The organism is Jejuia spongiicola (assembly GCF_023502325.1).
Classification (GTDB): Bacteria; Bacteroidota; Bacteroidia; order Flavobacteriales; family Flavobacteriaceae; genus Wocania_A; species Wocania_A spongiicola.
Genome location: NZ_JAMFLZ010000007.1, coordinates 1 through 115343, shown reverse-complemented (window position 1 = coordinate 115343; position 115343 = coordinate 1). Strand labels below are relative to the sequence as shown.

The following is a 115343-nucleotide window of genomic DNA, read 5'->3' as shown; positions in this document are numbered from 1 at the left end:
ATTGTAGGTGAAATTGAAGAATACGAATACGGAAAATTTGGCTGGATTTTAGATAACGATGGTAATAAAATAGAACTTTGGGAGCCAATAGATAGTGCATTTTTGTAAATTCGTTATTTCGCTTTTCAAATAAATTTTTTTTGGACTACTTAGAAGTTTTACAATCTTATAATTTATCTACATTACAATGGACTGCAATTAGTTTTGCAGTTTTTTTATTAGGAGTTGCCAAAGCAGGAGTTAAAGGCTTAGGGATTATTATTGTTATAATTTTGGCATTTGTTTTTGGCGAAAAAGCATCAACAGGCGTTTTACTACCTATGCTTATAGCTGCCGATATTTTAGCAGTGGTTTACTACAATAGGCATACACAATGGGAATATATAAAAAAGCTAATGCCTTGGATGATTATTGGGGTTTTAATTGGTGTTTGGGTAGGCAATGATATTTCAGAAGTACTTTTTAAAAGAATAATGGCTATTATTATTATCGTATCGGTACTTATTATGTTTTATACCGAAAAACGACAATCATCAACTATTCCAAAAAACAAAGTGTTTTCTAGCAGTGTAGGGTTTTTAGCAGGCTTTACCACTATGGTAGGAAACTTAGCCGGCCCAATATCAAATATATATTTTTTGGCAACACGATTACCAAAAAATGAATTTATAGGTACTGCAGCATGGTTGTTTTTTATTATTAATGTTTTTAAACTTCCTTTTCATTTTTTAATATGGAATACAGTGACTAAAGACACTTTAATTTTAAATTCAGCATTGGTTCCAGTAGTTTTAATTGGTTTTTTCTTAGGCGCCTATATTGTTAAGTTAATTACAAATGTTAATTATAGACGATTTATTTTAATAGTTACTGCTCTTGGGGGATTAGTTATGTTATTTAGGTAATAATTAGTTTTATTGTAACAAATATTTCATTTTACATACCTATAGTTTAAGAGGTTATTAATAATAATTTATTAACTTTATAGTCTAACCATAATATTAAAAACAATAAAATGTCTGACGAAAAAAATTTAAGCGACGACCTAAACGATATGTTAGGTGATGCTAAGGAAGGCGCAAAAAAAGCAGCCGATAAAGCAGGAGAATTTGCAGAAGAAGCTAAAGAAAAAGCGAAAGAATTTGCAGAAGATGCTAAAGAAACGGCATCTGAATTTGCAGAAAGTGCTAAAGAAACCTTTGCTTCAGGAGAAAATAAAAAGATACTAGCAGGAATATTGGGAATTCTTTTTGGAGGTTTAGGTATTCACAAGTTTATTTTAGGTTATAATAAAGAAGGAGGAATTCTTTTGGGAGCAACATTAATAGGAATTCTTTTATCTTGTGTAGGAGTTGGGCTTTTAATTGTATGGGTGCCAGGTGTTGTAGGTTTTATTGAAGGTATAATTTACCTAACAAAATCTGATACTGATTTTTATAATACTTATCAAGCAGGTAAAAAGCCTTGGTTCTAATTAAAACTTATCAAGGTTAAAAATAAATAAACACAAAAACCAAAATAAATTCGTTTTGGTTTTTTTAATTCAAATTAACATCGTAATATTGCAATATTAAAATGAAATGATATGGGAATTACTAAATCACAAATATTTACAGAACAGCAAAACGATCTTGCACAGTTTTTTAAAGTGTTGGGACACCCTGCTCGTGTAGCTATATTGCAGTATATAAGTAATCAAAATGCTTGTATTTGTAATGATTTGGTTGAAGAAATAGGGTTAGCACAAGCCACAATTTCTCAGCATTTAAAAGAACTAAAAAGCATTGGTTTGCTAAACGGAGAGGTAGAAGGAAAAAGCATGTGTTATTGCATTAATGTAGAGCGCTGGACATATTTACAAAATAGATTAAATGCTTTTTTTAATACCACTAAATCAAATTGCTGCTAGACCATTATGGTCATTTATTAGCACATTCTAATGAAAATAAATAAGTTTAAAAATTATGAAAACACAAGAATTATTTAGCGTTTTAGAACAAAATAAAGATTTGTCTTTATTATTTGAATATGCACCAAATTTATTAGTAGGTGCTAATTATCATATTACCGAAGTAAAACATGTTTCAATAGATTCGGTAGATTGTGGTTCACAAACAGACGCATGGAAAGAAACGATTATTCAACTTTGGGAAAGCCCAAGTGAGATTGGTAAAACTGAATATATGTCGGTTTACAAAGCCATGGCTATTCTTAAAAAAGTAGGTAAAATGAAACCTTATGCATTAAATGCTGAAGTAAAGTTTGAATATAGCAATGCTACTTTTAATACGGCACAACTATTTGTTAATGATTTTGAAATACATGGTAACGACTTAATTATTAAATTAGCCATCGAAAAAACAGATTGTAAAGCAAAAAGCACATGTGGTGTATCCGAAGAAAAAGAGTTAGTTTCGGCTAGTGAAGAACCTTGTTGTTCACCAGATGGAAATTGTTGTTAGACCATTAATAAAGCACGATTGGGGCTCTGTTTCAGAAATATATAAGGAAGGTATTGCTACTGGAATTGCTACTTTTGAAACAGAATGTCCCAATTGGAAACAATGGAATGTTAAGTATTTACAATGTTGTAGATTTGTTGCAACTATTGAAGATGAAGTAGTAGGTTTTGCAGTTTTATCTCCAGCTTCAAAACGAAAAGTTTATAAAGGCGTAGCTGAAGTAAGTGTATATGTTTCTGAAGCTTTTAGAGGAAAACATATAGGAAGAAAATTACTTAAAGTTTTAATTAATGAAAGTGAAAAAGAAGGCTTGTGGACCTTACAAGCAGGTATTTTTTCAGAAAACAATACAAGTATTAATTTACACTTAAAGTGTGGATTCAGAACTATTGGCGTTAGAGAAAAAATAGGAAAATTAAATGGAAAATGGCACGATAATCATTTTCTTGAAAGACGAAGTAAAATTGTAAAATAATGTCAGAACGAGCACTGTCGAGACCTAAATTAAAAGATTAATTAAAAAAGATCCCTGCTTTTGTAGGAATAAAAAATAAATATGAAGAACATTTTAGTATTATGCACAGGAAATTCATGCCGAAGCCAAATGGCCCATGGCTATTTAAATCATTTTTTAGATAACAGAGCGGTAAAAGTATATAGTGCAGGTATTGAAACTCACGGATTAAACCCTGGAGCTTTAGCTATTATGAAGGAAGATGGGTTAAACATTGATCATCACACTTCAAATCATGTAGATGAGTATGCTGAGGTAGATTTTGATTACATTATCACGGTTTGTGATCATGCCAATGAAAATTGCCCTTACATACCAAGTAAAAATGCAAAGCGATTACATCACAATTTCTATGACCCTTCAAAGTTAGAAGGAACTGATGAAGAAAAGCATGCAGCATTTTTAAAAGCACGTAATGAAATTAAAGACTATTTTAAGAATTTTGTAGAGGAGTACCGATTAATTTGATCGTTTAAAAAGCCTTTAATTTATTATTGCTTTTACTAATCTTGTAACCCATAATCAAGCGGAAGTAAGTCTCCTACCCGTTGATTTCCTAAATAGCCAGAAAACATCACTTTGGTAACATCAGAATAGTTCCCATACTCATCAATGAGTATTGCGGGTTCTAAAAACTCAATTTTGGTTTGATAGTTTTTATCGTAGAGAATATTTACGGGCTTATCTAATAATACTCTTTTTGATGAAGTATTTGATATTTGTTGAATCTTAAAATAGTCCCATGGGTTTACTTTAAACCTCTTAGAAAAAATTTGATACCCTTTAGCTTCTAATGCTTCATTATAAAGCGCTCTCATAAATTCAAGCACAGAACCCTTGTAGGCTTTTTCTCTATTTCTTTTCGCTTTATTCTCTTTAAAATTGTCAAAATTTTTGTAAAAGCTTTTACCTGAAAAATTAACAGATTTAATTTCGAATACATTATTTATCTCTTCTACATAATTGAAGTTTATTTCAAATTGCTTAATGTCAAAAAAAACAACATACTGCAGACTTTTATTTTCAATAATAATTGGGGAAAAGGCGCTGGCTGTTAATTGCCTTTTTTTTCGATTGTATCTTAAAATTAAATCTTTTTCATTTAAAATTTTGCAAGATTTTGCAAAACTAGAGAACCCTAAAAACTGCTTTCTAAATAGCCTAAGCTTTTGTCTTCTGGTAAGTCCATCATCTGCATACACAATAACTTCATCTAAAACATTATTTGTTTGTTTTAAGTATACTGTTATATTATTTTTTTGCCTGTAATCTAAAATCGTTTCTGTTTGATAGCCTAAATAAGAAATAACTAAACCTGATTGATTGGCATCAGTATACAAAATAGAAAATTTACCTTCTGAATCTGTGGTGGTTCCAATGGTAGTATTGTCAAAATAAATTGCCGCAGATTCTATAGGAATTTTAGTTTTTGCATCTAGTACAATTCCAGAAAAGGTTTGAGAAATTCCAGAAAAGGATAAAAGCAAAAATAGTAAGTATATAAAAGTTTTAAATTTCATTATTCTCCATAAACTTGCGCTCTAATTCTGCTTGAAACTCTTCCATTACAGGGCGAACGGTGCTTTCTGGTAGGTCGGCAATTTTAATGTACATTAAGCCGTCAACAGCATTGTTAAACAGCGGATCTACATTAAAGGCGACTAATCGAGCATTTTGTTTTATATACTTTTTAAGTAGTACAGGCAGGCGTAAAGCACCAGGCTCAACTTCATCAATAATCTTGTCAAACTTATTTAAATCAGCTTCTGTAGCATCAAAAACAAAATCTTTATCAGCATCTTTTAGCTTTACTTTAAACTCTTTTTTGGGGTGTACGTATTGCGCAATATATGGATCGTAATAATGAGATTTCATAAACTCAATCATTAATGATTTCGAGAAATTTGAAAACTGATTACTAATACTTACGCCACCTATTAAAAATTGATGTTCAGGGAAGCGTAATGTAGTATGAACAATACCTTTCCAAAGTAAAAATAAGGGCATTGGTTTTTGCTGATACTCTTTTATAATGAAAGCACGACCTAATTCAATAGATTGACTCATCATTTTATATAATTCAGGTTCAAACCTAAAGAGGTCTTGTAAATAAAAACCATCTATACCATAACGCTCAAAAATTTTTGAACCTAAGCCCATTCTGTAAGCGCCAGCAATTATCTTGTTTTCATTGTCCCATAAAAACATATGGTGATAATAACTATCGAAATCATCTAAGTCAATAGATTCGTTTGTGCCTTCTCCAACTTCACGAAAGGTAATTTCTCGTAAACGACCTATTTCTCTTAATATATTAGGAATGTTTTCAGCAGGAGCTAAATAAACCTCGTAGTTCTTACTAGTAAGTAGTTTACAATCCTCTTTTTTAAGTGTTTCTACTTCTTTAATCATTAAAGATGCATCAACAGGAGTAACAATACGTTTAGGTGTTTTAGGTGTTTTAAGTGTTGATGAAATATTATCTAAGATTTTTGATTTCTCTTCAAATGCATTCGATAACATATATGTTTTCTGCCTTAAAAAACCTGAAAACTCATCTAATGAAGTATATTCTTTTTGGTCATTTACTGAAATAGCTTTACCAATACGAACCTTAATAACGCGTCGTTTTTGGGTTAGCAACTCAGAAGGTAGTTTAGCAGTTCTAAACGTATCACTAATTTTGGAAAGCTTATAAAATAACTTACTGTTTTTTGCATGAAAATAAATGGGTACAATAGGAACTTCGGCTTTTTGAGCGAGCTTCATAGCTGCTTCTTCCCAAGGTTTATCAACAACTAATTTACCATCGCGATAGGTAGAAACTTCACCTGCAGGGAAAATCCCTAATGGATGTCCGTTTCTTAAATGCAGTATAGAGTTTTTAAAACCTGCAATACTAGATTTTACATCTTTCCTGTCTTCAAAAGGATTTACAGGCATAATGTAGGGCTTTAAAGGCTCAATTCGATGTAATAAAAAATTGGCTATGATTTTAAAATCGCTGCGTTGTTCTAACATCAATTTTAAAAGCAAAATACCATCAATACCACCTAGAGGATGGTTAGATACCGTTATATAAGCACCATTTTTAGGAAGTCGTTTTAAGTCTTCTTCGGGGATTTCAAATTTAATTTCAAAATCGTCTAAAACACCATTTAAAAATTCTAAATCGCTTAAATGTTTATTTCTATTATATATTTTATTAAGTGTGGATATTTTAAGAACTTTCATTAAAATCCAACCAACAAAAGTACCAATAAAGCTATATTTATCTAATTGTATGGCTTTAGCTACTTCTTTTGCTGTTACCAATCCCGTATTTTGTTGTTTGGTCATAAGTGTAAATGTACTAAATAGTTTATTTAGTTACTATTTGAACTGTTTCTTGGGTTAATTGTTTTAGTAACACGACTTTACCTGTTTCAATTTGCTTTATAGCATGTTCATTATAATGCCTAATAGTATAAAGAGAAACATTTTTGGTACATGTTACTTTAAATTTTGATTTTAATTGATGCAATAGTTTCTCAAGATTATTATAGAGATTATCTACACAAACCGAAAAACTTATAGCTGAATTTTGAATAACATCAACCTTCATTTTATATTGATGTAATAACTTAAATATACTACTAATATTGTCTTCAACGATGTATGAAAAGTCTAAAGATGATAAAGAAATGAGTACTTGATTTTTCTTTACAATAAAGCAAGGAATTAGGGGCTCCAAAGTTGTGTTTTTACCAACCATAGTTCCTGCTTGCTCTGGGTTTAAAAATGATTTTACGTATAATTGAATTTCTTTACGTTGTAAAGGCTGCAGTGTTTTTGGATGAATTACAGAGGCTCCGTAAAAAGCTAATTCTATGGCTTCTCTATACGATATTTTATTAAGTAGCTGTGCGTTTTCAAAATACCGAGGGTCGGCATTTAAAACACCAGGCACATCTTTCCATATAGTTACACTTTCGGCATTTAAACAATAGGCATAAATTGCGGCTGTATAATCACTTCCTTCTCTACCTAATGTTGTTGTAAAGTTATTGGTATCGCTTCCTAAAAAGCCTTGTGTAATATTTAAAATAGATTTGTTGAATTGTGATGATATGAGGCTTTGCGTTTCCTCCCAATTTACATTAGCATGCCTATAATAATTATCAGTTTTTATTTGATTTCTAACATCTATCCAATTATTTTTTATTCCAATGTAGTTTAAATATTCGCTTATAATTGTAGTAGAAATTAACTCACCATACCCAATAGTTTGATCGTAAACAAAGTTGTAATCTGGAGATTTATTAGTTTTTAAAAAAGTATCAAACTCTTCGAAAAAAGTCGATATTTTTTTAAAAATTGGATGATTTTCATTTTCAAATAAATCCAATAGAATTTCATTATGAAATTTTTTAACCTCTTGGAGAGCACTTTGTAACTCAGCTTTGTTGTTAAAATAATTTTTTAAAACAAGTTCGATAGCATTGGTGGTTTTTCCCATTGCCGAAACAACAACTAAGGTGTTTTTGTAACCTACTTTTTGTAAAACAGCTACTAAGTTTTTTACGCCATTGGCATCTTTAACTGACGCACCACCAAATTTAAATACTTGCATATTATAATTTTGCTATGTAATTTTTAATGCCTTCTTCACTTAACTGAACCACATCCCAATCACGTAAAACTTTGGCTCCTTTTTTCTCGTAAAAGGCAATTGCAGGTTCATTCCAATCAATTACCTCCCAGTTTATACGTTTTACACCAAGATTGTGCCCGTATTTAACAACTTCATTTAAAAGTGCGGTTCCTAAACCAGAGCCCCTCATTTTTTCACTGACAATTAAATCTTCCAGATGAATTATTTTTCCTTTCCATGTAGAATAGCGGTTGTATACTAGTGCTAAACCTTCAATTTTATTATTGGCTTCAGCTACAAAACAATGAAATGCTGGATTATCACCAAACCCATCTCTTTGTAAATCTTTAACTGTAACTTCAACAGCGTTTTCTTCTTTTTCAAAAAGAGCTAATTCTTTTATTAAACTGAGCACATCTACCATGTCGTTTTTGGTAGCGTTTCTTATTTTATAATTCATATTTTTTTAAATAATTTCAAATATAGCTTAAAGTTAAATATTTAACCCCATTAATCTTTTGCGAAAACGTTGTAGTTAGTTAAAAATTAACAGATATTTGCACAAACAAAAAGTCGCTTTCATGTCTAGAAAAAATCAAACTTTAGGAGAGTTTATTATTGAAAATCAAACCTCATTTAAATACAGCTCAGGAGAGTTGTCACGCCTTATTAATTCTATACGATTGGCAGCAAAGGTTGTAAACCATGAGGTTAATAAAGCTGGGTTAGTTGATATTATTGGTGCCGCTGGCGATACTAATATACAAGGAGAAGATCAACAGAAGCTAGACGTATATGCAAACGATAAGTTTATACAAACACTTACAAAAAGAAATATAGTTTGTGGTATTGCAAGTGAAGAGGAAGACGACTTTATTTCTATTAATAGTCAAGATGAAAATAACCAAAACAAATATGTGGTTTTAATTGACCCATTAGATGGATCTTCAAATATTGATGTTAATGTTTCTGTAGGAACTATTTTCTCAATTTACAGACGTGTAACACCAGTAGGGACACCAGTTACTTTAGATGATTTTTTGCAAAAAGGTAGTCAGCAAGTCGCTGCAGGCTATGTGGTTTATGGCACGTCTACAATGTTAGTTTATACAACAGGAGATGGTGTAAATGGATTTACACTAAACCCAGCTATTGGCTCATTTTATTTATCGCACCCAGATATGAAATTCCCTGAAGATGGCAATATCTATTCTGTAAATGAAGGTAATTATACCCATTTTCCACAGGGGATAAAAAACTATATTAAGTATTGCCAAAAAGAAGAAGGAGACAGACCATATACTTCCAGATATATAGGGTCTTTGGTTTCAGATTTCCATAGAAACATGATAAAAGGTGGCATTTATTTATATCCTCAAAGCTCTAAAAATCCTAATGGAAAACTACGTTTGTTATACGAATGCAACCCTATGGCTTTTTTAGCTGAGCAAGCTAACGGAAAATCTAGCGATGGTTTTACGCGCACTATGGATGTTGAGCCAACAGAGTTACATCAACGAGTGGCTTTTATTTGTGGGAGTAAAAATATGGTTGAAAAATGTGAGTCGTTTATGCGAGAAGCGCAATAAAAATGTGCTAAGTTATCCTAACACATTTATTAATGGGTTCAATATTTTGTATCGTTATGCAAAGAAATGCTGGATAAGGATTTAAATATATGTACATTGTAAAATATCAGTATTGAGTGTGTTATTGTTTATATTCACTAAATAATTTTCTTTATAAAACCATTAAATAAAAATGAAAAACAAATTATTCGGTATCGTCATTTTAGCTGTACTTGTTATTTACAGTTGTAAAGAACAACAAAATGAAACAAACAAAAGTGTAGGAACAACTGAAGTTAATGCAGATGAAATACAGTCGCCCACAAAAGAGGAAGTTGAGATAGCAGTACTTAGTTTTAATGATGCCATTGTGAACCCGACTGTAGCGTCTATGGAAGCTCTTTGTGCTGACAACCTCACTTATGGGCACTCAAGTGGAAAGATTCAGGACAAGGCTGAATTTATTGACGACATAGTTAACGGACCTTTTAATTTTTCATCTGTGGAAGCACCAGAACAGAGTATTTACATTTCAGGAAATACAGCTGTTGTACGAAATATTTTTTTAGCGAAGGCCACTAAAGATGGCAAATCGATAGATATTCGCCTCGGTTGTGTGCAAGTATTTCAAAAACAGAAAGATGATGGTCTTAAGCTATTGACAAGACAGGCTTATAAATTGCCTAACTAAAACAATTTATTCCATTTGGAATAGTAGTGTTAACACTTGTAGTTATTTCTACAAGCCTACCAAATCTCCTGCTACATTTTTAGTTGGTAAATCTGATTTTCCCATTAAGTAAATGTCTACTTGTCGCGCAGCTTCTCTGCCTTCAGAAATAGCACAACATAGTTTTTCTCTAAAAACTCTAGTGTATTCTATTGAGATATTCTTAATACTCTTCACAAATATATTTTCTTATCATATAGACTGTAATAGGATCTAATGTTTTCCCCGTTTCTGGATGAAGACCTAGAGCAGTGAAATATTCTAATTCCTTCTTATTTTTCCCATACCAAATTTTGACTTCATTATTCGGTCCAAAAAATTCTGTATTGCAATCTGGATCTATTTTTTTAAAATGTTTTATACGTTCTTCACTGTATAATTTTAATTGACTCAAATTAAATTTTTCTGTATCAAATTTTACTTCTATATAATTATTATGATCCCAGACCATCCAACGCTGTCTATTTAAAGAATAATAAACTACAAAACCAATTAATAATAAAAGACTAACAATAACAGTTAGCTTATATTTTTTTAATAAAAGATTTATAGATTTTTTCTCTTTTAAAACTTCATCTTGATTCTTATAAGTTTCTACATTTTCTTGGAGGTTTTTCGAAGTGTTTTTTGACACAAAATCTTCATAATCTTTGTAATCTAAATATTCAGATATTTTATTCAATAAATCTGAACTTGGATTGCTCGTATTGTTGTTATCACCTTCAATATACTTTTCATAATATCTGACAAAAGTAATTTTGCTGATCGAAAACTTTAAATTATCGGTAAAAACCTTTTCAAGATGATTTGATAGTCCGTGTTTAGTGTTATTACCACATTGGTTTTCGGCTTTCCTAAATGCTTCATTGAATAATTTTTTCTTCATTATTTATAATTGGTTGGTTTTTAAATGTATAAAAATCATAATCACATTCAAAACATAAAGCGAACATTAATGTACTAACATTTTTGATAGTAAATTGATTGTGTTTTGTTTCCTGCTAATCTTTCACTTCTATATTCCTTTGTTTCAGAATTAATAAATGTCTTACTCGTAATAAGGCTTACGAATTTTAATTCTCAAACTAGTGTAGCAAGGTAGAGTTGGGTAGTCTCTGGGAAGTAATTACGTCACTTTACTCTTGCTCTCTATACTTCCCAATTAGAGAGACGTCTCTTCATTTTTAGCGTGTTGCTAATAACACAAAAGCATCTGAGAAAACCTCAGACAGCAACACTATTGTCAAATTTTTAATAACAAACAAAATGAAAAAAATAATTTTAATAATGCTTACGGTTTTCCTTAATATAGGATTATATTCTTGTACTCCAACTAATAATATTGATGATGATGATATTGTGCCACAAGCATGTTGTGGTGATGATGATGAAATCTTACCGCCACCTCCACCACCGCCTACAGAGGGAAATGGAGGATAGAAGGTTCCTAAAAAATTAGTTAGTATTTTTGAGGAATGAAAACAACAAATGTTTCATTCCTCTTTTTTTTTATCTATATAGCTTGTTTTTTTATAAATAGTAATGTTTATGGACAACAAGCATTAGATAGTTCTTATTATTATAGAGAAATTTTAAAAAACCCTAAAGGGAGTAATGATTTAATTTCTGCTTATATTTTTTTTGATAAACACAAAAAAGAGAGTTTAAAAAATAGCGATACATTAAAAGTAATATATGATTTAAGATACATTGCTAGTATTGAAAACGCCTTAGGGCTTCCTTATGAAAGTGAAAACTCGATTGTTAAAGCTCTACAGTTACTAGATACATTTAAGGATAGCTCTGAAGTAACCACAGAATCAAGAATAGGTATATATAATCATCTGGGGATTATTTATAGAAGTCTGAATGATTATGAAAAAGCTCTTGAATTTTATGATAAAGTATTAGAAATTGCTAAAGACCCAAGACAAATTAATAAAGTTTATAATAATAAAGGGAATATCTATAAAGATTTACATCAGTATAAATTAGCAGTTATTGCTTATGCTAAAGTTTATGAGGAAAGAAAAAAGAATGGAAACATTAAATTAATAGCTAAGGCTTTGGATAATTTGGGTTTTGTACAATCTAAATTAAATCAATCAGACGGATTTGCTAATTTGACAAAGGCGTTAACTATGAGAGAACAAATTCAAGATATATCTGGTCTTTATTTAAGCTATAGAAATTTATCAGAATATTATAATGATCGTAATGACAAAAGCAAATCATTGCATTACGCTAATAAAGGGTATCTGATAGCAAAACAAATTAATAGCGCATCGTATATTGATGATGCATTATCTCATATTTTTGATATAAATGAAAATAAAAAAATCATTGAGTTTATAGTAATAAGAGATAGTTTATCGGCAATTAAACAAAAAAGCAAAAATAAATATGCTGCTAGTAAATATGAGTACAGTCAATACTTAAAAAAGGCACAAGAAAGTGAGCTTCAAAAGGAAAAAGAAAAAAGGCTAAAAATTATATATAAATTTATAGGGATGTTTATTGTTTTGCTTGCTATTTCCTTATATATCATATTGAGAATTAGGCATAAAAAAGAAAAAATTCAACAAGTCTACAATACAGAAACTCGTATTTCTGAAAAAGTGCATGACGAAGTTGCTAATGGTTTATACCACGTTATGACAAAACTCCAATCTAAAAACAAAACCAATGATGAAGTTTTAGATGATTTGGAAGGCATATATAATAAAACCAGAGATATTTCAAAAGAAAATAGTTCAGTTGATATTAAAGCAAATTATAATGAACTACTACATGATTTATTATTGAGTTATAAGACTAATGATATAAACGTCGTTACCAGAAACATCTCAAAAGTAAACTGGGATACCATTTCAGATATAAGAAAGACAACACTTTACAGAGTGCTTCAAGAACTTATGACTAACATGCGCAAGCATAGTAAAGCATCTATAGTAGCACTAACCTTTAATCAAACTAAAAATAAAATTGCAATAGATTATAAAGACAATGGTGTTGGCTGCAAACTCAAGAAAAACACAGGTCTACTAAATACGGAAAACCGTATGGCATCTATTAATGGAACTATTACTTTTGAGTCTCAACCAGATAATGGGTTTAAAGCAAAAATTATAGTATAAAGTATGTTTACAAAGGTTTTAGTTTCTGAAGATATGGACGATATTAACAAAGGGGTTTATGCATCACTTTGTGAATTGGGTATTGTAGAAATTCATCAAGTACAGTATTGTGATGATGCCTATTTAAAAATTAAAAAAGCCAATTTAGACGAAGATCCGTACCAATTATTAATTACAGATTTGTCTTTTGCTTCAGACCATCGAGAACAACGCTTCCCTTCTGGTGAAGATTTAGTTAAAACACTTAAAGAACAACATTCCAATTTAAAAGTTATTGTGTATTCTGTTGAAGATCGTCTTCAAAAAGTTAGATTATTGATGAATACTTATGGCGTTGATGCTTACGTTTGTAAAAGCAGGAGAGGCTTAACAGAATTATCAGAAGCTATTAATGCTGTTTTTAAAAACGAAAACTACTTATCTCCCCAAGTAAAACAAGCTTTAAGTAACAAAGCAGATTTAGAAATAAATGATTATGATATTGAGTTAATCAAACAACTCTCAAACGGTTTGTCTCAAGAGGACATTAGTAATTATCTTAATAATAATAATATAACTCCTAGTAGTTTAAGCTCTGTTGAAAAACGTTTGAACAAGCTCCGTATCCAATTCAAAGCAAGTAATGCCATACACTTAGTGGCTATTGTTAAAGATTTAGGACTTATATAATTCAACGTTTATTCCTGTGCAAACAGAAATCCATTTTTTAGTATATACGGAATACCGTAAAACATACAACCTCATACTTTATACTATTGCATAGCTATTAGTAATTATCATATAGATAATTGGAAATCGCACGTCTTATTTAAGGCGTGCTTTTTTTGTTATGTGGTTTTCCGTAAGGAATAGTCTTTTAATGGTTTTAGGTTTGGGGAATATTAATCTTAAAATTTGAAATGATGGCTGTAAAACATTTAGAAACTGAAGAAACCCATAAAGGCTTTAAAGGAGGAGAAACAGGTTGTGGTTTTGATACTACAGAGCATCCAAGTCATTGGGAAAATACAAGTAGTAAAATTACTTGTGATAAAAATGGTTGCAAGAACTAACGATTTCATCCGAAACAAATTTATGCCTTACGGGATCCCGTAAGGTTTTATTTTTTAATGGGTTTAAGTTTGAAGAGTTAAACTTTAAAAATTAGAATTATGGCAAGTTATTATGTAAACAAAAATGCTCAATCAAATGGAGATCATGAAGTGCATAAAGCTGGTTGTTCTTGGTTACCAAAAGTAGAAAACAGGATTTATTTAGGTGATTTTAGTAATTGCAAAGGGGCTGTAAGAAAAGCTAAAGAATACTACTCAAAAGTTAATGGCTGCTATTATTGTTCAAAAGAATGTCACACTTCTTAAAAGTAAATTATGAAAAAATATACTATAATATTCACTTTACTAATTGGCTTATCTAGCTTCATTTCATGTGATTCTAGCGAAAGCGATAACGAGGAAGAAACAAGAACAGAATGGAGATGTGGAACACATAATGGCAAACTATTATGGACAGGGCCTCAAGGTGGTTGCTATTACAAAAACAGTAATGGCAATAAAACTTATGTAGATAGGTCTGAATGCAACTGTTAATTCAAAACTAAATGAAATCTATAATTACTTTCAGTCTCAAACCTGTATCAATAATTTGTGCCTTATTACTATTTATTGCGGTTTTAAAATTACCCATAGAATATTATACATTTCTAAGAATTGCCATTTTTATTGGAGCATTACTAGTAATTATATCATTGTCTAAAAAAATTATTTGGGTAATTGTCTTTGGTATAATAACCATATTATTTAATCCAATAATACCCATTTATTTATACTTCAAATCCATTTGGATTCCTATAGATATTGTTACAGGAATACTGTTTCTTTTATTATTCTTTTTTAATAAACCAAAAGAAGAACCCAAGAAAATAGAACCTAAAAAACAAAGAGAATTTAAAAGGGATAAAATTTATTAAACCATTTAAACTAACCAATCAACTATGGACGAAATAATAATTTCAGCCGAATTAAAGAGTCACTTTTTAAGGCTTTATCAAATTGCATTATCCGATGATAATTTTAGTCATTTAGAAATGCAATTATTATACAAATTTGCCGAAGAAAGAGCTATTTCTAAAATAGAACTAGACGCTATTTTAACAGCACATTCAGGTGATGTAATTATTCCCGAAACTTTAGAAAATAAAATTGAATATCTATATGATTTTGCTTTAATGATTTGGGCTGATGAAATTGTAAGTAAGGATGAAGAGATAGCCTTAAAAAAATACATCAAAAACTTTGGCTTTTTAGATGAAAACGTTGATGATCTATCTGAATACTTACTAGATAGTGCAAAGCAAGACAAATCCAAAACAGAGATATTAAAAGAACTTAAAGACTAAATGTTATGGGACTATTAAAAAAATTGACCGAATTGACCTCTCAAAAAGGTAAAATGGATGTTGTAAAGTCAGAAACAAAGCAACAGGAAAAATTGACCTATAACGAAAAGGGTAAAAAGAACTCTGAAGATTGTTCTGGAAATCCACATAATTTGCAATCTTCTTTAGCTGCTCTTTATCAATCTTTCGAGAACAAGTGCAAACAAGATATTTATGCACAGCAACAACTTAAGCAACCTTATTTAGCAGAACAGAAAGGGAAAAAGACATCACTTTTAAATAAGGTTGAAGAGTTATTAAGATTTGAAAAGAAAGTAGAAGAAATTAATACAGAAATCGATAATTTAAATCAAGACTGTAGAAAAGTAAAAACAAACCCAGAAGACTATTTGTTAGATGTAGATAAGAAGGCAAGCGCAAAGTTTTGGATAGGGATTAGTTTTTTATTGCCACTCGCTGCTTATATTTTTGTTTTTTATATATCAACATCATTCTCTGCATTTTTTAGAGAATTTGATCCTGGAATAAGTTTATTTCAAGGCATGTTTGACCCACAAGCACTTTCAAAAGCTTATACTGCTGGCTGGTTAGAATTAGTTTTTATTCTTTTCATCCCGTTTATCTTTTTTGCTTTAGGCTATTTAATTCATATGTTCCAAGAAAAACGAGGTCTCATTAACAAATTAAAAATAGCTGCATTATTTATAATCACATTCTTATTCGATGCAATCTTAGCTTATTTAATAGATCAGAAATTATATAACCTTAATAAGACTTTTGATAGTGAGGTTTTTAATATTTCTACAGCATTCCAAAGTGTAAGTTTTTGGCTTATCATATTCGCTGGTTTTGTCTCTTATATTGTTTGGGGATTAGTTTTCGATTTTGTTATGAAAGAGCATGCAGATAGAGATAAAATTAAAGCCTTTATTAGAAGTAAAAAAGAAGAAATCTTAGGAAAGGAAAAGAAACTTATAAAATTGAAAGAAGAAATTTCAGGTGTGGAAGATGAAATTTCTAAAATAAAAATAAGAACAACTGAACTCCAAAATATAATTGATGGCTTTATCCTTCCCGTTATGAATTATAAGGCGTTATCTACAGAATACCTTCAAGGTTGGCAACATTATATTTCTTCAGGATTAAGGATGGGAAAAGATGAAAAGGACGCGTTACTCTTAGAATCCAGAGGAGTATATGACAAGCATATTAAGAACTTAGAAATAGATACAGACACTTATCAAAACAAAGTATATACTAAAACATTATAATTATGAAACAAATAAAGTTCTTAGTCATCGTTTTAATAAGCTCGTCGTTATTTTGTTGTAAAGATGACAGTAAAAAAGATGCTGAAATAGGAGAGCATATTATTAAAACTGAAACATCCAGTAATTGTCCCGATTATATTTTAAAACAAAAGGGAAACAACCTTAATATAAGCGTGCTTTTAGATTTATCTGATAGAATTGAAGAAACCAAAATAAAACAGAAGGACTCTGCTTATTTATCAAGTTTGGCAAAATCGTTTGTTGAGCACGTAAAACACAAAAAACTAGTTTTACTTGAAGATAGAATGCAACTGTTTTTTAATCCAGAACCCTCCGATGAAAAGATTAATGATATTGCTAAAAAGCTAAAAGTTGTTTTCACGAAGAATACTGCAAAAGCTCAAATAGAAGAAACGGTTTCACTTTACAAAACTAATCCTTCAAAATTATATGATTTAGCAAAATTAGATGCACAAAATGCAGGCGGTTACCCAGGGTCAGATATTTGGCGTTTTTTTAAAGACCATGTTAAAGATTATTGTATTGATGATTGCCATAGGAATATACTTGTTATTCTAACAGATGGTTACATGTTTTATAACAAAACAGTTATGAAAGAAAAAAATAGAACCTCATATTTAACGCCCAAAAGTCTAGATCAATTAAAATTAAATACAAGTGATTGGAAAGATGAAATTGAAAAAAGAAATTTAGGATTTATACCAGCAAATTCGGCATTAGATGATTTGGAAGTTTTGGTAATAGGAATTACAAGTCATAATGATGACAATGCTTATGCACAAGATGTTATTAAGTCTTATTGGGAAAAATGGTTTGATGAAATGGGAATAAAAAACTATAAAATTAAAAATTCAGGGATTCCTTCAAATATAGAAAAAGTGATTTCAGATTTCATATTAAAAACTTAAACTAAAATGGGTTTTAGATTTAACAAAAGAATAAAGTTAGGAAAAGGATTAGGACTTAATGTAAGCAAATCTGGAGTAAGACCTAGTTACAGAAATAAATCAGGTTCTGTAAGCTCAAAAGGGTTTTCTGTTAAAACAGGAATCCCAGGAGTTACTTATAGAAAGGCTTTTAGTAAATCTAAGAGTAGTGGTTGTTTATTAATATTTATTTTGTTTCTATTGCTTGGTTCAGCATTAACTATTGTTTCATGTAAAAATGAGGTCTCAAAACCAGTAAATCAATGGTATCAAGGAGGAACATTACATAAATCAAAAATTATTGAATGGAAGAAAGCATCTGATAAAAATAAGTTAGCTACTTGTGGAGACTTTTGCGCAAATATCTACAAAGATAATTCTATTGATGAAATTAAAATAATAGCAAGAAATTTAATGATTTGTATTGATGAAGCTGTAAAAGATATTCAAACTGCTGATAAATCAGAGGTTTCAGAAATTGCTTCAATGTGTTTAATATTAATAGAAAACTAAAACAATGGAAATCCAAAACCAACTAAAAGCTTTAGCTGATAAGATTAACAAGTTAAAAAATAAAATAGAAACAGAAGAATCTACAAAGCATGCTTTTGTTTTACCATTTATAAACATTTTGGGCTATGATTCCTTTAACCCTACTGAAGTCGTACCAGAATTCACAGCAGATTTAGGCATGAAGAAAGGAGAAAAAGTTGATTATGCTATTTTTCAAAATAACACGCCTATATTAATTATAGAATGCAAAAATTGGAAAGAAAGTTTAGACAATCATAATTCACAACTGTTTAGATATTTTCATACCACAAAAACACGTTTTGCTTTACTTACTAACGGCATACAATATCGTTTTTATACAGATTTAGAACAGACTAATAAAATGGATGAAAAACCATTTTTAGAGTTCGATATCACCAAAATTAAAGATAACGAAGTTCATGAAATATTAAAGTTTCATAAATCAAATTTTGATGTCAATAAAATAGTAAATAATGCAAGTGCGCTAAAATATACTAAAGAAATTAAGAAATGCATTGCTGAAGAATTAGTTAATCCTCGCTATGATTTTACAAAGCTTTTTGCCAACAAAGTTTATTCGGGCAGATTAACTGAAAAAGTAATGGATGAATTTACTGTTTTAGTTCATAAAGCTTTTAATCAAACCATAAGTGAAAAAGTAAATGACCGTTTAAACTCAGCATTAAATAAAGAAGCGGAAAAGCAAGAGTTAGACTCTATAGAAGTAGTAGAGGAAGAAAGCAAAGTTGTTACTACAGAAGAGGAATTAGAAGGATTTAGAATAGTTATAGCAATTCTAAGACGTAAACTTGATATAAGTAGAATTGTTCATCGGGATACACAATCCTATTTCGGAATTCTATTAGACGATAACAACCGAAAACCATTATGCCGATTGCATTTAAACGCAAGCACAAAATATTTAGGAATAATTGGTGAGGATAAAAATGAAACAAGAGAAATCATTCAGTCTGTTGATGATATTTATCAATTTGAGGAACAGCTTCTAAAAACTCTTGGCTTATATATAGATTAAAAATTAATTAATATAAAAAAATATGAGTAATTCAGACAATGGAGGAGCATTAATTGGATTAATGTGGATAGTAACAATAGGGATTTCAATTGGGTCAGGGATAATGGCTTGGAACTGGATTGAACCTAATAGTTTTTTTGGAGCTATAGGGTTTTTAATTGTATGAGGACTTTTAAGTAAAATAGGCCATTTTATAGCAATGGGTATTGTTGCACTATTTGGAGGAATGAATTAAAAACATATATTCAAAACCTTAATTATTATCTGTCTTTATATTTTTTTAGAGAAAAGCAAGAACCAAAATACGTAACTTTGAATAAAACAAGAATGAATATTAATGAAACCAAAATTCGGATTCCTATAGAATAATAAATGCTCAAACCTTTTCTGTTTTATTTCTACTTCATCATATTATCAACACCATTCCTTTGTAATATTTCTATTCAAGAAAAAACCATCTTAGGTAAAGTTGTTGCAATAACAGATGGAGACACTTTTAAACTTTTAACAAAAGATTCCACACTAATAAAAGTGAGAGTGGCTAATATAGATTGTCCTGAGAGAAAACAACCCTTTTCAGCAAAGGCAAAACAATTTACATCAGATGTGATTTTTAGTAAAAACGTAAAACTAGAACATTTAAAGAAAGATCGTTACGGTCGTTTTATATGCAATGTGATCTACAATGATTCTTTAAACTTAAGTCATGAACTTATAAAACAAGGTTTAGCTTGGCATTATGTTAAATATTCTAAAGATAAACATTTGCAAGATTTAGAAAACGAGGCTAAATCAAATAAAATAGGCTTATGGCAAGATAAAAATGTAGTTCCTCCTTGGGAATGGAGAGAAAATAAAAAAAAAAAAGTTAAGGAGTGAAGTTATTAAAAATAGTTTTTTTATTTATTTCGATTGCATTTGTTTCTAATATTTATGCGCAAACTGTTTATACTACAAAAACAGGCGGAAAATATCATAAAGATTCATGTAGATATCTTAAGTATTCAAAAAAGGAAACAACTATAGATAAGGCTAAGGCCTTAGGTTTTGAAGCTTGTTCAGTTTGCAAACCTACAAAAGCAAATACTCCTAAGAGTAATTTAACCTCTTCTCGAACTTCTCAATCTAAAAATAATGTTAATAATGTTAGTAAGAAATCTGTTGCTACCCAATGTACTGGAAAAACTAAGTCAGGCTCAAGATGTAAGCGTAAAACTAAAAGTGCAAATGGCAAATGCCATCAACATTAGTGGTTCTATACATTATTAATTACAAACCTACCAAATCTCCTGCTGCATTTTTAGTTGGTAAATCTGATTTTCCCATTAAGTAAATGTCTACTTGTCGCGCAGCTTCTCTGCCTTCAGAAATAGCCCAAACAATTAACGATTGTCCACGGCGCATATCGCCAGCGGTAAATATGTTTGGAACATTGGTTTGATACTTTCCGTATTCTGCTTTATAATTAGAACGTACATCTTTTATAATACCTAACTTATCAGCTAATGTGCTTTCTGGTCCAGTAAAACCTAAAGCTAAAAGTGCCAAATCACAAGGCCATGTTTTTTCAGTACCTTTAATTTCTATCAATTTAGGACGTTCTCCAGGAATCATTTCCCATTCTACATTTACAGTTTTTAGAGCAGTGAGTTTTCCGTTTTTATCGGTTACAAATTCTTTGGTGTTTATTAGCCAATTACGTTCTACACCCTCTTTGTGAGAGGATGATGTTTTTAATTGCAGTGGCCAGTAGGGCCAAGGCGTAGTAGGTGAACGGTGTCCAGGCGGCTTTGGCATAATTTCAAAATTTACTACCGATTTGGCGCCTTGGCGGTTTGATGTACCCACACAATCTGAACCTGTATCACCACCACCGATAACAATCACATTTTTATCGGTTGCTAATACTTGATTTTCTACTTTTTTTCCAAATAAAACTTTGGTTTGCTGTGTTAAAAAATCCATAGCTTGCACCACATCGTCTGCATCAATACCCGGAGTTGGTAAGCTACGTCTTTCTGTTGCGCCACCGCATAGCACTACTGCATCAAAAGCTTTTAGCTCATCTGCGTCATAATTTACACCAACATTCACATTGGTTTTAAAAGTGATGCCTTCGGCTTCTAAAATAGCAACACGACGATCTATAATTCCTTTTTCCATTTTAAAATTAGGAATCCCGTAACGTAGTAATCCTCCAATTTCGTCATCACGCTCAAAAACAGTTACTGTGTGTCCAGCTCTATTTAATTGTTGAGCAGCAGCTAAACCAGCAGGTCCAGAACCGACAATAGCAATGGTTTTTCCTGTTCTAATTTTTGGAGGTTGAGGTTTAATCCAACCTTCTTTAAAAGCGCGTTCAACAATATTTTTTTCTATATTTTCAATAGAAATAGGGTCTTCAATAATACCTAAAACACAAGCCTGTTCGCATGGTGCAGGACATAAACGTCCTGTAAATTCAGGGAAGTTATTTGTTGAATGTAATATCCATGACGCTTTTTGCCATTCTTGTTGATGTACCATGTGATTAAAATCGGGAATTAAATTCCCTAACGGACAACCGCTATGACAAAACGGAATACCACAATCCATACACCGAGAGCCTTGTTTTGTTAATTCAGTTTCACTAAGTGGTACTGTAAATTCTTTATAATGTTTTACACGGTCCTTTACAGGTGTGTATATTTCATCTTGTCTTTCGAATTCCTTAAAACCTGTTACTTTTCCCATCGTATTATACTGTTAATTCTTCAACCATTTGTTCCTCAGTCTCCAAGCGCTTCAATGCACGTTTGTATTCTGTAGGCATCACCCTAACAAAATGGTTTAAAGTAGATTCCCAATTTGTTAATATTTCTTTACCTCTATTACTACCTGTATAGCTTACATGTTTTTCAATCAAACCTTTTAAATCATTAGCATCTTCTGCTAAAATATCTTCAAATTCAATTGTTTCTGTATTACATAGTCCGTTAGTAAATTTATTTTCAGGGTCGTAAACATATGCAATTCCACCACTCATTCCAGCGGCAAAGTTTCGTCCTGTTTTACCTAAAACAATTACTTTTCCACCAGTCATATACTCACAGCAATGATCTCCAACACCTTCAACTACAGCTGTTGCCCCAGAGTTACGTACAGCAAAACGTTCGCCTGCTATTCCGTTAATATAGGCTTCGCCTTCTACGGCTCCAAACAAACAAACATTACCAATAATGATGTTATTTTCTGCAATAAAATCAGCTTTTGCAGGTTTTTTTACAATTAATTTGGCTCCAGATAAACCTTTTCCTAAATAATCATTTGTATTACCTTCTAATTTGAAAGTTAATCCGTGTGCCCCAAAAGCTCCAAAGCTTTGTCCTGCTGAGCCAGTAAAGCTGATGTTTAAAGTGTCTTCTGGTAAACCAAGATGCCCATACTTTTTTGAAATCTCGTTACTAACTATTGCTCCAACCGTTCTATTTGTATTATTAATTGGATAAGCTAAAGTCATTTTTTCTTTTCTATATAGCGCTCTGTGTGAATCTTTCAAAATTTGAAAATCCATAACACTATCTAAAGCATGATCTTGCTTTTCTGAGTTTTTAACTTCCATTTCTTTATAAACAGCAGGTCTGTGTAAGATTGAAGATAAATCTAAGCCTTTTGCTTTATAATGCTTTATAGCTTTATTAGCATTTATTTTATGGGTTTGCCCAATCATTTCCTCCATGGTTCTAAACCCTAGCTGCGCCATAATACCACGTAGCTCTTCGGCTATATAATAGAAGAAATTAATAACATGTTCTGGAGTGCCTTTAAAGTTTTTTCGTAACTCTTTATCTTGAGTAGCAATTCCAACAGGACAAGTATTTAAGTGACATTTACGCATCATAATACAACCCGAAGCAACCAAAGGAGCAGTAGCAAAACCAAATTCTTCTGCGCCAAGTAAAGTAGCTATAGCAACATCTCGACCAGTTTTTAATTGCCCATCACATTCCACAACTATTCTACTTCTTAATTTATTTAAAACTAAAGTTTGTTGTGCTTCAGCTAAGCCTAACTCCCAAGGGAGCCCTGCATGTTTTAATGAGGTTAGAGGAGAGGCTCCTGTACCGCCATCATATCCAGCAATTAAAACAACATCTGCTTTTGCTTTTGCAACTCCAGCTGCTATAGTGCCAACTCCAACTTCTGATACTAATTTTACGTTTATTCTGGCTTCGCGATTTGCATTTTTTAAATCGTAAATTAATTGTGCTAAATCTTCAATAGAATATATGTCGTGGTGTGGAGGCGGAGAAATCAACCCAACAAAAGGGGTTGAATTACGAGCGGCTGCAATCCATGGTAATACTTTTTCGCCTGGTAATTGACCACCTTCTCCTGGTTTTGCCCCTTGAGCCATTTTTATTTGAATCTCTTTGGCATTAGTTAGATAATGAGATGTTACCCCAAAACGACCAGAAGCAACTTGTTTTATTGCTGAATTTCTACTGTCTCCATTTACATCTGGTTGAAAACGTTTTCTGTCTTCACCACCTTCACCAGAATTAGATTTGCCTCCAATACGATTCATAGCAATGGCTAAGTTTTCGTGTGCTTCACGAGAAATTGACCCGTATGACATCGCACCTGTTTTAAATCGTTTTACAATTTCTGTCCAAGGCTCTACTTCATCTAAAGGAATAGGATCAAAATTATCAAATTCAAATAAACCGCGAATAGTCATTAAGTTTTCTGACTGCTCATTAATAGCTTTAGCATAAACATTATAGCTGGCTTGATCGCTTAACCTAACAGCTTGCTGCAGCTTTGCAACAGTTGTTGGATTAAACATATGTCTTTCACCATTACGTCTCCAACGGTAATCGCCTCCAATATTTAAACCTAAACGTTTATCTATTAAATTATCAGGATATGCATATTTATAGCGTTCATTAATTTCCTTTTCAATTTCATATAAACCAATGCCTTCAATTCTTGAAGCGGTATAAGGAAAGTATTTTTCAACGAATTGAGAATTAAAACCTACGATTTCAAAAATTTGAGAACCTCGATACGAATGCAGTGTAGAGATTCCTATTTTGTTCATTATTTTAAGGATGCCTTTTCCTATAGCTTTATTAAAATTATCAACTGCTTTTTGTTCGTCCATATCAGTAATGAAGCCATCCTTTACTTGCATTCGGATAATTTCGTTTACCATATATGGATTAATAGCACTTGCACCATAACCAAATAAGGTTGCAAAATGATGCGGTTCACGAGGTTCTGCAGATTCAATAATAATATCAAAATAAGAGCGCTTACGTAAACGATTCATTTGATGATTTACATACGAACATGCTAATAAGGCTGGAATTGGAGCCAACTCTTTATTAACACCTCTATCTGATAAAATAATAATATTAGTTTTTCTATCTAGGGCCTTTTCAATTTGAACAATAATATCATCTAAAGCATCTTCAAGCCCATTAAGCCCTTTTGCTTTAGGGTATAACATTTCTATAGTTTCCGCTTTAAAACTTTCAACTGAAATACATCGTATTTTTTCTAAATCGGCATTAGAAATTACAGGGTTTTGAATTCTAAGTTTTCTACATTGTCTTTCGGTAATACTAAAAATATTACGGTCTTTACCAAGGTTTAAGCTTATATCTGTTACAATTTCTTCGCGAATACCATCTAAAGGCGGATTGGTAACTTGAGCGAATAATTGTTTAAAGTAGTTTGAAATGAGTTGAGGTTTGTCTGACAAAACTGCTAAAGGCGTATCTATACCCATCGAACCTAAAGCTTCTTTACCATTAATGGCCATAGGTGTAATAACTTCTTGAATATCTTCAAACGTATAGTTAAATAAGCGTTGCCTTGTTTTAATATCTATGGTTTCTATAGGGCATGTTTCGTTATTATATGGTATATCTTTTAAATGTAACCTTGTTTTGTTTAGCCATTTTTTATATGGTCTTTCCAGAACAATTTTACTTTTAATTTCTTCATCATTTATAATGCGTCCTTCATTCATGTCTACCAAGAACATTTTTCCTGGTTCTAAACGGCCATGAGTTTCAACATCTTCTGCAGCGATATCTACAACACCTATTTCTGATGACATAATAAGTTTACCACTTTTTGTGACTGTATATCTTGATGGCCTTAACCCATTACGATCTAATAAAGCGCCTATGTAGTTTCCGTCTGTAAAAGGCACTGATGCTGGCCCGTCCCAAGGCTCCATAATACAAGCATTATATTCGTAAAATGCTTTGCGTTCTGGTGACATGGTTTTATGTTTTTCCCAGGCTTCTGGAATCATCATCATCATAACTTCTGGCAAAGATCTGCCTGTATGTGTTAATAATTCAACCACCATATCCATTGAAGCTGAATCTGATTTTCCAGGTAAAATAATTGGAAATAACTTATCTATTTGAGGCCCAAAAACCTCACTTTTCATAATCTCTTCACGAACACGCATTCTACTAACATTGCCTCGAAGCGTGTTTATTTCACCATTTTGACACATAAACCTAAATGGTTGTGCTAACTCCCACGTTGGCATCGTGTTAGTGGAAAAACGTTGGTGTACTAATGCAAGTCGTGTTACTAAATCTGTTTCTTGTAAATCTTTATAATAAGGACCAATGTCTTCAGGCATAATAATGCCTTTATAAATTAGTGTTGTTGTTGATAAGCTCGAAACATAAAAATATGAGCTTTCAGACATTTTGGAATTGGCTATTGTGTGTTCTGTTATTTTACGAGCAGCATATAATTTTGCTTTAAATACATCTTCAGAAATGTCATTCGTTTTTCCTATAAATAGTTGTTCTATATTAGGTTCAGATGCTAATGCAATTTCTCCTAAATGAGAAGCATCTACAGGAACTTCTCTCCAGCCTAAAACGGAAAGCCCTTGCGCTATTATTTCTTTTTCAAAAGTGCTTTTGCAAAATTTGTATTGGTTACTGTTTTTTGGTAAAAACACCATACCAACAGCATACTTTCCTTGAACAGGAATTTTAAAATCGCAAACCCTTTTAAAATATGTATGAGGAATATCTATTAATAAGCCAGCACCATCACCAGTTTTTCCATCGGCACTTACACCACCTCGATGTTCTAGTTTTACTAAAATTTCTAAAGCGTCGTGTATAATTTGGTTGGTTTTTTCTCCTTTAAGGTTACAAATAAAACCAGCACCACAATTTTCATGTTCAAATTCGGGTAAATAAAGACCTTGTTTCTTCAGCATAATCAACAATTTTAAGTTAAAAAACATGAGTTGAAAAGCTAAGATATGCACTAGGGTTTGAATAACAACAAGGGGTAAATTATTATTTCGATTTTGAAAATTTAGTTAACGTAAAACTAATTATATATCAATTAAACAAAAATATTTTGATAAATACTCAATCAATAATTTCTATCAATAAATATATAAGGATGAATTAATGTCAACAAAACACCATTATGACAAAAATAAAATCATCTAAAAACCAAAAATGCTAATAAAAATTCAAAAAACAGATTGTCAAAATATTAAAAAATCAATAAAAAATACAAATACCCATAAAAAAATAGGGTAAAAATATAAATATGAATAAAAATTAATCAATGACCCCTATTTTTTATGGGGTATAAATATTTTTTAAATAGTTTTGATCCACTCAAAAAAAATATAAAGGATTAATAATTAAAAAAACTAACATTATGAAAAAGATTACTACACTTTTAATGCTTTTTGTAGCAACTACATTATTTGCTCAAGAAGAAGAAACCAAAAAGAAGTTTGATTTTAGCGGTAGCGTAGATGCGTTTTACAGTGCGAATTTAAACGCTCCAAATGATGATAATTATTTATCACCAGGAACATCGTTTGCAGATTCTCCAGGATTTTCTTTAGGTATGGCAAACCTTATTGCTTCTTACGAAGGAAAGAAAGTTGGATTTGTTGCAGATTTGGTTTTTGGTCCAAGGGGGGAGGCCGCAAGTGCTACAGTGCTAAATCAAATTTATGCTTATTTAAACTTAAGTGAATCTGTAAAACTAACTATGGGTAAGTTTAATACCTTTTTGGGTTATGAAGTTATTGCCCCAGCTGTAAACTTTAACTACAGTACATCTTACTTATTTTCTAACGGACCTTTTTCGCATACAGGTGTTAAACTAGACTTTACATTTAGTGAGGATATTAGTTTAATGCTGGGTTTAATGAATCAAACGGATGTTACCGAGTTTAACCCAGATGGAAGTTACGCTATTGGTGCTCAATTGGGAGTTAATGGTCAATTCCTTAATTTATTATATGATAAAGCAGGATTAGGCTTTGAGATAGATTATACAGGAGGAGTAGACCTTTCTGATTCATTTTTCTTAGGGCTTAATGGAGCTTATGCAAGCAATGACGGTAATGGATTTTATGGTGTTGCATTGTATCCCCAATTCACAACTTCAGATGATTTCTCAATTGGTTTAAGAGGCGAATATTTTAATTGGTTAAATGAAGGCGTATCAGTAGATGAACCAAGTGTATTAGCTATAACACTTACTGGAAGTTATACGGTTGAAGATTTAATTATTAAGCCAGAATTAAGATTAGACAGTCATTCTGATGATGTGTATTGGAATACAGATTTAGAACCTACAAGTAGCTTAGCATCATTTACGCTAGCTGCTATATATACATTTTAATATAAAACGATTAATACATACAAAAATGAAAAAAGTAGAAGCGATTATTAGAAAATCCAAGTATAGTGCGGTTAGAGATGCCTTGCATGAAGTTGGAGTGAATTTTTTCTCTTACTGGGATGTAACGGGGTTAGGAAATGAAAAAGAAGGACATGTTTACAGAGGTGTGTCTTATAGCACTAGCGATATTCAGCGTAGATATTTATCCATTGTAGTTAACGATGATTTTGAAGAAATAACTATTGAAGCTATTCTTAAATCTGCCGCTACTGGTGATGTAGGCGATGGAAAAATATTTGTTTCCGAAATCAAGGAATGTTACAGAATACGAACAGGAGATAAAGGTGGAGACACTTTAAGATAATAATCATCAAACAATAAATATATTATGGAATTACTTACAACAAATAATGTATGGATGATGATCTGTACAGCACTAGTTTTCTTTATGCACTTAGGTTTTGCATTTTTAGAAATAGGATTAACAAGACAAAAAAACACAATTAATATACTTTTTAAAAACATTTTTATAATTACTGTCGGGCTACTTTTATATTGCTTAGTTGGTTTTAATTTAATGTATCCAGGCTTTGAAGAAGGGTCTTCAGGAATCTTAGGCTTTGCCGGATTTGGGTTAGATTCGCCTTTAACTGCAGAGGGAGTTTTAGACTTAACTTATAATGAAGGTTATACCTATTGGACCGACTTTTTATTTCAAGGAATGTTTGCAGCAACAGCTGCAACTATAGTTTCTGGAGCCGTAGCTGAACGTATGAAGATTGTACCATTTATGATTTTTACCATTGTATACGTTGGGTTTATATATCCAATTGCGGGCTCATGGAAGTGGGGTGGTGGTTTTTTACAAACACTTGATACACCTTTTTATGATTTTGCTGGTTCAACTTTAGTACACTCTGTTGGAGGATGGGCAGCCCTAGTAGCCGTTTGGTTATTAGGATCTAGAATTGGAAAATTCAAAAATGGTAAACCACAAGCCATACCAGGGCACAATATTCCTTTAGCAACAGCTGGTGTAATAATACTTTGGTTAGGTTGGTTTGGGTTTAATGGAGGATCTGTCCTTTCAGCTGACCCAGGATTAACATCTCTAACATTAGTAACAACTTGTTTAGCTGCTGCTGCGGGTGGTGTAGTTGCTATGTTAGTGTCTACAATTTGCTATAAAAACTTAGATTTAACTATGTTTTTAAATGGTATTCTTGGTGGATTAGTTGGTATTACTGCTGGTGCAGACCAAATGAGTCCGACCAATGCTATTTTAATAGGAGCAGTTGCAGGAGCTATTATTGTATTTGCAGTGAGCTGTATAGATAGACTAAAATTAGATGATCCTGTTGGGGCAATTGCAGTACATTTAGTGTGCGGTATTTGGGGAACTTTAGCTGTTGGTATTTTTGGAGCATTAGCAGGTTGGAGTCAATTTGTTAGCCAATTAATAGGAGTCGTTTCGTATGCTGCTATTTGTATTGTTTCTTCTTTTATAATTTTTATAATATTGAAAAAGACTATAGGAATAAGAGTTTCTGAAAGAGAGGAATTAGAAGGTTTAGATGCTCATGAACATGGTATGGATGCCTATCCAGACTTTAGATTGAACGAGCACTAAATTAGTATTAGTTTAGTTCGTGTTAAAAGGATGTTTTACTTTTTGTAAAGCATCCTTTTTTATTAAAATATGTTGGCTTATGTATAGCTTATAGCTACTTAATGAAAGTGTAATTTCATGCCTTCATGTGAAAGTTTGAATCCTAAATCTTCATAAAACTTAATGGCTTGTGGTCTTTTTTTATCTGAAGTTAATTGTAGTAAATGTGCTTTTCGCTCTTTAGCTCTGTTAATTGCCCATTTGAACATTATTTTCCCTAGACCAATTCCCCTTTTGTCTTTTCTAATTCTAACAGCTTCAATTTGTGCTCTAATACCACCACGGTAAGTTAAATACTGAATAAAAGTTAATTGTAAGGTTCCAATGATTTCTGAGCTTTCATTTTCGACAACTATAAGCTCTTGATTTTTATCAGCATTTATTTTGTCAAAAGCATCTAAATATTCACATGGAAGAGGTGTTTTAAAGTTTTCTCTCGTTTTACCAAGGTCGTCATCAGCAATCATTTCTACAATTTTTGACACATCTTCTTTGGTTGCTTTTCTAAACTTCATTGACTAATTGATGCTTATTTTGTAATAAAAAAATAAAATTAATTTAAGCCGAATTTCTGCTTGCATTAATATTACCAAATAAAGAGCGTGTCACTATCTTTTCAAAAATTCTAAGCTTTTCTTCATCTTTAATATCTTCTTTGCTCAACTCTTGAATCTTTTTGAGTGCATATTGTTGAATAGTTAATAGAGGCAAAACAATAGATTCTCTAACTTCAATTGAAGCTTTTCCTGAAGGCTCATTTTCCATTAATGCTTCATAACCAGTAAGTTTTAAAAGCAGTCTTTTAGTGGAAACATATTCTTCATATATAATATTCCAAAAATCGCCAAACTCTTCATCTTTAGACATGTATTTTGTTAAATCGAAAAATGATTTTGTTAACGACATCATACTATTCTCTAAAAGTGTTTTAAAGAATTTTGAGTTTTTGTATAGTTGTTCTACTTTATCAAATTCTCCAGCATCTTCATATTTTTTAAGAGCAGTTCCAACGCCAAAAAATCCAGGTACATTTTGTTTTAATTGACTCCAAGAGCCTACAAATGGAATGGCTCTTAAATCAGAAAATACTAAGCCATCAGAATTATTAGAACGTTTTGAAGGCCTGCTTCCAATGTTAGTTTTTGCATAGTACTTTAAAGTACTCATGCGCTCTAAATATGGTATAAACATTGGGTGGCTTTTGAAATCTTTATAGGTTTGATAACTTGTTTCGGCCAAATCATTCATAACATGTTTATCGTCTTTTGACATGGCATGTTGGTCTTTACCTATGCGGTTGGAAACTCCAGAACTAATTAATTGTTCTAAATTATACTGTGAAGAATCTAATGTTCCAAAATTTGAACTTATTGTTTGCCCTTGAATAGTAAGCTGCACTTCTTTGTCTTCAATAGTTGGGCCTAATGATGAGTAAAATTGATGTGTTTTTCCACCACCTCTTGCTGGTGGTCCACCACGCCCGTCAAAAAATATGGCCGTAATATCATACTTTCTAGACATTTCGGTAAGTAATTCTTTGGCTTTAAATATACCCCAGTTTGCCATTAAATAACCACCATCTTTTGTGCCATCAGAAAAACCAAGCATAATGGTTTGCTTATTACCTCTGCTTTCTAGGTGTGCTTTATAAGCAGGGTTGGTATAAAGCTGTTCCATAACAGACGGAGCATTTTCTAAATCGGTAATGGTTTCAAACAGCGGTGCGACATCAACCGTTAATTTGTCATTAAAGGCAACAATTTTAAGCATCGCAAAGAGTTGCATTACGTTTAAAGCGGTTTGATTATTACTTATAATATATCTATTGGCTCCTTGTTCACCATTTGTGGCTTGTATGTCTTTTATGGCTTCAATGGTTTTTAAAGTGTTATATACCATTTCATCTTTAAAGGCATCAATATCTATAGATTCTCCTTTTACCTCGGATAATATTTTAATTTGTTCTTTTTCAGATAATTCATTATAATTTTTTGGAAACGAAGCGCTATCATTTTCAATTAAATAATCTATTACTGTTGTAAATACTGAATGATGAATTCTACTATCTTGTCTAATATCTAAGGTTGCAAAATAATACCCAAACAGGTGAATTCTGTTTATTAAGTTATTAATTTCGCTAACATATAACGACTGGTGTTCTTTAACAATAAGATTCCTAATACTTAGCAATTCTTTAATAAGTTCTTTTAAAGAAATAGCTTTTTTAGTATTTAAATCGATACTGTAATGATATAAAATAGTCTCTAATTTAATAACTCTTTGCTCAACACCTCTAAAGGTAAGTTTACGCCTTAAATCTTTAAGGTCTTGATAGTATTTTTTTAGGATTGCTTTCTTTAATTTATTAGCAACTTTTATGGTTGTTTTTGGCTTAACAAACGGGTTTCCATCTCGATCACCACCTGGCCAAAAACCAATATTTATAATTTCGTTGTGTTTTTTGCCATCATCGTAAATGTTTTGCTGGATGTAATTATAAATTTCTCCAAACGATGTGTAAAATACATTTTCTAAATACCAAATAAGGCTTTTTGCTTCGTTATACGGTGTTGGTTTTTCGCGTTTAAAAAATGGGGTTTTCCCTAATTGAGCAAATAAGTTACTAATTTCTGATAGGTTGTTATCTTTTATAGCTTCTGTTAAATCTGTAATAATCCCTAAAACCGACCCTGGATAAAATTGAGTAGGATGTGCAGTTAAAACAATACGTACTTTAAACTCTTCAAGATAGGCTTGTAAATCCTCCAATTTATTTTCTGCAATAGCTGTTTCTTTAAGATTTCTTAAAGTACCAATCCCTTCCATATTATTCACTATTGGGAATGCTGCATCTTCAATAGCATCAAATAAAACCACTTGCCTTTCAATATATTGAATAAAACGAAATAGTAAATTTATTTGACTTTGGTTGTTTCTTCTAGCTTGATATTTTTTAAAAAACGTTTCAACAATAACTGTAGGGTCATCACCTTTTTCAAACCCTTTTTTACATGTTTCGTGAAATAAAGGAAGAAGTACTCCAGTTTTTGTAATGGTATCGAAAGGTAATGTCATAAATATACTGTTGTAAATTTGATATTTAGACAGGACGTTTTGCTTAAAGCGGACTAATTTTGGTTCTACAGACATGATATCAATCTAATGAAAATTAACCATAAAAGTACTAAAGGATAATTTAAAGATAGGTGGGCAATTAAAATTTTTGCTGATTTTTAAGTTTACCGAATTCTTATTATGAATAATTTAAAAAAAAGGCTTCTATGTAGACATCTTAATAATAGCGTTAAGATAGTTTAGTAAGATTTCTTATAAAACAAAGCCGTATAATAGTATCTACCATTCTCGGATTTTAAAACCCCAAAGCCAATATGACTATAATTTCCTTGAAGTGTTTTTTTGTGAGCATCATTTTTTATCCAAGCATTTACAACAGATTCAGGAGTAGAATATGCATATGCTATATTTTCACTTACGTGAGATGCTCCAATATTTATTAACCCTCTTTTGCGGGCAAAAAAGTAGTGATGATTAATAGTTTGAGTCTCTATCATATATTTACTATGCTCTACAGCATAAGCGGTAGCATAAAGAGAGTCTTTAACAAGTATTGTTTTACCTTGACTCTTTCTGTATTGATTTATATGATAAAATATAGCGTTAGATATTACCCAATTATTTTGATCAGCTAGAGATAAGTCAATAGGGGTTTCTATATCATTTTCATTGGCTATGCAGGCCATTAAAGTTGTTAAAAGGCAAGCGCCTGCAATCATTTTTAAAATTAGGGTTTTTGTTCTCATAATCAGTTATTTAATGTCAAAAGTCATGACATTGAATGAGAAGAAAAACCGAAAAGTAATAAGTGGGTTACACAGTGTTTATATGGGATATATAATGAATTTTCGGAATTAAAGATTTTTTTGAAACAACTATTTTCGAGTCAGGATTTAAAAGCGTTCTGTACGATTAATAGCTTATTTGATTTTATAAAGAATTAATTTCAAATAAAAAGAGCCAAAATGTTTTAACACTCTGACTCTTTTTAAATACTCTGATTTTTATATGCCTATTTACCCAACATTAAGAGTTCGCTACAAACCACTTCAGTTATATAGCGTTTGTTCCCCTCTTTATCATCATAACTACGTGAAGTTAGCTTACCTTCAATAGCAACCTCTTTCCCTTTGGTTACATACTTTTCAATAATTTGAGCCGTTTTGCCCCAGGCTACAACATTGTGCCATTGGGTATCAGTAATTTTTTCACCTTTATTATTCGTATAACTTTCATTAGTAGCTATATTAAATTTAGCTAATGTTTTTCCTGATTCTAGATTGATGATTTCTGGATCATTTCCTAAGTTACCAATCAACTGTACTTTGTTTCTAAGTGTGTTCATAATTTTTGTTTTTCGTGTTAAACAGTTAATACTATCGAGTTCTTATGTTTCGACATTGCAAATATGCGAGAGCTTCCAAAAAATATTCGGTTATTACTTGTTTAAAATCGTTTGTAAATGTTTGTAGTCGTTTGTAAACGAATAATATTCCCTTAAATTTATATACATAAATATTTACTATGAGCTTATTTCCGAAAAAAGCAAGAAGCAAAAAGACTATTACGACAACTTCTCGAATAGATACAAGAACAACTTTATAGGTGGCTTGGTCTGGGCTTTGTTGTTTGCTGTGGTGTATGGGGTTTATAAGCTATACCTGTATTTATTTTCTTAAACCTCAAACATTTATTTTGTATATTTAAGTCTCCCTTTAGTTTAGTTAATAGCGACTTAGATAAATATTAACTAAATATATACTCATGAAAAAAATTAAAGTATTAAGTATTTTAATAAGCATAGTTATAATATTAATTGCCTTTTATATGTTCCGTGTTTATAAAACTGAGTCTTCAGAAATAAATATATATGGTATAGAAGCGCCTTTTAAAGAAGAGGTGATAAATAATACTTCTTTGATTGAGCAATCATTAAATAAAATTGAGAAATTAAGCAGTGTAGGATCTGGAGAGTCTTCAGAAATAGAAAGATCCCGTCAATTGGATGAAATGAAGCATGAAATAACAACACTTAGCTCAATCCTTGCAGAGAGAATTAAGTTGGAAGATGCTTTAAAAGAAAAAAAAGTAAAGCCAAAAGAAAGTGGGTATGACTATAAACTCATCTTTTCAGCGATTTTTTTAATTGCTGCTTTGTTTGTTATTCTTTCTAAAAAATATGACGAAGATACAAGGAAGTGGGCTTTTAGTGTACTTACTCTAATTGCAGGTGTGTGGATTGGAACAATCTAATTTCATTTTTCTTAATTTTACTTTTATTAATTAATATCTAGGTGTCTTGTTGTAAATTGTATATAGATGCCCTTAAATTTATATACATAAATATTTACTATGAGCTTTTTTCGGAAATAAGCTTGTAGAATGGTTATTTATCTAACTTTTATAATTTTAAACTACTAATAGGGTATATGTTAGACCATTTTTATTCTTTTTTATCACTTGTTTTAAAAGTATTACTTGCAGTAGCATTGTTTGCTTTTTGTTGCTTTTTATCTATTAGGATTCTAGTTATTTTAGATATAGAATACTTGACTAAAGATGACATTATATTTAAAAGCGCAATGATATTGACAACAGTATTATTTATTGCTATACTTTATTTAGCAACTTATTTTTTCAAAAAACTAAGACAGCGGAAATAAATTTATCACTAAATTTATAATTAATTAAAGGTGTCTTATGGTAAATTGTATATAGATGCCTATTGCACTCCTTATGGAATATAACATTAACAAGGCTTTAGAAATTTTAGAACGAACGCCAAAAACACTTAGTGCGTTTCTTTTAAATGTATCTGATGAATGGATCCTATGCAACGAAGGAGATAATACTTGGAGTGTTTTTGATGTTGTTGGCCATTTAATTCATGGCGAAAAAACCGATTGGATGCAACGTTTAGAAATTATTTTAAACGATTCTAATAACAAAGCTTTTGAGTCTTTTGATCGTTTTGCTCAATTTGAAAATTCAAAAGGAAAAACACTTTCTCAACTGTTAGAAGAATTTTCAGAATTGCGAACAAAAAACCTAAAGTATTTTAAAGCACTAAACCTTAGCAAAACTGAATTGGACCAAAAAGGGATACATCTGGAATTAGGCGAAGTAACTTTAAAACAATTACTGGCCACATGGGTAACTCACGATTTAGGGCATATTGCACAAATTGCCAGAATTATGGCTAAACAATATAAAGAAGAGGTTGGCCCATGGAAAGCATATATTCCTATTTTAAACAAATAGCATAATGACATTTTATATAGAAACAGAAAGGCTCATTTTAAGAGGGTTAAGAACAACTGATTTAGACGGAATGTTTGAGTTAGATTCAAACCCTGAAGTTCATAGATATTTAGGAAACAAACCCGTTAAAACTAAAGCAGAATCTCAAAAAATGCTGAATAGTATTATTAACCAATATAAAGAACGCGGTATTGGCAGATTTGCAGCTATCGAAAAAGCTACAGGAAATTTTATTGGCTGGTCTGGAATACGCCTAAATACTGAATATAATATGAATGGTTATACAAAGTATTACGATATTGGTTACAGGTTAATTCCTAAATATTGGGGAAAAGGGTATGCCACCGAATCTGGAAAAGCTGCAGTGAATTACGCTTTTAATGTTTTAAAATTAACTAAATTATACGGTATAACAGAAATGGAGAATCAAGCTTCTCACAATGCGCTTTTAAAAATAGGGCTACATTATGTTGAAGATTTTTATTTTGAAGAAGAGCAGCTAGATTTAAGATGGTACGAATTAAAAAAAGAAAACTATGGATAAGCAATGTTTAGAGTGTGGAGATAAAATCGTTGGCAGAATTGATAAAAAATTCTGTAGTGATGCTTGCAGAAATGCTTATAACAATAATATTAATAAAGACCACAAAAACTTAATACGTAATACAAACAATAGACTCAGAAAAAACTACAGAATTTTAGAAGCTCTAAACCCTAAAGATAAAACCAAAACCTCTAGAGCAAAGCTGATTGAAAAAGGTTTCGATTTTAATTATTTTACAAGTATTTATACTACAAAAGCAGGCACTATTTATTATTTTGTTTACAACCAAGGCTATTTGCCTTTAGAGGGTGATTACTATGCATTAGTAAAACGAAACGAGTAGATTTTGTAACAATTTAAAGAGTTAAACTACTAATTTGATATACATCTTTATGGCTACAGACCCATCAAATTATATGATTCCTTTTTTAATAATTATAGCAATTGTAATTATTGGCTTTTTAGTTTATTATTTTAATAGAAAACAAATAATTATTAGAAAGCTAAAAAAGTTTAAGCCAAAACGAATTACTCAATTTAGAACAAATGAATTAACCAAAATATCTGGTAAAGTATTAGAAGTTGAAGCACCCTTTATTGCACCTTTTAGCAAGCGAAAGTGTGTAGCCTATTCTATTAAAATTAAACAGAAAGTACAATCTGGAAAAAGCTCACATTGGAAAACACTTGTGAAAAAAGAAAATATTCAAGATTTTTTTATTGAAAAAAACGGAGAACTAGTCATGGTAAAGCCATCATATGAAACCAGCAATTTTTATAGTTATATGGTTGAAGACAGTAGTGTTTCATCAGGAACATTTAATGATCCAACTCCTGAATTTCAAAAAGTATTAGACAGTTTTGGTATTGAAAGTGAAACCTGGTTAGGTTTTAATAAAACATTAAGATACTCTGAAAGAATAATAGAATTAGGCGAAATTATAACCGTTGGTGGTATTGCTAAATGGAAATCTTTAAACGAGCCAATAAATGGTTATAGCTATTCTAAAATAGCAGCTTTAGAAAGCAATAATGAGCAAAAAATTATAATAACAGATTTGCCTAAGGCTAGATTAATTGAAAACAGAAGAAGGTAATTATTTCCAGTTTTGACCTTTTAATTTCATAGCAGCTTTAAGCACATCTTTTTGGCTTATTTGACCAACTAATTTACCATTTTCTACAATTGGAAAACGACGTCTTTTTGCATTTAAAAATTTATTGGCAGCATCAAAAATATTCATATTACCATCAATAGTTTCAACATTTACAGCCATATGTTTTTCAATAGTTTTATCCTGCATGGGCATATTGTAATAACGGCTTTCACTAATTTGTTTAATACAATCGCCTTCAGAAATAACCCCTATTAATTCATTTTTATCATTTACTACAGGACCACCAGATATTCGATGCTTAATAATAGCTTCCATAACACTTTCAATAGTCTGGTTAGGAGTAAAAGTAATCAAATTCGTGGTCATGTAATCACTAACCTTTAAGGGTGTTGTGTCTGTAACATTGGTTTGCTGTCTTCTAGCACCTTGAAAGCTTTTTATTCCCATAATAATTAAAAATTTAGTAAACTTAAATATACTTATTTTTTTTGAGCTTTCCTAAAAGTTTGATTTTCTTATAAATACACTTAAGTTTGCCAAAATTTAAATATTAAAATAATTAGCATTCTTTTAAGACATTAAATGTTAATTTTTTATAGTTTTAGCAAAATTTAAAAAAATAAAGATGAAACGATTTTTAATGGTGACTTTATTAGCTGTATGTTTTCAGCTAAATGCGCAAAGTAATCCAGATTTAGTAAAGCATTATGAAGCTTATTATAAGCAAATGAGAGCTCAAGGTGATATGCAAGGAATAGTTAGTGCCATGACACATTTAAATGTGTTGTCTCCATCAGTAGCTAGAAAGGATACTTTAGCATATATTTATATGAGTGAAGGCAAGTATATTCAGGCTTTAAACACTATTGGTATTGAAAAAAATGTTGGAGATTCAGACATTGCGGTTGAAGTAAAAGCAGTATCATTAAAATCGGTTAAAAGACCTGCACTGGCTATTGGTCATTTTGAAGAGTTATTTAAAAGGAATCCAAATGCGCTTGTTGCCTATGAGTTGGCAGAGTTAAATTTACAAACTCAAAAAACTGCAGAGGCATCAAAACATATTACATATGGTCTTGCAAATGCAAAAGATGACATGACAAAAGCTTTTTATGAAACACAACAACCTTATCAAGTGTCTCTAAAAGCGGCTTTTATGTATTTGAATGCTTTAATTATTTATAACCAAGACACAAAAGCAAATATTGATAAAGCTGTAGATATTTTGGATGAAACCTTAAAAGCAGCTCCTAATTTTAATTTGGTTCAGTTAACAAAAACAGAGTTATTAAGACAAAAACAAGCACAAACACAAGCTGCTGCTCAGCCCAAAAATTAATTAAAAAGTAATATAAAAAAAGAGCAGATTTCTAAATTTAGAAATCTGCTCTTTTTTTATTCAAAAGAATTTGCTGTTACCAGATTTTTACTCTGTCCTCTGGTTTAATGTACATATCATCACCTTCTTTAATATCAAAGGCTTTATAAAAAGCATCAACATTTTTAAGTGGCATAACTGCACGATACATTCCTGGCGAATGTGTATTCGTTTTTATTTGATTACGTAACGCATCATCAGTGTATTTTGTTCTCCAAATAGTACCCCATGATAAAAATAAACGTTGCTCAGGAGTGTAACCATCAATGTTTTCTGGTCTACCATTTTCGGCCATATATAATTGAAGTCCATCGTAAGCAGCATTAATGCCACCTAAATCTCCAATATTTTCACCTAGAGTGAATTCTCCATTTAAAAAAGTTTCAGGTAAAGCTTCAACAGCACCGTATTGATCAGATAGTTTCTTACCAAGGGCTGTAAATTGCTCTAAATCTTTGTCGGTCCACCAATTGTTTAAATTTCCATTGGCGTCGTAACGCGAACCAGAATCATCAAAACAGTGCGATATTTCGTGTCCAATTACAGCACCTATACCGCCATAATTAACAGCTTCATCTGCTTGATAATTATAAAAAGGAGGCTGTAATATGGCAGCAGGAAAAACAATTTCATTGTATGGAGGCATAAAGTATGCATTTACAACTTGTGGCGCCATTAACCATTCACTTTTATCTACAGGTTTACCTAGTTTATTTAGGTCGTCCTTGTAATTCCAAGCTCTTACATTTTGAATGTTGCTAAAGTAAGATCCTCCGTTTTCAATACTTTCTACTTTAAGCTCAGAGTAGTCTTTCCATTGATCTGGATAAGCAATTTTAACATTCATTTTCTTTAATTTCTCCTTCGCTTTTTCTTTAGTTTCTGGAGTCATCCATTCTAAATTATTAATTCTTTTTTCAAAAGCTAGCATGATGTTTTTAATCATTTTCTCTGCTTTTGCTTTAGCTTCAGGTGGAAATTTTTTATCAACATATAATTTTCCTAAAGCTTCACCAATAGTTCCGTTTAATGTATTTAAAGCTCGTTCTTCTCGATCTCTTTGTTTTTTTGAACCTCTTAATACTTTACTGTAAAACTCCCAGTTGGCTTTGTCAATTTCAGTTGAAAGTACTCCAGCACTACGGTCAATTAATGTCCAGCGCATGTAATTTTTCCAATCGTCAACATTGTTCTCTTTTAAAAGACCTTCTAACGCTTTAAAATAACCAGGATCTGTTACAATAACAGTATCAATTTCTTTAACTCCAATACCTTTAAAATAGGCATTCCAGTTAATTGAAGGTGTCATTTTTGCTAAGTCGTCCATTGACTTTGGATTGTATCTTTTTCTAGCATCTCTTCTGTCTTCTTTAGTCATTCTTGGTTTAGCCATTCTAGTTTCAAAATCCAGAACTTTGTCTGCATTTGCCTTAGCATCTTCTTCAGAATCACCAATAAATTGTAGCATTCGTGCTATATGCGCACGATATTTTTCTCTTTTTTCCTTTGTGTCATCATCTTCATCAACATAATAATCTCTACTTAACCCTAATGCACCGTTGCCTAAATAACCGGCATTTATGTTACTGTTTTTTGGATGAGAGCCCACACCAAATCCAAAGAAACCTATACCTCCTTTTGGTTCAGCTTCAATTATAAGGTTTTGTAAATCATTGATGTTTTTAATGTTATCAATTTTAGCTAATGCAGATTCTAAAGGTTTAATGCCTTGAGCATCTCTGGTAACAGTATCCATTACAGATTGAAAAAGAAAAACAGCCTTTTCTTGATCTGAACCAGGCAAGACCTCAATTTTATCCAAATCTTTGTTTGTGGTCATTGCCGATTTTAAAATTGCCAAAGCATCTTCATCAGTCTTTTTTCTAAGTTCATCAAAGCTTCCCCATCGTGTTCTATCTGATGGAATCTCGTTATTATCTAGCCATGTACCATTAACATGTCTAAAAAAGTCATCACTTGGTTTTACTTTAGTATCCATGTATTCTATATTAATACCTGGAACCTTTTCTATTTGTGCAGTTTCTTTTTTTGCATCTTCTTTACAGGCTACAAGCCCTAAAAAAGAAAACCCACTTAGTAGGAATAAAAAATTTAGTTTGTTTTTCATTTTTTGATTTTAGTTAAAAAAAATTGTTTTACAAGTTACTACTATTTAGTACCTGTGAAGTAAGTTTTATAATAACCTTAACAAAAAATTAAGAAAAAAGGATGCTTGTATTATTGTGGTTTTTGGATATTATTACTGTCTTTTTCTAGCTTTTTATTCATTTGAAAGTTAAGGTTTGAAAAGGATATCAAAAACTCTTTGATACTACTTTTAAGAGCCTCTTTGTTTGTAGTAGATAGGTTTGATAAACTTTCTAATTTGTAGATTTTTGTTTCTAAAACTTGCAATCTAGCTAGAGTCGCAGAAGTGTTTACTAGTTCAGGAATATTCTTTTTCAAATCAGTTAAAAGCGTTTTAATCGTTTCTTTTTCTTTAAAAAAGTTTAAATCTCCTTCTTTTACATTGGTTACTATATCTTGAATTTGGTAATATTCTCCCCAGTTTTCAATAACCTGTTCTGTTTTTTCATCTAAAGCAAAATCAAGATAATCAAGCTTCGAAATATCCTTTTCAGATAATTCTTGACTCGTAATTTCTGTAGTATTAATAGGACTATTTTCTTCTTCTTCCGTTTTTTTACATGAAGAAATAAGGATAAAAATACTTATAATGCTTAAAATTTTAATATTCATACTATTACATATTGTAGATGCCTTACAAAGATATAGTAATAGTTTATTCTTTGTTATTTTTTAATAAAATATTGAGACAAATATTGCTTCAAAAATATCCTCTTATTAAATTTATTAGAATATGATATTATCAATATAATCTTATTATTTTTGATAAATTCTTATATAAAGCATTTTAAATGGATCCCAAAATATTGATTATTGGTGCTTGTGGACAAATAGGTTCTGAATTAACATTTAAACTTAGAGCCGTTTATGGTGATGAAAATGTTATTGCAAGCGATATAAGTTATAGCAATTTAGATATTGTTAATACTGGACTTTTTGAAATTGTTGATGCTCAGGATTACGTAAGTGTTAAAGTGTGTGTTGAAAAATACAATATAAATACTATTTATTTAATGGCAGCTATGTTAAGCGCCACTGGAGAAAAATACCCAATGAAAGCATGGGATTTAAATATGAATTCTTTGTTTCATGTATTAAATTTAGCAAAGGCAAAGTTTATTAAAAAAATATTTTGGCCTTCTAGTATAGCAGTTTTTGGACCTACAACACCAACAGAGAATACCCCGCAATACACCACAATGGAACCTTCTACAGTTTATGGTATTACCAAACAAGTAGGCGAGCGTTGGTGCGAATATTACAACCAAAAGTATGGTGTAGACGTTAGGAGTTTGCGATACCCAGGAATAATTAGTTGGAAAACACAACCAGGTGGTGGCACAACCGATTATGCTGTAGATATTTACCATAAAGCCATTACAGATAAAAAGTATGATTGCTTTCTAACAGAAAACACCAAATTACCTATGATGTTTATGGACGATGCTATAAAGGCAACGGTTGATATTATGAGTGCAGCTGCAGATGTTGTTAAAATACGGTCGTCGTATAATTTATCGGCTATAAGCTTTACACCTAAGGAAGTGGCTCAATCTATAAAAAGGCAAATTCCAGAATTTGAAATAAGTTATACTCCAGATTATAGACAAGCCATTGCTGATAGTTGGCCTAAAAGCATAAATGATGACTCGGCAAGACAAGATTGGAACTGGAAGCATACTTTTAATTTGGAAGATATTACCAAAGAAATGCTTTTCCAATTAGGTAAAAAGTATGGCATTTAACAAAAAATAAGAGTATGAAATTTCTTTATTCGTATATTTGAACAACCCTAAATTTTAATTAATATGCTTGATAATTTTTTATTCAACGTAAAATATGGCATTAACCACGTCTTAGATATTAATGCTTACGACCACGTTTTATTTTTAATAGTACTAACCATTCCATATGTTTTTAAAGACTGGAAACGTGTTTTATTGCTCGTTTCTGTATTTACATTAGGTCATACCCTATCTCTTGTTTTAGCTGCTTATAACGTGGTTAGTGTAAATGGCGAAGTTGTAGAATTTTTAATACCCGTAACTATTTTAATAGTAGCTCTATTTAATGTGTTTACAGCTGGTAAAGGGGCTCAAAAAGAAAAAGTAGGTGTGCTTTTTTTAACCACTTTGTTTTTTGGCTTAGTGCACGGTTTAGGCTTTGCTCGAGAATTCCAAATGCTTGTTGATGATACCGATAATAAATTAGTTTTACTGCTAGAGTTTGCTCTAGGCATAGAACTGGCGCAGGTTATAATTGTATTTATTGTGCTGTTTTTAAGCTATGTGGTGCAAACTATATTTAGATTTACTAGGCGCGATTGGATTATGGTAATATCTGCAATTGTAGTTGGGTTGGTAATACCTATGCTATTAGGAAGTGATTTTTTATCGTAAATGATTAAATCTTTAAAAATACTCGCATGTTTTCTGCTCTTATTTAATTGCGCAAAGAGAAATCAAATACATGAATTTGAAAAAATTTTAGGCAAAGAAAATGCGAAAACATTGACTTCCCTTATTAACGATTTTGAAGATGATTTTCTCCAAAAAGAATATCCTGATTTAAGTGTTGAAGATGCATACATTGAGTTTTTGATTCAAGTAGATGATGATATGTCTGGTGACTGGATGAAGCCTTCTCAGGATAAAAGAAAAGTACTTGATAAAAACAATTTTAAGTTTGAATTATATCAAATAGCAGATTCAGTTTGGATTGAAAAAAATCCTGATGCTTTATTTAAATTAGAAAAATCTATAGTTAAAACCCGATGGAAATATTTAAATGAAAAAGGAATATTTGAATTTAATTTTTCGGAATCTACAATAGCCTTTTTTGAACCGAAAAATGAAGATTCATTAATAAAACTTAGAAAAAAATACATTGATATTAATTACACAGGAAAATACCGTAAGGCTTTGAGAGCTATTTCCAAAGAAAATCAGTTTATTCAAGAGTATCTTAATATGACAGATGCGGCTGGAAATTTAGACCCTAGATTGATTGCTGGAAAGATGCTTTTTAAAAAAGTTGATGTTTCAGATTATTTTATTAAAAGATTAATTATTACAGAAATAATTTATTAAGGACATTTAAAAAACACAACTTTTAACTAGAAAATATTCGTCTTTTGAATTGTCAATAAAATTAAATTTTCGGAAAAGTTTAACGAACTTGCGTTGTAATTAAAATACTAACAGAGTATATTCGTTATTACAATTGCTTCGCGTTAAGGATTGTAATGAAAATCCTTTTACTTTTTTGTAAAAGATTGTAATGAAAAGCCTGACCCGAATAACTAGAAATATTAAAGAGTATTTCTAAAATTTTAAAATGAGGGTAACGCCATAATAAGAACATAAATTAATGCCAGAACATAAACAACTTAAGTACGATAAGGCTTATTTAAGAATTGCTGAAGAATGGGGGAAGTTATCGTATTGCAAACGCCGACAAGTTGGCGCGCTTATTGTAAAGGATAGAATGATAATTTCTGATGGTTATAATGGAACTCCATCTGGATTTGAAAATTTTTGTGAAGATGATGATGGTTACACAAAGTGGTACGTGTTGCATGCCGAGGCTAATGCTATTTTAAAAGTTGCATCGTCAACACAATCGGCAAAAGGAGCAACGTTATATATAACCATGTCGCCTTGTAAAGAGTGTAGCAAATTAATACATCAAGCAGGTATAGTTAAGGTGGTGTATCATCAAGCTTATAAAGACGATTCTGGGTTACGCTTTTTAGAAAAAGCAGGTATTGAACTTAAATTAATTGAAGTTATAGACGAATAATGTCGTACAAAAAAAAATATTTACCATTGGTTTTAGGTGTTGCTATTGCAGCAGGCATTTTTATTGGCGGGAAGTTAAATTTTTCTGACTCGCCAGATCGTTTGTTTTCAACCAATAGTAAAAAAGACAAGCTTAACAGGCTTATTGATTACATTGATTATGATTATGTAGATGACATAAATACAGATAGCATTGTAGATGTTACAGTTAACGGTATTCTAGATAATTTAGACCCGCATTCGGTATACATCCCAAAAGAAGATATGGAACGTGTTGCCGAAAACATGAAAGGTGATTTTGTAGGTATTGGTGTTAGTTTTTATACTTATAAAGATACTATTACTGTTATTAGACCCATAGAGAATGGCCCAAGCGCAAAAGCAGGAATTAAAGGTGGCGACCGTATTATTATGGCCAATGGCGATTCGCTTTACGGCGAACGTTTAAACGATGGCGAATTAGTTAAAAAACTTAAAGGTCCAATTAATAGTAAAGTAAAATTAAAAGTATATAGAAAAGGCGAACCAAAGCTTTTAAATTTTACTGTAAAACGCAGCACCATTCCTATAAAAAGTGTTGATGCTTCCTATATGCTTACCGAAAAATTGGGTTATATAAAAATTAACCGCTTTGCAGAATCTACTTATAAGGAATTTAAAGCAGGATTAGAGAAGCTAATCCATCTTGGTGCTACCGAATTGGCAATAGATTTGCGTGATAATCCAGGTGGGTTTTTAGGAATTGCAGAACAAATTGTTGATGAGTTTTTAGAGGATGATAAACTTATTTTATTTACAAAAAATAAACGTGGAGATATCGAAAAAAGCTTTGCCACAAGTAAAGGCGAATTTGAAGAAGGCAACGTTTATGTATTGATTGACGAAAACTCTGCTTCGGCAAGTGAGATTGTAGCAGGTGCGTTACAAGATAACGATAAAGGGACTATTGTTGGACGACGCTCTTACGGAAAAGGACTCGTACAACGCGAAATGGATTTAGGAGATGGAAGTGCGGTGCGCCTAACAGTGTCAAGGTATTATACTCCAACAGGGCGTTCTATACAAAGGCCTTATAAAAAAGGACATAAAGATTATTACGATGAGTATTTTGATAGATTAGAAAGTGGTGAACTTTTAGATCCTGAAAAAATTAAAGTTGCTGATTCGCTAAAATTTACAACCCCAGAAGGAAAAGTTGTTTATGGTGGTGGCGGCATTATACCAGATGTGTTTGTGCCTATAGATAATAGTATGCATAATGAAACACTTACCTTTTTGCAACGCCGTGGTTTTATTGGTTATTTTGTATTTGAAGAATTAGAAAAAGACCGTCATGTTTATGATGGAATTTCAAGGCGCGACTTTATTGATAGCTATGAGGTGGGTGAAGATTTAGTTTTTGCTTTTCAAGATTATTTAAATGTACGAACAGATTCTAAAATAACTTTTGTGGCGTATCATAACGAGGTTAAACAATACATAAAAGCCACTCTTGCTGATCAACTTTATGGTAATGGCGCTTTTGAAGAAGTTTTCAATCAACGCGATATTATGATAGATGAAGTAATTAAGTTGAGTGATGGAAAATGATTAAAGCTCTCAAACCACTTTATCATGCACTTTAGTATGCTTCCCTCCATTCCAAAGCGTTAAAATATCGGTAGCTACATGCGCACCACTTCCAGAAGCTATGGAAAATTGACTGCGCCAACCTGCTAATGTACCAGCAACATATAGGTTTTTTTCAATCAAATGATCTGTGTTTTTTAACCAAATACGGTCTTTTTCAATCACTGTTCTTGGGTGCGGTTCTATATATTGCTCTAGGCCTTTAATAGTCATTAAATTAGTATATCCAACAGCAATAACTACTAATTTAGATTGGTAAGTGTTTTTGTTGGTTTCAACTTTAAATCCGTTTGCAGATTTAGAGATAACACAAACTTTTTCGTTTTTAATTTGCTCGACATGTGGGTATAAGTCATACAATTGCTTTTTGCCACTTTCTAAAATAGAAGCCCCAGTAGTTTCTGGAGTTAACCCCAATACATTATTAAATAACGCAGTTTGTAAATGCGATGTTTTTTGGTGCGTTATAATAGCAATTTGCTTGTTCTCAGCAAAGGGTTTGTTTTTTGCAGACCCCAAAACCAAAGCACAAGATAAACCAGCTGCACCACCACCAATTATTAAAGCATCAAACATTATTTAGATCCTTTTGTTTTTTGCTCAATGCGTTTTGAAACCCTTAGAATACTCATCATTATAATAACACAAAATGATGCTACAATGGTTATTAATGCAATCATACTATCGCCTTCAAAAGGTGCATTAAAATCTATTTTAGTAAAGTTAAAAACGATAAGCGCAAGAGCAACAATACTAAGTAATACGGTTAATATTTTCATGTGTTTTTAATTATTTTTCAATAACGCTTGTTTGCCAAATGCTCATTATGGGCTAAGCAATATCAAATAAGGCTTTTATATTATGAGCAAATAATTTTACTGCTATAGCTAGCAATATAACCCCAAATACTTTACGAATAATGTTAATGCCATTTTGCCCTATAACACGTTCAATTTTTGAAGATGTTTTAAGCACAATATAAATGATAATAACATTCATTAAAACAGCAATAATGATGTTTTCTGTTCTAAATTCCGCCCTTAAAGATAGTAAAGTTGTTAAACTTCCTGGTCCAGCAATTAATGGGAATGCTAAAGGAAAAACAGCCGTAGTCATTGATGCATTTTCTTCTTGCTTGTAAAGCGTAATGCCTAAAATCATTTCTAAAGCAATAAAAAATAAAATAAACGCACCAGCTACTGCAAACGAATTTACATCAATACCAATAAGGTTTAATATACTTTTTCCTAAAAACAAGAATAAAATTAAAATAACTCCAGCTATTATTGATGCTTTTTCACTTTGTATATGTCCTGCTTTTTTGCGTAAATCAATAACAATAGGAATATTTCCTATAATATCAATCACTGCAAATAACACCATAAATGCAGTGAAAATTTCTTTAAAATTGAGTTGCATGCGTTTTAGTTTTACTTTTTCCGCAAAAGTAGATGATTATAACTGATTTATAACATTAAATTAAGGTAAACTATATTAAATCATGGTAATGAGTGAATATAAGCATAAGAATCAAAAACTTTTGAAGCAATTATCAAAGTATTTAAATCTCGATTATCGAGTAAAGTTTCTCTATTTTTGCTCAAAACTTTTAGTTTATAAACATGTTTCAATTAGGAAAAACCATAGTTTCAGAAGATATTATAGATAAAGATTTTGTATGCAATCTATCGGCATGTAAAGGGGCTTGTTGTATTGATGGAGATGCTGGTGCACCACTTGATAAAGAAGAAGTTCAAATTCTAAAAGATATTTACCCTAAAGTAAAACCATTTTTAAGAAAACAAGGAGTTGAAGCTATTGAGCAGCAAGGAACACATATTGTTACTGATTTTGGAGACCTTGAAACTCCTTTGATTAATAATGCTGATTGTGCTTATGTTATTTTTGATGAAAAAAACACAGCACTTTGCGGTATTGAAGAAGCTTATAATCAGGGAGAAATTTCTTGGAAAAAACCAGTATCTTGTCATTTATATCCAATTCGTGTAAAGGAATATTCTGAATTTTCAGCTGTGAATTATAATAAATGGGAAATTTGTGATGATGCTTGTACACTTGGGAAAGAACTTCAAGTTCCAGTTTACAAATTTGTAAAAGAAGCACTTATAAGAAAGTTTGGAGAAGATTGGTATATGGAATTAGAAAAGGTTGTAGAGAACCATAAATAACAATATATAAATTGAAGAAAGTTTGTTTTTTGTCGATTTTGTGCATTTTCTTTTTAAAAGAATCTGTACAGGCAAAAACAACGTTAAATGCCTTATTAGAAACTAATATTAAATTAAAAAACAGCGATAGTATAATTGCTGTTTTGGATAGTTATTATAGAGGTAAAAAATACAATGCTCTTATCGAAAATGCCCAGAAATGGGAAAACGAATTACTAAAAAAACCTAAAATAGATAGCTTATTAATTTCTAAAATTAGGCACAAAAAGGGCTATGCAAATTACACTTTAGGAAATTATCAGTTAGCGATTGCAGATTTTAATAATGCAATAAATAGTTTGCCAAAATCTGGAAAAGATTCTAATTTACACGCAACCATACTATTTGACCGTTCATATGCCGAATATTATTTTAATCGACGTACAGATTATTATAAATCCTTAAAAGAATCTGCGGTTATTTTAGGAAAACTTGATAATCCTGACTATGACTATCTATTGGAGGTGTATGCAGAGCTTAGCTATGAAACGAAGTATTTAGGATATTTTGAAGAAGCTGAAAATTATCTGCAAAAAGGATACGACATTATTAAGGCAAAGAAAAACAAGACATCAAAAGATGTGCTTTTTAAACACTACTCTATAAGTCTCTATTGTTCGTGGAAAAAAGAAGAAGAAGCGTTGAATCATTTAAATGATTTAGAGGCTGTGAAAAAAAGAAAAACATTTAATCCAGCAGAGACATTAATGTATGCTGTTTCCTTGAATTTAATGGCTGATTTTTATCTTGTTAATATTGATAAGTTTGACAAAAACATAGCTTTAATGAGGGCTGAAAGTTATTTAGATAAAGCATTTAAAAATTTAAATAAAGAGAATAATAAGGACAGTTATTTACAATTTAAGTTTAATTATAATAAGCTTTTATTAGAAAAAGAAGCATTTGAGGATGTGTTAAAAGGTGCTAACGAATTATTGACTATATCAAAAGAAACTGATACAAGGCGTTCATTTTTTATAGCTATGAAAGCTAAAGCGTTTTTTAAAATGAAAGCCAAGGAAAAGGCTGAAGAAGCGTTATTCCAAATGGTATCATCAATTCATAATGACTCTACTTATCTAAAGCAAGATTATTCAAACTTTAAGCCAAGTTTTGTTCTTCATCACACGGGCTTACTTGTTGAATTAGCCGATGAGTTTCTAGAAGCTTTTTCTAATGATGATACGGTAGTTGAACAAGCGAATAAGATTTATCTAATAGCATTAAAACAATTTAAAAATTGTTATTGGCAAAGTAAATTCAATAAAAACACCAAAGAAATTTATAATAAATCAATATCAGGAATTTTAAATACTCAGAAGTTAAATGAGGATAAAAATTTTAATATTAGCATTATTAATGATATTGAAAATATTGAAAACCGTTTAGCTTGGAAAGCATTTATAAATAATAGGACTACAGCCAATATTGCAATTCCAGATAGTGTAAGATATAAAGAGCTAGAATTGAGGCAAATAATGCTTTTGGCAAAACAAAAGAATGACAACCAAAAGTATATAAATACAAAAGAAGCACTTGAAGCATTTAATAAGCAATTAAAGAAAGATTATCCCAAAATAGCCTCTTTTGTATATCAAGACTTTAGTATTGAAAATTTGCAAAAGCAATTAGTAAAAGGACAAATTATTCTACGGTACAAAAAGCATAAAAAGCATTTTTTTGTTTTTGTAATTACTGCAAACAATATTGAAATTATTCCTGTTGAAAAAAGTGTTTTAACAGAAGAAAAAATTGAAGCTTATATTAATAATTTATCATCAATAAAAGAGCATAGAATTTTGGGAAAAGAGTTAACAAAGGCTTTAATTCCTATTAATATTAGTAATTATAATTCTATAATAGTAATCCCTGATGGCATATTGCACCATTTACCGTTTGAAACTTTAACCACAAAGTCGGGTAACTTTTTAGTTGAAGATTATAGTGTGAGTTATGCACCGCATTTGGTTTTTATAAACAACACTGGAATGAGTGAGTCCAAGGCCGAAAATAATTTATATATTTTCTCTCCAACGTATAATTTAAATGGCGAAACTAATCTGCAAGGGGCTTTAAGTGAATCTAAAAGTATTCACAACATATTTAATGGAGAATTGTTTATTGGTGATGATGCTTTGAAAAGTAATTTCATTAATAATGCTTTTAAGGCTGACGTGTTGCATTTGGCTATGCATGCTAAACTGAATGATGCAAACCCAGAACTAAGTTATTTTTCTTTTACAGAAAAAGAAGAAAATAATAAAATGTATCTCGAAGAATTATACGGCTTAAATCTTAAAGCAGAATTAGCCGTATTAAGCGCTTGTAATACAGGAAAAAGTGATTTGAAAAATCCTGAAGGCGCTATATCACTACAACGGGCATTTACATTTTCGGGGGTTCCATGTACAGTGTCCAGTTTATGGCAAGTCCCTGATGTAGAAACATCAAAGATTATGGTGCATTTCTATAAGTATTTAAAGTTAGGAAAAACAAAAGATGCTGCGCTAAGGCTAGCTAAAATAGATTATTTAAAAGAAACAAAAGATGCAGAATTAAGACACCCTTTTTATTGGGCTGGTTTTGTGATATCGGGAGATATGTCTCCTATAGCATCATCGGCAACAAACTATTGGTTTGCCCTAGTATTGGGGGTGTTAATTGTAATTATTATACTTTATAAAAGAAAACAGTTAATCCAGTTTTTTAAATAACAATTTTGCTTCCTCTTTTTTGAATTCATGATTAGAAAGTAATTTACTTAGAGTTTGTTTTGAAGCCTCAATATTATTGTTTTTTAAGTAAGCTAAAGATAAATACCACAAGTTTTTATCTTGGAAAGCATCTTGAGTTTTTAAATTGTCTTGAAAAATTAAAATAGCATCATTTGTTTTATTAACCTGTAACAAAGCATTGGCTTTATAAAATAAAATAGTATTGCTAGGTTCTGATGCTAAAACCTCATTAAAATAACTTATAGCCTCATTGTATTTTTTCGATTCGTAAGCAACAAAAGCTTTTGTTTTTAAATCATTATCAGTTTCTCCTCTAACAATAGGCTGAACAACGTTTCTATAAGGTGTAAAATTATCAGTAAAAAGTTTATCAGGATTAGTCTTTTCGGTATTTAAATACCAAAAACAAGATAAACCAATTAATACAATAATAGAAGCTGCTACTATTTTTTTATAATTAAAAGATGAACTTTTTTCTTGCTCAAAATCCTGTAATATTTTTTTTGTAGCTTCTTGTTCTTCTTTTTGTATAGATTTTTTTAAATTCTTATGAAATAGAACATTGTCTGCAAATTCAGAATCTGTATCCATTAAATGGTCAAATACTTTTTTATCAGCCTTTGAAAGTGTTTTAGAAAAATAGGATGCTATTAATTCGTTTTTATCCATTGTTATGTTTTAAAATCATTGTTTTTAGGGTCTTTATACAACGCGATTTCTGACTTTTCACAACATCTTTATTTGTATAATTTAATTCAACCATAATCTCTTCAAGATTAAAACCTCTATAATAAAATAGGGTGAGTACATCTTTGCATTTCTGTCCCAAATTTTTAAAAGCCCTCTGCAATTGTACTTGTTCTTGAGACAATTCATTATTAATTTCATTAAATGCTTTTAATTCATTAGAAGTTTCAAATTCTAAAAGATCATCAATCAAATGCATCTTTTTGTTTTGCTTTAATTTTTTGTAAATCATGTATTTACCAATACTAAATAGATACGTTTTTAATGTACTCTTCAAATCATCAATCTTACCATTAATTGCATTTTCTCTAAGAGCAACTATACTGTCTTGGTATATGTCAACAATCTCCTCTTTAGATATTGGATACTTTTTAGCAAAATTTAAAAAAGCTGCTTTGTTAGAGATGTAAATATGTTTTAAAACATGTTTGTCTCCTTTTTTAAGCCCTTCAATCAAGTTGCTTTCTAGCATTTAGTGTTCAATTTTTCTTTAAGTAAACAGATGTAAATATAAAATAATTACAATTCAATGTTTACTTTTTTTAAGGGGCAACACTAAAAGATATAATTAATTAAATCCTGTTAACATTATGAAAATGAAATTACTACCAGTTTTTCTTTTGGGTTTTATTTTTTCAAGTCAGTTATCTCATGGTCAGTTTTTAAAAAAACTAAAACAGAGAGCTGAAGAAGCTGCAAAAGAAGCCATTATTAGAAAAGCCGAAGATAAAGCTGCAAGAATGGCTGAAAAAAGTGCTGAAAAAGTATTGAATTTTGACTTTTCCAGAAAAAGCGAAGACCCGTCTATTTTGCCATTAAGTTATGAGTTTGAATGGAAGTATGTTTTGCAAATGCAAGCCAATGGCAACAACGTTAATATGGTATATTACTTAAAGCCAGAAGCTAAATATTTTGGAGCAAAGCCTGATATGGGGAAGAATAAACAAATAGGGAGTATGCTTATGGTTATGGATGAGAGTTTGAAAGTGATGACTTTATTTTCTGACATGAATGGACAGAAGATGGGACATATTTTACCAACAAATGAGAATCTTGAAAACGATGAAGAAGATGAAAACGAAGACCTGGAAGATTTTACTTTTAAAGAGATTGACACTAAAACTATTTTAGGATATGAATGTCAAGGTTTTGAGTTTGAAAGTAGTGAGTATAAAATGAAAATGTATGTAGCTTTTGATGCGCCAGTAAGCTTTAATCAGGTTTTAGGCACGCACACTAAACATACACCAAAAGGATTTAACCCTAAATGGTTAGAAGCTGCAGATAGTAGTTTGGTGCTAGAAATGAATTTTATACACAAAAAGAAGAAAAAATATAATTCTAAAATGGTATGTGTTGCTTTAGAGAACGAGCCCTCTACTGTCACCATAAATGAATACCAATTTATGAATACAGGAGACACAGCAATGCTAACTGAAGATTAATCAAAAGCAAGATATAATTATGAAATTTTTTACAAAACAGGCACAATTATTAGCGACGTTCGTTTTTTTAGGATTATTTACAACGCAAGCGAATAATTTTGATGATGTATTTTCAGTATATAACAACGACTTACAAGCAATAAATGCAAGTGTATTGCACCCAACTAGTGGTAAGGCTCATTTTTTTGTAGGACAGTTTTTCCACCAATATAATCCTGTGTCAGATAAACTGGATAAAATGGGAGTAATAGGTAAAGACGGGTGGTACGGCGTAACAAAAAATGTAGATGCCGTTTTAATGCATCCCCAAAACAAAAAAGCATACTTTTTTACAGGGAACACATACCAACGCTACGATTTTATTAAAAAAAGAGTAGATAAAACTGGAGTTACTGGTCAAGATGGATGGAATGGATTGGCTGGACCTTTTGATGCTGTTATTATGCACCCTACAAATAACAAAGCTTACTTTTTTAAAGGAAAAAGATATTATCGTTTTAGTTTTGAAAAAAATAAAATGGATAAAGTTGGAACTATTGGTGTAGATGGCTGGAAAGGCTTACCTGCTAATATTGATAGCGCCATAATGCACCCTAATGGCAAAGCTTATTTTTTTGCAGGAGATAAATATTATAGATACGTATTTGGAAGAAGTGTTGATAAAAATGGAATAATTGGTAGAGATGGTTGGAAAGGATTATTTCACAAAATTGATGGTGTTGTTGAGAATAAAGATGATTTTCATTTTTTTAGAGGCGCTCATGGAATGAATATAAAATCATACAATGAGAATTATACAGTAAGACAAATTTTAGACAAGCTTCCTTCTAGCAGAAATATTCTTGGAGATAATATTAAAGGCATTGCATTAACCTTATATCCTAATTCAGATAGAGTTTATAAAATGAGACTGGGTTATGATTGGTATAAAGGCATACCTAAAGATATTGATGCTTCTTTGCAACACCCTATTACAAAGAAATACTACTTTTTTAAAGGCTCGAAATACTATAGATATGATCCAAGTTCAAGAAGCGTTGATGAGACAGATTATATAGGGAGAGGCGCATGGAGAGGGCTTTCAAAAAATGTAGATGCAGCGATAGCAATTAAAGATCATGTTTATCTTTTTAAAGACACCAAATATTATAAATATAATGCCTCTTCTTTAAATAGGGTTATAGAAACAGGTAATATAAGTGATAAGTTTAAAAACGTGCCAAACTATATAGATGCAGCTCATATCTATGAAAATAAAAAATACAAATGGATTAAAATTATGTTTTTCAAAAAGGATATTATTTATACATATTCTTTGTCAGATAGAAGAGTAGTCAATTGGGAAATGGCTCATCAAAATTTATTTAAATAATCAGTTACATTTAAAGAACACTTCTAAACTCTCATCCATGAAAACACCTGTTTTAATACTCATTTTAATGGCATCACTATTTTTAAAATGCAAAGGTCAAGAAGATAAAACTGTAGAGCAAGTCATAGATTGCGAATTATTAATAACACAGCAATTAGATTCGCTTTGGACACAGTTAGCGCATTTTCAGAGTACTTATTTCTCAGATGAAAACAATCAAAATTACAAATGGAACTACGATTTTGAAAAAAGCAAAGTTTCTGTTTTCAAAAACGGAATCCCTTATTTAAACATTGATTTTATCCATGTTGGTAAAATAGATGTTACTGAAAAAACATGGACTTGGTCTTGGGTAAGTGCTTCAGAGGAAAAAGAATCAAAATTAGAAAAAGTTAAAGCTTTTGGCTTAAAAAATGATTGTCAAAAACTTAAAACTGCAACTTGGTCAGGTAGTGAAAAAGAGGCTTGGGAAATGGTAGGAATTACCAACTACATTGTTAAAGGTGAAGGTGGAGCAAGGCATTACACAAAAACAGAATATAACTATGTGGTTTTTACTAAAATTCAAAAAATAAATTAATCATAACAACAAAAACAATATTAAAATGAAAACAATTAAACTTTTAATAATCTTATTAGTATTTAATACAAATTCAATTATCGCTCAAAACTTTGTGGTAAATGCTCAAACTATAAAAACATTAAACAAAACGGGGTTAGATTTTGAGCGTATAGGCGAAAGCTTTATCTATATTAATTCTGAAAGTAAAGAAGTAAAAAAGTTGATATGCATTGTTAAACTTGAACTATTAAAAAGTAAGATGGGTGAGTTTATTGATGATGAACTACCTGAAGGTGGTTACGATTTTAAATTTATTGAAGAAAATACAAGTGCAATTTGGGAGTGTAAATCTGAAGGCGCTCTTGTAAATCAAAAAGGCTTATACTGTTTTATTGCAAATAGCATCTGCGAAAATATAGAAAGAGAATTAATACCTGGAGGCGATATGTTTATTCCTGGCGGTGACATGTTTGTACCAGGTGGTGACACATTTGTTCCAGGAGGAGATACATTTTCAAAAGAAGACGAAAGCTATTATTTTTTAAAAATGAGTTTTGAAGGCGAACAAGAAATAGAGCCTGCAATATTGACTTTAAAAATTAAATAAAAGTTAAGTATATGAAAGGAAAAATACTACTACTGATTTTTTGTATACTGGTTTTTAAAATAAACGCACAAACTTGGGCAGAAGCAACAAAAATAGTGTCTTCAGATAGATCTACTAATGATGAATTCGGGTTTTCAGTATCAATAAGCGGCAATTATGCTATAGTTGGAGAGCCTTTTGGAGATGAAGACGTATCTGGAAATAATGGTATGGGATCTGCCGGTTGCGCCTATATTTTTGAAAGAGATACAAACGGAGGTTGGATGCAAGTACAAAAAATTGTAGCATCAGATAGATCTTCTAATGATCACTTTGGAACATCCGTATCTATTAGTGGAGATTATGCTATTGTTGGAGCACCAGAACATGTTGCTGGAGCTGTTTATGTTTTTAAAAGAGATGGTACAGGTAATTGGGCTGAAACTCAAAAAGTTGAAGCCAATGATGCAACTAATAATGATTTGTTTGGTTTTTCAGTATCAATAAGCGGAGATAATTTTATCGTTGGTGCCTACAACGAAGAGGAAAGTGAGTTTGGCGGGGCTAATTTGTATGAAGCTGGATCTGCATATATCTTTAGTAATAGTGGAGGTGTATGGACACAAACTAAAAAATTGGTGGCATCTGATAGAGCAGAAGACGATTGGTTTGGGTTTTCAGTGGCTATTGATGGAGACTATGCCATTGTAGGTGTGCACAGAGAAGAAGAGGATGTTGCAGGGAGTAATAATTTACAATGGGCGGGTTCTGCATATATTTTTGAAAAAGCTAGTGGTGCTTGGGCGCAAACACAAAAAATTGTAGCATTAGATAGAGCAGAAGACGATGAATTTGGATACGCTGTTTCTATAAGTGGCAATTATGCGTTAATAGGAGCTAGATCTGAAGAAGAGGATGAAAACAATATGAATAACATAAGTAGTTCTGGGTCTGCATATATTTTTGAAAGAGCTACAAGTGGAAATTGGAGCCAAGTTCAAAAAGTAGTGCCATCAGATAGAGCATTAGGAGACGTTTTTGGACATTCCGTTTCAATAAGTAATAATAAAGCTATTGTTGGCGCTTATAAAGAAGACGAAGATGCTTCTGGAAATAATACTTTAACAAATCCAGGATCTGCTTATGTTTTTGAAAAAGATATTAATGATAATTGGGTAGAAACTCAAAAACTCGTGGCTTCAGATAGAGAAGGGCAGGATAGTTTTGCAACAACTGTGGCAATAAGTGATAGTTTTGTTATTGTTGGAGCGCATCAGGAAGATGATGACGTGCAAGGTAATAATGGTCTTAACGGTGCCGGTTCTGCATACATTTTTGAATCTTCTGGGAGTTTAAGTAATCCAGATTATATGCTGCTAAGTGATAAAATAAAAATTCACCCTAATCCAGCAAGTTCAAAATTGTTTATAGAACAACTCAAAAATAAAAGCGAGTATAAAATTTTTGATGCAACCGGAAAACAAATCAGTTTTGGAAATCTTTCAAAAGCAAATAAAGCTATTGACATTTCAAATTTAAAAACAGGATTTTATATATTAAACTTAAAGCAAAATAAAAAAATCTTCAATTTTAAGTTTTTGAAAAAGATTTAATTTTTTTTAAAATAAAATCTTCTCAAAAAACGCCTCAAACCAAGCGGTTTTATAGGGGTTCTATTCAAAAAATCAAGATTTTTGTTTTTAACAAATTAATTTGTAATTAATTGATAATCAATTAGTTGAAAGTATAACAAAAAACACATATGTTTTTTGTGGTATTTTCTCATTGTTAAAAACTTGTTGAAAAGGTTTCGTTAAATTTCTTAAAACATGTCAATCATTTTGCAATCTTTGTTATCCCGAAATTGCATCAAATTTTTCGTCCAATCTTTTATAAAAAACAAAAATAATGTCTCAAGCTATTGAACCCATTTTACAAGAAAACAAAGATCGTTTTGTTATTTTTCCAATTCAACATCATGATATATGGGAATGGTATAAAAAGCAAGAGGCTAGTATTTGGACAGCTGAAGAGATTGATTTACATCAAGATCTTAACGATTGGAATAACAAATTAAATGATGACGAACGCTATTTTATCAAACATGTTTTAGCCTTTTTTGCAGCCAGTGATGGTATTGTAAACGAAAATTTAGCTGAAAACTTTGTGTCTGAAGTACAATACTCAGAAGCTAAATTCTTTTATGGTTTTCAAATCATGATGGAGAATATTCATTCTGAAGTGTATTCGTTATTAATTGATACTTATGTAAAAGACGATAAAGAAAAAGATGCATTATTTAATGCCATTGAAGTTTTTCCAGCCATAAAAGAAAAGGCAGATTGGGCTCTTAAATGGATAGACTCTCCAAGTTTTGCAGAACGCTTAATTGCTTTTGCAGCAGTTGAAGGGATCTTCTTTTCAGGGAGTTTTTGCTCTATTTTCTGGCTTAAAAAACGTGGTTTGTTACCTGGATTAACATTTTCTAACGAGCTTATTTCTAGAGATGAAGGTTTGCATTGCGATTTTGCTGTGCATTTACATCAGCACCATATTGTAAATAAAGTTCCAAAGGATAGAATCACAGATATTCTTACTAATGCCCTAGATATTGAGCGCATGTTTATTACCGAGTCACTTCCTGTTAGCTTAATAGGTATGAATGCGAAGTTAATGACACAATATTTAGAATTTGTAACAGATAGATTATTAGTAGAATTTGGTTGTGATAAAGTTTATAACTCAACAAATCCATTCGACTTTATGGATATGATTTCGTTACAAGGAAAAACTAATTTCTTTGAAAAACGAGTGTCTGAATATCAAAAAGCAGGTGTTCTTAATAAAGAGGACGATGAAAATAAATTTAGTTTTGATGAAGATTTCTAAATGAAGAAATCAATTTAAAATAACAAAAAGAGTGTTTCGTGATCTTTGAATCCTCAAAGAGAATCGATTTTCAATAAATAAGTAAATATTTTTTAATTAACTGACTTTGATACTAAGTAACCAATAGTTTCAAATTTAGAATATCCAACTAACCATTTTTCTGAAGGTGTATCAGAAAAAATTAAAACGTGTAAAAATTATGTATGTAGTAAAAAGAGACGGCAGAAAAGAACAGATCATGTTCGACAAGATTACAGCTAGAGTGAGAAAGTTATGTTATGGACTTAATGAACTGGTAGATCCATTAAAAGTAGCCATGCGTGTAATTGAAGGTTTGTACGACGGTGTTACTACTAGCGAATTGGATAATCTTGCTGCTGAAATTGCTGCAACTATGACAACAGCACATCCAGATTATGCGCGTTTAGCAGCTAGAATTTCGGTTTCTAACTTACACAAAAACACTAAGAAAACATTTAGTGAGGTAATGCACGACCTTTATACATATGTAAATCCTAGAACAGGAAAAGATGCACCACTTTTATCCGATGAGGTTTATAATGTTATTATGGAAAATAAGGATCGTTTAGATTCTACAATTATTTATAATCGCGATTTTGGATACGATTATTTTGGGTTTAAAACATTAGAGCGTTCTTATTTATTAAAACTTAATGGAGAAATAGCTGAACGGCCACAGCATATGCTTATGCGTGTTTCAATAGGAATTCATTTAAATGATTTAGATGCAGCCATCGAGACTTATGAGTTAATGTCTAAAAAATATTTTACACACGCTACACCAACATTATTTAATTCAGGCACACCAAAGCCACAAATGTCGTCTTGTTTTCTTTTAACAATGAAAGAAGATAGTATAGATGGGATTTATGATACACTAAAACAAACTGCAAAAATATCACAATCAGCAGGAGGAATTGGATTAGCAATACACAATGTTCGTGCAACAGGAAGTTATATTGCAGGAACAAACGGAACATCAAACGGTATTGTTCCTATGCTACAAGTATTTAACGATACGGCACGTTATGTAGATCAAGGTGGCGGAAAACGTAAAGGAAGTTTTGCTATTTATATTGAAACATGGCATGCTGATATTTTTGATTTTCTTGACTTGAAGAAAAACCATGGTAAAGAAGAAATGCGTGCACGTGATTTGTTTTATGCAATGTGGACGTCTGATTTATTTATGAAACGTGTACAAGAAGATGGCGAATGGACGTTAATGTGTCCTAATGAATGCCCAGGGTTAGATGAAGTGCACAGCGAAGCTTTTGAAACTTTATATACTAAATATGAAGCTGAAGGGAAAGGGCGTAAAACAATTAAAGCACGTGAACTTTGGGAGAAAATATTAGAATCTCAAATTGAAACAGGAACACCATATATGTTGTATAAAGATGCGGCAAACCGTAAATCTAATCAACAAAATTTAGGAACTATTCGTTCGTCAAACCTTTGTACAGAAATTTTAGAATATACATCTCCAGATGAGGTTGCCGTTTGTAATTTAGCTTCAATAGCATTACCAATGTTTGTTAAAAACGGAGCTTTTGACCATAAAGAGTTATTCCGCATTACAAAACGTGTTACTAAAAACTTAAATAGAGTTATCGATAGAAATTACTATCCAGTAAAAGAAGCAGAAAACTCAAATATGCGTCATCGTCCTATTGGTTTAGGCGTTCAAGGTTTAGCAGATACTTTTATTCAATTACGTATGCCTTTTACAAGTGATGAAGCAAAAAAATTAAACCAAGATATTTTTGAAACACTTTACTATGCAGCTGTTACCGCAAGTATGGAAGAGGCTAAAGCAGATGGCCCTTATCAAACTTACGAAGGGTCTCCTATTAGTAAAGGCGACTTTCAACATAACCTTTGGAACATTAAAGATGATGAATTAAGCGGTAATTGGGATTGGGCAAAACTACGTAAGCAAGTACTTAAAAATGGTGTTCGTAATTCATTATTAGTAGCGCCAATGCCAACAGCATCAACATCTCAAATTCTTGGAAATAATGAATGTTTTGAGCCATATACATCAAACATTTATACACGTCGCGTGTTATCTGGTGAGTTTATTGTTGTTAATAAACATTTACTAGAAGACTTAGTAGAATTAGGGCTTTGGGATGATAACTTAAAGCAAGCTATTATGAGAGCAAATGGTTCAGTGCAACACATTGATATTATTCCTCAAGATATTAAAGATTTATATAAAACAGTTTGGGAACTGAGCATGAAAGATATTATAGATATGTCTCGTCAAAGAGGATATTTTATAGATCAATCTCAATCACTTAACTTATTTTTAGAGGGCGCTACCATGGCAAAATTAACATCGATGCATTTTTATGCATGGAAAAGTGGCTTAAAAACAGGAATGTACTATTTACGTACTAAAAGTGCGGTTGATGCTATTAAATTCACTTTAGATACAACAAAGAAAGAAGAACCAGTTGCAGAAACTGTTGAAGTTGATAATGTTGTAGCTCAGCAAGAAGAAGCAAAGAAAAAGAAATTAGCAGCTCAAAATGCCGCTAAATTTGCACAACAAAATAAACCAGAAGTTGAGCCTATGTCTGCTGATGAGATGAAAGCGCTTATTGCACAAGCAAAAGCAGCAGAAGGAGACGATTGCTTAATGTGCGGATCTTAAAAGTATATAAACATTGGGTTTGTTCCCTCGAAAGGGGGAACCCCAAATTTTTAAAAAAGCACTTCGAAAGAGGTGCTTTTTTTATTACCACATTTTGATTGAAAAAAGCTATTTTTAGGCTATAATTAAACCGACCATATATGAATAATCCTGATTTTCGTATTACAGAAGACTTATTAGCCTCAAAGAATAGCCGATTTGTAAACCATCTTATTGACTTAGCTCCACAATATGCTATCTCCTATGGGTTGGCTTATTTATTTTTTTATATAGGTGAGTTCACAGGTTATTATGGATTAAATGATTTTTTGAATGGATTGTCAACTTTTGAAGATTTACTTTATACTTATTCGCTAATGATAGCTTATTTCTTTTTAATGGAATCACTTACTTCAAAAACTCTAGGGAAATATGTTACAAAGACTATGGTGGTGCTTCCTAATGGACAAAAACCATCTCATCTTGATATTCTTAAAAGAAGCTTTTGTAGAATGATTCCTTTTGATGGCTTATCCTTTTTAGGAACCAATGGTAAAGGGTGGCATGATTCTATCTCTGGAACTTTTGTTGTAGATACTGCAAAATTTGAAGCAAGGAAAACATCTTATAGCGAACTCGACCAAATAGGTGTTTTACAAGAATAAAAATGGATAAATTTTTAGTAGCTGCAATAGAAGAAGCAAAAAAAGGGTTGAACGAAGGAGGTATTCCTATTGGGTCTGTTATAGTTTATAAAGGAAAAATAATAGGCAGAGGACACAATAAAAGAATACAAAACGGGAGCGTAGTTTTACATGGAGAAATGGATGCTTTCGAAAACGCAGGACGACAAGCAGCAAGTGTTTATAAAGCATGTACTTTGTACACAACATTATCACCATGCTCAATGTGTTCTGGAGCTATTTTATTGTATGGTATTCCAAAAGTTGTTATAGGAGAGAACAAAACATTTCTTGGAGATGAATCTCTATTGAAATCTCGGGGAGTTGCCGTTGAAGTTGTAAACAATAAAACTTGTATTGAACTTATGGAGTCTTTCATCTCAATGAATCCTGAATTATGGAACGAAGATATTGGAGAGTAAAAAACATATTCATTTTAATGAAATCAAAATATTTTTATAAGAATGCAAACTCAGAAAAACAAGCTTAAAGAGGTCGCTCAAGTTTTTTTTAAACTAGGTTTTTTTGCATTTGGTGGACCAGCTGCCCATATTGCGATGATGGAAGAAGAAATTGTTGCAAAGCGAAAGTGGATGACGCGCAATTACTTTCTGGATATGATTGGTGCAACAAACCTAATCCCTGGACCCAATTCAACTGAAATGACTATGCACTGTGGTTATGAACGAGCAGGAAGAAAAGGGCTTTTTGTAGCTGGAATTTGCTTTATTTTCCCTGCAATTATAATTACAGGGCTTTTAGCGTATTTGTATGTTAAATATGGCGAATTACCAGAGGTAAAACCTTTTATTATTGGTATAAAACCTGCAGTTTTGGCAATTATAGCATCAGCAATAATTAAGTTGAGTAAAAAAGCAATTAAAAGTACTGAATTAGCTGTTTTGGGTGTTTTAGTACTTGTAGTTAGTTTACTTGGAGTAAATGAAGTATTAGCCTTATTATTAGCAGGTATTTTTGGTATGGGATATTTTTATTTAAAAGAACGTATTCAAAATAAAACATTAAGTATTTCACCTATTCTATTGAGCCTTGTGGTTAGTGAAACAGTAGTGAAATTATCTTCTCTAAAAGTATTTTTAATGTTTTTAAAAGTTGGCGCTATTTTATACGGTAGTGGTTATGTGTTATTCGCATATTTAGATGCAGAATTAGTTTCTAGAGGTTGGCTTACAAGGCCAGAACTTATTGATGCTATTGCAGTTGGACAGTTTACTCCTGGACCAGTATTGTCAACTTCTACATTTATTGGGTATCAGCTTTCAGGCTTTCCTGGAGCAATTGCGGCCACAACCGGAATTTTTTTACCATCGTTTTTATTTGTTCTTATTTTGAATCCTTTTATTTCCAGAATGCGACAATCAAAAATATTAAGACATTTTCTTGATGCAGTTAATGTTGCTGCTGTTGCGGTAATGTTATCGGTACTAGTTGTTATGACTATAGATACAATAGTAGATTGGAGAACAATACTAATTGCTATACTTTGTAGCTATCTTACGTTTGGAACAAAAATATCGACGATGTGGATTATTGCTATTGGTTCAGTTTTAGGATACTTACTTCTACTTTTTTAATATATCTGTACCAAGGTAGTCATCAGCTTTGTTATAGTACCACGCTCTATTTTTTGGCATTTTTATACCTCTAATAATTTCTTCCCCAGTAAGTAAAATATATTCCCCGCTATCTTTTTTAACTGAGCCTTTGTCATCAGTTTTATAAAATTGATAGACTTCCATAGCATAGTTTTCGGGATTGAAATAGAAATACCAAACGTCTTTTCCAACATTAGAATCGTAGTTTACCTTTAAAACTAAATAATCTTTTCCTTTAAAAGTTTTTTGTTCAACCTTATTATCTATTATGGTACCATCATCTTTAAGTTTCATAGGCAATCCATATAAATAAGTATAATAGTTTTTATATAGGCTTGCCCTTTCACAACTTAAATTATTAGCTTTTAAAACATCATCAGATATATTTTTTTCCCCGTTTAGGGATATAGTACAAGTATCTTTGTTTAGGTTATATTCTGTTATTATAGTATCTCTTTTTGCTTTTAAATAAAAATGCTCCTCAGGCAAATTAATCACAATTTTAGAATTTCTATTTGAATTATTTGGTGTTTCCATAATAACGTTAAAAGAAGCATTAAACGTTTCCCAATTATTATTTGGGTCGTGGTATTTAATAGCTTTATTAAGAAGCTCAGACCCACTTATTTGTTGGCTAAAAGAAGTTAGGCCTAAAAATAAAGAGAAGCAGATAAATAAGTGAAGTTTCATATTGTGATTTTTGCTAAATATACAAAACAAAAAACACCTCAATTGAGGTGTTTTTTTAAGTAATGTATTTGATTTTTATTCATCAGAGCTTTCGCTATTTTCTGTAGTTTCATCTACAACATTAATAGTTGCAGGTTCTACGGAAGCATCATGAGAGTTATGATACTCTTCCAGAAGATTCATAGTTGCTGTCAACAAATCTTTTGTTTCTAATAATAATCCAAAGTATAAGGTTGTGTTTTTTGGACTAGATTCTTCTGTTCTTGTTCTGGCTACTTGCTTAACAATTTTATCGGTAACTAAGTCGAAAATTTCTTTTTTGCGATTAATAACCAATCCTATTTGTTCAAAAGAGCGAGAGTTAAAAGCATCTTTTGTATCATTAAGCAAAGTTTCTAAAGCATCGTCAATTTCCTTAAGCTCTTTAATTTGACTAAATTTAAGCTTCTTATGGTTATTATTAATGTGTTTATGACTTACTTTAGAAATATATTCTAAAGATTGTACAATATCTTCTAAGTAACCTAATATATTAATATAAAAGCTGCTGGCCCTTAAACTTGTTTCATCTAAATTTTTAATAAAATAGAAGATGTTATCACGTAAGCTATCAACTTCTTCAGATAATTTAGCAACTTGTTTTTTATTCTTTTTTAGTAAAGTTAGATCTTGTTTAGCTAAGCCTTTTACTGCATTAGTATAAATTTTATTTCCACGTTTTACAACGTTGGCAATATTATCAGCACTTTCATGAATTACGCCTTGTACAGATCTGCTACCCGTTTCTTTTAAGCTATCTTCATCGTTTGCTTTTGTAGATTTATTTTTATGTGATTTGTAGTTTCTGTATAGTAAGAAAGCTGTAATAAGTAATAATATTGGTGTCATTACTTGTGGGTTCCAATTTATTAAAAACACTACAGTACCCGCAGCAATAAATGCCCCAATTGCGGTTCCAAACCAACCTCCAATAACATTTAAAACGCCAGCTACACGATATACAGCACTTTCTCTTCCCCAAGCTCTATCGGCTAAAGAGGTTCCCATAGCAACCATAAATGTTACATAAGTTGTAGATAATGGTAGTTTCATAGATGTAGCAATAGCAATTAATACACCTGCTACCATAAGATTTACAGAAGCTCTAATCATATCAAATGCTGGAGCATCAATACTTTGGTCTTTTGTTAAAATGATATCTGATTTTTGGAAACTATTGTTTATCCCGTTTAAGAAAGAGTTTGGTAAAATAGCACTAAAATAACTCGATAAAGCGGATGACCCTTTAACTACTGCTCTAGATAATGCATTAGGTTCAAACTTCTCATGAGTATCACCTTGTCTAGATAAGCTAATTTCGGTCTCTGCTACAGTTTTGGCTTTTTTAGAAAGCCACAAAGTTGCTACCATAATTGCACCTGCAATAAAAAGTAATAATGGTTCGGCTGGTACTTTTTTGTCTAGAACAGCCATAGACATTGTTGTATCCATACCTCCAGCTACCCAAGCTTCATATGAATGATACGCTGCCATTGGTACACCAATAAAGTTTACTAAATCGTTACCAGAAAAGGCTAACGCTAACCCAAAAGTTCCAATAGCTATAACTACCAATAAAACGGTTTTCTTAGTTAATTTCTCGAATATAAATGAGAACAATGTCCAAAAAGCAAAACTACCTATAATGATAAAAATTTCATTTCCTTCAAGCAAACCTTTTAGTTCTTTATAATAAGGTGTCCCTTTTAATCCTTTTAAGAAGATAAAATAAGTAATGGCTGTTAATGCAACGCCACCAAAAAGAATTCCAAAATTCTTTATTTTTTTCTCGTAGTTAAATGTAAAAATAACACGCGAAATCCATTGTACAATGGCACCTACAGTAAAAGCTATAAATACAGATAATAAGATTCCACTTATAATTGTTATCGCTTTTTCCTGATTTATATAACTTCCTAAATCTGCAAATGTTTGAGTATCTGAAGCTCCTATTTTTATTAAAGACATTACAACGGCTGCCCCTAATAAATTAAATACAATAGATACTGTTGTTGAAGTAGGTAAGCCTAGTGTATTAAAGAAGTCTAGTAACAGTATATCTGTTATCATAACAGCCATAAAGATTAGCATGATCTCACCAAATTCAAATTGCGCAGGAACAAAAATTCCTTTTCTAGCAACTTCCATCATTCCACTTGAAAAAACAGCCCCTATAAAAATTCCTAAACTAGCAACAATCATTATTGTTCTTATAGAAATAGCTTTAGAACCAATAGCAGAATTTAAGAAGTTAATAGCATCATTACTTACGCCTACTATAATATCAGCGACTGCTAAAATTGTAATTGCTATTACCATTAATAAATACATATTCTCCATATATTTTTGATTTTGCAAATATCTTGACTGTTTGGGTCAGATATGTTATGTTAATGTTATGTTTTATTTATTTTAAAAATGAATATCAAATCCTAGTCTAAACGTTATATTGTCCTTGTTCCCGTCTGTAGTAGTATAATTAATATCTGACTGCACCTTTAATTTATGACCTACAACAAATTTATTAAAACCAAGTGTATATTGCTTTCTTGGTAGTGTGTTTGTAACAGTCTCATAATCTACTGTTGTAAAACGACCTACTAATTCGTAATTGCTTTTAAATAAATAACCAGCTTGTAAATTTAAGGCATTACCTGTTAAAACAATATCACCGGTTGGTGTAACACCATCTAAATCTATTGCTACAGGACTATCTGCGGTTCTCTTTGCATATTCTCCCATAAAAGAAAAACCATCATATTTAAACATAGCATCAGCAAAAAATGTAGTAATGTCTGTTTCGTATAAAGTGCCATCACTTCTAAACATATAATCACCAGAAAAGCCTCTTTCTCTAACAGCATCTTGATTCAAATTATAAGTAAAACCAACCATTAATTTAGGTTTAACTTCACGTTTTAAATCAGATTGACTGTAATCACCTTTAGATTTAAAAGTTCCAAAAGGTAAAAACTCTAAACGGGTGGTGTATTGTAAACCGCCTTCATTTCCTTCAGTAACATTACGTCCTTCTCCCTGTGAGATTGAAAATTTTTCACGCATTAAAAAATCACCTCCTAAACTAGTTTTATGTCGTAATTGAACTCCTAAATCTCGGTCAATATTAAAACGACTGTTTAATAAAGAGCGATCTACTAATTGAAGATTAGCCGAAGACACAACACGTTCAACATTTCCTGGAAGTTTAGTCTGACCAGCCCATAGCTCCCAATTTCCTGCAAAATTCCACATAATTACTGCATCTAAAATATAACGCGGTGTATTTCTGTTAAATTGATTAGCTCCAGATATATCTCTGTTTGAAAGTCCTAACTCTAATTTATACTTAAGTTTTGGGCTGTATGCAAAACCATCAAATTTTAAACGAGCACGCCTTACAATAAAGTTATGTTCAGGGCTTCCATATTGATTGCCGTCATGATCCCATGATGAAATTGAACGTACTTGAAAACGAGGTGCGAACTTAACGCTAAAAGAACTGTCTTTAGCTGTGAAATTTATTAAACCTTTACCAAACTTGGTATCACTAATTTCTTGAGAATAAAGAGATGTAAGTGCTAAAAAAGTAATAGCTACTAGAGTAAATTTAAGTTTCATTATAATTTTTTAGTTTTTGTCGCTGCAAAGAACTAAAACCAATGTTAACTTAATGTTTCCTAATGATTAATTTTTAGACAAAAAAAGACTGCCTTGGCCTAAGGCAGCCTCATTAGAAATCATAATAATGTAGTCGACAAAAACTAATAGATTATATGAAATACTAATTGTTTTGTCTTAAGACATGGCAAATATCATGGTTTAAGTTAATGTGAATGTAACCCCAATATTAAGTTATTATTAAGCTTTCCAATGTTAAATCTTCATCAATAATTTTTTTGTAAAACGCTAACAATCAATATTTTATAATTTCAATGTTAATTCAACGTTAAGTGAAGGTTGTTTTAATGTTATGCGATTTGTATATTTGAATTATAATAATATAAACCCCCATAATTATGAAGAAATCAATTTTATTACTTTTCACCTTTTTAATTACTGTGGTATCTTTTGCACAAGAAAAGCAAAAGAGAGATTTAAAGCTTAATAAAGAAACAAACTTGATTGATGCTGTTTATTATCATGAGAATGGTACTGTAAGTCAAACAGGGTCATTTACCGCTGATGGTAAATTGCAAGGACAGTGGCTAAGCTTTAACACAGAAGGAGAAAAAATCGTTTCTGCAAATTATGATAATGGTAAAAAAGTCGGCAAATGGATTCATTGGATTGAAGGCAAAAAAAAGGTTGTTAATTATGACAATAATGTAGCTTCTTTATAAGTTAACTCCAATTTTGAAATAAAAAAATCGCCTAAATTTTAGGCGATTTTTTTGTTTTAAACTTATTTTATTACAGTTTAAAATTTATATGAGTAACCAATTGAAAACTCTGTTCCTGGCTCTCTTAAAGAAAATATTTGGTCTTTAGCTCTAAATGATTGGTATACACTTTCTCTTTCGCTGCCTAGAATGTTTGAAACTTTTATATCAATTGAAGATTTTTTGCTTTCTCCAAAAGACTTATTTAATGTAAAGTTTAAGCTTTCAAAAGGCTTAGTAAATACATCTGGAACACCACCCAAACCAACAACTTCAAGTGTTTTTCCTTGCATGTTGAAAAACAACCCGGTTTGTAACCCTAGGTCTTCATTAGAATAGTTTAAACTTGTATTTATTAAGAAAGGCGATTGCCCTTGTAGGTTTCTTTTTCTGTCAATAGTTTCCCCTGTCCTTGCATTGGCTTGCCTAGAGTTAAACTCTTCATCAGACATAGTTAATTTAGATTCTGTAACAGAAGCGTTTAAAGAAAACTTAAGGTTTTTTAATCCTTCAGAAATGAAACCTAGGTGTTTTCTAAATTCTACTTCAGCTCCATATACTTTTGCGCTACCTAAATTCCCAATTGTTAGTTGGGTCGGGGCAGAAGCAAAAAATGATTTTTCAAGAGGGTCAGTAAAATCTTTATAAAAAGCACTTACTGCAAACATTTGTCCAGCATCACCAAAATTTTCGAATCTTAAATCGAAGTTGTTTACGTATGTTGGTTTTAAATTGATATTACCAATAAACAACCTGTCTGTAATTGGATCGAAAATTTGAGATAATGATGCCTCCTTAAATGATGGTCTTGCTGTGGTTCTGTAATAAGACGAACGTATATTTGATTTTTCTGTAACTGCATAAATAAAGTTTGCAGATGGAAATAAATCATATTCATCTAATACTTTAAACCGATCATATAATTCGGTACCATCTTGTCCTGTATAATATGATGTAAATGCTTCAGCTCTTAAGCCTAAAATTGATTTTAAATTCTCAGTAATATTAAATTCGTTAGAGACATATGTTGAAGAAATATGTTGTTCTCCTTCATAAGCATCATTTGGGTTGAATATATCCCCAGAAATAAGATATGTACCATTATTATTGTCTCTACTCCAAATATTTTCGGGCAATAATATATTGTTTGGATTTCCGTCGACAACTGGTGTCCCATTGTTATCAAAAGTCCAGTCATCAACACTAAAATCTCTAAATTTGTAAGTATGACCGCCTCCAAATTTTACTTTAGCGGGTTTACCAAATAATTCATATTTTTTGCTGAAATCTAGTTTGCCAGCCCAATTTTCCTCTTGTAAAAAACGCCAGATACGTATAGGGAATGTTGCTGCTGAAGCGCTAATAAAAAACTCTCCAGATTGTGATTCTTGTAGAGGAGTAACTCTATGATCTAAGTCATGAACTTTTGAAATAGTAGGCGACAATTTCCAATCAAAATTCCAATCGTTTTCTGCTCCAAAAGAATGTTTACCGTTTAAAAGCACATTGGTAACAGAACGCTCAGTATAAGTAATAGCATCTTTAGTTAATGGCTCAAAACCTGATCCAGACCCAGATCCACCTTGTGCTACAAGTTGATTAAAAAAACCACCAGTAGACTCTCCATTTTGAATGTGTAGTACATTTACTCTAAATTTTGAGTTTTGGGTTTTAAATGTAAGCCCAACAAGTCCATTTAAAAGCACATTATTACTACCTTCACTACCGCTTGAAATTCTATCTGTAACTAATTGATTGTTTGACTTATCATTTGCATCAATTGAGTATGCACCATCTAAACGGTTTTCGTAAAATGTAGTGTTGTTTTTGTATGAAAATGATGCTAAGTAACCCAATTTATTGTTTTCTCCTACTTCAAATTGATCACCTAATGTAAAACCAAAATCAAAGTTAGGGTTACTTGTACTTTGCTTTGCTCTTAACTCGTTATCAAAACGACCAGTAAGTGTTGTTAATAACCCTCTGTTTTCAAAAGTACCAGGAATATTTTGGTACCTATGTATAGGTCTGCTTCTTGAGTTATCATCATATCCAAAAAAGTCAGTACTGCTTGCAGTCCCGTTTAAGTAATTGTCTTTACCATGCATGCTTGGGTTGTAACCAGCACCTAGAGATATTGAAGCTTCAAATTTTGTTGGAAAATCTTTAGTTACAATATCAACTACACCACCAGTAAAATCTGCAGGGTATTCTGCAGCAGCAGACTTAATTACTATAATATTATCTAAAATATTTGTTGGAAAAATATCCATTTGAATCGTGTTTCTATCTGGGTCTAAACCAGGAATGTCTACACCATTTAAAGTAGATTTTGTATAGCGATCTCCTAGACCTCTAACATATACATATTTACCGCCTTCAACTGAAACTCCTGGAACACTTTTAACAGCACTGGCTAAATTACCAGCACCACTAGATTTTATACTTTGAGCCGATAAACCATCTAAAAGAGTAACAGATTTTTTTTGAATATTTAGTACTGCGTTTTCAGTATTTCGTTTAACACTTGTAGTAATAATTATTTCGTCTAAAGAGTTTGATGTTAATATAACATCTAGATCAAGGACCTGACCTGACTTAATTACAACGTCACTTATTTCTTTAGACTGATACCCTACAAAAGAAAAAATGATGGTGTAAGTTCCTTCATCAAGATTTAGTTGATATTTCCCATCAAAATCTGAAGTTGTACCTGTTGTAGTTCCTTTTACTAAAATATTAGCAAACGCCATAGGTTCATTATTATATTCGCCATCAAGCACATTTCCAGCCAAAGTTCCAGTTTGTGCATTTAAGCTAATCAATGAACTTAAAAATAGGGTAAGAACTATATAAATATTTTTCATGTATATAATTTGTAAACTACTGCTCACTTTAAATTATAGTAAGCAGTAGTACATTTAATTTTTAATAAAATGGACTCTTTTTAGAACCCTAAACCACCTGCAGTATTTGCATATGTCCAGTTAAGGTTTGATGTTGTAGCTCCTACAGTTTGAGCACCATCTGTAACTTGCGTTGTCCAATCAGCAGCTCTTTCGGTAAATGTTGGAGCTAAAATAATTTTGTCTTCAGGAATGTCATTTGTTTCATCTGTATCATCACAGTTTTCTGCACATCCAACTTTTTCTAAGAAAACACTGTTGTCAAATCCAGCGATTTCCCAATTGCTAAATGTTATTAAACCATCTAAAAAGTTTTGAGACACTGCATTGTTATCTAACTCAACATCTGAATTATCTTTAAAACCTTTTGCATAAACATTAGATACAGTTCCAGTGGCTTTACTTCTAAAATCAGCATATTCACCATTTGAAGTATTTAAATTCCCCATCAAGGTTACGTTGGTTAAAGTGAAAGACCCTGTTGCAGTGCCTTCTCTTCCGTCTATTTCTAAGGCATGGTCAGAAGCGTCACCTAATATCACAACAGCATTATCAATAGTTCCAGAATAAGCTTGATCAATATCTAAACCATCATCACCTTGAGCCCAAACTAATAAGTTTGTAGCATTTACAGTTCCTCCAAAAAACTCAATACCATCATCAACATTAGCAACAACTTCTATGTTATCAATAACAGTTTTACTACCAACACCACCAAGTGTAAGACCGTTTATTTCGTTTCCTTCACCAATTAAAGCACCACCATGTCTAATAGATACATATCTAAGGATACCAGAATCGTCATCAGCTATAGTACCTCCATATAAACCAAAAGTATCATCAGCAGGAATTCCTTCTATTTGCACTTCGGTTAAGTCTCCTTTAAAAGAACAAGGCGCATGACCTAAAATGATTAAACCTCCCCAAAGTCCTCTGTTGCTTTCGTTTAGGTTAGTTCCAGCTGTTTGGCCTGCATCAATATTATCGCTTGAAGAAGTAAATATTATAGGACTTGTAGATGTTCCTTCAGCATTAATTTTTGCTCCTCTAGCTATGATTAAAGCAGAGGCTAAAGATCCTGTTCCTGGCTTACCTTTTATAATTGTACCAGCTTCAATAGTTAATGTTACACCATCTTGAACAACAACCTTTTGGTTTAATTCATATATATTATCGTTTGTCCAAGTTGTGTTTACCGCGATAGCTCCTGTAACAGCAATAACTGGAGTGCCACTATTACTTCCTCCTCCATCTTGGATAATTGTAATTTCTTCTATTATTATAGGAGTATCATCATCTTTAAGACATCCAGTAAAAACTAAAGTAGATGCCGTTAAAAGGATTAAAAATAATTTTTTCATGAGTTTTAATTTTAGATATTTTTTTTGTTTTATTTGTTGCCGCAAAGAAACTATGAGACTGTAAATAGAGTGTTACCTAAAGATTAAAGAACCGTGATAAAAGTGTTAGCTTAATGTTACTTTAAATAGATAATTGTGAGATATTATTTTACATTGAATTAACATTGAATCGAGATTATCTTATTGCATAAAAAAAAAGCAACTTCCATTAAATTGGAAATTGCTTTTTTTTAATCTATTCTAACTTTACTATTTGTTTATAGAAGTATCTTTTTTATCAGCACTTGCTAATGTTAACATTAAATCGTCTAAAGATATTGAGTCTGCTTTTAAATGTAACTTTACGTTGATTGATTTACCATCGATTACTTTAACAGTAGATTCTTTAGTTTCATAACCAACAAAGCTACTTACTAGAGTATAGCTGCCTTCCTTTAAGTTTTTAAATTTAAATACTCCTTTTTCATCTGATAAAACTTCAGCACCAGTTTCTTTAATTATAACTTTTGCATAAATTAAAGGCGCGTTATTAGATTCAATATCTAACAAATGACCTTGTATAGATCCTGTTTGTTGTGCAAAAGATAATGCAGTTACAAAAAAGGTAGCGATAAATATAATGTGTCTCATTAGTAATCTTATAAATGCTATGCAAAGAAAAATATTTATTATAACCGCAGTGTTAAGTAAATATTAAACAAGAGTGATTAAAATGTTACCTTAATGTTACCAAATTTTAGATTTAATTTTATTGAATTTACTTATCTTGCTTGCGTTTAAAACTTTAAAATGAACTGGGAACAATTACTATCCTTAAAACGCTTTGGCGACACCAATAAACGAATCAGAAAAGAACAAGATGAAACGCGTTTAGGGTTTGAAGTTGATTATGACCGAATAATTTTTTCGTCAGAATTCAGAAGCCTTCAAGATAAAACACAAGTTATCCCTTTATCCGAAACAGACTTTGTACACACGCGATTAACGCATAGTTTAGAAGTTAGTGTGGTAGGGCGTTCTTTAGGAAGGCGAGTAGGGCAAAAGTTATTGGAAAAACACCCGCATTTACAAAGCATTCATGGATATCAAGCTAATGATTTTGGAGCCATTGTAGCAGCTGCAGCTTTAGCACATGATATAGGAAACCCGCCTTTTGGGCATTCAGGAGAAAAGGCTATTGGGGAGTTTTTTAAAACAGGAAATGGACAAAAATTTAAAGCTCAGTTAACTGATAAAGAGTATCAAGATTTGTGCGATTTTGAAGGAAATGCAAATGGATTTAAAATTTTAACCGAAAGTAGAGCAGGAAGAGATGGCGGATTGCGTTTAAGTTATGCAACACTTGGCGCGTTTATGAAATACCCAAAAGAATCATTACCTAAAAAGCCAACACATCACATTGCTGACAAAAAATACGGCTTTTTTCAAAGTGAAAAAGAAGCGTTTACAGATGTAGCTAACGAGCTTGGTTTATTAAAAAGAAGTGAAAAGCATCTTAGTTTTTCTCGTCATCCGCTAGCTTTTTTAGTTGAAGCTGCTGATGATATTTGTTATACTATTATAGATTTTGAAGATGGCATTAATCTGGGGTTAATTCAAGAAGAGTTTGCTCTAGAATACCTGTCAAAAATTATTAGGAATAATATAAAACCAGAAAACTATTATGCCCTTTCAACCAAAGAAGATCGTGTGGGTTATTTACGGGCTCTTGCTATAGGATCCTTAATAAGCGAAGCGGTTGATGTTTTTATGGCTAATGAAGATGCTATTTTAAATGGTGGTTTTGACTGCGCTTTGCTAGATAAAAGTAAGTACGAAGCCCAAATAAACGATATTATTAAAATAAGTGTTGAAAACATTTACCAATCTACCGAAGTTGTCGATAAAGAAATTGCAGGATATGGAGTCATCAACACCTTGTTAAACACCTATACAAGTGCTATAAATAATGCATTTAATAACACCACTTCTAATTATGATAAGCTCATTTTAAAAAGCTTGCCGAAAACTATTAAAACCGATAAGTCTAGTTTGTATCAACGTTTAATGAGTGTGAGTTACTATGTCTCGTTGTTATCAGACAGTAAAGCAATTTTGGAATATAAAAAAATAAAAGGGCTAGAAATTTAAATTATTATTTTGGCGTTACCACAAGGGTCGTACTTTTATTCATACGGTTCTATTTTAAATCATTGAATTCATGAACATAAATATTTCGCTATATCTTTTTCTCGTGATTCAAAAAAGGATGTCACAACAATCCCTAACGCAAAAACAGGTTTTACAATAAACTATTAAAATAATGTAGCAGACTCTCGACGTCCAAACCAATAGATTTTTGTAGCTCATTAACACTTCCATGTTCAATAAACCTATCAGGAACACCTAAAACTTTAGTCGTATTTTTATAATTATTGGTTGAAGCAAATTCTAAAATAGCTGACCCAAATCCGCCTTTTATTGTACCGTCTTCAATTGTAATAATAGTTTCATAAGTTTTAAAAACGGTATGAAGTATACTTTCATCTAAAGGTTTTACAAACCGCATGTCGTAATGTGCTATTTCTTTTGTATTACTCAGTCCTTCAATAGCTTTAGTAACATTTCTGGCAATGCTTCCAATACTTAAAACAGCAATTCTAGAACCTTCTTTAAGTAGGATACCTTGGCCTATTTTAATTTTATTGAAAGGCTGTTTCCAATCTATTGTAACCCCTCTTCCTCGAGGATATCTAATAGCTATGGGTTGCTCTAAACCTAATTGAGCAGTGTACATAATATTGCGTAATTCTACCTCGTTTCTTGGCGCAAATACAACCAAGTTAGGTATGCATCTTAAATAAGCTAAATCAAAAGCACCGTGATGAGTTGCCCCATCTTCGCCAACTAAACCAGCACGATCTAAACAAAAAATAACAGGTAGTTTTTGAAGGGCTACATCGTGAATGATTTGATCATAAGCACGTTGCAAAAATGTTGAGTAAATATTACAAAACGGGATTAACCCTTGAGTTGCCATACCAGCAGCTAATGTAACTGCGTGTTGTTCGGCAATACCAACATCAAAAGCACGATCTGGTATTTCGTCCATCATATATTTTAGCGAACTTCCAGTTGGCATTGCAGGCGTAATACCAACAATGTTTGTATTCTCTTTAGCTAGTTCTAAAATGGTATGCCCAAAAACATCTTGATACTTAGGAGCTTCAATTATTTCTCCTTTTACTATAAGATTACCTGTTTTAGCATCAAATTTACCTGGAGCATGATATTTTACTTGATTCTCTTCGGCCTGTTTTAAACCTTTGCCTTTAGTAGTGATGATATGTAAAAACTTTGGACCTTTTACAGTTTTTAAACGCCTTAACTCTGAAATAACAGCCTCAATATCATGCCCATCTATAGGTCCAGAATAATCAAAATTTAAAGCTTCAAAAATGTTATCTTGTTTTTGAGTGCCTTTTTTTACATTAGTTAAATATTGCTTTAAAGCACCAACACTTGGGTCTATGCCAATAGCATTATCGTTTAAAATAACTAACAAATTAGCGTCAGTCACACCAGCATGATTTAAGCCTTCAAAAGCCATTCCACTAGCTATACTTGCATCTCCAATAACAGCAATATGGTGTTTGTCTTCACCTTTTAACTGCGATGCAATTGCCATTCCTAATGCTGCCGATATAGAAGTTGATGCATGCCCAACCCCAAAAGTATCATAAACACTTTCCTCGCGTTTTGGAAAACCGCTAATGCCATCCATCTGTCTGTTAGTGTGAAAAATAGCTTTTCGTTCGGTTAAAATTTTATGCCCGTAAGCTTGATGGCCAACATCCCAAATAAGTTGATCTTCGGGAGTGTTAAACACATAATGTAGAGCAATAGTGAGTTCTACAACACCTAAACTTGCTCCTAAATGACCTTCTTTAGTGGCGACAATATTAATTATAAAGCCACGTAATTCTTTTGCAAGTTGCGGTAAGTCTTCTTGCTTTAAAAGACGCAGCTCATTGGGTGAGTTTATATGATTTAAAAAGTTGTTTTGCACGAAGCAAAAGTACAAGAATTTATTAATCTTCTGCTTGAATAATAATTGGTAAACTGTAAACAACCGTAATGGGTTTATCACTTTGTTTTGCCGGAGTAAATTGTGGTAAAAGTTGAATAACGCGTTTTGCTTCTTCTTCTAATTTTGAATGTGGAGCTCTAGCCCTAATATTTTTTACAAACCCTAAAGTATCTATTTCAAATCTGGTTTGTATCTTTAGTCTACCTTCGAATTCTAAACAAACAGATGGATTAAAATTTTTTGAAACAATTTTTGTTATATGTTTTGACATATAATCTCGCCTTTCTTCTGTTGAAAAGCTTTGAGGCGTATTTTTAAACTCTGGAGGAGTTTCAGCTACTAAATAACCTATAACTAATTCTTCTTCAGCTATTATATCCTCCATTATCTCTATTTCTCCTTCAATTTCTGTAGTAGTTTCAATAAATTCTATATCGCCAACGGTTTCAATAATCAACTCGCCATCAGTCATAACTTCATGAATTGTGACTTTTTCTGAAGGTGTTTTATACGTTTTCTTTTGGATTGAATCATCAATAATATTTCTAGATAAGCCTCCAAGAATATTAATTGTTTTATTGTCGATAGAATCAATTACTTCAATACTGTCAATTTTCTGTTTGCTTCCATTTTTATTGGTGCAATTCATTAAAGTGGTTCCCATTGTAATTAATAAAACCAATAAAAAGAGTTTGTGAAAGCTTTGTTGTTGTTCGATAATATGTGACGGTACATTAATGTTTATACTATCTAATTGTGTTTGCTTAAAATGACCGCAAATACGATTGCTTTTGTTTTCATTGATAAAATCTTGAATTTCTAAACTGCTCATTTTTGTAAAATCTATAACTGTTTTTACACAAAAATTACAAAATTTCCCTTTTTCTTTTGGAGTCATAGCGTTCCAATCTTCATGACAAGGTTTAGGAATTGAAATGGAATAATATTTTTTCATAAGAAAGGGTTTAATTATGAATATCAATTTTCTTGCCGAAATATTTTTTGCACTTTTGTATCATGTTAGAACCATTTGACGACACCTATTTTATGAAAAAAGCGCTTCAGGAAGCAGAAGCTGCTTTTGAGAAGGGCGAAATTCCCGTTGGAGCTGTAATAGTTATTGATAATAAAATTATTGCTCGTGGACATAATTTAACCGAAACATTAACAGACGTTACAGCACATGCAGAAATGCAAGCCATAACGGCTGCGGCTAACTTTTTAGGAGGAAAGTATCTGCAGAACTGCACCTTGTACGTAACGTTGGAGCCTTGCCAAATGTGTGCAGGAGCCTTGTACTGGAGCCAGATATCTAATATTGTTTATGGTGCTAGGGATACTGAACGTGGTTGTATTAATTTGAAAACCAAATTACACCCAAAAACAATTATTAAAGGAGGTATTTTGGCTGATGAAGCTTCTGAGATTTTAAAACGGTTTTTTATTGAAAAACGAAATTTGAATTGACCTTAATTATAAACCCTAACACGACCAAAAATAGAATTCCCGAATTATTTACGTATATCGCCTTCACGCTCACGCATTTTATCAAGATTTTCTTTAGTAAGCATATAATCTTTTACATTTTTATCTTTCCAGCGGTAATAAGAAAATAAAGGAAACACAATTAAAAATAAAGTAACAACACCGAAACCAATTAACTTTTGAGAGTATTCGGTTTCCATAAAATATCCGCAGCCTACTAATCCGATAGATACAAGTAAAAAGAAAATGATTAAATACTTCATTAGCTAGTATAGTTAATTAATTCGCGTCTGTAGGCAGTTAGTAATTTTGATTTTGAAACAAACCCATAATAACATCCGTTTTTAATTACAGGTAAATTCCAGGCACCAGAATCTTGAAATTTTCGCATGACTTTTTGCATAGAGTCTTCTTCGTAATTAATATAATCTGGTGGATTATGCATAAAGGTTTCTACTGATGTGGATTCGTATAACGATTGATCAAACATGATAGTTCGTATATCATCTAATAAAATAATACCTACCAAATTATTTTGCTTATCTATCACTGGAAATAAGTTTCTACTTGATTTCGCGACACCTTTATGCAACATTTCGCCCAATGACATTTCTGGATTTAGTATGCTAAAGTTCTTTTCAATAACGCTATCCAATTTCATAAGTGTGAGAACACTTTTATCTTTATCATGAGTTAATAAAGCGCCTTTTTCGGCAAGCTCTTTGGTGTAAATAGTATGTTCTACTACATTTTTTGTAATGATGAATGACATGGAAACCGTTATCATTAAAGGTACAAACAGTTCGTAACCACCAGTAATTTCTGCGATTAAGAAAATGGCTGTTAATGGTGCGTGTAGTACACCAGCAATTAAACCAGCCATTCCAATAAGTGTAAAGTTTGCTTCGGATACATTAAACCCCAATCCTATATTATTAATAATTTTTGCAACTACATTTCCTAAAGCACTACCCATAACCATTGTTGGAATAATAATTCCACCGGCACCACCTGCTGCAAATGTTGTAGTCATTGCAACTGCTTTAAAAATGGTGACACCAAATAAAAGGGCTATTACAACCCAAATGTTCTCGGTATAAGCATCAAAAGGGGTTTTTCCCAAAGCTTTTAAATGGTTGCCACTAAAGAGATCATTAATAAACCCAAAACCTTCACCATATAGCGGTGGAATAAAATAAAGCATAATACCAATGGCTAAACCTCCAATAATAAGTTTCTGCCCGCTAGTTTTAAATCGTTCAAAAAATGTATTAATAGCAAAATATATTTTTGAAAAATAGATAGATGCTACGCCAGTTCCTATGCCTAAAACAATATAAAAAAGCGTGTCTTTTATGGTGAATTTATCAGAAATTGTAAAGTTGAATAGAACTTCATCTCCTAAAAAAAAATATGATGTTAAAACGGATGATACAGATGCTATTAATAATGGAAGCAATGAAGCAAAGGTTAAATCTAGACTGAATACTTCTATAGCGAAAATAATAGCTGCAATGGGCGATTTAAAAATAGAAGCAATAGCGCCTGCTGCTGCACAGCCAATAAGTAAGTTTTTTGTTTTTCTATCAACATGAAATAATTGCCCAATGTTTGAACTTACTGCCGAAGCCGAGGCTATAGCAGGACCGAGTAAACCAACCGAACCTCCAAACCCTACTGTTAGTGGCGCAGTAATTAATGGTGTAAATATTTTGCTCCGTTTTAATAGTCCGTTTTTTTTTGATAAAGAATATAGTATTGATGGTATAGCATGTTCAATAGGTTTTTTTGACACATGTTTTACAAATAAATAAACTAACCATAAACCTAAAATTGGCAATATAAAATAGATACTGTTTTGGGTTAAAACTGCTACCTTTTCTAAAACCCATTCAATACTAAACGTTATGTTCTTTATAGTAACCGAAACTAAACCTGATAGTAACCCAATTAAAATACTGAGAAAAAAAACAAAGTTTTTTTGAGATACATACTTGTACCTTAAAATAAGCAAACGTTTTATAAAAGATTGTTTAGGCATGTTTAAAGCTACTAAAAAATCCTGCAATTTGCAGGATTTTAATTCTTTATGATTTTAAATTGAGTTTTAAACTCAATTCTGCTAGTTGCTCATCATCAATAGGAGCAGGTGCATCTATCATCACATCTCGTCCTGAATTGTTTTTCGGGAAAGCAATGAAATCTCTAATGGTTTCTTGTCCACCTAAAATAGCAACCAATCTATCTAAACCAAAAGCTAACCCTCCATGAGGAGGTGCGCCATACTCGAAGGCATCCATTAAAAAACCAAATTGTGCGTTGGCTTCTTCTTCAGAAAAACCTAAATGTTTTAACATTATGGCTTGTGTTGCTTTATCATGAATTCTAATAGAACCACCACCAATTTCATTACCGTTTAAAACTAAATCATAAGCATTAGCTTTTACTTCTCCTGGATTTGTGTCTAGTAATTCTATTTGTCCAGGCTTAGGTGATGTAAAAGGATGGTGCATAGCATGGTAATGCCCTGTTTCTTCATCCAATTCTAATAATGGAAAATCAATTACCCAAAGTGGTGCAAAAACTTTAGGGTCTCTTAATCCTAAACGCTCTGCCAACTCCATACGTAAAGCACTTAATTGTGCACGTACTTTATTAGTTTCACCAGAAAGAACACAAACTAAATCACCAGCTTTTGCTCCAGTTACTTCTGCCCATTTTGCTAAATCGTCTTGATCGTAAAATTTATCAACGGAAGATTTATAAGAACCATCGTCATTACAACGCGAATATACCATTCCTAAAGCACCAATTTGCGGACGTTTTACCCAATCAATTAATTTGTCAATATCTTTTCTAGTATAACTATTTCCACCAGGAACAGCAATACCAACAACTAATTCAGCATTATTAAAAACGTTAAAATCTTTATGTTGAGCAACATCGTTTAGCTCGCCAAATTCCATTCCGAAACGAATATCTGGTTTGTCATTTCCATATAAACGCATTGCATCATCATAAAGCATTCTTGGGAATTTTTCAACTTCAATCCCATTTACTTCTTTCAATAAATGACGTGTTAACCCTTCAAAAGCATTTAAAATATCTTCCTGCTCAATAAATGCCATTTCGCAGTCTATTTGTGTAAACTCAGGCTGCCTGTCGGCACGTAAATCTTCATCTCTAAAGCATTTTACTATCTGAAAATATTTATCCATACCTCCAACCATAAGCAATTGCTTAAAAGTTTGTGGCGATTGTGGAAGCGCATAAAACTGTCCTTCATTCATACGAGAAGGCACAACAAAATCGCGAGCACCTTCTGGTGTAGACTTAATTAAATAAGGCGTTTCAACCTCTATAAAACCTTCTTTTGATAAATAATTACGAACCTCTTGGGTTACTTTTGCTCTAAAAATTAAACTGTTTTTTACAGGGTTGCGACGAATATCTAAATAACGATATTTCATTCGTAAATCTTCACCACCATCGGTTTTATCTTCTATAGTAAACGGCGGTAACTTTGCTTCATTTAAAATATTTAATTTAGATACTAAAATTTCAATATCGCCTGTAGGTATATTTGGATTTTTTGAAGCCCGCTCTATAACATTTCCTGTAACTTGAATAACAAACTCACGGCCTAAATTTTGAGCCTGTTCAAGCATAGTTTTTGATGTTCTTTCTTCGTCAAAAACTAATTGGGTAATACCGTAGCGGTCGCGTAAATCTACCCATACAATAAACCCTTTATCGCGAGATTTTTGTACCCAACCTGCGAGGGTTACTTCTGTATTTATATTAGAGGCGTTTAATTCGCCACAATTATGACTTCTGTACATGGATGTAAAATTGAAGTGCAAATTTAAAGAAATACAATGGAGTATAGTTTTTTTTGCATATTTTTTTAATATAGAGTTTTGTGTATAGCTATAATGAGCTGTTAAAAGGAGGGTGTGTAAATTTTAAGTTTTTAATATTTTTTGTGTTATTTTTTGAATAAATGTTCAAAAAATTAAGAAATATTTTACGAATAAATTATATGTATGCATAATATTTTTGATTTTTCCATTGTTAAACTCTCATGATATATTTATATTAGCAACAACTAATTCAAAAACTAAAAATTATGAGTAAATTTTTAAACCTTAACTTGATTATGATTTTGATGCTCTTTGGAGCATTTAATTTTTCTGAAGCTCAAGAAGTTTCAGGGGTAGTGTTAGATGATTCATCTCAACCATTACCGGGCGTTTCTGTAATTATTAAAAATTCATCAACAGGAACAACAACTGATTTTGATGGAAAATATTCCTTAAGTGCAAATACGGGTGACATACTTGTGTTTTCATATGTGGGATACGATTCTCAAGAGATAGAAGTTTCTGGCAATGTTTTAAATGTTACGATGCAAGCTGGCGTTGCTTTAGATGAAATTGTTCTTTTAGGTAATAGAGCAAAACCTAGAACTATTTTAGATTCTCCTGTACCAATTGATAATATTGGTGTTGAGGAGCTGACAAGTGGTGGGCAACCAACGATTGAAGCAATGTTAACTTTTAAAGTACCGTCATTCAATGCACAAACTCAAGCAATTTCTGATGCAACTGCACATTATGATCCAGCAGATTTACGTGGGTTAGGACCAAGTAGAACCTTGGTTTTAGTTAATGGTAAACGTAAAAACCAAAGTGCTCAAGTGTACTTAAATAGAACACCGGGTAAAGGTGAAGTTGGCGTTGACTTAAAGAGTATACCAACAGCTGCCATAGAACGTGTGGAGATTTTGCGTGATGGAGCATCAGCACAATACGGATCAGATGCGATTGCAGGAGTAATTAACATGGTGCTTAAAAAAGATGCACAGTTTTCTACATTTAGTGCAAAAACTGGTATTACTTCTGAAGGTGACGGATTTAATTTTGCAACAGATTTTAATACAACTCTTGGTTTTGGAGATGGCGGATTTATAAACCTTACGTTAGGATATTATAACCAAGGGCTAACAAATAGAGCAGGTACTCCCGGAATTGCTGATTTACCAGGAGATGCTAGGCCAAATGAAATAGCTTGGGCACAAAACAACCCAGATTTAGGGATGCATGTTGGTCAGCCAGATCTAGAAAAAGGAGATGTTTTTGTTAATATGTCGCATCCAGTAGGTGAGAATTCAGAGTTTTATTCATTCCATGGATACACATTGCGTACAGGTAAAAGTTTTGCATATTATAGAGCTCCTTATTGGAGAAGAGATGTAGCAGATGCAGGATTTATAACACCTCCTGAGGATTTTCAGGGATATCAGCCAACATTTGAAGCTAGAATTAAGGATCATTTAAATGCAGTTGGATTGAAAATGGATTTAGGTAACGACTGGAATGCTGATGCCAGTATTACGTATGGAAAAAACAGTGTTAGTTATACGGTAAATAATTCGGTAAATAGAGACTACTTAGCACTTAATGGGACATCACCTAGAACTTTTCACCCAGGAGGGTACAGTTTAAGTAATGTGATTGGGAATTTAGATTTTTCAGCTTTATTTTCTGAGATGGTAAGTGCCTCTTTTGGTTTTGAATATAAGGTAGAATATTTTGATGCCAATGAAGGGGACCCATTATCATACTTTGGTGCAGGATCAGATTCTTTTGCTGGAGTTAAACCTAATGAAGCTGGTGAATGGGATAGAAATAACTTCGCTGCTTATGCAGGCTTAGATTTTGATGTGTCTGAAGCTTTATTATTAGGAGTTGCAGGACGTTTTGAAAGTTTTTCTGATGTTGATGATTCTAATTTTTCATGGAAACTTTTTGGGCGCCAAAAACTAGGAGACAAAGGTGCTTTAAGAGCATCTTATAGTACAGGGTTTAGAGCACCAACGTTACATCAACGTCATTTAACCAATAGCCAATTTATTATTGTAGCCAGTTCTCCAGAACCGCTAAAGCAAGGAACTTTAGCAAATGACGATCCAGCAGTTCAAGCTTTAGGAGTTCCTAGTTTGACTTATGAAACGTCTAAAAACTTTGCAGCAGGAATAACCTATAAAATTGATAGAAATTTTTCTGCATCTTTAGATTTTTATAATATTAAAGTAGAAGATCGTATATTGTTTTCTTCTCAAATTGGGTACACTAATGGTGCTCCAGGAGCACCAACAAACCCTGTTGAGACAATTTTAGATAATAGTAATGTAGTTGCAGTTCAAGTATTTATTAATGCGGGTGACACAAAAACAACAGGAGCCGATTTTGTTTTAAATTATAGAAATATAGACATGGGGTCTGGTAAGCTACACGCTAATTTAGCGGCTAACTTTAATAAAACAACTATTTCAGCAATCAATACACCAGCAGCACTAGCAGCCGAAGGATATGATATTTTTGCAAGAATAGAAAAAGGCTTAATTACAAGTGCAAGACCAAAATCTAAAATTATTTTAGGTTTAGACTATGAGTCTGAAAAAGTTAATATAGGTCTTTATAATACTTTGTTTGGTAAAGTTACTATTACATCTCCTAATGGGGCTGCAAACGATCAAGACCTGTCATCTAAAATGGCAACAGACTTAAGCTTAAGTTATAATTTTACTGACAAGTTGAGTATAACAGGTATAGTTAATAACCTTTTTGATGTGTATCCAGATGTAACTTTAGCATCTACAGGAACTGCGCAAGCAGGAAGCAGATTTGTTTACTCATCTGAAGTACAACAATTAGGACAATTAGGAACTAACTTTAGTATTGGTTTAAACTATAAGTTTTAAATTGGGATAAGTCTTAACTTAATATTTTTCAATAACCCAGAGTTTTACTCTGGGTTTTTTTATGTTGCTGTTTTATAGTTAAAGTTATTTATTTAAAGAAGACTTACCGTTGTTGGTCGAAAAATATTTTTTAATAAAACGAAATACCTAATTTTATTAAAAATGAAAATTACTTGTAATGTATTTAACCAAAATTAAGATTAAAGGAATCCTATTATTTTTATTAATTACTTTTTCTGCTCTACAAGCACAGCAAAGAACAGGAAATATTGTTGAATATTTTGGGAAAGAAAAAGTTAATGATATTAAAGAAGGAAAACTGCTGCACGTTTTTAAAACAGGGTTAGCTTTAAAAATTCAGAACTTTAGGTTTAACTCATCATCATTTCCTAAAGACCCTGTTTTTAGTAAGTTTTTAATGCAGTCAGATTATAAGCCTAAAAGCAATGATGTGTTTGACATTGATTTTTTAGGTAACGAATTAAAGTGGAAAGCCATTACTACAGATACAACCAATAGTTTTAATGATAGAAATTTAAGATCGAGTTATGTGTATTTAAGTTATCACTCTAACAATGAAGAAACTGTTCTTTTTGAGGCTTCAGGCCATTCACTTGTTTTAATTAATGGTTTACCACATGAAGGAGACCATTATGATTTTGGATGGAATTTAATTCCGTTAAAACTAAAAAAAGGGCTTAATAAGTTTATATTAAAAGTGGGCCGTTTCCCAAGAATTAGAGCACGACTAATAGCGCCACAAGCAAAAACAGAATTTACAACTAGAGATTTAACATTACCTGATGTTTTAGTTGAAGAAAATAAAACTTATTTAGGAGCGATTCGGGTTATAAATGCTTCTGAGGACTGGATTAAAAATCATGTTATTACATCTAATATTAATGGGGAAGTGGTAACTCAAGAAATCCCTAGTATTCCTCCTTTAAGTGTGCAAAAAGTACCATTTAAAATAGCGTCAGTTATAGATGATGCAAAACTTGGAAATGCAGATTTACAATTAAGTTTGAATAATAAGAAAGGAACGTCAATCGATTCTAAAACAATTCAAATTCAAATAAAATCTAAGCATAAACACCATAAACGTACACTAAAAAGTAATATAGATGGTAGTATTCAATATTACAGTGTAGCACCATCAAGTAATAAAACGTTAAGCGAAGGCGCGTTGTTTTTATCTGTACATGGAGCTTCGGTCGAAGCTGTAAATCAAGCTAATGCTTATAAGAAAAAAGATTGGGGAAATTTAATAGCACCAACAAATCGTCGTCCGTTTGGTTTTGCATGGGAAGATTGGGGGCGTTTAGACGCCTTAGAAGTTTTGGCTGAGGCTAAAAATATATACAAACCTGATAGTAAAAAAATATATTTAACTGGACATTCAATGGGAGGGCATGGTACTTGGTATTTAGGTGCAACGTATCCAGATTATTTTGCTGCTATTGCGCCATGTGCAGGATATCCAGATTTGCTATTATACAGAGATGGTTTTATAAATAGGATGTTAAAAATGCCAGAAGAACAATTAAAGCGTTTTGGGATTACTCCTAAGATACTAGAATTAATGACGACAAAACGGGTTCCTACTGCTATAGAAAATATAATACACAGAGCAGGGACTCCAAGTAGAACTTTGCAACTTATTCGTAATTATTTGCATCATGGCATTTATGTTTTACATGGCGAAGTTGATAATGTGGTACCAACTAGTATTGCTCGTGATATGCGTGAGCGTTTAGGAAAATTTCATTCAGATTTTACATATTATGAATATCCAGATGGCACACACTGGTACGGGAATCATAGTGTAGATTGGGATCCTATTTTCAACTTCTTTAAGCAGAGAACAATTAAAGAAGATAAAGATGTAAAAAACTATGAATTCTTTACAGGCTCGCCAGGGGTTTCTTCCTCATCACATTTTATAACAATTCATCAACAAGAAGTTCCTTTTAACACAAGCTCTTTCAAATTTTCAAAAGAAAATGATTATAAATTGAAAACAGAAAATGTAGCTTTAATTGAGGTAGATTTTTCAACGCTAAATGATTCAAAAAAGACTATTGAAATTGATGATACGCAATTAGAAATTCAAAATGATAAAAAAGTATTTTTTAAGAAAGTAAATAAGAAATGGCAAATCACACCGCCACCTAATTTAAAAGAAAAAGGCCCGCACAGAAATGGTGGTTTTAAGGATGCTTTTAATAACAATGTGGTATTTGTTTATGCTACTAAGGGAAATAAAACTGAAAATGAATGGTATTATAATCGAGCAAGATTTGACGCAGAAACATTTTGGTATCGCGCTAATGGACATATAGAAATTGTAAAAGATGTCAATTTTTCTTTGAAAAAGTATGAAGATAGAAATGTAGTTGTATATGGGAATAAAGATAATAATGCTGCATGGAATTTACTTTTAAAAGAGAGCCCAATACAAGTAAGAAATAATCAGATAAACTTTAATGGAAAACTATTATCAGGAAATCAATGGGGAATGTATTTTATTACGCCTAGAAAAGATAGTAAAAAAGCAAGTGTTGGTATTGTTACCGCTACAGGAGAAAAGGGTATGAAAGCAGCATACATGAATCATTATTTAGTTAACGGAACAACATTTCCTGATGTATTACTCTTTAACGATGAGGTCCTTTTAAATGGGATGCCTGCAGTTAAATGTGCTGGTTTTTTTGGCAATGATTGGTCTGTAGAAACTGGAGATTTTGAGTGGAAATAAATAAGAAACCCCAGATTTTCAATTAAGAAAACCTAGGGTTCTGCTATTAATCGAATTAGTCATCAATTAATCAATTCGTTTATCCATATTAAAAACCTCTTGAGGGATAAGTTCTTCCTTAGTTGCAACTCTACCTTTATAAAGCCACATTTTAAATTTTGTAACTAGGTAGAATAGTATTGGAACTACTATTAATGTTAAGAACGTAGCAATTAACAATCCGTAAATTACTGTCCAAGCTAAAGGGCCCCAGAAAATTACATTATCTCCTCCCATGTATATATGTGGATTAAACTCACTAAATAAAGTAAAGAAGTTTATGTTTAGCCCTGTAGCTAAAGGAATCAATCCTAAAATAGTAGTAATTGCTGTTAATAATACAGGGCGTAAACGCGCTTTTCCTCCTTTTACAATAGCTTCTAATAAATCTGAAGTTTCTAAATATTGATCATCTTCCAAATCATGTTCTACCTTCTTCCTATCAATTAAAAGTTGAGTATAATCCAAGAGCACCACACCGTTATTTACAACAATACCAGCGAGAGAAATAATACCCATCATGGTCATCATAATTACGAAAGAGCTGCCTGTTATTAGGATGCCTCCGAATACGCCAATTAAACTTAAAAAGATAGCTAACATAATAATTGCTGGTTTAGAAACCGAGTTAAATTGGAATATTAAAATAAAGAAAATTAGCCCTAACCCAGCCATAAATGCACCATTCAAAAAATCTTGCTGCTTTTTTTGTTCTTCTATTTGTCCGGTAAAGTCAATTTTAATATTATCTGAAACGTCATTTTCTATAAACTCTATAGTTTCTTTTTCTATTTGGGAAACAATTGCTGCAGCATCAATAAACCCGGGAGCTAATGCAGAATAGACAGTAACAACTCGTTCATTCTGAATGTGTTTAATAGCGCTAAATCCAGAAGTATTGTTTTGCTTAGCTACAGCAGAAACAGGGATTTCTTTAATTTGCCCTGAAGCCATATCTCTAAATGTTATTTTTTGATTGAAAATAGCACTGGTATTGTATCGGTTTTCTTCATTAAAACGGACATAAATATCATAATCTTCACCATCTTCTTTGTAAATACCTGCCTTTGCTCCAAAAATAGCATTACGCAATTGCTGCCCTACTTGACCAGAAGTAACACCTAATTCTCCTGCTTTTTTTCTGTCTACAGCAACTTGCATTGATGGTTTTGATTTATTGACATCAATTTTCAATTCATCAATACCTTGTATGTTTTTAGAGTTGATAAAATCACGCATCTTTTCAGCTGTAGCAATTAATTCGGAATAATTATCACCTTCTAATTCTATATTTATTGGATAGCCAGCTGGCGGGCCAACAGCATCTTTTTCAACCGAAATAGCAACACCTGGATAAATACCTTTTAAATCTTCTTGTACTTTTTTAAGAAGCTCTTGACTATCGGCACCATCTCTAAATTTATATTCGCGCATGGTTGCTGTTATTTTACCACGATGTGGCATTTCGGCAGCAGAGCCACCATCGGTTTGAGGATTTCCTGCACCTTCACCCACTTGTGATACGGCACTTTCTGTCAAGAAATTGAAATCACCGTGCTTATACGCTTCTTCGTTTACAATTTTGTAAACACGCTCTTCGATATCTTTTGTGATAGCATTGGTTTTTTTGATGTCTGTTCCTTCAGGATATTCTACATATACAATAATTTGATTTGGAGTGTTATCTGGAAAAAATTCAACTTTAGTACGTTGGCTGCCCACAGATGCACCAAAGCCCATAAAAGCAATAAATAAAAGAATAACCGTTCCAATTGTTATAAGAGCAGGTTTTCTTCCGCTTAATGCAGCACGAAGAGTCTTTTCATAAAAACGTTCCCAACGAGGTAAGATGTTATTTTGAAACCCATTTGCCCAACCTCTTAAGAATAAACGATATGCCCATAGCATAATAACTGTTACTAACATTAAGGTACCTAAACCTCTATAGCTTCCACCAACTAGCATGATGAAGATGCCAATACCACCAACAATTGCAGATATTTTAATAATGTTTTTTAGAGGCATGTCTTTATCTTCAATAGTCATAAATTGTGATACCATAACTGAGTTAAAGAAGATAGCAACAAACAAAGAAGATCCTAACACTACAGATAGAGTAATTGGAAAATAAATCATGAATTGCCCCATTACACCTGGCCACAACCCTAATGGAACAAATGCTGCTACTGTAGTTAAAGTTGAAATAATAATAGGAAATGCAATCTCACCAATACCTTTTTTGGCAGCTTCAATTCGTGGCATACCTTCGGACATTAGTCTATATACATTTTCGACAACTACAATACCATTATCTACTAGCATTCCTAGGCCCATTATAAGTCCGAAAAGAATCATAGTATTCATCGTATACCCCAACATGTTTAAAATCATCAGAGACATAAACATAGACATTGGTATAGCAAACCCAACAAATAAGGCGTTTTTAAATCCTAAAAAGAACATTAAAACGGTAACAACGAGAATAATACCAAATATGATGTTATTAACTAAATCATCAACTTGCCCAATAGTTTTTGAGGATTGATCGTTAGCCACCGTAATTTTTAAATCAGGTGGAAATACATTAGCAACAGCGTCTTCAATAATTACTTGAATTTGCTCTGCGGCTGCTACCATATTTTTACCAGCACGTTTTTTAACGTCAAGCATTACTACAGGCTCACCAAACTCTCTTGCATAAGTCGTTTTGTCTTCATCTTTAAAAGTAACTACTGCTATATCTTTTAAATATATAGGGTTGTTATTTTCAGATTTAACTACAAAACTTTCTAGTTCGCTTGGTGTATCTATTTCACCAATAATTCTAATGGTACGGCGTTGCCCGCTTGTAATCAAATTACCTGCCGACATCGTCATGTTTTCATTGCTAATCGCAGTAATAATATCATTAAAGCTAACTTGCGCAGCCATCATTTTATAGATGTCTACAGCAACTTCTACTTCTTTTTCTTGAGCGCCTCGAATATCAACTTGCTTTATTTCTTGTAAGCTTTCAATTTCATCTTCAAGATACTCACCATATTCTTTTAGCTTATCAACAGGATAATCTCCAGAAATATTAATATTGAGGATAGGGATTTCCTCAGACATACTTAAATCGAAAATATTAGGCTCAACTTTGGCGCCATTAAACGTAGGCCAATCTTCGCCAGAAGTTTCAGTATCTACCTCGTCTTTTACTTTTTGTTTTGCAGCATCAACAGAGATATTTTCATCAAACTCTACAATAATAATAGAATAGTCTTCTTGAGATGTTGAGGTAATTTCAACAACATTACTTACTGTCTTTAGTTTGTCTTCTATAGGGTCAGTAATTAGTTTTTCAATATCCTCGGCAGTATTACCAGGATACACAGAACTAATATAAATTTTGGTTTCTTTAATTTCTGGGAAACTTTCTCGAGGCATACTAAAATAAGCACCAGCTCCAAGGAAAAGTATTAAGGCAATTAAAACATACATGGTTGTTTTATTATTAATTGCCCATGATGATAAACCAAACTCTTTATCTACTTTCTTTTGTTTTTTATCTTTAGTCATTAGTATTCAGAATTAGTTTGATTATTCAACAACAAGTATTTTTATATCCTGCCCGTCTTTAACACTTCGTGCACCTTCATCAATAATTTCATTACCGTTTTCTAAGCCAGAAAGGACTTCTATGTAATCACCTTGGGTTTTGCCAGTTTCTATAATTACACGTTTTGCTTTAGCCTTGTTTCCAGATTTATCCGTAACTGTATATACATATTGTTGGCCCTCAGCATTTTCAGAAATAATACTTTGAGGAATTAAAATTGCTTTTTCGCTTGTGTAATCGTTTATTTTAAGTTTTGCTGTTAAGTTAGGCTTGATGGTATTCTCTTTATTATCAATTGCAACTTCAACCTTAAAAGTTCTATTTGCAGGATTAATAAAGTTTCCAGCTTGTCTAATCTTTGCATCCATAGATTTGCCAAGAATTGGAAATTCTACTTGAACATCTTTTCCTGGAGTTACGTTAGAAATGTAACGTTCTGGAACATCAGTTTCAATATACATGTCTTTTAGGTTTACAATTCTAAATAATTGTGATTGACCAGGAGCAACAACGCTTCCTTGTTCTGTAATTACATCATCTATAGTTCCAGAAAAAGGAGCACGAACAATTGTTTTTCCAATTTGTTGTTGTAATTGACTAACCGCTTTTTGCTGAGCTTCATAAGTAGATTTTGCTTGTAAATATTGAATTTCACTTCCAATTTTTTGATTCCATAAACGCTCTTGACGCTCAAAAGTAGTTTTTGCCAAATCTGCTTGTATTTGTAATTGAGCAACTTGTTGGCTTAAACCACCATCATCAATTTTAGCCAAAGTTTGACCTTTAGAAACTTTTTGACCTTCTTTTACATACACACGAGTTAAGATTCCGGAGTACTCAGGAAAAATCACCAAATTTTGTTTAGTGCTTACATTTCCTTGAAGCTCGACGTAATGATTAAAAACAGCTTCTTTTGCATCAAAAGTTGTTATTAATGGTACTCTTTCTTGAGGATCTAATTCTTTAATTTTAGCTTCAAGTTGTTTAAGTTGAGAGGCAATAGTTTGTTGCTCGCCATCTAATTGTGTTTTGCGCTTTCTAATTTGTTCTAAGTTATTAGTAGCTATAATATCTTCGACAGATTTCTTATTATCGCCTCCACATGAAGTCAATATAATTGTTACGATTAATAATGAATATATTTTTTTCATTTTATGATTGATATTTTATTAGTTGTTTATAGTGTTTAATACTGTTTCAAGTTCTGCCTTTTTGTTAATAACATCAAGCATGGCTTGTAAGAACTCTTGTTGAGAACTGTACAATTGTGTTTGTGCTTGTCTTAATTCAAAGCTAGTAGCGATACCTTCAAAAAACTTGGTTTGATTTTTTTTCTCTATACGTTCAGCTAAATTTAAATTTTGCTTTTTATTCTGATAATCTTCAATAGCGAATTGATAGTCACTTTTTGCAGATGCCATTTGAAGCTTTATTTTTTGTTCAGTTTCGGTTAAAGTTTCTTTCGCTTTTTCAAGATTTATTTTAGCACGCTGTGTAGATGCGCTTCTTTGACCAGAACTAAAAATAGGAATGTTCATGCTTACACCTAACAATGATGAACCAAACCATTTTTGATTATTTTTTAGAAAATCGAAATTATTATTATTACCAGAATAGCCAGCATTTACAAAACCTCTTAGAGTTGGTAGTGCTTTACTTTTTTCTAGTTTTAAAAGGAGCTCTTTTGATTTTTTATCGTTTTGAGAAATTCTATAGTCAATAGTATTTTCAACATTTTCTTCAGAATTAAGCAATCCTAAAACAATATTTTGAGCAGTTAGGCTTTCTAAATTATCAGCTAGTAATGTATTAGCGTTTAAATCGGCACCTAACGTAATATTTAGCATTTGGTAAGCCAAAGTCTTTAAGCGCGAAGTATTGTTTAAATTACTTTCTACTCCAGAGAGTGTAATTTGTAACTGCTCTACACTTTCTTCGTCTCCTAATCCATTTTCGTAAATTTTAGATGTTTCATTAAGGTTCTTCTTTAAAACTTCAATGTTTCTTTCTAAAATTTTCACACTTTCTTCAGCAAGAAGTACATTTCCGTAAGCATTAATTACAGCCTTTCTAACCTCTAAATTTGTTTTTTCTTTAGCGTTTTTTGATATTTCTAAAAACACTTTTGCAGATTGTAATCCAACAAGATAAGAGCCATCAAAAATTAATTGTTCTAAAGTTACAGTACCATTCATGGTTTGCTTAGTTCCAAAAGTAGCAGGGAATTGATCATTAATTCCAAGACCTAAATCGGCTCTAGCTGCGTCTGATAAAATGGAAGCTGGTAGCAAAGACACTTGTTGCTTTAACCAATTATTGTAATCTATACTTGCATTAATTTGTGGTAACCCAATTGTTGTTGTTTCCCATTTTTGTTTTTCTGCTGCTTCAATATCAAGTGCTGCAATTTTTGATGTTCGATTATTTTCTAAAGCATAATCTATAGCTTCTTGTAATGTGAAACTTTGAGCACTTTCTTGCGAAAATGAGACAAAAGCACATAATAAACTAAAAATTAATATTAGTTTGTTTTTCATTTTAGTGTTTATTTATGATTGATTTGATGTTATAAATTGATTTAATATTTCAAGTCCTTTTGGAGTACAGATTCCACGCAAGTGGTACTCTAAATAATTACTCATTAGCATATTCATTGAAAACTTCTTAAGAGGAAATAAGTCTTTATCTTTTATTGCAAGCATCGAATTAAAATAAATCCTTGCAATAAATTCTACACTAATAGAACCTCTATATAAACCCTGATTTATCCCTCTATTTAAATTATCGGTAACACACGTTTGCATAACCTCAAACTGTTTACTTTTTAAAGTATTAAATATTTTAGGATAATATTTTTGAAGTTGATATTGAGGCGAAGACTTTTCATCTTTTAAATGCTCCATAATAAACTGCTTGATGCTATATATTTCCTCAATAGGATTTTTTTCTAACGAACAAATATGATCTATTCCACAAGAAATAGACTCAAATAGGCTTAGCGTTGTAGCCTCTACTAGCTTTGTTTTATTGTCAAAATGTTGATATATAGTTTTTTTGGAAACACCCAAAGAACTAGCAATATCATCCATTGTCACGCTTTTAAAGCCATAGCTTAAAAACAAATCTGTTGCGCCTAATAAAATTTTATCTCTCATAATCGGGCACAAAACTACGACAGGAAACTTTAAAAACCTAAAAAGTTTCCAAAGTTTTAATAATTTTTTAACATATCCTTTACATTGGAGTTTTTAATTATGATGAATTACTCTATTTTTGTTTGATGCTTTCAATAGAAGAATACCAGGAAGAGTTTGTTGAGTTTTTAAATAATTATTCAACTGTAAAAGAACCTCAAACATTATATAACCCTATTCAATATATCTTAAATTTAGGAGGAAAAAGGTTAAGACCAGTTTTAACGTTAATGACTGCCGATATTTTTAATAACGATTATAAAAAGGCACTAAATGCGGCACTAAGTATAGAAGTATTTCATAATTTTTCTTTAATACATGACGATATTATGGATGATGCTCCTTTGCGTCGCGGACAAAAAACGGTGCATGAGAAGTGGGATGTAAATACAGGTATTCTATCAGGAGATGCTATGTTAATTATGGCTTATCAATTATTTGAAAACTATGAAGCTAATACGTTTCAAGCTTTAGCAAAATTATTTAGTAAAACGGCTTTGGAAGTTTGTGAAGGACAACAGTATGATATTGATTTTGAGACCAGTGACCATGTTACTGTTTATGAATATTTAAAAATGATTGAATACAAAACAGCTGTTTTAGTTGGAGCTGCAATGAAAATGGGAGCCATTGTTGCTGGAGCTTCTATAGAAGATCAAAATAGTATATATGATTTTGGTAAAAATTTAGGAATTGCTTTTCAGTTACAAGACGATTATTTAGATGCTTTTGGTAACCCTAAAACTTTTGGAAAGCAAGTTGGTGGTGATATTATTGAAAATAAAAAAACCTATTTGTATATAAAAGCTCTTGAGTTTTCTGAAGAGGAAAACAAGCTGAAATTGCAACAATTATTTAGTAATAATGTAAATACAACTGATAATAAAGTTGAAGTTGTAAAGCAAATTTTTAAAACGTCAGGCTCTGCCGAAGCCACTAAGAAAGCTATTCAAGATTATACAAATAAGGCGTTTATGGTTTTAAAGTCATTAAATATTTCTGATGATAAAAAAGCAATTTTAAAAGACTTCGGAACAGGCTTAATGAATAGGAATGTATGATGCAGTTACCATCTACTTTTGAAACATTAATTGAAGAAGCAAATCAATTCAATTTATATAATAAATTAATCAAACAACTCAATAAAGATTTTTTATTAGCAAATATTGATTTAGATTTTCATGAAGATGTTTTACCAACAAGTTTAAAGTTACTACTTCACGAAACTATTTATAAGCTTATTCAAGAAAAATTTACCGAGTATCTTAATTTACTTTATATCATTGATGTATCAGAAAAACAAGTAAAAGCATTGGATGGAAATGATACATTAAAGTTATCTGAAGAGGTCTCGTTTTTAATTTTAAAACGTGAGTGGCAAAAAGTATGGTATAAAAACAAATATTAATTAAGACAAATTTATCTTAATTAAAAATATTGTTATACATTTGTATTAAATTAACGACACTATATGTTTTCTAAAGCTTGCGAATACGGTATTAAAGCATCTATTTTTATTGCCATAAATTCTTTTGATGGAAAACGTGTAAGCCCTAAAGAAATAGCTAAAGAAATTGATTCTCCAGAAGCTTTTACAGCAAAAATTTTACAAGCTTTAGTTAAAAATAATGTTATTAATTCTGTTAAAGGTGCATATGGAGGTTTTGAAATTGATAAAAATAAAATATCAACAGTAAAATTAGCTCATATAGTAAACGCCATTGATGGCGATTCTATTTATAGCGGATGTGGTTTAGGTTTACATAAATGTGATGAAGCTCACCCATGTCCTGTGCACGATAAATTTAAAGCTATAAGAGAAGGTTTAAAGCAAATGCTAGAAGATACAAGTTTAGAAGAATTGGCACTAAATATTAAATCGGGAGCATCGTTTTTAAGGATTTAAAAAAATTTGAATATAAATAGGATAAAAACATCCGAAATAAATAATTATTATGGAAACACTACGAAAAGATTCACAAAAACAAATCGGACAATTTGTAGCCGAAGATTATAGAACTGCAGCCGTTTTTTCAAAATATAAAATAGATTTTTGTTGCAATGGTAACAGATCAATCGATGAAGCTTGCGAAAAAAAAGGAATAGACAGCAATGTGTTATTAGATGAACTTAGCCGTGTTTTAAATGAAAAAGGAGGTGAGTCTATAGATTATAAATCGTGGCCATTAGATTTGTTAATTGATTATATTGAAAAAAAACATCATCGCTATGTAGAAGAAAGAATTCCAGTGTTGAAACAGTTTTTAGATAAATTATGTCGTGTTCATGGTGAGCGTCATCCAGAATTATTTAAAATAAATGAATTATTTACTGCCTCGGCAGGTGAATTAGCGTCACATATGAAGAAGGAAGAACTTATATTGTTCCCTTTTGTAAAAAAGATGGTAAAAGCTAAGTTGCAACAGGGCGCTATTCAATCTCCACAGTTTATAACGGTAGAAAATCCAATTGAAATGATGATGCATGAACATGATAATGAAGGGGAACGTTTCAGACAAATAGCTGAGCTTACAAATAATTATACTCTTCCAGCAGATGCCTGCAATACATATGGGGTAACATTTGCGATGTTAGAAGAATTTGAAAAAGATTTACATTTACATATTCACTTAGAAAACAATATTTTATTCCCTCAAGCTATAGAGTTAGAACAACAATTTGGTTAATAGCAAATTCAATTTAGAGCGGTAATATTTAATCGGAAAATCCCAAGAAGTAAAACGAATTGCTTTTTGGGATTTTTAATGAAATTAAAAAATGAACTCTATCTAAAATATAAAGGATACATTCATATAAAAATTACGTCCTTGTCTTGGTATATTATTCCAATCTGCGTAGGTTGAATAATTCGCATCTAAAATATTTTCAACACCATATTTTAAAATCCATTTTTTGGTATTAGTATAGAAAATATTTCCAAAATTAAAGTTTAAAACACCATACGCTGGTGTTTCGTCTTCACCATAAAAACTACTATAATTACTTTGGTTTCCATTACCTTCTAATTGAATTGCTGCATTAAACTTTGCAGTGCTATAACTAAATTCTGCTAAATATGATATAGGTTTTATAAGAGGTAGATTTTTATTGTTACTACTTGTTCCGTAATTATAACCAAGGGTCCCGTTAATTGAAAATGATTTTGATAATTTATATGATGTATTTAAATACACATCAAAAATAGAAGCGTTTGATAAAGCTTTATAAATTCTAACACCATTTGCGCCAATAGTCATAGGGCTTAACGATGCATCAATATCTCCAATAATATAATCCATAATATGAAAATAAGAGGCTTCAACTCCTATGTGAAATTTACTATTATGAAAATTTGCTTTTACATTTACTTCAATTGCTTTTTCGTTTTTTAGGGTTGGGTTTCCTATGTAATCATACCTATCAAAACTATTAAAGAGGAAAAATCCATAACCTTCACTAACAGAAGGGGCTCTTTCTCCATAACCAATACCAAAACTAATATCGTAGTTTTTCTTTTTAAATGTATAATTTGAAGCTATGCTAGTTAAAAACCTACTCTTAGTATCATTAATTTCAGGATAAAAAATTTGAAGACTTTCTAGCCCAACATCTTTAGAAATTTTATTGCTATGGAAACCAACTCTAATGGAAGTAGAAAGCGTTTCATTATCATTTAAAGAGAAATCATCTTTTGCAAAAACCCCTGTATAAAGTGTTCTTATATCAGGCCATGTGTACATAAACATGGCAGGTTGATTAGAGTCGTTTGGGTACATAGTCATTTCTGCTAACGAACGATTGTAAAACCCATTTAAATTTAACACTAACTTATGTTTATTAATGTTTGTTGTAGCTTTACTATAAAACCCATAAGTATCACTCCACCCAGGCATATCCATACGAATTGGTACATCTGGACGTTTAGAATCGTCCATGACATGAGTAATGGTATTAAAGTAAAGTTTAGTTTCTAAGGTTTTTATAAATGTTGAATCGTTGCTGTAATTATGAGTAACAGATGTAATTAAAGCTTCGGCAAGTGAAACATCCATTGGTAATGAAGGATAACCAACATCGGTAGCTTTATCGTAAATTACATTTGCATCAATGGATTGGTTTTCGTTTATTTTAAAACCTGTTTGTAATGATATGTTGTATTTTTGAAATTGAGAATACAATATTTCTTGACTGTTTCCAGCCTCATAATTATCAGATTTTCTAAGAATACCATCAGCATTAATATAAAAATTGCTACTAGAATATTCCATATCTAAACCTCCAGTTCTATAGTTAGCATTGGTTTCGTAACCTAAATCTATACTCGTTTTTAAGCCAGATTCAAAATATTTGCTTGCTGGTAGTTTTAAATCTAATCCACCACCAACGCAATGTCCGTTTTCCGTACCTGTTTGACCAGAACCAACACTTACTTTTTCTAAATTAGAAACATCTACATAGGATGTAATAGGATCCATTTTATCAGTACAGGCACCAAAAATTTGCATACCATCAATAGTTACGTTTAATCGATCGCTATTCATGTTATTTATTGTTGGTTCCCAAGCATAATTACCACGTTTTATCATGGTAACTTTATTTGCCTTCTCTAAATATTCATCTATACTAGATAAGGTTTTTTCTTGTCTATAGTTGCTAAGTTTGCGTCGCCCTAAAACAATAACTTCGTCTAATTTAGTTGTGTCTTTTTTAACGGCACCATCTTCTTGAGCAAATGTAAATCCGCTGAAAAGAAAAATAATGCTGTATTTGATAAACTTTTTCATGTTTTTTTAGTGCTTTTAAACAGACGCATTATAATTTACAATGCGCCTGATTTTTAACAAACCTTTAGAATTCTAGCTCTAAATACAATGAACTTTTGGTATGATCTTCGGTTACATCTTCGCCCTTCAAAACCTCACTGTGATCGTTAATTAATTTTAAATTAAGTACCCAGTAACCTGTCATTGTTAAAGATAAATTGCCGTGATACATATGGTCTTCAGCATTATAACTTAAATCGGTATTGTTAGGAGAACTGTGATTACCCATTCCTGGCATTCTTGGATCGAGTGTAATGGTATAATCTTCAACCACAGGAAAAGTCATCATGTTCTTCATTTTAAAAAGACCAACCTTAAGATCGTTAATTGCAATTTTTGGCTCATTAGGTTCAATTAAAGCAATAATGTATCGGCTATCATCACTCCCCATAAAACTGGTTGTATTTTGTTTTTCAGACTGCAAAACCACTATATCACTTGATGCTGTATAATCTGTTCCATCAATAGTGTAATTTACAGTTAAAGACCAACCAGAACCATCTGTATTTGTCATTTGATAAATAACAAACCCTTCATAAACAGTTTCTTTACCTACTGATTTTGTAACTTCAGATTTAGGGCAAGAGTGTTGCATTGATGGCATTTGCATCATTGGTATCCAAGAAATGGAAGCGTTTTTTATATAACTACTTGATGCTTTTTCTTTTATTCTAATACTTACATTATTATACCCTGTTCTAAAATCTCCAGTAGTATTAAACAACTCGATGGTATGCGTTGTGTTAGTAATATCTTGAACTTTTATAAGGCCTTCAATTTCATTTATTATTGGAGCTTCATTGTCATCTGTTGAACATGATATGGTGAATAATATAATAAGTAGAATAGGTAATATATATCTAAATTTCATCTGTTTTATGTTTTACTTGTCAGATATAACATCCATAATAATCATTGCATTATGCGACTAAATTTTTAGTCATGGATGTTTTATTTTTGTTAGTTTTTTATTTAAAATATGTCTGAAAACTTCCTACTCCCTTAAATAAATAAGCAAGGCATAGAAGTAAAATCTAAGTGATTTTATAAATCGAAAAAACTAACTAAAATTTGGTGGAGGCGTATCTATATCCAGATACATTTTGTTGATTTTTGGAGTTTTAAAAGTTGTATTTTGCTTCAAGGTATTCAAAGAAATAAATGCACTTTCAACTTTGCTTATTGTTGATAAACAAAACGCATCTAGCGTCATACGTTTGCTTTCTTGTATAGGATCAGGGTTATTAGAATCTGAATTATTTTCAGAAAGTTCTTTACGTAATTGACATTTACCATTACATCCTTTCTGTTCTTCTTTTTGAATACACAAAGTCTTAGCAATAAAGTCTTGGTTAACAATAAAATCACCTATAATAACAAGTGTATTTATATTATGGGCAAATAATATAAGTACTAGAATATATACTGTTATTTTACGTGTTATTGTTGATAACATGCAACAAATCTAGATAAAATTATAGAGATAAAATATGATTAAAGTCATTAATAATTTACGGTTTTAAAAATCTTTCTTTTTTGATTTAAATACAATTCTAAGAACGGGCAAAATTACCCAAACAGTTAACATTATAAAGGATATAATTAACCCGAAACTAGTGCCGAAAAATTGTTTAAAAACGGCTCCTGTATAGCCTAATAAAGCTGAAATATCTAATTTCAATAGAATAAGTGTTCTTGATAAATCTATAGGATTTAGCATGGTTCCTATTAGTGATAATTTATCCAATGGATAATCTTCAAATAGGATTAAGGTCATTAAAAAAATACCATCATAAATTATAGCTAAAAACAACCATAATAAAATAGCGTAGCCAAATCCTTTAATTTTATTTTCGTTAGATAATGCTATATTAAAGGCTAAGGCTGTAAATATTAAAGTTAAAAAAGTACCTGTAATTAATAACAAAGAAAAATCCCAAATGGCATTGCTTTTAAGCAAACCATAAAACACAAATGGAATGCCTAAACCAAGAATAAGACTCATTGATAATGATAATGCTACGCCTAAATATTGACCCAAAAATATAGAAGATCGTTTTAATGGTTGCGCTAATAATAACTCTGTAAATTCTTTAGAATTATAATAGTACATAACTCCAAAAATTGTTCCAATTAAAGGCACTAAAACGATAATGACATTCATTAAAGTAATCACTGCTTTTGATAGGTCGTTATTTAAAAATAAAAGTACAATACCTAACAATAAATAAAAAGCAAAATACACGTAACTCCAGCGACTACGCATTAAATCAAAAAAACTATATTTTAATATTTTAAGCATGATTATCGGTTAATATAGACGCAATCGCATGTTCAAAATCGGGTTGACTGGTCTTAGTTTTTAATTCTGAAATTGAGCCTCTAAAATAAATTTTGCCTTCAAGTATAAATACTATTTCATCTGAGACTTCTTCAACAAAGCTCATAATGTGAGATGTAATAAGAATTGTTTTTCCTTTAGCTTTTTCATCTTGAATAAGCTCTTTTAACCTTATCAAAGAAATTGGATCTAATCCTGTTGTAGGTTCGTCTAATATAATTAATGGACTATCAAACATAAAGGTTAATAAAATATTTACTTTCTGCTTGGTACCACCAGATAGGTTTCCTAATTTTTTATCTAAAAAGGGTTGTATTTTAAACAGTTCTATTAAGCGTTCATCTTCATTAGTGTTTTTACGTAAATCTTTTATCATGCGTATTAACTCTTTGACTTTTAGATTGCTGGGGAAATTGGCTATTTGAGGCAGATAATCAATTTTATGCCTGTAATCAGAGTTTTTGCTAATGTTTTCTCCCAAAACAGAAATATCTCCTTTATTTGGTATAACCATTCCTAAAATAGATTTAATAAGCGTTGTTTTACCTGAGCCATTTGGTCCAAGTATGGCAAATATTCCGCCACCTTTAATGCTTAAATCTATACCTTTAAGTACTTCGTTTTTACCAAATCTTTTATATAGATTTTGAATACTTACCATGAAACTTTCTTTATTAATGGATTATTATCTAATAAATTATCTGGAGTAAAAACCGGAGATATTTTTTCTGAAAAATCTATAATATCTATAAACATACTGCGTAATAAGATGATAGTTTCTGGAGTGCGATTCACAATGTATGAAAAGAGCTTAACAGGCCTGTACGGCACATCACCGATGCCATTTTTATCAAGATCGTAACCCGTATAATTGCTCCAATAATTTCTATCAAAAACATTATCATTAACCTTGCTATTATAGGCAATGTCAAAAGAATTATATAGAAAATTGTTTTCTAAAAAACGATTGGTATAGCATGCTCCACGTACTTTAATTGCCCAACCATTGTTTTTAAAATTATTGTGTTTGTAGGTTATTCTGTTTGAACCTTCAATGTTAATGCCTATGGTGTTTTCTTCAAACGTGTTACCAATAATTTCTGCATCATTAATTTCTTTTAAAAGCATTCCATATGAAGCCGTACCCCAATTTTCTCTAAATGTATTGTTAAGCATTTTTATTTTCTTTGAAAACATTACTGCTACACCAGCGCCATTGTTTTCGAAGGTATTATCTTGATATAAATCATCGTTGGAAAACATAAAATGTAATCCATATCTCAAGTTTTCAGCACTTACATTATTTTTAATGATACAATCATCTGAAAACTCTAAATAAATACCATCGCGTACATGCTCAACATAGTTATGCTCAATTTCAATATGATTACTATACCATAATTGTATACCATTTCCAGAATTATATTCCTCAACAGCATCACCAATTATTTTGTTGTGATAGACTTTACCATAACTAGATTTTTCAATATAAATACCAAAAAACAGTTTTTCTAACACAACATTCTGAATAACAAAATTTTTGCTTTTTCTAACACGGATTGCTGCGTAATCTTCTGTATAACTTGTGCCTACATTAATAACAAATAGGCCATCTAATAAAACATCGTCAGAAATTATAGTAATGACCTCTCCTTTTAATTCACCATCAATAACTGGATAATCCTCCCCAATGATTGCTATAGGTTTGTCTATGATTATATTGTACTCTTTGTAAGTTCCTTTTTTTAACCGAATAGTGTCATAATCTTTTGCAATAGTTAAAGCTTCTTTAATTGACTTCACTGAACAACTTTTACAAACTTCAACAGTTTGAGATACACTTGAAGAGGTTATTAAAAATATACTTACAAAAACTAATAGCTTATTCATGGTATTAGTTTTTAAAATGAGCTAAAAGTTCATCCCAAGTATATAGTGTTCCGCTTTTTTTGGCTTTAACTTTCTCAGCTTCAACTTTTTCTTTAAATGCTGATAAGTAAGCACCCATTGGGCTTGGAATGTTTTTGCTGATTAAAAAAATTGCTTGTTTAGAATCTATAAGGGCTTCAGGTTCTGAGTAGTTATTAGACAGGTAAAGTGCTATTTGAGTTGTATCAAATTCATCCATAAAATTGATCATACATTCTGTAGCATCAAATTTATAGACCTTTCCTTTTTTTGTAATTACCTCTGCAGCATGGAGTTTATCTACAATAGTCATTTTACAAAAATGGCAACCATCATTACCATAGTCAATTTTTTTAGGAGATATACTGCAACTAAAAAGCAGTATGAGTAAGCCTAATAAGGTATAATGTTTTAGTGTTTTCATGATTTTTTAGTGTTTTAATGTGTTTTTCTACATAACCTCAAGTTTTCTTACCATTCTTTTTTCCAATAAAATATGCAAATAATGATGCGGCGATACCAAGACCTAAAAAGAATGCTCCCAATCTTGGATATGAGTGAGCCTTGAAGTTTAAAATATCTTTACTTCCAAATAATGGGGGCTGAAAACCCATTACCGTACCATCTGGATTAGTAAATTTCATAATGGCTTTTGGATCTAGATTATGACCATAATCATGCTCCCATAGATAGAAATCGTATAACCCTGCAGCGCTTAAAACAACCATTAACATAAACCAGCCTAAAAACCATTTATAATTACCTTTAAAAGCTATTAAAAGCCCTAATATTGAAGTAACTATAATTCCGATGGGAAATATTTTAAATTCCGGAATGGCCTCAGGAATATATTTCATACCAACATAATGATTCATTAAATTGATGTTTTTTATATCATGCGGATGTACATCTGAAAAATCATTGATATGTATGTTCATGGCTAACGGAGTTGGATATTGTGGAGCTTCTAATGTTATTCTCCATAAAGGAAATAGAAATAATCCTAATGGCAATAAAGCCGCTATTAGCATGATAATGTTAGACTTTTTCATCTTAAAATATTTTAATGGTTTAAGATTCTATTTTTGTAGAAAGATTAGTGTTTTAAAAAGAAAGGCGAGAGCGAAAAGAGGGCCCTCGCCTTTTATAGGAAAATAAACACTAAAACAAAATTTCCCTAATTTGTTTTATTCTATATCTTCTCCCAATGACCATTTTAATGGTGTGCTAGAATTTGCAGGTGATACGCGTACGTACCCTTGCATTTCTTGATGTAATGCTGAGCAGAAATCTGTACAATAGAATGGCCATACGCCAACTTCTTTTGGTTCCCAAAGGAATGTTTCTGTTTGTCCTGGCATAATAAGTAATTCAGAAGTATTAGCTCCAATCATACTTATCCCATGAGGCACATCATAATCTTGTTCTAGGTTAGTAACATGGAAATATACTTTATCGCCAACTTTTATACCTTCAATGTTATCTGGTGAAAAGTGGCTACGTATAGTGGTCATATAAATATGCACTGTTTTGCCATCTCGAACAACTTTAGTGTCAGCTTCATTTAAAGCAGCATACGGGTGTTTGTTTTCCTCTAATTTAAATAGTTTTTTAGACCTAGGCTTTATTAAATCCGCAGGGCAACCAGCAGCATAATGTGGCTCGCCAATTGTTGGAAAGTCTAATAATAATTCCATTTTATCACCCGAAATATCATAAAGTTGGGCTGATTGCGTTACTTCGGGACCAGTTGGTAAATAGCGGTCTTTAGTAATTTTATTCATAGCGACTACATACTTCCCAAATGGTTTTTGTGAATTACCCCCTGGAATCATTAAGTGACCTACAGAATAATAACATGGTTGTCTGTCTACAACCTCCCAAGTACCTAGTTTCCATTTTACAACTTCTGAAGAAATAAAGAATGTAGTATAGGCATTTCCTTTACCATCAAACTCAGTGTGTAAAGGACCTAACCCTGGTTGTTCAACAACTCCTGCTAAAACGTCTTCGAAGTTTATAATTGGAATACCATAAGCATCACCAGCAAATTTTTTATTCTCTATTGCATCTATCATTTTAGTAAATGAGTGTACTGTTAAATTTGCTGAAAGTTTACCATTACCAACAATGTATTCTCCTGACGGATCTACATCACAACCATGTGGTGATTTTGGTGTTGGTAAAAAATAAACAGCACCTGGAACATCTAAAGGGTTAACGGTTAGTACTTCTTTTTTCATTGTTGAAGTTGCTGAATGTGTCGCTTCATCGTAAACATTGTGTGCATATTTTGCAGGCATCATAGTTCCTCCGCCATTGTTTACATATTCTTCTATTTTCTTCCAATTAACTGCAGCAATAAAATCTTTATCGTTTTGAGAAGCATTTACTTCCATTAAGGTGCTTGCTTCTTCAGTGTTGTAGGTAGTAAAGAAAAACCAGCCATGAGACTTTCCACGTCCTGGATGTGATAAATCATAGTCGAAACCAGGCATGATTAATTGGAATTTAATATCCATATGTCCATGTTCTGGATCTATTGAGATAAAAGATAATGAGCCTTTAAAATTACCTTTATAATCTTTTATCGGCATATCTCTTTGTGGAATTGGAACAGAAAAACGTGTTCCAGCCACAACATACTCTGAGTTTTCGGTTACAAATGATGAACTGTGGTTTCCAGCACTATTTGGAATTTCGATAATTTCGGTAGTTTCAAAAGTTGATAAATCTATTTTTGCAATACGTGGCGTATTATTACCATTAATGAATATCCAACGACCATCTATTTCACCATTAGTTTGAGAAATGTCTGGGTGATGAGAATCATCCCATGGCACAAAACCATGAGACGTATTTAACATAGGCTTAGTTTCTTCATTATATCCGTAAGCTTTTTCAGCATCTTGTGAAAAAACAGGGATAACTTTAAATAAACGTCCTGAAGGTAATCCATAAACAGAAAGTTGTCCGCTAAACCCTCCAGAAATAAAGGCATAAAACTCATCGTGCTCACCAGGAGCAACATATACTTTTTCTGCCACGTTTCCAGCTAAAGCACCAGACTTGCTGTCTGATTTTGATGTATTATTACAACTTGTAAATGCTATAAATACACTTAAAATTGCAATAGTTGATTTAATAATATTTTTCATTGTTTATATAAGTTTTGATTAGTTTTTTATTCAGATGGTGGTAATAATACTTTATCAATAACATGTACAATACCATTTCCAGCCTTTACACTGGCAATAATATTAGCCCCACCAATAATAGGCTTGCCGTCTTTTACTTCAACCTGAACATATTGATTATTTGCCTGTCCTAATTTTTTTAGTTTTGTTAATATGGTTTCATTTAAATTACCAGGTGTAACATGGTATTTCAAAATATTAGCTAATACCGCTTTGTTTTCTGGTTTAACTAAATTCTCTACTGTACCTTCTGGCAAGGCATTAAAAGCTGCATCTGTTGGTGCAAAAACGGTTAATGGACCAACGTTTACAAGAGCATTTTCAACTTGTGCAGCTTGAACGGCAGCAACCAATGTTTTATGATCTGGAGATCCTATTGCAATTTGTAAGCAGTTTGGAGTACCTTCATCATCTTGAATAAAAGCTTGACCAGTTTTTTCAACTGATGCATTTTCAGTATTTTCTACTGTAGAGGTCGTTGAGGCTTTTTTATTTTCATTTTTGCATGAAAAAGCTAATGCTAAAAATGCAAAAACAAAAAATAGTTGTTTAATTAGTTTCATATATAGTCTATTATTTTAGCGTTCTAAAGTATTCTAATACAGCTCTGGCATCTTCTTCGGATAAGTTTTGATTTGCCATTGGAGAACCATTAAATTCAATTAATAATTCTTTAGCTAAAGGATCTTTTTGAGTCATTTCATCAGGATTTAAAATCATATTCATTACCCATTCAGGTGTTCTACGATCTAAAATATTTTTTGGAGAAGGGCCAATGAATTTTTTATCTGACCTGTGACAAGCAGTACACATTTTTTTAAATACGTCTGCCCCATGAGTTACCATTTTTGGGTCTATCTCTGCATCTAATTTTAATGATTTGATTGGGCCAATACCTTTGTTAGATAAATCTATTTTTTTAGATGCTAGAACTTTTTCAGGTTTTGGTGCTGCTGTTTGTTCAGTTGGCGCTTTTTTTTGATAAGAGAACCCTTCTTTTTTCTTTTCTTCTTTGCCTCCACAACTTATAAGAAGGGTTACAAATATTGCTGTTAATAGATTTAGTGTTGTTTTCATAAATAACTTTGTTTAAGTCACAAAATTATAATCAAACAAAGAGATAAAATATGATATTTATCATATTTAAGATAAAATTGTCTTAATTTAAATTTGAGCAAGATTTGCCTAGCTTTTTAGTAGAACAAAAACCTAGCAAGTATTTAATCCAGTAGAATTGAATTTACATAAAATAAGATAAAGATATAATCAAGAAACTATAGAAAACCTTAGTTGTTTAGGTACGCAATTAGAAACAATACACTTCAGCTAGAGCTGCAAATCGATCTCCATCATATGATGATTTAGCTTCTATTCTAAAATATCTAAAAGAAGCTTGATTGTCTAATCGAATATTTTGTACGGTATTTACATTTTGCAATGTATAATTACCCAAGCTTGACCAAGTTGTATTATCATCACTTATAAAAATTTCAATGTCTTTTATGGCTCTAGATAATGTTTTTCTTTGCGTAAAGGCAAAACCTTCAGCTGTTATTGTTTCACCCGTATCAATCGCAATTGAGTGAGGATAGTTAGCACTAGCACAAGAGCCATTCCAGCATGAATGCCAATAAGTTTCATCATTATTATCTAAAATAGCCGAAGCTAGTCCAGTATTTTCTTGTCCGCTATTTTCTTCAGAACTAAAAGATTCTATAACCCATTTAGATTTATTGAAATAGTCTTTTTCTCCAAAATCGATTACAGGTGCACCATTAACAAATTTATAAGCATAAGAAATTCGCGTAATATCTCCTGATGTGTGATTTAATAATAGCCTCAAAACATATTCTGTGTTCTCTTTTTTATGAAGCTCACTTATTGGCATACTAATGCTGAATGTATTGTCTGCCTCTAGCTTTGTAGCCCATGTTACTGCATCATAATCGGCATTGTCATCAGCAGGGTCATTGTAAATACTTATACTGTTAACAGTGACGTCTGTTTCAACAGTACCTGAAATTTTTATGTTATTGCTTTCAAAAGAAGCCTGTAGGTTTTTAATACTTGCAGTTGCTCCAGTATAAAATATATCGTTGGAATTATTAAAAACTTGGTTGTTGTTTAAAATAGAACAACTAGCTTCTGATAAAAAAGTAGGTGAGCTCCCATAGGTATAATTCCCGGCGCCCATTAAGCAAGTGCCCTTATTTGAATTTGAAAGATCTGACACTTTTTCTTTGTTGTGTGGTAAGTTTAACCCATGTCCTAATTCGTGCAACAATCCGCCAATGTAAGTTGTAGCTCTTGTTCCTAAACTAGTGCCAGTTCCAAGGTGTTTAATATCCATGTCATCAAAGTCTGATGCAAAACACCATTTTCCTAACCCGTAGTAAGGTACATCTGATGTAGTAGGATCACTTACAGGTGATAAAACTAAATAATGATCGCTATTTTTTTCATCAGGATTTGCGTTATAATAGGCTTCTATTTCTGTAATCATTTTATTTCCTCCGCCCTCATATGGGTAGTTAGAAGCACTGAGTTCCCCATCAATGTAGGTTATTTTGATACGTTTTTTTTGGGTGTCAACAAGTAAATTAAAAGTTTTGTTTCCAAAACCATAATCGTTCATATTCTTTTTATAAAATTCTTGACCTTGCAATAGAATTTCACTAAGCCTTCTATGTGAATCTTTTCGATTTTTTGAACCCTTGGGAACAAAATATATAATGTTCAAATTATATTTAGCCGATGATGTATAATTAAATGTTTCTTCGGTTTCTTCTTTTGGAGTTGAGTTATCTTCATTATCTAACCCATTATCACTTTTAGAACAGTTGTAAAAAAAAGTAAGTGTAATAATGCTTATTACAGTAAAAAAATAGTGTTTCATTTTTTAAATAGGTTTTGTAATTATCTTTTCAAATATATGTAGTAGTAAGGGTATAATTCTGTCAAAAAAGTGCAGATTTTAGTTAATTACTAAAAGCTGCAGAATCTATTTTGTTTAGTTTTAAAAAACCTTCAATGTCATCAGAGATTAAAGCTTTGTTTTTAAAATCTTTAGGTGTTTTATTGAACTGATTTTTAAAGCTTTTTGAAAAATATTTCGGATCGTTAAAACCTACCATATATGCAGTTTCTGATATAGTATACCCGTATTTGGTAATCAAAATTGCAGCTTTTTTAAGGCGCAATAACCTAACAAAATCAACAATGCTTTGTCCTGTTAATGCCATACATTTTCTATACAAACTAGAGTAGCTTAAGTTAAGCGCATCAGCTAATTCTTCCATTTTAAAATTAGGATCATCTAGCCTTAAATTTATATAAGACATCATGTTTTCTAGAAAAATCTCATCATGAGTTTTTTGCTGTGTTACTTCTGGGTGGCTAATAACCTCTTTTCTGTATTTAGAAATAATGTGCTCTTTAGAAACCATTATGTTTTTAACTTTTAACAATAGTTCTTTAGTGTTAAAAGGTTTGTTTATGTACTCTATAGCACCAGATTTAAGCCCATGAATTTTAGAGCTAGTTGAGTTTTTTGCAGTAAGTAAAATAATTGGAATATGCTTTGTTAATTGATTAATTTGAAGTTTACGACACATCTCTATACCATCAACTTTCGGCATCATAATATCGCTTAAAATAAGATCGGGGTAGTTGTTTTTTGCATACAGATATCCTTCTTCTCCATTCTCTGCTAATAAAATATTGTATTTGTCAATTAAAAGCTCTTTTAAAAAGTTTTGTAAGTCATAATTATCTTCTACTATAAGAATGGTTTTTTTAGAGATATCTAAATCGTTTTGATCAATGGTTTCAATATTATCAGGAGTTGAAATGGCCTCAGAGTCATTGCTGTCGCTAGTTACAATTCTTTCATTCTCATCATAATCGCTTTCTCTAATTGGTAATGTTATAGTGAATGTAGTACCCTCTGATGCTTTTGAACTAACCTCAATTTCTCCTTTATGTAAATCCACTAAATCTTTCGTAAGCGCTAACCCAATTCCAGATCCTTTATTTTTCTTACCAATTTTAGATTGATAGAATAACTCGAAAATAGTTTCTAGTTCGTTTTTTGGAATTCCAGGGCCAGAATCTGTTACCGATAATTTGATACTTCTCTTTGAATTGAGAGGTATAACATTTAATTGAACATTACCTTCTTTAGGGGTAAATTTAAAAGCGTTAGAAAGAAGATTATACACTATATGTTCTAACTTTTCTTTATCATACCAAGCTTCTGATAAGTTTTTCGGGCAGTTAATAGCAAAGTCGATTTGTTTTTTTCTTGCTAACTCTTTAAAAGATAAAGCAATATTTTCGACATCTTGGTGTAAATTATTTTTAGTAATAATTAATCGCAATTTGTCTAGTTCTTTATTTCTAACCAATGTTAATTCTCGAGCAATTTTAGAAAGACGTTTTGTGTTTTGAGAAATAATATTTAAACGTTGCTTTAATAGTAGGTTTCCGTTTTGTTCAGCACGTTTAAGCATATCATCAATAGGTCCCAAAATTAAAGTAATAGGTGTTTGAATTTCATGAGACATTTTAGCGAAGAAATTCATTTTTGCTTTATGAATTTCATTTTCCTTTTTATGACTTACTTTTTCTAGAAACAATTTTTTTCTTAACCCATACCAACGACGTATACCATAAATAATAAGACCAATAATTAATAAGTAAACTATGTGCGCAATGGGTTTATTCCACAAAGGCTGTTCAATTTTAATTTCTATACGTTTTACTGGAATATCCCAAACATTTTTTTTAGTACTTGCCTTTACTTCAAAAGTATAATTACCAGATGGAATATTGGTATAGCTAGCAATACGTTCAGGGCTTGTAATCCAGTCTTTGTCAAAGCCTTTTAAACGGTATGCGTAATAATATTTAGGGCTAAGTAAATTGTCTATAGCTGAGAATCTGAATGAAAAAGAAGATTGATTATAATCTAAACTTAATGTTTTTACATTGTGTATGCCTGAAGTAACTTGTGATGCTATTAAAGAATCTGCAGGCTGGTTTAATACTTTAATGGTGTTTATAAACAACTTAGCATTTGAAGGGTTCTTTTCTAGTTTTTTCGGATCGAAATAATTTAAACCTTTTATGCCTCCAAAGTATATAATTCCATTTTCATCCTTATAAGCACTTCTAGATAAAAACATGTTGTCTTGAAGTCCATCAGATGTATAATATGTTTTTAAAGTTTTATTTTTAACGTTTAAATGATTTATTCCGTTACTAGAACTTAACCAATAATTATCATCATTTTCTTTTATAATAGTAGCAAATGTTTTTCCGTTAATGTCTTCTATATAATTTAGGTCACTGTAAGTTTTAGTTTTTGTATTGAATTTTAATATTTCCCAATTACTATTAGTTAACCATAGCTCATTTAATGAAACAGGGCACAAGTTTCTGGCCGCATAAATTTCATTTTCATCTATTTTATTTGAAAAAGGGTAATTAGTAAATGATGACAAATTGAGGCTTTGTTGGTTTTCATTAAATTCAAATAATCCACCTTGATATATACCTAACCACAAAGTCCCATTAGCATCTTCCGATATACTTTCCATAATAAAACCTTTTAACCCATTTGAGTTATTATCAAAAGAAGCTAAAAGCGATAAATCTGGATTATATATACTTAATGAAACATTTGAACCTACCCAGATTCTATCTTTAGAATCTGTAAAAACGGTCCTAACGTCTGTGCCTTCTTGCTCCTTTGAATTAGTGATATTAATTTTTTTAAAGGTATTTTTTTTAGAGTTGTAATGCCATAAACCATTTCTGTATGTTCCAAACCAAATATTAGACTTACTATCTTCGGTTATAGATTGTACATAAAAACCTTTGTTTAAATTAATGTTATTAAAATATTGAGTTTCATTGGAAGTACCATCATTGTTATAAGTAATTTTTGTTAAGCCAGACCCATCGGTTCCAGCCCATAAAGCACCATTACTACTTTTGTAAATGCTTAGTATGCGAAGAGGAGCATTGTTCTCAGAACCCTGATGATACCCTATATTACTGTTGGAATTTGGGATGATATTAAGATTACCATTCTTTGTAGAAATCCATAAGTTTTTATGGTTATCTTCACTAATGTACATGATGGTATTACTATTAATAGAAGACTCATTGGATACCTGCCTAGTATACAAGTCTATTATACCAGTATTAATATTTACTTTATATAAACCACCCCCATCCGTTCCGCCATAAATGTAGCCATTACTACTGCAAAATAAACTCAAGAACATTTCTTTATTTATATTGAATTTATTTTCCTTAAAAAATGTTTCTTGAATAAATTGTTTACTTTTTATATCATAAACAAAAAGACCAAAGGTTTCTGTACCAACCCAAAGTCTATTGTTAGGGTCTATTAATAATGTAAGGTTTCCTGGGTAGTCTGTAAATGGTCCTGTGATTTCTGTAACTTGCTTTGAATTAGTATTATAACTAAAAATCTTACCAGTATTTGTGCTTAAATAGAATTCATTATTACCAACCTCAAGATCAAAAATATTATCGGTATAAGTATTAATAACTGCTATTGACGGCGTATTATCTATTTCAGAGTTTTTGTATTGATATATGTTTCCTTTCTTTGAGGCTAACCATACATTTTCTTTTTTTATAATTATATCAATTATATCATCATCTTTTTCTAGTAATGGGATTATATCCTCAAACTTTGAGTTTTTAGCATTGTATTTAGTTACTAAGCCAAACCTAGAGATGAGCCAAATATTATTACTACTGTCGCTAATGATTTTTTCTATACCATCATTTTTTTTAAGGTTTGGAAAAACAGTTGTACTCTTAACAAACTTGTAATGATAACCGTCATATATTAGCACACCACCTCCACCTACCATCCATATGTTGCCTAAATGATCTTTAGAAGTACTAGCAATAGCTACAGGCTTGTTGTCGAGCATTGGCGATAAATGCTTGAAAACAGTATGATTTTGCCCGTTTAAAACAAACGAGAAACTAAAAATAAGCCCAAATAAAATATGAAACTTTAATTTAATCATAGTCAATACGTAATTCTTCCAAATGGCTTTATCTTAATAAAAGTATAACCTTCCACAAGGCTATCTCTTTTTACGTGAAATGTAAATATATTAATAAAAATCATCTCATTTTACCTGCTAATTCAAACTATTTTTATGACGTATGTGTAATTCGTCAAAAAAGGGTATTATTTCTTCAAAACCCAGTTGTTGACATGGAAAACACTCTAAAATGCATAAAATGACACAGGTAACTGTCCCGTTCGATATGTTAATTTGACTTTTAATTAACGTTTACTTAAAAAAATATATGAATTCGAGACGAAGTTTTGTGAAAAAAACAGCAATTGCTGGCGCAGGATTATCTGTGCTTCCAAGTATGTCTTTTGGCAGTGTTATAGCAAAAGATAAATTAAAACTAGCTTTTATAGGTGTTGGTTTAAGAGGAACTAACCATTTAGATAATGCTTTAAGAAGAAAAGATTTAGAGATTACTGCTATTTGCGATATCGACCCAAATCGTATAAACATTGCTTTGAACAAAATTAGTAAAGCAGGCTTTTCTAAACCACAGGTTTTCGGAAATTCAGATTACGATTACAGAAATCTATTAGAATTAAAAGAAGTAGATGCTGTTATAATATCTACACCATGGTTGTGGCACACCAAA

The 115343-nt window shown here is 31.5% G+C and carries 109 protein-coding genes (1 of these 109 running past the window's edge); 60 read left to right on the top strand and 49 right to left on the bottom strand.

What is annotated here, in order from left to right:
• From M3P09_RS14880 to M3P09_RS14850, 7 genes are all read left to right on the top strand, one after another.
• Positions 1 to 108 carry the 3' portion of a VOC family protein gene (locus tag M3P09_RS14880; protein WP_099565310.1) on the top strand. The gene continues 279 nt to the left of window position 1, outside the view, so the window shows 108 of its 387 coding nt (coding positions 280–387); its start codon lies beyond the left edge, outside the window; its stop codon occupies positions 106 to 108.
• A gap of 32 nt (positions 109 to 140) precedes the next feature.
• On the top strand, positions 141 to 905 hold the full coding sequence (locus M3P09_RS14875; protein WP_099565311.1) for a sulfite exporter TauE/SafE family protein: 765 nt from the start codon (positions 141 to 143) through the stop codon (positions 903 to 905).
• 110 nt (positions 906 to 1015) lie between these two features.
• A complete protein-coding gene (locus M3P09_RS14870) occupies positions 1016 to 1474 on the top strand; it encodes a TM2 domain-containing protein (RefSeq protein WP_099565312.1) in 459 nt (152 codons plus the stop codon).
• Between the two features lie 111 nt (positions 1475 to 1585).
• Positions 1586 to 1909, top strand: coding sequence for an ArsR/SmtB family transcription factor (locus M3P09_RS14865; protein WP_099565313.1), 324 nt, complete (start codon positions 1586 to 1588; stop codon positions 1907 to 1909).
• Positions 1910 to 1964: 55 nt separating this feature from the next.
• Positions 1965 to 2462 (top strand): DUF6428 family protein, encoded by a 498-nt coding sequence (locus M3P09_RS14860; RefSeq protein ID WP_249973750.1) that lies wholly within the window; start codon positions 1965 to 1967, stop codon positions 2460 to 2462.
• A complete protein-coding gene (locus M3P09_RS14855; protein ID WP_249973749.1) occupies positions 2446 to 2937 on the top strand; it encodes a GNAT family N-acetyltransferase in 492 nt (163 codons plus the stop codon). The genes M3P09_RS14860 and M3P09_RS14855 overlap by 17 nt, the downstream gene beginning before the upstream one ends.
• Before the next feature lie 81 nt (positions 2938 to 3018).
• Entirely contained in the window at positions 3019 to 3444 is a 426-nt protein-coding gene (locus tag M3P09_RS14850; RefSeq protein ID WP_099565316.1) for an arsenate reductase ArsC, read from the top strand.
• Between the two features lie 35 nt (positions 3445 to 3479).
• Here M3P09_RS14850 and M3P09_RS14845 read toward each other — a convergent pair whose 3' ends face one another.
• The 4 genes from M3P09_RS14845 to M3P09_RS14830 are packed head-to-tail and all read right to left on the bottom strand — an operon-like array spanning position 3480 to position 8069.
• Positions 3480 to 4496, bottom strand: a complete 1017-nt coding sequence (locus tag M3P09_RS14845; RefSeq protein ID WP_099565317.1) for a carboxypeptidase-like regulatory domain-containing protein — start codon at positions 4494 to 4496, stop codon at positions 3480 to 3482.
• The gene (locus tag M3P09_RS14840; RefSeq protein ID WP_249973748.1) at positions 4486 to 6315 is read right to left on the bottom strand and encodes a GNAT family N-acyltransferase; all 1830 of its coding nucleotides are present in this window, start codon (positions 6313 to 6315) and stop codon (positions 4486 to 4488) included. The genes M3P09_RS14845 and M3P09_RS14840 overlap by 11 nt, the downstream gene beginning before the upstream one ends.
• Positions 6316 to 6337: 22 nt before the next feature.
• Positions 6338 to 7588 carry an aspartate kinase gene (locus M3P09_RS14835; RefSeq protein ID WP_099565319.1) on the bottom strand — a complete coding sequence of 417 codons (1251 nt, stop codon included), beginning with the start codon at positions 7586 to 7588 and terminating at the stop codon, positions 6338 to 6340.
• 1 nt (position 7589) lies between these two features.
• Positions 7590 to 8069: a GNAT family N-acetyltransferase gene (locus M3P09_RS14830; RefSeq protein WP_099565320.1), complete on the bottom strand. Its 480-nt coding sequence runs from the start codon at positions 8067 to 8069 to the stop codon at positions 7590 to 7592.
• Positions 8070 to 8190: 121 nt separating this feature from the next.
• Between M3P09_RS14830 and fbp the strand changes: the two genes are divergently transcribed.
• Both fbp and M3P09_RS14820 read left to right on the top strand, forming a co-directional pair.
• Complete coding sequence (fbp, locus tag M3P09_RS14825; protein ID WP_099565321.1) at positions 8191 to 9198, top strand: class 1 fructose-bisphosphatase; 1008 nt, start codon at positions 8191 to 8193, stop codon at positions 9196 to 9198.
• A 172-nt stretch (positions 9199 to 9370) separates the two neighbouring features.
• Positions 9371 to 9868, top strand: coding sequence for a nuclear transport factor 2 family protein (locus tag M3P09_RS14820; RefSeq protein ID WP_249973747.1), 498 nt, complete (start codon positions 9371 to 9373; stop codon positions 9866 to 9868).
• A 48-nt stretch (positions 9869 to 9916) separates the two neighbouring features.
• Here the strand turns inward: M3P09_RS14820 and M3P09_RS14815 are convergent, their stop codons facing one another.
• Complete coding sequence (locus M3P09_RS14815) at positions 9917 to 10084, bottom strand: hypothetical protein (RefSeq protein WP_249973746.1); 168 nt, start codon at positions 10082 to 10084, stop codon at positions 9917 to 9919.
• Positions 10071 to 10793 (bottom strand): hypothetical protein, encoded by a 723-nt coding sequence (locus M3P09_RS14810; RefSeq protein WP_249973745.1) that lies wholly within the window; start codon positions 10791 to 10793, stop codon positions 10071 to 10073. The genes M3P09_RS14815 and M3P09_RS14810 overlap by 14 nt, the downstream gene beginning before the upstream one ends.
• Positions 10794 to 11173: 380 nt before the next feature.
• Between M3P09_RS14810 and M3P09_RS14805 the strand changes: the two genes are divergently transcribed.
• From M3P09_RS14805 to M3P09_RS14735, 15 genes are all read left to right on the top strand, one after another.
• Complete coding sequence (locus M3P09_RS14805; protein WP_249973744.1) at positions 11174 to 11347, top strand: hypothetical protein; 174 nt, start codon at positions 11174 to 11176, stop codon at positions 11345 to 11347.
• 35 nt (positions 11348 to 11382) lie between these two features.
• Entirely contained in the window at positions 11383 to 13044 is a 1662-nt protein-coding gene (locus M3P09_RS14800) for a tetratricopeptide repeat-containing sensor histidine kinase (protein ID WP_249973743.1), read from the top strand.
• A gap of 3 nt (positions 13045 to 13047) precedes the next feature.
• Positions 13048 to 13713 (top strand): helix-turn-helix transcriptional regulator, encoded by a 666-nt coding sequence (locus M3P09_RS14795; RefSeq protein WP_249973742.1) that lies wholly within the window; start codon positions 13048 to 13050, stop codon positions 13711 to 13713.
• Between the two features lie 233 nt (positions 13714 to 13946).
• Complete coding sequence (locus M3P09_RS14790) at positions 13947 to 14096, top strand: hypothetical protein (protein ID WP_249973741.1); 150 nt, start codon at positions 13947 to 13949, stop codon at positions 14094 to 14096.
• Between the two features lie 99 nt (positions 14097 to 14195).
• A complete protein-coding gene (locus tag M3P09_RS14785; protein ID WP_249973740.1) occupies positions 14196 to 14402 on the top strand; it encodes a hypothetical protein in 207 nt (68 codons plus the stop codon).
• 9 nt (positions 14403 to 14411) lie between these two features.
• Positions 14412 to 14630, top strand: coding sequence for a hypothetical protein (locus tag M3P09_RS14780; RefSeq protein ID WP_249973739.1), 219 nt, complete (start codon positions 14412 to 14414; stop codon positions 14628 to 14630).
• Between the two features lie 11 nt (positions 14631 to 14641).
• Complete coding sequence (locus tag M3P09_RS14775) at positions 14642 to 15010, top strand: DUF6804 family protein (RefSeq protein WP_249973738.1); 369 nt, start codon at positions 14642 to 14644, stop codon at positions 15008 to 15010.
• A gap of 24 nt (positions 15011 to 15034) precedes the next feature.
• Entirely contained in the window at positions 15035 to 15439 is a 405-nt protein-coding gene (locus M3P09_RS14770; RefSeq protein WP_249973737.1) for a hypothetical protein, read from the top strand.
• Between the two features lie 5 nt (positions 15440 to 15444).
• Positions 15445 to 16710, top strand: a complete 1266-nt coding sequence (locus tag M3P09_RS14765) for an ABC transporter permease (RefSeq protein WP_249973736.1) — start codon at positions 15445 to 15447, stop codon at positions 16708 to 16710.
• Positions 16711 to 16712: 2 nt separating this feature from the next.
• Complete coding sequence (locus M3P09_RS14760; protein ID WP_249973735.1) at positions 16713 to 17639, top strand: hypothetical protein; 927 nt, start codon at positions 16713 to 16715, stop codon at positions 17637 to 17639.
• A gap of 6 nt (positions 17640 to 17645) precedes the next feature.
• Entirely contained in the window at positions 17646 to 18170 is a 525-nt protein-coding gene (locus M3P09_RS14755; RefSeq protein WP_249973734.1) for a DUF4236 domain-containing protein, read from the top strand.
• Positions 18171 to 18174: 4 nt separating this feature from the next.
• Complete coding sequence (locus M3P09_RS14750) at positions 18175 to 19227, top strand: type I restriction endonuclease (protein WP_249973733.1); 1053 nt, start codon at positions 18175 to 18177, stop codon at positions 19225 to 19227.
• A gap of 22 nt (positions 19228 to 19249) precedes the next feature.
• Positions 19250 to 19393, top strand: a complete 144-nt coding sequence (locus M3P09_RS14745; RefSeq protein ID WP_249973732.1) for a hypothetical protein — start codon at positions 19250 to 19252, stop codon at positions 19391 to 19393.
• A gap of 206 nt (positions 19394 to 19599) precedes the next feature.
• Positions 19600 to 20106: a thermonuclease family protein gene (locus M3P09_RS14740; protein WP_249973731.1), complete on the top strand. Its 507-nt coding sequence runs from the start codon at positions 19600 to 19602 to the stop codon at positions 20104 to 20106.
• Positions 20103 to 20477 carry a hypothetical protein gene (locus M3P09_RS14735; RefSeq protein WP_249973730.1) on the top strand — a complete coding sequence of 125 codons (375 nt, stop codon included), beginning with the start codon at positions 20103 to 20105 and terminating at the stop codon, positions 20475 to 20477. Before M3P09_RS14740 ends, M3P09_RS14735 begins: the two co-directional genes overlap by 4 nt.
• A 19-nt stretch (positions 20478 to 20496) precedes the next feature.
• Here the strand turns inward: M3P09_RS14735 and M3P09_RS14730 are convergent, their stop codons facing one another.
• The gene (locus M3P09_RS14730; protein ID WP_249973729.1) at positions 20497 to 21960 is read right to left on the bottom strand and encodes a glutamate synthase subunit beta; all 1464 of its coding nucleotides are present in this window, start codon (positions 21958 to 21960) and stop codon (positions 20497 to 20499) included.
• Positions 21961 to 21964: 4 nt separating this feature from the next.
• On the bottom strand, positions 21965 to 26476 hold the full coding sequence (gene gltB, locus M3P09_RS14725; RefSeq protein WP_488592978.1) for a glutamate synthase large subunit: 4512 nt from the start codon (positions 26474 to 26476) through the stop codon (positions 21965 to 21967).
• A gap of 458 nt (positions 26477 to 26934) precedes the next feature.
• Here gltB and M3P09_RS14720 point away from each other — a divergent pair, with 458 nt between their 5' ends.
• The 3 genes from M3P09_RS14720 to M3P09_RS14710 are packed head-to-tail and all read left to right on the top strand — an operon-like array spanning position 26935 to position 29545.
• A complete protein-coding gene (locus M3P09_RS14720; protein WP_099565324.1) occupies positions 26935 to 27915 on the top strand; it encodes an outer membrane beta-barrel protein in 981 nt (326 codons plus the stop codon).
• Between the two features lie 25 nt (positions 27916 to 27940).
• Positions 27941 to 28279 carry a P-II family nitrogen regulator gene (locus tag M3P09_RS14715; RefSeq protein WP_099565325.1) on the top strand — a complete coding sequence of 113 codons (339 nt, stop codon included), beginning with the start codon at positions 27941 to 27943 and terminating at the stop codon, positions 28277 to 28279.
• Positions 28280 to 28303: 24 nt separating this feature from the next.
• Complete coding sequence (locus M3P09_RS14710) at positions 28304 to 29545, top strand: ammonium transporter (protein ID WP_249973728.1); 1242 nt, start codon at positions 28304 to 28306, stop codon at positions 29543 to 29545.
• Positions 29546 to 29643: 98 nt separating this feature from the next.
• Here M3P09_RS14710 and M3P09_RS14705 read toward each other — a convergent pair whose 3' ends face one another.
• The 4 genes from M3P09_RS14705 to M3P09_RS14690 form a co-directional block, all read right to left on the bottom strand.
• Positions 29644 to 30099, bottom strand: coding sequence for a GNAT family N-acetyltransferase (locus M3P09_RS14705; RefSeq protein WP_249973727.1), 456 nt, complete (start codon positions 30097 to 30099; stop codon positions 29644 to 29646).
• Positions 30100 to 30142: 43 nt separating this feature from the next.
• Positions 30143 to 32734 (bottom strand): phosphoenolpyruvate carboxylase, encoded by a 2592-nt coding sequence (locus M3P09_RS14700; RefSeq protein WP_249973726.1) that lies wholly within the window; start codon positions 32732 to 32734, stop codon positions 30143 to 30145.
• A gap of 164 nt (positions 32735 to 32898) precedes the next feature.
• Positions 32899 to 33405, bottom strand: coding sequence for a CAP domain-containing protein (locus M3P09_RS14695; protein WP_249973725.1), 507 nt, complete (start codon positions 33403 to 33405; stop codon positions 32899 to 32901).
• A gap of 266 nt (positions 33406 to 33671) precedes the next feature.
• A complete protein-coding gene (locus M3P09_RS14690) occupies positions 33672 to 34004 on the bottom strand; it encodes a single-stranded DNA-binding protein (protein ID WP_099565330.1) in 333 nt (110 codons plus the stop codon).
• Between the two features lie 419 nt (positions 34005 to 34423).
• Between M3P09_RS14690 and M3P09_RS14685 the strand changes: the two genes are divergently transcribed.
• Positions 34424 to 34912 carry a hypothetical protein gene (locus M3P09_RS14685; RefSeq protein WP_249973724.1) on the top strand — a complete coding sequence of 163 codons (489 nt, stop codon included), beginning with the start codon at positions 34424 to 34426 and terminating at the stop codon, positions 34910 to 34912.
• A gap of 190 nt (positions 34913 to 35102) precedes the next feature.
• Here M3P09_RS14685 and M3P09_RS17385 read toward each other — a convergent pair whose 3' ends face one another.
• The gene (locus tag M3P09_RS17385) at positions 35103 to 35225 is read right to left on the bottom strand and encodes a hypothetical protein (RefSeq protein ID WP_284041213.1); all 123 of its coding nucleotides are present in this window, start codon (positions 35223 to 35225) and stop codon (positions 35103 to 35105) included.
• Between the two features lie 170 nt (positions 35226 to 35395).
• Between M3P09_RS17385 and M3P09_RS14680 the strand changes: the two genes are divergently transcribed.
• The 4 genes from M3P09_RS14680 to M3P09_RS14665 are packed head-to-tail and all read left to right on the top strand — an operon-like array spanning position 35396 to position 37561.
• Entirely contained in the window at positions 35396 to 35920 is a 525-nt protein-coding gene (locus tag M3P09_RS14680) for a DinB family protein (RefSeq protein ID WP_249973723.1), read from the top strand.
• 4 nt (positions 35921 to 35924) lie between these two features.
• Positions 35925 to 36464, top strand: coding sequence for a GNAT family N-acetyltransferase (locus M3P09_RS14675; protein WP_249973722.1), 540 nt, complete (start codon positions 35925 to 35927; stop codon positions 36462 to 36464).
• Positions 36457 to 36807, top strand: a complete 351-nt coding sequence (locus M3P09_RS14670) for a hypothetical protein (RefSeq protein ID WP_249973721.1) — start codon at positions 36457 to 36459, stop codon at positions 36805 to 36807. The genes M3P09_RS14675 and M3P09_RS14670 overlap by 8 nt, the downstream gene beginning before the upstream one ends.
• A gap of 34 nt (positions 36808 to 36841) precedes the next feature.
• Positions 36842 to 37561, top strand: a complete 720-nt coding sequence (locus M3P09_RS14665) for a hypothetical protein (protein ID WP_249973720.1) — start codon at positions 36842 to 36844, stop codon at positions 37559 to 37561.
• On the opposite strand, the gene M3P09_RS14660 is transcribed toward M3P09_RS14665, so the two are convergent.
• Positions 37562 to 38029: a CBS domain-containing protein gene (locus M3P09_RS14660; protein WP_099565335.1), complete on the bottom strand. Its 468-nt coding sequence runs from the start codon at positions 38027 to 38029 to the stop codon at positions 37562 to 37564. It lies immediately after the preceding gene.
• A 178-nt stretch (positions 38030 to 38207) separates the two neighbouring features.
• Here M3P09_RS14660 and M3P09_RS14655 point away from each other — a divergent pair, with 178 nt between their 5' ends.
• The gene (locus M3P09_RS14655) at positions 38208 to 38921 is read left to right on the top strand and encodes a hypothetical protein (RefSeq protein WP_099565336.1); all 714 of its coding nucleotides are present in this window, start codon (positions 38208 to 38210) and stop codon (positions 38919 to 38921) included.
• A gap of 76 nt (positions 38922 to 38997) precedes the next feature.
• Here the strand turns inward: M3P09_RS14655 and M3P09_RS14650 are convergent, their stop codons facing one another.
• Complete coding sequence (locus M3P09_RS14650; protein ID WP_249973719.1) at positions 38998 to 41088, bottom strand: M13 family metallopeptidase; 2091 nt, start codon at positions 41086 to 41088, stop codon at positions 38998 to 39000.
• A 110-nt stretch (positions 41089 to 41198) separates the two neighbouring features.
• Complete coding sequence (locus M3P09_RS14645; RefSeq protein ID WP_249973718.1) at positions 41199 to 41720, bottom strand: hypothetical protein; 522 nt, start codon at positions 41718 to 41720, stop codon at positions 41199 to 41201.
• Between the two features lie 179 nt (positions 41721 to 41899).
• Between M3P09_RS14645 and M3P09_RS14640 the strand changes: the two genes are divergently transcribed.
• The 5 genes from M3P09_RS14640 (at position 41900) to M3P09_RS14620 (ending at position 46498) form a co-directional block, all read left to right on the top strand.
• Positions 41900 to 42853 (top strand): NAD-dependent epimerase/dehydratase family protein, encoded by a 954-nt coding sequence (locus M3P09_RS14640; protein ID WP_099565339.1) that lies wholly within the window; start codon positions 41900 to 41902, stop codon positions 42851 to 42853.
• A gap of 63 nt (positions 42854 to 42916) precedes the next feature.
• Positions 42917 to 43507, top strand: coding sequence for a HupE/UreJ family protein (locus M3P09_RS14635; RefSeq protein ID WP_249973717.1), 591 nt, complete (start codon positions 42917 to 42919; stop codon positions 43505 to 43507).
• A 111-nt stretch (positions 43508 to 43618) separates the two neighbouring features.
• Positions 43619 to 44197, top strand: a complete 579-nt coding sequence (locus tag M3P09_RS14630) for a hypothetical protein (RefSeq protein WP_249973716.1) — start codon at positions 43619 to 43621, stop codon at positions 44195 to 44197.
• Between the two features lie 280 nt (positions 44198 to 44477).
• The gene (locus M3P09_RS14625) at positions 44478 to 44909 is read left to right on the top strand and encodes a deoxycytidylate deaminase (RefSeq protein ID WP_099565341.1); all 432 of its coding nucleotides are present in this window, start codon (positions 44478 to 44480) and stop codon (positions 44907 to 44909) included.
• The gene (locus M3P09_RS14620) at positions 44909 to 46498 is read left to right on the top strand and encodes a S41 family peptidase (RefSeq protein WP_249973715.1); all 1590 of its coding nucleotides are present in this window, start codon (positions 44909 to 44911) and stop codon (positions 46496 to 46498) included. The genes M3P09_RS14625 and M3P09_RS14620 overlap by 1 nt, the downstream gene beginning before the upstream one ends.
• Before the next feature lie 9 nt (positions 46499 to 46507).
• On the opposite strand, the gene M3P09_RS14615 is transcribed toward M3P09_RS14620, so the two are convergent.
• The 3 genes from M3P09_RS14615 to M3P09_RS14605 are packed head-to-tail and all read right to left on the bottom strand — an operon-like array spanning position 46508 to position 47956.
• The gene (locus tag M3P09_RS14615) at positions 46508 to 47113 is read right to left on the bottom strand and encodes an FAD-dependent oxidoreductase (protein WP_249973714.1); all 606 of its coding nucleotides are present in this window, start codon (positions 47111 to 47113) and stop codon (positions 46508 to 46510) included.
• Entirely contained in the window at positions 47113 to 47316 is a 204-nt protein-coding gene (locus tag M3P09_RS14610; protein WP_249973713.1) for a hypothetical protein, read from the bottom strand. Before M3P09_RS14610 ends, M3P09_RS14615 begins: the two co-directional genes overlap by 1 nt.
• Positions 47317 to 47368: 52 nt before the next feature.
• Positions 47369 to 47956 (bottom strand): MarC family protein, encoded by a 588-nt coding sequence (locus M3P09_RS14605; RefSeq protein WP_099565347.1) that lies wholly within the window; start codon positions 47954 to 47956, stop codon positions 47369 to 47371.
• Between the two features lie 203 nt (positions 47957 to 48159).
• On the opposite strand from M3P09_RS14605, the gene M3P09_RS14600 reads away from it, so the two are divergent.
• A complete protein-coding gene (locus tag M3P09_RS14600; protein WP_249973712.1) occupies positions 48160 to 48726 on the top strand; it encodes a DUF3109 family protein in 567 nt (188 codons plus the stop codon).
• Between the two features lie 11 nt (positions 48727 to 48737).
• Entirely contained in the window at positions 48738 to 51479 is a 2742-nt protein-coding gene (locus M3P09_RS14595) for a CHAT domain-containing protein (RefSeq protein ID WP_249973711.1), read from the top strand.
• Here M3P09_RS14595 and M3P09_RS14590 read toward each other — a convergent pair.
• Both M3P09_RS14590 and M3P09_RS14585 read right to left on the bottom strand, forming a co-directional pair.
• Entirely contained in the window at positions 51459 to 52169 is a 711-nt protein-coding gene (locus tag M3P09_RS14590) for a tetratricopeptide repeat protein (protein WP_249973710.1), read from the bottom strand. The two genes, M3P09_RS14595 and M3P09_RS14590, sit on opposite strands and share 21 nt — an antisense overlap.
• A complete protein-coding gene (locus M3P09_RS14585; RefSeq protein ID WP_249973709.1) occupies positions 52162 to 52719 on the bottom strand; it encodes an RNA polymerase sigma factor in 558 nt (185 codons plus the stop codon). The genes M3P09_RS14590 and M3P09_RS14585 overlap by 8 nt, the downstream gene beginning before the upstream one ends.
• Positions 52720 to 52843: 124 nt before the next feature.
• Here M3P09_RS14585 and M3P09_RS14580 point away from each other — a divergent pair, with 124 nt between their 5' ends.
• From M3P09_RS14580 to chrA, 10 genes are all read left to right on the top strand, one after another.
• Positions 52844 to 53692: a DUF4412 domain-containing protein gene (locus tag M3P09_RS14580; protein ID WP_249973708.1), complete on the top strand. Its 849-nt coding sequence runs from the start codon at positions 52844 to 52846 to the stop codon at positions 53690 to 53692.
• A 19-nt stretch (positions 53693 to 53711) separates the two neighbouring features.
• The gene (locus tag M3P09_RS14575) at positions 53712 to 55064 is read left to right on the top strand and encodes a hemopexin repeat-containing protein (RefSeq protein ID WP_249973707.1); all 1353 of its coding nucleotides are present in this window, start codon (positions 53712 to 53714) and stop codon (positions 55062 to 55064) included.
• A 37-nt stretch (positions 55065 to 55101) separates the two neighbouring features.
• Positions 55102 to 55644, top strand: a complete 543-nt coding sequence (locus tag M3P09_RS14570; RefSeq protein WP_249973706.1) for a DUF6882 domain-containing protein — start codon at positions 55102 to 55104, stop codon at positions 55642 to 55644.
• A gap of 25 nt (positions 55645 to 55669) precedes the next feature.
• On the top strand, positions 55670 to 56233 hold the full coding sequence (locus tag M3P09_RS14565) for a hypothetical protein (RefSeq protein WP_249973705.1): 564 nt from the start codon (positions 55670 to 55672) through the stop codon (positions 56231 to 56233).
• A gap of 11 nt (positions 56234 to 56244) precedes the next feature.
• Entirely contained in the window at positions 56245 to 57825 is a 1581-nt protein-coding gene (locus M3P09_RS14560; protein ID WP_249973704.1) for a T9SS type A sorting domain-containing protein, read from the top strand.
• 295 nt (positions 57826 to 58120) lie between these two features.
• Complete coding sequence (locus M3P09_RS14555; RefSeq protein ID WP_099565357.1) at positions 58121 to 59101, top strand: ribonucleotide-diphosphate reductase subunit beta; 981 nt, start codon at positions 58121 to 58123, stop codon at positions 59099 to 59101.
• A gap of 199 nt (positions 59102 to 59300) precedes the next feature.
• The gene (locus M3P09_RS14550) at positions 59301 to 61784 is read left to right on the top strand and encodes a ribonucleoside-diphosphate reductase subunit alpha (protein ID WP_099565451.1); all 2484 of its coding nucleotides are present in this window, start codon (positions 59301 to 59303) and stop codon (positions 61782 to 61784) included.
• A gap of 140 nt (positions 61785 to 61924) precedes the next feature.
• Positions 61925 to 62428, top strand: a complete 504-nt coding sequence (locus M3P09_RS14545) for an RDD family protein (RefSeq protein WP_249973703.1) — start codon at positions 61925 to 61927, stop codon at positions 62426 to 62428.
• 2 nt (positions 62429 to 62430) lie between these two features.
• Positions 62431 to 62868 carry a nucleoside deaminase gene (locus M3P09_RS14540; protein WP_249973702.1) on the top strand — a complete coding sequence of 146 codons (438 nt, stop codon included), beginning with the start codon at positions 62431 to 62433 and terminating at the stop codon, positions 62866 to 62868.
• Positions 62869 to 62910: 42 nt separating this feature from the next.
• Positions 62911 to 64041, top strand: a complete 1131-nt coding sequence (chrA, locus tag M3P09_RS14535) for a chromate efflux transporter (RefSeq protein ID WP_249973701.1) — start codon at positions 62911 to 62913, stop codon at positions 64039 to 64041.
• Here the strand turns inward: chrA and M3P09_RS14530 are convergent.
• The 3 genes from M3P09_RS14530 to M3P09_RS14520 all read right to left on the bottom strand — a co-directional run bounded on the left by M3P09_RS14530 (position 64030) and on the right by M3P09_RS14520 (position 68409).
• Positions 64030 to 64752: a DUF6503 family protein gene (locus tag M3P09_RS14530; protein WP_249973700.1), complete on the bottom strand. Its 723-nt coding sequence runs from the start codon at positions 64750 to 64752 to the stop codon at positions 64030 to 64032. The genes chrA and M3P09_RS14530 overlap by 12 nt on opposite strands.
• 75 nt (positions 64753 to 64827) lie before the next feature.
• Positions 64828 to 67131: an inorganic phosphate transporter gene (locus tag M3P09_RS14525; protein ID WP_249973699.1), complete on the bottom strand. Its 2304-nt coding sequence runs from the start codon at positions 67129 to 67131 to the stop codon at positions 64828 to 64830.
• 72 nt (positions 67132 to 67203) lie between these two features.
• Positions 67204 to 68409 (bottom strand): porin, encoded by a 1206-nt coding sequence (locus M3P09_RS14520; RefSeq protein WP_249973698.1) that lies wholly within the window; start codon positions 68407 to 68409, stop codon positions 67204 to 67206.
• A gap of 398 nt (positions 68410 to 68807) precedes the next feature.
• Here M3P09_RS14520 and M3P09_RS14515 point away from each other — a divergent pair, with 398 nt between their 5' ends.
• Positions 68808 to 69131, top strand: a complete 324-nt coding sequence (locus M3P09_RS14515; protein WP_099565364.1) for a toxin-antitoxin system YwqK family antitoxin — start codon at positions 68808 to 68810, stop codon at positions 69129 to 69131.
• Between the two features lie 77 nt (positions 69132 to 69208).
• On the opposite strand, the gene M3P09_RS14510 is transcribed toward M3P09_RS14515, so the two are convergent.
• From M3P09_RS14510 to M3P09_RS14500, 3 genes are all read right to left on the bottom strand, one after another.
• Positions 69209 to 72037 carry a TonB-dependent receptor gene (locus M3P09_RS14510; protein ID WP_249973697.1) on the bottom strand — a complete coding sequence of 943 codons (2829 nt, stop codon included), beginning with the start codon at positions 72035 to 72037 and terminating at the stop codon, positions 69209 to 69211.
• An 80-nt stretch (positions 72038 to 72117) separates the two neighbouring features.
• The gene (locus tag M3P09_RS14505; protein WP_099565366.1) at positions 72118 to 73437 is read right to left on the bottom strand and encodes a hypothetical protein; all 1320 of its coding nucleotides are present in this window, start codon (positions 73435 to 73437) and stop codon (positions 72118 to 72120) included.
• A 249-nt stretch (positions 73438 to 73686) separates the two neighbouring features.
• Positions 73687 to 74067, bottom strand: a complete 381-nt coding sequence (locus M3P09_RS14500) for a carboxypeptidase-like regulatory domain-containing protein (RefSeq protein ID WP_099565367.1) — start codon at positions 74065 to 74067, stop codon at positions 73687 to 73689.
• 159 nt (positions 74068 to 74226) lie between these two features.
• Here M3P09_RS14500 and M3P09_RS14495 point away from each other — a divergent pair, with 159 nt between their 5' ends.
• Positions 74227 to 75567, top strand: coding sequence for a deoxyguanosinetriphosphate triphosphohydrolase (locus M3P09_RS14495; RefSeq protein ID WP_249973696.1), 1341 nt, complete (start codon positions 74227 to 74229; stop codon positions 75565 to 75567).
• 151 nt (positions 75568 to 75718) lie between these two features.
• Here M3P09_RS14495 and dxs read toward each other — a convergent pair whose 3' ends face one another.
• Positions 75719 to 77485, bottom strand: coding sequence for a 1-deoxy-D-xylulose-5-phosphate synthase (dxs, locus tag M3P09_RS14490; protein ID WP_249973695.1), 1767 nt, complete (start codon positions 77483 to 77485; stop codon positions 75719 to 75721).
• A gap of 22 nt (positions 77486 to 77507) precedes the next feature.
• Positions 77508 to 78461 (bottom strand): energy transducer TonB, encoded by a 954-nt coding sequence (locus M3P09_RS14485; RefSeq protein WP_249973694.1) that lies wholly within the window; start codon positions 78459 to 78461, stop codon positions 77508 to 77510.
• Positions 78462 to 78523: 62 nt separating this feature from the next.
• On the opposite strand from M3P09_RS14485, the gene M3P09_RS14480 reads away from it, so the two are divergent.
• Positions 78524 to 78973: a nucleoside deaminase gene (locus tag M3P09_RS14480; RefSeq protein WP_249973693.1), complete on the top strand. Its 450-nt coding sequence runs from the start codon at positions 78524 to 78526 to the stop codon at positions 78971 to 78973.
• 44 nt (positions 78974 to 79017) lie between these two features.
• On the opposite strand, the gene M3P09_RS14475 is transcribed toward M3P09_RS14480, so the two are convergent.
• Genes M3P09_RS14475 through aspS form a run of 3 tightly spaced genes read right to left on the bottom strand, consistent with a single transcriptional unit; the run spans position 79018 to position 82833 of the window.
• Complete coding sequence (locus M3P09_RS14475; RefSeq protein WP_099565377.1) at positions 79018 to 79254, bottom strand: hypothetical protein; 237 nt, start codon at positions 79252 to 79254, stop codon at positions 79018 to 79020.
• On the bottom strand, positions 79254 to 81032 hold the full coding sequence (locus M3P09_RS14470; protein WP_099565452.1) for a chloride channel protein: 1779 nt from the start codon (positions 81030 to 81032) through the stop codon (positions 79254 to 79256). Before M3P09_RS14470 ends, M3P09_RS14475 begins: the two co-directional genes overlap by 1 nt.
• A 46-nt stretch (positions 81033 to 81078) precedes the next feature.
• On the bottom strand, positions 81079 to 82833 hold the full coding sequence (gene aspS, locus M3P09_RS14465) for an aspartate--tRNA ligase (RefSeq protein ID WP_249973692.1): 1755 nt from the start codon (positions 82831 to 82833) through the stop codon (positions 81079 to 81081).
• A 287-nt stretch (positions 82834 to 83120) separates the two neighbouring features.
• Between aspS and M3P09_RS14460 the strand changes: the two genes are divergently transcribed.
• Positions 83121 to 85757: a TonB-dependent receptor gene (locus M3P09_RS14460; RefSeq protein ID WP_249973691.1), complete on the top strand. Its 2637-nt coding sequence runs from the start codon at positions 83121 to 83123 to the stop codon at positions 85755 to 85757.
• Positions 85758 to 85935: 178 nt separating this feature from the next.
• Entirely contained in the window at positions 85936 to 88515 is a 2580-nt protein-coding gene (locus M3P09_RS14455; protein WP_249973690.1) for a carboxylesterase family protein, read from the top strand.
• A 66-nt stretch (positions 88516 to 88581) separates the two neighbouring features.
• Here the strand turns inward: M3P09_RS14455 and M3P09_RS14450 are convergent, their stop codons facing one another.
• The 4 genes from M3P09_RS14450 to M3P09_RS14435 are packed head-to-tail and all read right to left on the bottom strand — an operon-like array spanning position 88582 to position 95310.
• Positions 88582 to 92115 carry an efflux RND transporter permease subunit gene (locus tag M3P09_RS14450; RefSeq protein ID WP_249973689.1) on the bottom strand — a complete coding sequence of 1178 codons (3534 nt, stop codon included), beginning with the start codon at positions 92113 to 92115 and terminating at the stop codon, positions 88582 to 88584.
• Positions 92116 to 92136: 21 nt separating this feature from the next.
• Positions 92137 to 93306 (bottom strand): efflux RND transporter periplasmic adaptor subunit, encoded by a 1170-nt coding sequence (locus tag M3P09_RS14445; RefSeq protein WP_099565382.1) that lies wholly within the window; start codon positions 93304 to 93306, stop codon positions 92137 to 92139.
• Positions 93307 to 93324: 18 nt separating this feature from the next.
• The gene (locus M3P09_RS14440) at positions 93325 to 94692 is read right to left on the bottom strand and encodes a TolC family protein (RefSeq protein WP_249973688.1); all 1368 of its coding nucleotides are present in this window, start codon (positions 94690 to 94692) and stop codon (positions 93325 to 93327) included.
• A gap of 12 nt (positions 94693 to 94704) precedes the next feature.
• Positions 94705 to 95310, bottom strand: a complete 606-nt coding sequence (locus M3P09_RS14435; RefSeq protein WP_249973687.1) for a TetR/AcrR family transcriptional regulator — start codon at positions 95308 to 95310, stop codon at positions 94705 to 94707.
• A 125-nt stretch (positions 95311 to 95435) separates the two neighbouring features.
• On the opposite strand from M3P09_RS14435, the gene M3P09_RS14430 reads away from it, so the two are divergent.
• The 4 genes from M3P09_RS14430 (at position 95436) to ric (ending at position 98036) form a co-directional block, all read left to right on the top strand.
• Entirely contained in the window at positions 95436 to 96410 is a 975-nt protein-coding gene (locus M3P09_RS14430) for a polyprenyl synthetase family protein (RefSeq protein ID WP_099565385.1), read from the top strand.
• Positions 96410 to 96757, top strand: a complete 348-nt coding sequence (locus tag M3P09_RS14425) for a hypothetical protein (RefSeq protein WP_099565453.1) — start codon at positions 96410 to 96412, stop codon at positions 96755 to 96757. Before M3P09_RS14430 ends, M3P09_RS14425 begins: the two co-directional genes overlap by 1 nt.
• A 63-nt stretch (positions 96758 to 96820) precedes the next feature.
• Positions 96821 to 97255, top strand: coding sequence for an RrF2 family transcriptional regulator (locus M3P09_RS14420; protein WP_099565386.1), 435 nt, complete (start codon positions 96821 to 96823; stop codon positions 97253 to 97255).
• Between the two features lie 49 nt (positions 97256 to 97304).
• Positions 97305 to 98036 (top strand): iron-sulfur cluster repair di-iron protein, encoded by a 732-nt coding sequence (gene ric / locus M3P09_RS14415; RefSeq protein ID WP_249973686.1) that lies wholly within the window; start codon positions 97305 to 97307, stop codon positions 98034 to 98036.
• A gap of 102 nt (positions 98037 to 98138) precedes the next feature.
• Here the strand turns inward: ric and M3P09_RS14410 are convergent, their stop codons facing one another.
• The 13 genes from M3P09_RS14410 to M3P09_RS14350 all read right to left on the bottom strand — a co-directional run bounded on the left by M3P09_RS14410 (position 98139) and on the right by M3P09_RS14350 (position 114694).
• Positions 98139 to 100133: a TonB-dependent receptor plug domain-containing protein gene (locus M3P09_RS14410; RefSeq protein ID WP_249973685.1), complete on the bottom strand. Its 1995-nt coding sequence runs from the start codon at positions 100131 to 100133 to the stop codon at positions 98139 to 98141.
• Between the two features lie 64 nt (positions 100134 to 100197).
• Positions 100198 to 101043 (bottom strand): hypothetical protein, encoded by an 846-nt coding sequence (locus M3P09_RS14405; protein ID WP_249973684.1) that lies wholly within the window; start codon positions 101041 to 101043, stop codon positions 100198 to 100200.
• Between the two features lie 189 nt (positions 101044 to 101232).
• Positions 101233 to 101628, bottom strand: coding sequence for a hypothetical protein (locus M3P09_RS14400; protein WP_249973683.1), 396 nt, complete (start codon positions 101626 to 101628; stop codon positions 101233 to 101235).
• A gap of 63 nt (positions 101629 to 101691) precedes the next feature.
• Positions 101692 to 102474: an ABC transporter permease gene (locus tag M3P09_RS14395; RefSeq protein WP_099565391.1), complete on the bottom strand. Its 783-nt coding sequence runs from the start codon at positions 102472 to 102474 to the stop codon at positions 101692 to 101694.
• The gene (locus M3P09_RS14390) at positions 102467 to 103174 is read right to left on the bottom strand and encodes an ABC transporter ATP-binding protein (RefSeq protein WP_249973682.1); all 708 of its coding nucleotides are present in this window, start codon (positions 103172 to 103174) and stop codon (positions 102467 to 102469) included. The genes M3P09_RS14395 and M3P09_RS14390 overlap by 8 nt, the downstream gene beginning before the upstream one ends.
• A complete protein-coding gene (locus M3P09_RS14385) occupies positions 103168 to 104403 on the bottom strand; it encodes a nitrous oxide reductase family maturation protein NosD (protein WP_249973681.1) in 1236 nt (411 codons plus the stop codon). The genes M3P09_RS14390 and M3P09_RS14385 overlap by 7 nt, the downstream gene beginning before the upstream one ends.
• 4 nt (positions 104404 to 104407) lie before the next feature.
• Positions 104408 to 104845, bottom strand: coding sequence for a nitrous oxide reductase accessory protein NosL (locus tag M3P09_RS14380; RefSeq protein ID WP_249973680.1), 438 nt, complete (start codon positions 104843 to 104845; stop codon positions 104408 to 104410).
• A 37-nt stretch (positions 104846 to 104882) separates the two neighbouring features.
• On the bottom strand, positions 104883 to 105473 hold the full coding sequence (locus M3P09_RS14375) for a hypothetical protein (RefSeq protein WP_249973679.1): 591 nt from the start codon (positions 105471 to 105473) through the stop codon (positions 104883 to 104885).
• 135 nt (positions 105474 to 105608) lie between these two features.
• The gene (nosZ, locus tag M3P09_RS14370) at positions 105609 to 107579 is read right to left on the bottom strand and encodes a Sec-dependent nitrous-oxide reductase (RefSeq protein WP_249973678.1); all 1971 of its coding nucleotides are present in this window, start codon (positions 107577 to 107579) and stop codon (positions 105609 to 105611) included.
• 26 nt (positions 107580 to 107605) lie between these two features.
• Positions 107606 to 108181 carry a fasciclin domain-containing protein gene (locus M3P09_RS14365; RefSeq protein ID WP_099565397.1) on the bottom strand — a complete coding sequence of 192 codons (576 nt, stop codon included), beginning with the start codon at positions 108179 to 108181 and terminating at the stop codon, positions 107606 to 107608.
• Between the two features lie 10 nt (positions 108182 to 108191).
• Entirely contained in the window at positions 108192 to 108695 is a 504-nt protein-coding gene (locus tag M3P09_RS14360) for a c-type cytochrome (RefSeq protein ID WP_249973677.1), read from the bottom strand.
• Between the two features lie 229 nt (positions 108696 to 108924).
• The gene (locus M3P09_RS14355) at positions 108925 to 110514 is read right to left on the bottom strand and encodes a discoidin domain-containing protein (RefSeq protein WP_249973676.1); all 1590 of its coding nucleotides are present in this window, start codon (positions 110512 to 110514) and stop codon (positions 108925 to 108927) included.
• An 82-nt stretch (positions 110515 to 110596) separates the two neighbouring features.
• Entirely contained in the window at positions 110597 to 114694 is a 4098-nt protein-coding gene (locus M3P09_RS14350; RefSeq protein WP_249973675.1) for a hybrid sensor histidine kinase/response regulator transcription factor, read from the bottom strand.
• 289 nt (positions 114695 to 114983) lie between these two features.
• On the opposite strand from M3P09_RS14350, the gene M3P09_RS14345 reads away from it, so the two are divergent.
• A partial coding sequence (locus M3P09_RS14345) for a Gfo/Idh/MocA family protein (protein WP_284041209.1) occupies positions 114984 to 115343 on the top strand: 360 nt, incomplete at its 3' end.

Excerpts from the sequence above, each read along its gene's own strand:
- M3P09_RS14760 (WP_249973735.1), top strand. The coding sequence starts at position 16,713 with ATGAAACAAATAAAGTTCTTAGTCATCGTTTTAATAAGCTCGTCGTTA.
- M3P09_RS14845 (WP_099565317.1), bottom strand. The coding sequence starts at position 4,496 with ATGAAATTTAAAACTTTTATATACTTACTATTTTTGCTTTTATCCTTT.
- M3P09_RS14615 (WP_249973714.1), bottom strand. The coding sequence starts at position 47,113 with ATGTTTGATGCTTTAATAATTGGTGGTGGTGCAGCTGGTTTATCTTGT.
- nosZ (WP_249973678.1), bottom strand. The coding sequence starts at position 107,579 with ATGAAAAATATTATTAAATCAACTATTGCAATTTTAAGTGTATTTATA.
- M3P09_RS14430 (WP_099565385.1), top strand. The coding sequence starts at position 95,436 with ATGCTTTCAATAGAAGAATACCAGGAAGAGTTTGTTGAGTTTTTAAAT.
- M3P09_RS14500 (WP_099565367.1), bottom strand. The coding sequence starts at position 74,067 with ATGAGACACATTATATTTATCGCTACCTTTTTTGTAACTGCATTATCT.
- M3P09_RS14710 (WP_249973728.1), top strand. The coding sequence starts at position 28,304 with ATGGAATTACTTACAACAAATAATGTATGGATGATGATCTGTACAGCA.
- M3P09_RS14830 (WP_099565320.1), bottom strand. The coding sequence starts at position 8,069 with ATGAATTATAAAATAAGAAACGCTACCAAAAACGACATGGTAGATGTG.
- M3P09_RS14560 (WP_249973704.1), top strand. The coding sequence starts at position 56,245 with ATGAAAGGAAAAATACTACTACTGATTTTTTGTATACTGGTTTTTAAA.
- M3P09_RS14645 (WP_249973718.1), bottom strand. The coding sequence starts at position 41,720 with ATGAATATTAAAATTTTAAGCATTATAAGTATTTTTATCCTTATTTCT.
- M3P09_RS14840 (WP_249973748.1), bottom strand. The coding sequence starts at position 6,315 with ATGACCAAACAACAAAATACGGGATTGGTAACAGCAAAAGAAGTAGCT.
- M3P09_RS14695 (WP_249973725.1), bottom strand. The coding sequence starts at position 33,405 with ATGAGAACAAAAACCCTAATTTTAAAAATGATTGCAGGCGCTTGCCTT.
- M3P09_RS14680 (WP_249973723.1), top strand. The coding sequence starts at position 35,396 with ATGGAATATAACATTAACAAGGCTTTAGAAATTTTAGAACGAACGCCA.
- M3P09_RS14400 (WP_249973683.1), bottom strand. The coding sequence starts at position 101,628 with ATGTTATCAACAATAACACGTAAAATAACAGTATATATTCTAGTACTT.
- M3P09_RS14405 (WP_249973684.1), bottom strand. The coding sequence starts at position 101,043 with ATGAAATTTAGATATATATTACCTATTCTACTTATTATATTATTCACC.
- M3P09_RS14800 (WP_249973743.1), top strand. The coding sequence starts at position 11,383 with ATGAAAACAACAAATGTTTCATTCCTCTTTTTTTTTATCTATATAGCT.
- M3P09_RS14720 (WP_099565324.1), top strand. The coding sequence starts at position 26,935 with ATGAAAAAGATTACTACACTTTTAATGCTTTTTGTAGCAACTACATTA.
- M3P09_RS14620 (WP_249973715.1), top strand. The coding sequence starts at position 44,909 with ATGTCGTACAAAAAAAAATATTTACCATTGGTTTTAGGTGTTGCTATT.
- M3P09_RS14470 (WP_099565452.1), bottom strand. The coding sequence starts at position 81,032 with ATGCCTAAACAATCTTTTATAAAACGTTTGCTTATTTTAAGGTACAAG.
- gltB (WP_488592978.1), bottom strand. The coding sequence starts at position 26,476 with ATGCTGAAGAAACAAGGTCTTTATTTACCCGAATTTGAACATGAAAAT.
- M3P09_RS14480 (WP_249973693.1), top strand. The coding sequence starts at position 78,524 with ATGTTAGAACCATTTGACGACACCTATTTTATGAAAAAAGCGCTTCAG.
- M3P09_RS14520 (WP_249973698.1), bottom strand. The coding sequence starts at position 68,409 with ATGAAACTTAAATTTACTCTAGTAGCTATTACTTTTTTAGCACTTACA.
- M3P09_RS14865 (WP_099565313.1), top strand. The coding sequence starts at position 1,586 with ATGGGAATTACTAAATCACAAATATTTACAGAACAGCAAAACGATCTT.
- M3P09_RS14565 (WP_249973705.1), top strand. The coding sequence starts at position 55,670 with ATGAAAACAATTAAACTTTTAATAATCTTATTAGTATTTAATACAAAT.
- M3P09_RS14755 (WP_249973734.1), top strand. The coding sequence starts at position 17,646 with ATGGGTTTTAGATTTAACAAAAGAATAAAGTTAGGAAAAGGATTAGGA.
- M3P09_RS14790 (WP_249973741.1), top strand. The coding sequence starts at position 13,947 with ATGGCTGTAAAACATTTAGAAACTGAAGAAACCCATAAAGGCTTTAAA.
- M3P09_RS14460 (WP_249973691.1), top strand. The coding sequence starts at position 83,121 with ATGAGTAAATTTTTAAACCTTAACTTGATTATGATTTTGATGCTCTTT.
- M3P09_RS14685 (WP_249973724.1), top strand. The coding sequence starts at position 34,424 with ATGAAAAAAATTAAAGTATTAAGTATTTTAATAAGCATAGTTATAATA.
- M3P09_RS14795 (WP_249973742.1), top strand. The coding sequence starts at position 13,048 with ATGTTTACAAAGGTTTTAGTTTCTGAAGATATGGACGATATTAACAAA.
- M3P09_RS14700 (WP_249973726.1), bottom strand. The coding sequence starts at position 32,734 with ATGTCTGTAGAACCAAAATTAGTCCGCTTTAAGCAAAACGTCCTGTCT.
- M3P09_RS14510 (WP_249973697.1), bottom strand. The coding sequence starts at position 72,037 with ATGAAAAATATTTATATAGTTCTTACCCTATTTTTAAGTTCATTGATT.
- M3P09_RS14475 (WP_099565377.1), bottom strand. The coding sequence starts at position 79,254 with ATGAAGTATTTAATCATTTTCTTTTTACTTGTATCTATCGGATTAGTA.
- M3P09_RS14820 (WP_249973747.1), top strand. The coding sequence starts at position 9,371 with ATGAAAAACAAATTATTCGGTATCGTCATTTTAGCTGTACTTGTTATT.
- M3P09_RS14805 (WP_249973744.1), top strand. The coding sequence starts at position 11,174 with ATGAAAAAAATAATTTTAATAATGCTTACGGTTTTCCTTAATATAGGA.
- M3P09_RS14770 (WP_249973737.1), top strand. The coding sequence starts at position 15,035 with ATGGACGAAATAATAATTTCAGCCGAATTAAAGAGTCACTTTTTAAGG.
- M3P09_RS14635 (WP_249973717.1), top strand. The coding sequence starts at position 42,917 with ATGCTTGATAATTTTTTATTCAACGTAAAATATGGCATTAACCACGTC.
- M3P09_RS14810 (WP_249973745.1), bottom strand. The coding sequence starts at position 10,793 with ATGAAGAAAAAATTATTCAATGAAGCATTTAGGAAAGCCGAAAACCAA.
- M3P09_RS14625 (WP_099565341.1), top strand. The coding sequence starts at position 44,478 with ATGCCAGAACATAAACAACTTAAGTACGATAAGGCTTATTTAAGAATT.
- M3P09_RS14515 (WP_099565364.1), top strand. The coding sequence starts at position 68,808 with ATGAAGAAATCAATTTTATTACTTTTCACCTTTTTAATTACTGTGGTA.
- M3P09_RS14780 (WP_249973739.1), top strand. The coding sequence starts at position 14,412 with ATGAAAAAATATACTATAATATTCACTTTACTAATTGGCTTATCTAGC.
- M3P09_RS17385 (WP_284041213.1), bottom strand. The coding sequence starts at position 35,225 with ATGTCATCTTTAGTCAAGTATTCTATATCTAAAATAACTAGAATCCTA.
- M3P09_RS14355 (WP_249973676.1), bottom strand. The coding sequence starts at position 110,514 with ATGAAACACTATTTTTTTACTGTAATAAGCATTATTACACTTACTTTT.
- M3P09_RS14420 (WP_099565386.1), top strand. The coding sequence starts at position 96,821 with ATGTTTTCTAAAGCTTGCGAATACGGTATTAAAGCATCTATTTTTATT.
- M3P09_RS14605 (WP_099565347.1), bottom strand. The coding sequence starts at position 47,956 with ATGCAACTCAATTTTAAAGAAATTTTCACTGCATTTATGGTGTTATTT.
- M3P09_RS14455 (WP_249973690.1), top strand. The coding sequence starts at position 85,936 with ATGTATTTAACCAAAATTAAGATTAAAGGAATCCTATTATTTTTATTA.
- M3P09_RS14385 (WP_249973681.1), bottom strand. The coding sequence starts at position 104,403 with ATGAATAAGCTATTAGTTTTTGTAAGTATATTTTTAATAACCTCTTCA.
- M3P09_RS14575 (WP_249973707.1), top strand. The coding sequence starts at position 53,712 with ATGAAATTTTTTACAAAACAGGCACAATTATTAGCGACGTTCGTTTTT.
- fbp (WP_099565321.1), top strand. The coding sequence starts at position 8,191 with ATGTCTAGAAAAAATCAAACTTTAGGAGAGTTTATTATTGAAAATCAA.
- M3P09_RS14360 (WP_249973677.1), bottom strand. The coding sequence starts at position 108,695 with ATGAAAACAACACTAAATCTATTAACAGCAATATTTGTAACCCTTCTT.
- M3P09_RS14765 (WP_249973736.1), top strand. The coding sequence starts at position 15,445 with ATGGGACTATTAAAAAAATTGACCGAATTGACCTCTCAAAAAGGTAAA.
- M3P09_RS14570 (WP_249973706.1), top strand. The coding sequence starts at position 55,102 with ATGAAAACACCTGTTTTAATACTCATTTTAATGGCATCACTATTTTTA.
- M3P09_RS14745 (WP_249973732.1), top strand. The coding sequence starts at position 19,250 with ATGAGTAATTCAGACAATGGAGGAGCATTAATTGGATTAATGTGGATA.
- M3P09_RS14660 (WP_099565335.1), bottom strand. The coding sequence starts at position 38,029 with ATGGGAATAAAAAGCTTTCAAGGTGCTAGAAGACAGCAAACCAATGTT.
- M3P09_RS14545 (WP_249973703.1), top strand. The coding sequence starts at position 61,925 with ATGAATAATCCTGATTTTCGTATTACAGAAGACTTATTAGCCTCAAAG.
- M3P09_RS14445 (WP_099565382.1), bottom strand. The coding sequence starts at position 93,306 with ATGAAAAAAATATATTCATTATTAATCGTAACAATTATATTGACTTCA.
- M3P09_RS14550 (WP_099565451.1), top strand. The coding sequence starts at position 59,301 with ATGTATGTAGTAAAAAGAGACGGCAGAAAAGAACAGATCATGTTCGAC.
- M3P09_RS14495 (WP_249973696.1), top strand. The coding sequence starts at position 74,227 with ATGAACTGGGAACAATTACTATCCTTAAAACGCTTTGGCGACACCAAT.
- M3P09_RS14375 (WP_249973679.1), bottom strand. The coding sequence starts at position 105,473 with ATGAAAAAGTCTAACATTATCATGCTAATAGCGGCTTTATTGCCATTA.
- M3P09_RS14585 (WP_249973709.1), bottom strand. The coding sequence starts at position 52,719 with ATGCTAGAAAGCAACTTGATTGAAGGGCTTAAAAAAGGAGACAAACAT.
- M3P09_RS14590 (WP_249973710.1), bottom strand. The coding sequence starts at position 52,169 with ATGGATAAAAACGAATTAATAGCATCCTATTTTTCTAAAACACTTTCA.
- M3P09_RS14435 (WP_249973687.1), bottom strand. The coding sequence starts at position 95,310 with ATGAGAGATAAAATTTTATTAGGCGCAACAGATTTGTTTTTAAGCTAT.
- M3P09_RS14860 (WP_249973750.1), top strand. The coding sequence starts at position 1,965 with ATGAAAACACAAGAATTATTTAGCGTTTTAGAACAAAATAAAGATTTG.
- M3P09_RS14705 (WP_249973727.1), bottom strand. The coding sequence starts at position 30,099 with ATGAAGTTTAGAAAAGCAACCAAAGAAGATGTGTCAAAAATTGTAGAA.
- M3P09_RS14870 (WP_099565312.1), top strand. The coding sequence starts at position 1,016 with ATGTCTGACGAAAAAAATTTAAGCGACGACCTAAACGATATGTTAGGT.
- M3P09_RS14640 (WP_099565339.1), top strand. The coding sequence starts at position 41,900 with ATGGATCCCAAAATATTGATTATTGGTGCTTGTGGACAAATAGGTTCT.
- M3P09_RS14730 (WP_249973729.1), bottom strand. The coding sequence starts at position 21,960 with ATGGGAAAAGTAACAGGTTTTAAGGAATTCGAAAGACAAGATGAAATA.
- M3P09_RS14650 (WP_249973719.1), bottom strand. The coding sequence starts at position 41,088 with ATGAAAAACAAACTAAATTTTTTATTCCTACTAAGTGGGTTTTCTTTT.
- M3P09_RS14775 (WP_249973738.1), top strand. The coding sequence starts at position 14,642 with ATGAAATCTATAATTACTTTCAGTCTCAAACCTGTATCAATAATTTGT.
- M3P09_RS14675 (WP_249973722.1), top strand. The coding sequence starts at position 35,925 with ATGACATTTTATATAGAAACAGAAAGGCTCATTTTAAGAGGGTTAAGA.
- M3P09_RS14580 (WP_249973708.1), top strand. The coding sequence starts at position 52,844 with ATGAAATTACTACCAGTTTTTCTTTTGGGTTTTATTTTTTCAAGTCAG.
- M3P09_RS14670 (WP_249973721.1), top strand. The coding sequence starts at position 36,457 with ATGGATAAGCAATGTTTAGAGTGTGGAGATAAAATCGTTGGCAGAATT.
- M3P09_RS14390 (WP_249973682.1), bottom strand. The coding sequence starts at position 103,174 with ATGGTAAGTATTCAAAATCTATATAAAAGATTTGGTAAAAACGAAGTA.
- chrA (WP_249973701.1), top strand. The coding sequence starts at position 62,911 with ATGCAAACTCAGAAAAACAAGCTTAAAGAGGTCGCTCAAGTTTTTTTT.
- M3P09_RS14350 (WP_249973675.1), bottom strand. The coding sequence starts at position 114,694 with ATGATTAAATTAAAGTTTCATATTTTATTTGGGCTTATTTTTAGTTTC.
- M3P09_RS14750 (WP_249973733.1), top strand. The coding sequence starts at position 18,175 with ATGGAAATCCAAAACCAACTAAAAGCTTTAGCTGATAAGATTAACAAG.
- M3P09_RS14540 (WP_249973702.1), top strand. The coding sequence starts at position 62,431 with ATGGATAAATTTTTAGTAGCTGCAATAGAAGAAGCAAAAAAAGGGTTG.
- M3P09_RS14450 (WP_249973689.1), bottom strand. The coding sequence starts at position 92,115 with ATGACTAAAGATAAAAAACAAAAGAAAGTAGATAAAGAGTTTGGTTTA.
- M3P09_RS14655 (WP_099565336.1), top strand. The coding sequence starts at position 38,208 with ATGAAACGATTTTTAATGGTGACTTTATTAGCTGTATGTTTTCAGCTA.
- M3P09_RS14715 (WP_099565325.1), top strand. The coding sequence starts at position 27,941 with ATGAAAAAAGTAGAAGCGATTATTAGAAAATCCAAGTATAGTGCGGTT.
- M3P09_RS14410 (WP_249973685.1), bottom strand. The coding sequence starts at position 100,133 with ATGAAAAAGTTTATCAAATACAGCATTATTTTTCTTTTCAGCGGATTT.
- aspS (WP_249973692.1), bottom strand. The coding sequence starts at position 82,833 with ATGTACAGAAGTCATAATTGTGGCGAATTAAACGCCTCTAATATAAAT.
- M3P09_RS14850 (WP_099565316.1), top strand. The coding sequence starts at position 3,019 with ATGAAGAACATTTTAGTATTATGCACAGGAAATTCATGCCGAAGCCAA.
- ric (WP_249973686.1), top strand. The coding sequence starts at position 97,305 with ATGGAAACACTACGAAAAGATTCACAAAAACAAATCGGACAATTTGTA.
- M3P09_RS14690 (WP_099565330.1), bottom strand. The coding sequence starts at position 34,004 with ATGAACACACTTAGAAACAAAGTACAGTTGATTGGTAACTTAGGAAAT.
- M3P09_RS14610 (WP_249973713.1), bottom strand. The coding sequence starts at position 47,316 with ATGAAAATATTAACCGTATTACTTAGTATTGTTGCTCTTGCGCTTATC.
- M3P09_RS14740 (WP_249973731.1), top strand. The coding sequence starts at position 19,600 with ATGCTCAAACCTTTTCTGTTTTATTTCTACTTCATCATATTATCAACA.
- M3P09_RS14855 (WP_249973749.1), top strand. The coding sequence starts at position 2,446 with ATGGAAATTGTTGTTAGACCATTAATAAAGCACGATTGGGGCTCTGTT.
- M3P09_RS14440 (WP_249973688.1), bottom strand. The coding sequence starts at position 94,692 with ATGAAAAACAAACTAATATTAATTTTTAGTTTATTATGTGCTTTTGTC.
- M3P09_RS14425 (WP_099565453.1), top strand. The coding sequence starts at position 96,410 with ATGCAGTTACCATCTACTTTTGAAACATTAATTGAAGAAGCAAATCAA.
- M3P09_RS14530 (WP_249973700.1), bottom strand. The coding sequence starts at position 64,752 with ATGAAACTTCACTTATTTATCTGCTTCTCTTTATTTTTAGGCCTAACT.
- M3P09_RS14600 (WP_249973712.1), top strand. The coding sequence starts at position 48,160 with ATGTTTCAATTAGGAAAAACCATAGTTTCAGAAGATATTATAGATAAA.
- M3P09_RS14380 (WP_249973680.1), bottom strand. The coding sequence starts at position 104,845 with ATGAAAACACTAAAACATTATACCTTATTAGGCTTACTCATACTGCTT.
- M3P09_RS14485 (WP_249973694.1), bottom strand. The coding sequence starts at position 78,461 with ATGAAAAAATATTATTCCATTTCAATTCCTAAACCTTGTCATGAAGAT.
- M3P09_RS14785 (WP_249973740.1), top strand. The coding sequence starts at position 14,196 with ATGGCAAGTTATTATGTAAACAAAAATGCTCAATCAAATGGAGATCAT.
- M3P09_RS14835 (WP_099565319.1), bottom strand. The coding sequence starts at position 7,588 with ATGCAAGTATTTAAATTTGGTGGTGCGTCAGTTAAAGATGCCAATGGC.
- M3P09_RS14365 (WP_099565397.1), bottom strand. The coding sequence starts at position 108,181 with ATGAAACTAATTAAACAACTATTTTTTGTTTTTGCATTTTTAGCATTA.
- M3P09_RS14555 (WP_099565357.1), top strand. The coding sequence starts at position 58,121 with ATGTCTCAAGCTATTGAACCCATTTTACAAGAAAACAAAGATCGTTTT.
- M3P09_RS14395 (WP_099565391.1), bottom strand. The coding sequence starts at position 102,474 with ATGCTTAAAATATTAAAATATAGTTTTTTTGATTTAATGCGTAGTCGC.
- M3P09_RS14525 (WP_249973699.1), bottom strand. The coding sequence starts at position 67,131 with ATGGAGAATATGTATTTATTAATGGTAATAGCAATTACAATTTTAGCA.
- M3P09_RS14505 (WP_099565366.1), bottom strand. The coding sequence starts at position 73,437 with ATGAAAAAATTATTTTTAATCCTTTTAACGGCATCTACTTTAGTTTTT.